The 115,343-nt window shown below is 53.9% G+C and carries 97 protein-coding genes, 1 tRNA gene and 2 pseudogenes (2 of these 100 cut by a window edge); 77 read left to right on the top strand and 23 right to left on the bottom strand.

The features are described from left to right. On the top strand, positions 1-6,839 hold the 3' portion of the coding sequence (locus P0119_06480; protein MDF0665708.1) for a calcium-binding protein. It extends 3,604 nt beyond the left edge of the window; only the last 6,839 of its 10,443 coding nucleotides appear in the window; the start codon falls outside the window, past its left edge; it ends in the stop codon at positions 6,837-6,839. A 41-nt stretch (positions 6,840-6,880) separates the two neighbouring features. On the opposite strand, the gene P0119_06475 is transcribed toward P0119_06480, so the two are convergent. Next, positions 6,881-7,342: a helix-turn-helix transcriptional regulator gene (locus tag P0119_06475; GenBank protein ID MDF0665707.1), complete on the bottom strand. Its 462-nt coding sequence runs from the start codon at positions 7,340-7,342 to the stop codon at positions 6,881-6,883. Between the two features lie 161 nt (positions 7,343-7,503). Here P0119_06475 and P0119_06470 point away from each other — a divergent pair, with 161 nt between their 5' ends. The 9 genes from P0119_06470 to P0119_06430 all read left to right on the top strand — a co-directional run bounded on the left by P0119_06470 (position 7,504) and on the right by P0119_06430 (position 16,574). Next, complete coding sequence (locus tag P0119_06470) at positions 7,504-7,845, top strand: hypothetical protein (GenBank protein MDF0665706.1); 342 nt, start codon at positions 7,504-7,506, stop codon at positions 7,843-7,845. Between the two features lie 64 nt (positions 7,846-7,909). Then, positions 7,910-8,734: an RNA methyltransferase gene (locus P0119_06465; protein MDF0665705.1), complete on the top strand. Its 825-nt coding sequence runs from the start codon at positions 7,910-7,912 to the stop codon at positions 8,732-8,734. A 109-nt stretch (positions 8,735-8,843) separates the two neighbouring features. Further along, complete coding sequence (locus P0119_06460; protein ID MDF0665704.1) at positions 8,844-10,100, top strand: TolC family protein; 1,257 nt, start codon at positions 8,844-8,846, stop codon at positions 10,098-10,100. After that, complete coding sequence (locus tag P0119_06455) at positions 10,097-11,296, top strand: efflux RND transporter periplasmic adaptor subunit (GenBank protein ID MDF0665703.1); 1,200 nt, start codon at positions 10,097-10,099, stop codon at positions 11,294-11,296. Before P0119_06460 ends, P0119_06455 begins: the two co-directional genes overlap by 4 nt. A 4-nt stretch (positions 11,297-11,300) precedes the next feature. Further along, the gene (locus tag P0119_06450) at positions 11,301-14,528 is read left to right on the top strand and encodes a CusA/CzcA family heavy metal efflux RND transporter (GenBank protein MDF0665702.1); all 3,228 of its coding nucleotides are present in this window, start codon (positions 11,301-11,303) and stop codon (positions 14,526-14,528) included. Between the two features lie 17 nt (positions 14,529-14,545). Further along, a complete protein-coding gene (locus P0119_06445; GenBank protein ID MDF0665701.1) occupies positions 14,546-14,917 on the top strand; it encodes a c-type cytochrome in 372 nt (123 codons plus the stop codon). A gap of 439 nt (positions 14,918-15,356) precedes the next feature. Next, a complete protein-coding gene (locus tag P0119_06440) occupies positions 15,357-15,665 on the top strand; it encodes a DUF1778 domain-containing protein (GenBank protein ID MDF0665700.1) in 309 nt (102 codons plus the stop codon). Between the two features lie 407 nt (positions 15,666-16,072). Then, positions 16,073-16,363 (top strand): BrnT family toxin, encoded by a 291-nt coding sequence (locus tag P0119_06435; GenBank protein MDF0665699.1) that lies wholly within the window; start codon positions 16,073-16,075, stop codon positions 16,361-16,363. Next, on the top strand, positions 16,335-16,574 hold the full coding sequence (locus P0119_06430) for a hypothetical protein (protein ID MDF0665698.1): 240 nt from the start codon (positions 16,335-16,337) through the stop codon (positions 16,572-16,574). The genes P0119_06435 and P0119_06430 overlap by 29 nt, the downstream gene beginning before the upstream one ends. An 838-nt stretch (positions 16,575-17,412) precedes the next feature. Here P0119_06430 and P0119_06425 read toward each other — a convergent pair. Beyond that, on the bottom strand, positions 17,413-18,327 hold the full coding sequence (locus tag P0119_06425) for a nucleotidyl transferase AbiEii/AbiGii toxin family protein (GenBank protein ID MDF0665697.1): 915 nt from the start codon (positions 18,325-18,327) through the stop codon (positions 17,413-17,415). Further along, entirely contained in the window at positions 18,327-18,935 is a 609-nt protein-coding gene (locus P0119_06420; protein MDF0665696.1) for a type IV toxin-antitoxin system AbiEi family antitoxin domain-containing protein, read from the bottom strand. The genes P0119_06425 and P0119_06420 overlap by 1 nt, the downstream gene beginning before the upstream one ends. A gap of 620 nt (positions 18,936-19,555) precedes the next feature. Between P0119_06420 and P0119_06415 the strand changes: the two genes are divergently transcribed. From P0119_06415 to P0119_06405, 3 genes are read left to right on the top strand one after another with little or no spacing between them, the layout of a single operon-like run. Beyond that, entirely contained in the window at positions 19,556-20,632 is a 1,077-nt protein-coding gene (locus P0119_06415; protein ID MDF0665695.1) for a hypothetical protein, read from the top strand. Positions 20,633-20,655: 23 nt separating this feature from the next. Then, positions 20,656-20,991, top strand: a complete 336-nt coding sequence (locus P0119_06410) for a DUF1778 domain-containing protein (GenBank protein ID MDF0665694.1) — start codon at positions 20,656-20,658, stop codon at positions 20,989-20,991. A 38-nt stretch (positions 20,992-21,029) separates the two neighbouring features. Continuing rightward, entirely contained in the window at positions 21,030-21,488 is a 459-nt protein-coding gene (locus tag P0119_06405) for an excisionase family DNA-binding protein (protein MDF0665693.1), read from the top strand. A 341-nt stretch (positions 21,489-21,829) separates the two neighbouring features. Here P0119_06405 and P0119_06400 read toward each other — a convergent pair whose 3' ends face one another. Both P0119_06400 and P0119_06395 read right to left on the bottom strand, forming a co-directional pair. After that, entirely contained in the window at positions 21,830-22,141 is a 312-nt protein-coding gene (locus P0119_06400; protein ID MDF0665692.1) for a BrnA antitoxin family protein, read from the bottom strand. A gap of 33 nt (positions 22,142-22,174) precedes the next feature. Further along, the gene (locus P0119_06395; GenBank protein MDF0665691.1) at positions 22,175-22,381 is read right to left on the bottom strand and encodes a BrnT family toxin; all 207 of its coding nucleotides are present in this window, start codon (positions 22,379-22,381) and stop codon (positions 22,175-22,177) included. A 637-nt stretch (positions 22,382-23,018) separates the two neighbouring features. Between P0119_06395 and P0119_06390 the strand changes: the two genes are divergently transcribed. Further along, positions 23,019-23,261, top strand: a complete 243-nt coding sequence (locus P0119_06390; GenBank protein ID MDF0665690.1) for a hypothetical protein — start codon at positions 23,019-23,021, stop codon at positions 23,259-23,261. A 63-nt stretch (positions 23,262-23,324) separates the two neighbouring features. Then, positions 23,325-23,753 (top strand): hypothetical protein, encoded by a 429-nt coding sequence (locus P0119_06385; GenBank protein MDF0665689.1) that lies wholly within the window; start codon positions 23,325-23,327, stop codon positions 23,751-23,753. An 88-nt stretch (positions 23,754-23,841) separates the two neighbouring features. On the opposite strand, the gene P0119_06380 is transcribed toward P0119_06385, so the two are convergent. Then, the gene (locus P0119_06380) at positions 23,842-24,843 is read right to left on the bottom strand and encodes a hypothetical protein (protein ID MDF0665688.1); all 1,002 of its coding nucleotides are present in this window, start codon (positions 24,841-24,843) and stop codon (positions 23,842-23,844) included. 196 nt (positions 24,844-25,039) lie between these two features. Between P0119_06380 and P0119_06375 the strand changes: the two genes are divergently transcribed. From P0119_06375 to P0119_06325, 11 genes are all read left to right on the top strand, one after another. Continuing rightward, the gene (locus P0119_06375) at positions 25,040-25,627 is read left to right on the top strand and encodes a hypothetical protein (protein MDF0665687.1); all 588 of its coding nucleotides are present in this window, start codon (positions 25,040-25,042) and stop codon (positions 25,625-25,627) included. Further along, on the top strand, positions 25,624-26,604 hold the full coding sequence (locus P0119_06370) for a relaxase/mobilization nuclease domain-containing protein (protein ID MDF0665686.1): 981 nt from the start codon (positions 25,624-25,626) through the stop codon (positions 26,602-26,604). Before P0119_06375 ends, P0119_06370 begins: the two co-directional genes overlap by 4 nt. Positions 26,605-27,131: 527 nt before the next feature. Then, positions 27,132-29,762, top strand: coding sequence for a PD-(D/E)XK nuclease family protein (locus tag P0119_06365; GenBank protein MDF0665685.1), 2,631 nt, complete (start codon positions 27,132-27,134; stop codon positions 29,760-29,762). A 3-nt stretch (positions 29,763-29,765) separates the two neighbouring features. Further along, on the top strand, positions 29,766-32,909 hold the full coding sequence (locus P0119_06360) for a UvrD-helicase domain-containing protein (GenBank protein ID MDF0665684.1): 3,144 nt from the start codon (positions 29,766-29,768) through the stop codon (positions 32,907-32,909). 218 nt (positions 32,910-33,127) lie between these two features. After that, positions 33,128-35,983 carry a DEAD/DEAH box helicase gene (locus P0119_06355; protein ID MDF0665683.1) on the top strand — a complete coding sequence of 952 codons (2,856 nt, stop codon included), beginning with the start codon at positions 33,128-33,130 and terminating at the stop codon, positions 35,981-35,983. 942 nt (positions 35,984-36,925) lie between these two features. After that, positions 36,926-37,267: a hypothetical protein gene (locus P0119_06350; GenBank protein ID MDF0665682.1), complete on the top strand. Its 342-nt coding sequence runs from the start codon at positions 36,926-36,928 to the stop codon at positions 37,265-37,267. Between the two features lie 21 nt (positions 37,268-37,288). After that, a complete protein-coding gene (locus P0119_06345) occupies positions 37,289-37,627 on the top strand; it encodes a hypothetical protein (protein MDF0665681.1) in 339 nt (112 codons plus the stop codon). Positions 37,628-38,637: 1,010 nt separating this feature from the next. Continuing rightward, complete coding sequence (locus P0119_06340; GenBank protein MDF0665680.1) at positions 38,638-39,420, top strand: hypothetical protein; 783 nt, start codon at positions 38,638-38,640, stop codon at positions 39,418-39,420. A gap of 737 nt (positions 39,421-40,157) precedes the next feature. Then, positions 40,158-40,496, top strand: coding sequence for a hypothetical protein (locus P0119_06335; GenBank protein ID MDF0665679.1), 339 nt, complete (start codon positions 40,158-40,160; stop codon positions 40,494-40,496). Positions 40,497-40,745: 249 nt separating this feature from the next. Next, positions 40,746-41,036 (top strand): type II toxin-antitoxin system RelE/ParE family toxin, encoded by a 291-nt coding sequence (locus P0119_06330; protein ID MDF0665678.1) that lies wholly within the window; start codon positions 40,746-40,748, stop codon positions 41,034-41,036. Further along, positions 41,036-41,341, top strand: a complete 306-nt coding sequence (locus P0119_06325; protein MDF0665677.1) for a HigA family addiction module antitoxin — start codon at positions 41,036-41,038, stop codon at positions 41,339-41,341. Before P0119_06330 ends, P0119_06325 begins: the two co-directional genes overlap by 1 nt. Positions 41,342-41,515: 174 nt before the next feature. Here P0119_06325 and P0119_06320 read toward each other — a convergent pair whose 3' ends face one another. After that, a complete protein-coding gene (locus tag P0119_06320) occupies positions 41,516-41,650 on the bottom strand; it encodes a hypothetical protein (GenBank protein MDF0665676.1) in 135 nt (44 codons plus the stop codon). Between the two features lie 38 nt (positions 41,651-41,688). Between P0119_06320 and P0119_06315 the strand changes: the two genes are divergently transcribed. Further along, entirely contained in the window at positions 41,689-42,099 is a 411-nt protein-coding gene (locus tag P0119_06315) for a hypothetical protein (protein ID MDF0665675.1), read from the top strand. 13 nt (positions 42,100-42,112) lie between these two features. Here P0119_06315 and P0119_06310 read toward each other — a convergent pair whose 3' ends face one another. Continuing rightward, positions 42,113-42,499, bottom strand: coding sequence for a hypothetical protein (locus tag P0119_06310; protein MDF0665674.1), 387 nt, complete (start codon positions 42,497-42,499; stop codon positions 42,113-42,115). Positions 42,500-43,031: 532 nt separating this feature from the next. Beyond that, the gene (locus tag P0119_06305) at positions 43,032-43,271 is read right to left on the bottom strand and encodes a hypothetical protein (GenBank protein MDF0665673.1); all 240 of its coding nucleotides are present in this window, start codon (positions 43,269-43,271) and stop codon (positions 43,032-43,034) included. A 495-nt stretch (positions 43,272-43,766) separates the two neighbouring features. Between P0119_06305 and P0119_06300 the strand changes: the two genes are divergently transcribed. Then, positions 43,767-44,129, top strand: coding sequence for a hypothetical protein (locus P0119_06300; protein ID MDF0665672.1), 363 nt, complete (start codon positions 43,767-43,769; stop codon positions 44,127-44,129). Between the two features lie 71 nt (positions 44,130-44,200). Here the strand turns inward: P0119_06300 and P0119_06295 are convergent, their stop codons facing one another. Genes P0119_06295 through lexA form a run of 4 tightly spaced genes read right to left on the bottom strand, consistent with a single transcriptional unit; the run spans position 44,201 to position 49,892 of the window. Beyond that, entirely contained in the window at positions 44,201-45,094 is an 894-nt protein-coding gene (locus P0119_06295) for a DUF72 domain-containing protein (GenBank protein ID MDF0665671.1), read from the bottom strand. A gap of 18 nt (positions 45,095-45,112) precedes the next feature. After that, positions 45,113-48,145: a DNA polymerase III subunit alpha gene (locus P0119_06290; protein ID MDF0665670.1), complete on the bottom strand. Its 3,033-nt coding sequence runs from the start codon at positions 48,143-48,145 to the stop codon at positions 45,113-45,115. Next, positions 48,146-49,330, bottom strand: a complete 1,185-nt coding sequence (locus P0119_06285; protein MDF0665669.1) for a hypothetical protein — start codon at positions 49,328-49,330, stop codon at positions 48,146-48,148. Between the two features lie 19 nt (positions 49,331-49,349). Beyond that, positions 49,350-49,892 carry a transcriptional repressor LexA gene (gene lexA / locus P0119_06280; protein ID MDF0665668.1) on the bottom strand — a complete coding sequence of 181 codons (543 nt, stop codon included), beginning with the start codon at positions 49,890-49,892 and terminating at the stop codon, positions 49,350-49,352. 187 nt (positions 49,893-50,079) lie between these two features. On the opposite strand from lexA, the gene P0119_06275 reads away from it, so the two are divergent. Further along, positions 50,080-50,355, top strand: coding sequence for a helix-turn-helix domain-containing protein (locus P0119_06275; protein MDF0665667.1), 276 nt, complete (start codon positions 50,080-50,082; stop codon positions 50,353-50,355). A gap of 593 nt (positions 50,356-50,948) precedes the next feature. Here the strand turns inward: P0119_06275 and P0119_06270 are convergent. The 3 genes from P0119_06270 to P0119_06260 form a co-directional block, all read right to left on the bottom strand. After that, positions 50,949-51,272, bottom strand: coding sequence for a hypothetical protein (locus tag P0119_06270; protein ID MDF0665666.1), 324 nt, complete (start codon positions 51,270-51,272; stop codon positions 50,949-50,951). 247 nt (positions 51,273-51,519) lie between these two features. After that, positions 51,520-51,595, bottom strand: a tRNA-Phe gene (locus tag P0119_06265). Positions 51,596-51,785: 190 nt separating this feature from the next. Continuing rightward, positions 51,786-52,463, bottom strand: coding sequence for a response regulator transcription factor (locus P0119_06260; GenBank protein ID MDF0665665.1), 678 nt, complete (start codon positions 52,461-52,463; stop codon positions 51,786-51,788). Positions 52,464-52,997: 534 nt separating this feature from the next. Here P0119_06260 and P0119_06255 point away from each other — a divergent pair. The 8 genes from P0119_06255 to P0119_06220 all read left to right on the top strand — a co-directional run bounded on the left by P0119_06255 (position 52,998) and on the right by P0119_06220 (position 61,404). Continuing rightward, positions 52,998-53,573 (top strand): transcription termination/antitermination NusG family protein, encoded by a 576-nt coding sequence (locus P0119_06255; GenBank protein MDF0665664.1) that lies wholly within the window; start codon positions 52,998-53,000, stop codon positions 53,571-53,573. A 63-nt stretch (positions 53,574-53,636) separates the two neighbouring features. Next, on the top strand, positions 53,637-53,918 hold the full coding sequence (locus P0119_06250) for a transposase (protein ID MDF0665663.1): 282 nt from the start codon (positions 53,637-53,639) through the stop codon (positions 53,916-53,918). A gap of 39 nt (positions 53,919-53,957) precedes the next feature. Further along, positions 53,958-54,566, top strand: a complete 609-nt coding sequence (locus P0119_06245; GenBank protein ID MDF0665662.1) for a polysaccharide biosynthesis/export family protein — start codon at positions 53,958-53,960, stop codon at positions 54,564-54,566. Between the two features lie 27 nt (positions 54,567-54,593). Beyond that, positions 54,594-55,931: a hypothetical protein gene (locus P0119_06240; protein ID MDF0665661.1), complete on the top strand. Its 1,338-nt coding sequence runs from the start codon at positions 54,594-54,596 to the stop codon at positions 55,929-55,931. 20 nt (positions 55,932-55,951) lie between these two features. Further along, positions 55,952-58,261 carry an AAA family ATPase gene (locus P0119_06235; protein ID MDF0665660.1) on the top strand — a complete coding sequence of 770 codons (2,310 nt, stop codon included), beginning with the start codon at positions 55,952-55,954 and terminating at the stop codon, positions 58,259-58,261. Then, the gene (locus tag P0119_06230; GenBank protein ID MDF0665659.1) at positions 58,242-59,324 is read left to right on the top strand and encodes a TIGR03013 family PEP-CTERM/XrtA system glycosyltransferase; all 1,083 of its coding nucleotides are present in this window, start codon (positions 58,242-58,244) and stop codon (positions 59,322-59,324) included. Before P0119_06235 ends, P0119_06230 begins: the two co-directional genes overlap by 20 nt. Further along, positions 59,324-60,349, top strand: coding sequence for a DUF3473 domain-containing protein (locus tag P0119_06225; protein MDF0665658.1), 1,026 nt, complete (start codon positions 59,324-59,326; stop codon positions 60,347-60,349). Before P0119_06230 ends, P0119_06225 begins: the two co-directional genes overlap by 1 nt. A gap of 221 nt (positions 60,350-60,570) precedes the next feature. Next, positions 60,571-61,404, top strand: a complete 834-nt coding sequence (locus P0119_06220) for a phosphosulfolactate synthase (GenBank protein ID MDF0665657.1) — start codon at positions 60,571-60,573, stop codon at positions 61,402-61,404. 137 nt (positions 61,405-61,541) lie between these two features. On the opposite strand, the gene P0119_06215 is transcribed toward P0119_06220, so the two are convergent. Then, a protein-coding gene (locus P0119_06215; protein MDF0665656.1) for an IS5 family transposase occupies positions 61,542-62,511 on the bottom strand; the annotation gives its coding sequence in 2 pieces (ribosomal slippage) (positions 61,542-61,853 and positions 61,855-62,511; 969 coding nt in all). Positions 62,512-62,611: 100 nt separating this feature from the next. Between P0119_06215 and P0119_06210 the strand changes: the two genes are divergently transcribed. The 19 genes from P0119_06210 to P0119_06120 all read left to right on the top strand — a co-directional run bounded on the left by P0119_06210 (position 62,612) and on the right by P0119_06120 (position 82,328). Further along, complete coding sequence (locus P0119_06210) at positions 62,612-63,349, top strand: 2-phosphosulfolactate phosphatase (GenBank protein ID MDF0665655.1); 738 nt, start codon at positions 62,612-62,614, stop codon at positions 63,347-63,349. 35 nt (positions 63,350-63,384) lie between these two features. Further along, a complete protein-coding gene (locus P0119_06205) occupies positions 63,385-64,599 on the top strand; it encodes a hypothetical protein (GenBank protein ID MDF0665654.1) in 1,215 nt (404 codons plus the stop codon). Continuing rightward, the gene (locus tag P0119_06200) at positions 64,583-65,692 is read left to right on the top strand and encodes a hypothetical protein (protein MDF0665653.1); all 1,110 of its coding nucleotides are present in this window, start codon (positions 64,583-64,585) and stop codon (positions 65,690-65,692) included. The genes P0119_06205 and P0119_06200 overlap by 17 nt, the downstream gene beginning before the upstream one ends. Positions 65,693-65,829: 137 nt before the next feature. Continuing rightward, positions 65,830-66,669, top strand: coding sequence for a hypothetical protein (locus tag P0119_06195; protein MDF0665652.1), 840 nt, complete (start codon positions 65,830-65,832; stop codon positions 66,667-66,669). Between the two features lie 18 nt (positions 66,670-66,687). Further along, positions 66,688-68,085, top strand: a complete 1,398-nt coding sequence (locus tag P0119_06190; GenBank protein MDF0665651.1) for a glycosyltransferase — start codon at positions 66,688-66,690, stop codon at positions 68,083-68,085. Positions 68,086-68,102: 17 nt separating this feature from the next. Continuing rightward, positions 68,103-68,930, top strand: coding sequence for a class I SAM-dependent methyltransferase (locus P0119_06185; GenBank protein MDF0665650.1), 828 nt, complete (start codon positions 68,103-68,105; stop codon positions 68,928-68,930). A 31-nt stretch (positions 68,931-68,961) separates the two neighbouring features. Further along, entirely contained in the window at positions 68,962-69,735 is a 774-nt protein-coding gene (locus P0119_06180; GenBank protein MDF0665649.1) for a methyltransferase domain-containing protein, read from the top strand. Positions 69,736-69,786: 51 nt separating this feature from the next. Beyond that, positions 69,787-71,457 carry an SDR family oxidoreductase gene (locus P0119_06175; protein ID MDF0665648.1) on the top strand — a complete coding sequence of 557 codons (1,671 nt, stop codon included), beginning with the start codon at positions 69,787-69,789 and terminating at the stop codon, positions 71,455-71,457. An 11-nt stretch (positions 71,458-71,468) separates the two neighbouring features. Next, positions 71,469-72,359, top strand: a complete 891-nt coding sequence (locus P0119_06170) for an AAC(3) family N-acetyltransferase (GenBank protein ID MDF0665647.1) — start codon at positions 71,469-71,471, stop codon at positions 72,357-72,359. Between the two features lie 11 nt (positions 72,360-72,370). Beyond that, on the top strand, positions 72,371-72,628 hold the full coding sequence (locus tag P0119_06165) for a phosphopantetheine-binding protein (protein MDF0665646.1): 258 nt from the start codon (positions 72,371-72,373) through the stop codon (positions 72,626-72,628). Between the two features lie 41 nt (positions 72,629-72,669). Next, a complete protein-coding gene (locus P0119_06160; GenBank protein ID MDF0665645.1) occupies positions 72,670-72,918 on the top strand; it encodes an acyl carrier protein in 249 nt (82 codons plus the stop codon). A gap of 28 nt (positions 72,919-72,946) precedes the next feature. Then, a complete protein-coding gene (locus P0119_06155; GenBank protein MDF0665644.1) occupies positions 72,947-74,008 on the top strand; it encodes a ketoacyl-ACP synthase III in 1,062 nt (353 codons plus the stop codon). 34 nt (positions 74,009-74,042) lie between these two features. Next, complete coding sequence (gene fabD, locus P0119_06150; GenBank protein MDF0665643.1) at positions 74,043-74,972, top strand: ACP S-malonyltransferase; 930 nt, start codon at positions 74,043-74,045, stop codon at positions 74,970-74,972. Positions 74,973-74,994: 22 nt separating this feature from the next. After that, complete coding sequence (locus P0119_06145; GenBank protein ID MDF0665642.1) at positions 74,995-76,812, top strand: HAD-IIIC family phosphatase; 1,818 nt, start codon at positions 74,995-74,997, stop codon at positions 76,810-76,812. Positions 76,813-76,862: 50 nt separating this feature from the next. After that, positions 76,863-77,780 carry a decaprenyl-phosphate phosphoribosyltransferase gene (locus P0119_06140; GenBank protein ID MDF0665641.1) on the top strand — a complete coding sequence of 306 codons (918 nt, stop codon included), beginning with the start codon at positions 76,863-76,865 and terminating at the stop codon, positions 77,778-77,780. Between the two features lie 30 nt (positions 77,781-77,810). Further along, positions 77,811-78,527, top strand: a complete 717-nt coding sequence (locus P0119_06135) for a class I SAM-dependent methyltransferase (GenBank protein MDF0665640.1) — start codon at positions 77,811-77,813, stop codon at positions 78,525-78,527. Positions 78,528-78,739: 212 nt separating this feature from the next. Beyond that, complete coding sequence (locus tag P0119_06130; GenBank protein ID MDF0665639.1) at positions 78,740-79,381, top strand: HAD-IB family hydrolase; 642 nt, start codon at positions 78,740-78,742, stop codon at positions 79,379-79,381. A gap of 80 nt (positions 79,382-79,461) precedes the next feature. Then, positions 79,462-81,024, top strand: a complete 1,563-nt coding sequence (locus P0119_06125; GenBank protein MDF0665638.1) for a glycosyltransferase family 39 protein — start codon at positions 79,462-79,464, stop codon at positions 81,022-81,024. A 104-nt stretch (positions 81,025-81,128) separates the two neighbouring features. After that, positions 81,129-82,328, top strand: coding sequence for a hypothetical protein (locus P0119_06120; GenBank protein MDF0665637.1), 1,200 nt, complete (start codon positions 81,129-81,131; stop codon positions 82,326-82,328). 116 nt (positions 82,329-82,444) lie between these two features. Here the strand turns inward: P0119_06120 and P0119_06115 are convergent, their stop codons facing one another. Continuing rightward, the gene (locus tag P0119_06115) at positions 82,445-82,747 is read right to left on the bottom strand and encodes a hypothetical protein (protein MDF0665636.1); all 303 of its coding nucleotides are present in this window, start codon (positions 82,745-82,747) and stop codon (positions 82,445-82,447) included. A gap of 318 nt (positions 82,748-83,065) precedes the next feature. Between P0119_06115 and P0119_06110 the strand changes: the two genes are divergently transcribed. The 14 genes from P0119_06110 to P0119_06045 all read left to right on the top strand — a co-directional run bounded on the left by P0119_06110 (position 83,066) and on the right by P0119_06045 (position 102,338). Then, positions 83,066-84,178 carry an SGNH/GDSL hydrolase family protein gene (locus P0119_06110; protein MDF0665635.1) on the top strand — a complete coding sequence of 371 codons (1,113 nt, stop codon included), beginning with the start codon at positions 83,066-83,068 and terminating at the stop codon, positions 84,176-84,178. Between the two features lie 186 nt (positions 84,179-84,364). Further along, the gene (locus P0119_06105) at positions 84,365-85,318 is read left to right on the top strand and encodes a metallophosphoesterase (protein ID MDF0665634.1); all 954 of its coding nucleotides are present in this window, start codon (positions 84,365-84,367) and stop codon (positions 85,316-85,318) included. Positions 85,319-85,553: 235 nt separating this feature from the next. Continuing rightward, positions 85,554-86,540 carry a hypothetical protein gene (locus tag P0119_06100; protein ID MDF0665633.1) on the top strand — a complete coding sequence of 329 codons (987 nt, stop codon included), beginning with the start codon at positions 85,554-85,556 and terminating at the stop codon, positions 86,538-86,540. Positions 86,541-86,551: 11 nt separating this feature from the next. After that, positions 86,552-88,450, top strand: coding sequence for an asparagine synthase (glutamine-hydrolyzing) (gene asnB / locus P0119_06095; GenBank protein MDF0665632.1), 1,899 nt, complete (start codon positions 86,552-86,554; stop codon positions 88,448-88,450). A gap of 34 nt (positions 88,451-88,484) precedes the next feature. Beyond that, the gene (locus P0119_06090; GenBank protein MDF0665631.1) at positions 88,485-89,660 is read left to right on the top strand and encodes a glycosyltransferase family 2 protein; all 1,176 of its coding nucleotides are present in this window, start codon (positions 88,485-88,487) and stop codon (positions 89,658-89,660) included. 188 nt (positions 89,661-89,848) lie between these two features. Next, positions 89,849-91,321, top strand: coding sequence for a lipopolysaccharide biosynthesis protein (locus tag P0119_06085; protein ID MDF0665630.1), 1,473 nt, complete (start codon positions 89,849-89,851; stop codon positions 91,319-91,321). A 49-nt stretch (positions 91,322-91,370) separates the two neighbouring features. Then, positions 91,371-93,296, top strand: coding sequence for an asparagine synthase (glutamine-hydrolyzing) (gene asnB / locus P0119_06080; protein ID MDF0665629.1), 1,926 nt, complete (start codon positions 91,371-91,373; stop codon positions 93,294-93,296). 168 nt (positions 93,297-93,464) lie between these two features. Beyond that, a complete protein-coding gene (locus P0119_06075) occupies positions 93,465-94,769 on the top strand; it encodes an O-antigen ligase family protein (protein MDF0665628.1) in 1,305 nt (434 codons plus the stop codon). A 118-nt stretch (positions 94,770-94,887) separates the two neighbouring features. Next, positions 94,888-96,171 carry a glycosyltransferase gene (locus P0119_06070; GenBank protein ID MDF0665627.1) on the top strand — a complete coding sequence of 428 codons (1,284 nt, stop codon included), beginning with the start codon at positions 94,888-94,890 and terminating at the stop codon, positions 96,169-96,171. A gap of 178 nt (positions 96,172-96,349) precedes the next feature. Further along, on the top strand, positions 96,350-97,375 hold the full coding sequence (locus P0119_06065; protein MDF0665626.1) for a glycosyltransferase family 4 protein: 1,026 nt from the start codon (positions 96,350-96,352) through the stop codon (positions 97,373-97,375). A 22-nt stretch (positions 97,376-97,397) separates the two neighbouring features. Beyond that, on the top strand, positions 97,398-98,498 hold the full coding sequence (locus P0119_06060) for a glycosyltransferase (protein MDF0665625.1): 1,101 nt from the start codon (positions 97,398-97,400) through the stop codon (positions 98,496-98,498). Beyond that, complete coding sequence (gene asnB, locus P0119_06055) at positions 98,485-100,347, top strand: asparagine synthase (glutamine-hydrolyzing) (protein MDF0665624.1); 1,863 nt, start codon at positions 98,485-98,487, stop codon at positions 100,345-100,347. The genes P0119_06060 and asnB (P0119_06055) overlap by 14 nt, the downstream gene beginning before the upstream one ends. A 142-nt stretch (positions 100,348-100,489) precedes the next feature. Next, a complete protein-coding gene (locus P0119_06050) occupies positions 100,490-101,380 on the top strand; it encodes a hypothetical protein (protein MDF0665623.1) in 891 nt (296 codons plus the stop codon). Between the two features lie 346 nt (positions 101,381-101,726). After that, positions 101,727-102,338 carry a GNAT family N-acetyltransferase gene (locus P0119_06045; GenBank protein ID MDF0665622.1) on the top strand — a complete coding sequence of 204 codons (612 nt, stop codon included), beginning with the start codon at positions 101,727-101,729 and terminating at the stop codon, positions 102,336-102,338. 16 nt (positions 102,339-102,354) lie between these two features. Here the strand turns inward: P0119_06045 and P0119_06040 are convergent. Continuing rightward, positions 102,355-103,112, bottom strand: a protein-coding gene (locus P0119_06040) for an IS5 family transposase (protein ID MDF0665621.1) whose coding sequence is annotated in 2 segments (ribosomal slippage) — positions 102,355-102,777 and positions 102,780-103,112 — 756 coding nt in all. Because the reading frame shifts where the segments join, the coding sequence is not laid out codon by codon here. A gap of 281 nt (positions 103,113-103,393) precedes the next feature. On the opposite strand from P0119_06040, the gene P0119_06035 reads away from it, so the two are divergent. The 3 genes from P0119_06035 (at position 103,394) to P0119_06025 (ending at position 106,834) form a co-directional block, all read left to right on the top strand. Beyond that, entirely contained in the window at positions 103,394-104,032 is a 639-nt protein-coding gene (locus P0119_06035; GenBank protein ID MDF0665620.1) for an ElyC/SanA/YdcF family protein, read from the top strand. Positions 104,033-104,150: 118 nt separating this feature from the next. After that, positions 104,151-105,578, top strand: coding sequence for a GMC oxidoreductase (locus P0119_06030; protein ID MDF0665619.1), 1,428 nt, complete (start codon positions 104,151-104,153; stop codon positions 105,576-105,578). A 239-nt stretch (positions 105,579-105,817) separates the two neighbouring features. Then, positions 105,818-106,834 carry a FemAB family PEP-CTERM system-associated protein gene (locus tag P0119_06025; protein ID MDF0665618.1) on the top strand — a complete coding sequence of 339 codons (1,017 nt, stop codon included), beginning with the start codon at positions 105,818-105,820 and terminating at the stop codon, positions 106,832-106,834. A 120-nt stretch (positions 106,835-106,954) separates the two neighbouring features. On the opposite strand, the gene P0119_06020 is transcribed toward P0119_06025, so the two are convergent. Further along, entirely contained in the window at positions 106,955-108,736 is a 1,782-nt protein-coding gene (locus P0119_06020) for an IS1634 family transposase (protein MDF0665617.1), read from the bottom strand. 236 nt (positions 108,737-108,972) lie between these two features. On the opposite strand from P0119_06020, the gene P0119_06015 reads away from it, so the two are divergent. The 3 genes from P0119_06015 (at position 108,973) to P0119_06005 (ending at position 112,428) form a co-directional block, all read left to right on the top strand. Beyond that, positions 108,973-109,995: an NAD(P)-dependent oxidoreductase gene (locus tag P0119_06015; protein MDF0665616.1), complete on the top strand. Its 1,023-nt coding sequence runs from the start codon at positions 108,973-108,975 to the stop codon at positions 109,993-109,995. A gap of 471 nt (positions 109,996-110,466) precedes the next feature. Continuing rightward, a complete protein-coding gene (locus P0119_06010; GenBank protein MDF0665615.1) occupies positions 110,467-111,306 on the top strand; it encodes a hypothetical protein in 840 nt (279 codons plus the stop codon). Between the two features lie 135 nt (positions 111,307-111,441). Next, a complete protein-coding gene (locus P0119_06005; protein MDF0665614.1) occupies positions 111,442-112,428 on the top strand; it encodes a hypothetical protein in 987 nt (328 codons plus the stop codon). 159 nt (positions 112,429-112,587) lie between these two features. Here P0119_06005 and P0119_06000 read toward each other — a convergent pair. Next, positions 112,588-112,680, bottom strand: a pseudogene (locus tag P0119_06000) (transposase). A gap of 411 nt (positions 112,681-113,091) precedes the next feature. Next, entirely contained in the window at positions 113,092-114,465 is a 1,374-nt protein-coding gene (locus P0119_05995) for an IS1380 family transposase (protein ID MDF0665613.1), read from the bottom strand. 174 nt (positions 114,466-114,639) lie between these two features. Between P0119_05995 and P0119_05990 the strand changes: the two genes are divergently transcribed. Further along, positions 114,640-115,284, top strand: coding sequence for a transposase (locus P0119_05990; protein ID MDF0665612.1), 645 nt, complete (start codon positions 114,640-114,642; stop codon positions 115,282-115,284). Between the two features lie 20 nt (positions 115,285-115,304). Here P0119_05990 and P0119_05985 read toward each other — a convergent pair. Then, a pseudogene (locus P0119_05985) lies at positions 115,305-115,343 on the bottom strand (IS5 family transposase); it runs 636 nt beyond the window's last position.

The following is a 115,343-nucleotide window of genomic DNA, read 5'->3' as shown; positions in this document are numbered from 1 at the left end:
TGGTCAACGCAGGGGCTGGAAACGACGTATTGATGGGCGCTGCCGGCAACGACACGCTGTTTGGTGAGGCAGGGCAGGATACGTATATCTTTGCTAAGGGCGGCGGGTTCGACAGCATCCAGGACCGGCCAGGAGAAGGTAACCGGCTGGTCTTTGGATCAGGGATTTCACAAGCCAATCTCAGTCTCAGCTTCAAACAAGTCACGATTCCTGGTGGAGGCGGAGAGGAGGAGGGAGATCCCGGCACTGTCATTAATTACCTGGTCCTACGCCCGGGAGGCACGGGTGATGCGGTGGAGATTCAATGGTTCGACCCCGCTAACCAGTTGGCATCCCTTGGAGTTGACCAGTTCGTGTTTGCGGACGGGACCATGTTGACAGCTTCCCAGCTACTTGCGAATGGATTGGAACTAGTGGGTACGGCCGGATTCGACACCCTGGACGGCCAAGAGATCTACCGCACGATTCGGGGGCTTGCCGGCGACGATGTGCTGATGGGAGGGACGATCGACAATGTGATCGACGGGGGCGATGGACGCGATGTGCTTCTCGGCAACGGTGGGTTTGATCAGATTTTCGGCGCGACCGGAGACGATGTCCTGCGAGGCGGCGACGGCAACGATGTACTGAACGGGGAGGCTGGGAATGATTCGCTCGAAGGAGAGGCAGGCGATGATGTACTGGTTGGTGGAGCCGGGGACGATCAATTGCTCGGCGGGGACGGGAGCGATACCTATCGCTTCAACATAGGAGACGGGCTCGATTCTCTGTTTGATTCCGGTGCTGGCGCTGATACCGATACGGTCCTGTTCGGTAGCGGTATCACGTCCGATTCGGTCTCGCTCTCTCCGCAGTTCGGTCAGATCGTGATCAACGTGGGAACCGGTTCAGACGGGATTCAGTCAGGCTCTGCCTTCGATGTGTTTGGATCGCAGACGATCGAGCAGTTCCAATTCGCAGATGGTACGGTGCTCTCCTTTGCTGATCTGGTGGCACAAGGGTTCAATATCGATGGTACCGAGTTCGACGACTTTTTATCAGGCACCGATCTGGCCGATCGCTTCCGCGGTGGGTTGGGCAATGATCGACTGGAGGGTGCTGAAGGACATGATTCCTACTTCTTCAATGTCGGCGACGGGATCGATACGATTATGGATATGGCGTCGGCCGACGCGGGGAATGAGATCGTGTTCGGTGCCGGAATCACATACGCCGATCTCCGCCTCGATCTCACTCTCGATCAATCAGATCCCGATCAGAGCGATTTGCTGATTCGCATGGGGACAAATGGCGATGCGATACAGCTCGATAGTTTTGATCGCAACCATGTGTTCGGCCCTCGCACTGTGGAGTCGTTTCGATTCGCCGACGCCAGCACGCTGAGGTATGAGCAGCTGCTTGCCGGTGGGTTCGATCTGACCGGAACTGACGGCGATGACCAAATCACCGGAACGAACGTGATGGATCGGATTGTTACCGGTGACGGTGCCGATGTGCTTAGGAGCGGACTGGGAGACGACAGACTCGATGGCGGGTTGGGGGCTGATCGGTTGTTCGGCGGGCGGGGCAACGACACGTATCTCTTTGGTCCAGGGGCCGGGCAAGACACGATTGTAGAATTTCAGGGCAGCTCGGATGTGATTCGCATGGCACCAGGAGTGGCTCCCTCAGATGTTGTCGTTTCCCGGAACAATAATGACCTTGTCCTGAGTCTCAACGGGGGTGCCGACCGGCTGACGGTGTCCCTCTACTTCCTCGCTCCTCCGCTCCAGACCGAGCTGGTGCAGTTTTCCGATGGAACGGTTTGGGACCAGGCCCTTATTGAGAATCTCACGCGGCCGGTCATTAGCGGAACAGCGGGACCAGATTTTCTCGTCGGCACCAATGGTCACGATCGTTTGGTCGGCCTAGCCGGGGACGATCAACTGACCGGGTTGGCTGGTAGCGATTTACTCGATGGAGGGCCTGGAGTCGATCAGCTTGCCGGCAACTCGGGTGACGATACGTACATTGTGGATGATCAGGGGGATGTGGTCACAGAGTCGGCGAATGAAGGAATTGATACGGTGCGGAGTAGTGTGACTCGCACCCTGGAAACCGATGTCGAGAATCTTACATTGACGGGGAGCGCGGCTATTCATGGCACCGGCAATGCACTTGACAATGTGCTGATCGGCAATAGTGGCGCCAACGTCCTGACAGGGGGATCGGGGAACGATTCCTATGTGATCGGCGCGGACGATACGGTGGTTGAGTCAGCCGGAGAAGGTATCGACGGGGTGCAGACTGGTGCAAGCTCAACGCTTGGGACCAATGTTGAGAACCTGACGCTGACCGGTAGTGCTTCATTGATCGGAGTAGGAAATGAACTGGCCAACGTGCTGAAGGCCGATGGGTCAATCAGTGTGCTGGCGGGCGGTGACGGCAACGACACCTATGTCATCGGACCGAACGGCGATGACGATATTCTTATTGAAACCGTCACAGGCGGCATCGATACAGTGATCGCCGGCCACGACTATCGTCTGCCGGTGAACATCGAAAATCTCACCCTTCTCGATCCTCGCGTGCCGGATTTCGCGAGCTTTTCACTCATCCCATACGGTTCATTCGAACAGTCCGTGACGGGATATGGGAACAATTTAGCGAATACGTTGATCGGCGGTCGAACAAACAACGTGCTGGATGGCGGACTCGGTGCGGATAGGTTGATTGGTGGCGACGGCAATGACACCTATGTCGTGGACCATGTCGGCGACATGGCCATCGAGGAAGCAAGTGAAGGTGTAGACACGGTGCAGAGCATTGTAAGTTACAGTCTCAGCGCGAATGTCGAGAATCTCACGTTAATCGGCATCACTCCTGTTAACGGAACCGGCAACGAGCTGAATAATGAATTAAGAGGCAACGAGGCATCAAACGTGCTCGACGGAGGGGCTGGGGATGATGCGCTGCTTGGATTCGGTGGGGCCGATACGTATCTCTTCGGCCTGGGCTCTGGTCGCGATACGGTGTTCGATTCAGAACTAGCCGGTGAAATCGATACGATTCAGTTCAATTCGACGGTGGCTGCTGAAGATGTCGAGGTCTATCGCAATGGATTCAACCTCGAACTGGTCATCAGCGGGACCACGGACGAGTTGACGGTTCTGTCGTTCTTTGGTTCGCCCGAATACGATCAGAAGCAGGTGCGATTTGCCGATGACACGCTGTGGAACAGTGCTGAGCTGAGCGCGCGAGCGTTGATTGGCAACGTGGTCACAGGCTCATCCGAAAGCGAAACCATTCTGGGAAGCGACGGCCATGATCTGTTGATCGGATCGTCCGGGAACGATGTGCTAATGGGAGGGCGTGGCAAGGACTCCCTCTACGGAGATCTTACGTTCCAACCGCAGTCTGGACAACAGGTTGTTGGCGACGACCGGCTGATAGGAGGGGTCGGTGACGACAGCCTCATCGATTTCAGAGGAAATAACGTTTTCGATGGAGGGGCAGGGGACGATACGCTGATTCTCGGGACAGGTGTCGATCGGGTTCTCTTCGGTCGAGGATCCGGCGATGATCACGTGACGCTCGACAATAACAGGAACGACATCGATCTCATCGAGATGGCCGCGGAGATTATTCCTGCCGATGTTGTAATGACGTGGCGCGCTCCTTCCGTGGCGGACATTCTTATTCCTGACAGTGGAGATAGACTGACAGTACAGCTCTCAACGGATTGGTTCGCGGTGGGGCCGGAAACCACACAAGCAATCGTGCGATTCGCCGATGGTACTGAGTGGAATTTGGCTTGGTCATCTTCGAACGTCGGTATCTCTACAGCTACTTCATCCGACGATGTGCTTGAAACATCTTTCCCAGCCTCCCTAGTCGGGTTGGATGGAGATGATACCTACCTGTTGGGAAGCTCGAGCATCCCGGGGAATTATGAGGTTATCGAGGCGCCGGGCGGTGGGATTGATACTGTTCAGAGTGCGCAGGACTACACCTTGCCCGACAACGTCGAGAATCTTGTCCTTGCCGACTTCACCGCCGACAACGGGGTCGGAAATGAACTTGATAATCTCATCGTGGGCAATACACGTGACAACATTCTGGACGGCGGTGCCGGGAACGATGTGTTGGTTGGAGGGATCTTTCGTGAGCTGGAAGGGCCACCCTACATCGAAGGAACCGGCAGCGATATTTTGATCGGTGGAGAGGGTGATGACATTCTGATGGAGGATGCTGGAAACCTCTCGTTTGTTGGGGGGATACCATTTCTAGGCGGGGGGCTGGATAGACGAGACGCAGTCCCACGTGAAACCGACGATCTTTTAATCGGAGGGCTCGGCAACGATACCTACATCGTCCATAGCCAAGAGCAAACGGCGGCGGAGCTGGAGAATGAAGGAACCGACACGGTGAAGAGCACGGTTTCCTATATATTGGGGGAGCATCTTGAAAATTTGGAACTCGTCTCACCACCGGCCAGCTTCGACGATCAGGATAACCTCATCTCTCCGCCACCGCTCAATGGAACAGGCAACGAGCTGGACAACGTCTTGATCGGCTCGGAGGATGGCAATGTCCTATCCGGCCTTACTGGTCGCGATACTCTCGTCGGCGGGCTCGACAACGACGTGCTCCGCGGTGGGACCGGTCACGACACCTATCTCTTCAACCTCGGTGATGGCATCGATATGATCGAGGATGTCGCGGCTGTCGGCGAGGGAAACCTTATCCAATTCGGCGTAGGGATCAGCCGGAATGACCTTATCGTAAGGCATGATGAAGTCGCTCGAACGCTCATCATTCAAGTCGGCACGAGCGGGACAGATCGACTGGTACTGAACAATTTCGATCTCACAGGGGCGAACGGTTCGCTGGTGGTGGAGACCTTGGCCTTTGCCGATGGCAGCACGACAGGTATCAACAGTTTCTTCAGACCGACCATCACCGAAGGGGACGACACAATCACGACCGCCGCAGGGGATGATGTCATCGACGCCCTCGGTGGAGACGATATCGTGGATGCCGGTGCAGGCAACGACACCATTGCCGGAGGAATCGGGAACGATACGCTTCTGGGCGGTTCCGGCGACGACACCTATGTCTATAATATTGGTGACGGAGTCGATACGATTAACGATTCGAGCCTACCTAGCGGTACGAATACGCTCGAATTTGGTGCGGGCATCGATCCCGCTGATCTCAGCCTAGATGTAGGTTCGCTGCTGCTGCATATCGGGACCAGCGGCGATGCTCTTCATCTCTCGTATTTTGACCCGAACAATGTGTTGGGGCCTCGCACGATCGAAACCTTCAGGTTTGCTGATGGCACCGTCCTGTCCTATGACCAGCTTGTCCAACGTGGGTTTGATCTGACAGGGACGGGCGGCAATGACTCTATCACCGGCACGAATGTGGTTGATCGGATCACGGCTCTAGCCGGCGACGATAGCCTAGCCGGTGGACAGGGCCACGATCTTCTCGACGGCGGATCCGGCACAGACACGATGCGCGGAGGGACCGGCAACGATACCTACATTGTGGACGTCGCGGGTGATGTCGTGACCGAACTGGCCGACGAGGGAACCGATACGGTGCAGACCTCGCTCCTCAGATACACCCTGGGTGCGAATCTTGAGAATTTGACGCTGACAGGGACAGGACCAAGCACAGGCATTGGGAATGCCCTAAGTAATCAGTTGTCTGGAAACAACGAGGCCAATCTGCTAGACGGCAAGGCCGGAGCCGATACTATGGTCGGTGGTGCGGGGAATGACTTGTATATAGTGGATCAGGTCGGTGATGTTGTGACCGAAGCGACCAACGAAGGCTTCGACATAGTCGCCAGCTCCGTGACCTATGGTCTTGGGGTGAATGTAGAACACCTGGTTTTGACCGGCTCGGCGGCGATCAACGGGATCGGAAACGATCTTGACAACAAGCTCACGGGCAATAGTGGCGCCAACGTGCTGGCGGGACTGGCAGGCAATGACACCTATGTGATTGGTGTCGATGATACCGTCATTGAAGAGGTAAACAGCGGCACGGACACGGTAGTCAGCGCCCTCACCCACAACCTTGCTGCCGACGTGGAGAATCTGACCCTGGTGGGCTTCAGCGCGATCAATGGAACCGGCAACGAGCGGGCCAATGTGCTGAATGGTCTGCTTAGCCTAGGACGCAATACCCTGACAGGAGGAGCCGGCGACGATACCTACATCATTGGTTCGAGAGACACCGTGGTAGAAGCTGCGGGTGAGGGAACGGACACAGTTCAGACCAGTGCGACTCATACCCTCGGTGCCAACGTGGAAAACCTGACGTTGACCGGGGCTGATGTCATCAACGGGACGGGAAATGGACTGAATAATACGCTCATGGGCAACAGCTCCAACAATGTTTTGACTGGAGCCGGTGGTAACGATACGCTTCGAGGCAATGAGGGCGACGACAGGCTCAACGGTGGCAGCGGCAACGATACCTATCTCTTGAGCCGGGGAGACGGACAAGATCTCTTACAAGACAAGAGTGGCACGACTGACAAGCTGCGCTATGACACCGGGATCGATCCGCTTGATCTCGTGATTAGCCGCCAGGCCAATGACCTGCGATTGGCCATCCATGGTTCGACGGATATGGTCACGATCCAGAACTGGTATACGAGTACAGCGAATCGTACGGAAACGATTCAAGCAGGCAACGGAGAGATTCTGCTCAGTACACAAGTGGACCAGCTCATCCAAGCGATGGCGGGTTTTACGCAGCAGACCGGTCTTCCCTGGGATCAGGCCATCGATCAGCAGCCGCAAGATGTGCAGGCCGTGCTTGCTGCCAGCTGGCAATAGATGAGGAGTAGGATTGGCTCAGAGGGATTCAGACGACCGATCTAATCACTGGGGGGCTCGAAGTGTCCAGAAGGGCGTTGTTGCCACGGCACGGACGTTTCCCGAGATTGTTTCACCAAACTGCGGAGACTCATCTCGGCGGCCCGCAAGAATCTTGGGTCACCGGCTTGCATGAGCGTCGTCAAAAGGACATAGAGGGATCGATCAGTGCGACATCCCGCTAAGATCCGTTCTGTAACCGGATCTACCTGAGAAGCGCACGGCTCTTCCATCCCATCTGCCTCTGCGAACAGACATTCGAAGGAGTGGGGACTGTCGAACAGCCATGAGGGAGGAATGCGCAAGACGGAGGCAACCGCTTCAATCGTACCGGCCGTGGGGTCCGCCTGATCTGCCTCGATCTGCTCAAGGAAGCTCTGGGCAATACCTGCCGCGTCTGAAAGCGATTGGATGGATTGGTTCCTCGAGATTCTCCAGCCCCGGATGAATTGCCCTATCGACATAGGGCCATAATACACAACGAAGGGGTGATCTTCAATCACATTGCGCGAGCAAAACGAGATTTGATCAGTAATATGAACATCTTATGTGCTACTTCAAGATCAGGTCTGAAATCGGTATAATGCTGCCGCAAGTTTCATCTCGTTGAAGGAGGTGGGGACCTATGTTAGGGACCGATATTCGTGGGATCATGGCTGAAGAAGAGGAGGTCCAACGTCGTCAGGAGGCTCTTAAATCTCTCATGACGATGAGGGCCAGGCAGCTTCGAGAATCCTTGGAGGAACGAATCAAGCGTGCCAGAAGCAGCGGGGATTGGACACAGCTGTCCAAGGCGGAATGCGCAAGTCTGCATAAACAGGAAAAAGCCCACTTGAAGTCTCAGCTTGAACAGTTGCAGTTCGAGCAAACTCGGACCAGGGGAAAACTGACTGCACTGAAGCGAGCCAAGGCGAGGGCGCAGCGTATCCGTGCGGCGGAAGCAGCCTCCGAACGAAGGCGCCGGTGATCGACGGCCGCAGCTGTCTTAGTAGTAGGTTCCTCAGTGTGATGATGGGTGTATAGTGGGCGCCGTGCCGAAGCTTCCGGCTCTCACCCGTGCACAGGCCTCCCTGATCCGGCAACTGTTTTGCGATAAGAAAACCAGATCGAGAGAAGGAGCCTTTGTCCTTGAAGGGACCAAGTCCTGTCTCGATCTGATGCATCGACATCCACAGTCCATCCTCAGCCTGATCGTATCGCCGCGGTTTCTCTGTGACGAGGCCGAGGCGGCCCGCAGAGTGCGCACGAAACTGTCTGTGCGCCAGTTCGTTTGCCCGGACGCCGGCTTTGAAAAACTGACTGATGTGGAAGCGCCGCAAGGGATACTTGCGGTCGTCCGTCAGCCTCGATGGGACGAGGAGCAGGTGTTCAAGCAATCGAGAGTATTGGGAATCTACGGAGACAGGCTCCAAGATCCAGCGAATGTGGGAGCGATTATCCGAACAGCCGCAGCACTGAAGCTATCCGGAGTATGGTTGAGTGTCGATTCCGCTGATCCTTTCAGCCCTAAAGTCATCCGCGCCACGGCCGGCACGATCCTGAGCCTTCCGGTCTTCCAGGCGCAGGACTTTCGAGCTTTCTGCTCGTATGGATGTGACATCTATTCAGCAGTCATGGCTTTGGTCGAGAGAGTCTCGATCAGGGATATTCGGACAATACCAAGCCGCCTCATGATTGCTGTTGGAAACGAAGGAGCGGGGTTGGATCCGGACATCGTGAAGGCGTCCCGCGTCAGGTTTTCTATTCCAATGGCCGAGGGGGTGGAGTCATTGAACGTTGCAGCGACAGCGGCGATTTCGGCCTTCTACTTCGGAGGATTGCGGCCCGATTCTCAGGTCGCATCGAAGATGCCGTAATGGTCTGGCTAGTTATTTGAAACTCAACCACATTCGGACTATTATGATCGATCGACCGATGATTTGCAGTCTCTGTTCTACAGAAGTTGTACTGAAATAGGAGCGCACGATGAGACTGATTCCGGCTCTGGTTTGTGGGATGACTATCAGCCTTAGCATGGCAACGGCTTCTGCCGAATCCCTAGAACAGATCTACAACCTCGACATGATCGTCAATCTGGCCTTGGCACGAAATCCCTTGGTTTCGATCGCTGAGGGAAACATCGACCAGCAGAAGGGGAACCAGACAACGGCGGGCGCGTACCCCAACCCGACTGTGACAGGCCACGGTGGTCAGGGTAAGCTTAAAGACACGATCGTGGGACCACCGGAGAATATTTTGTCAGTCACCGAATATAACGTCATGGTGGGGCAGCCGATCGAATGGCCGGCCATGCGGGCCGCACGGCGACAAGTGGCGGATCTCGGGGTAGTGACCGCCAATGTCGGCATGGTGGAAACACGGTTGAATTTGGTTTCGCAAGTGAAGGTGGCCTTCTATGATCTGCTCTTGGCGCAACAAGGCGCCGATCTCGCACGCCAGAACCTGGACATCGTTGAAGGTGTGACAAGGATCGTCAACACACGCGTCAAGTCAGGTGAAGCCCCTCAATTCGAATCCATCAAGGCCGAGGTCGAAGTCCTGAAGGCTCGTCAGCATCTCGCACGCGCGGACAATTTCGTTCGGAACAGCCGTGTGGTCGTGGACACCTTGACCGGCGGTGCGCTTGGGCCAACCTATATGGTCCACGGTGAATTCAGAATGCTTCCTCGAGATTTGCAGATTGAACGGTTAATGGCTCGCATGATGGAGCAGCATCCAAGCATCCAGCGTTTGATGAAATCCGTGGAACAGTCTGACTGGAAGATTGAATTCGAACGGCAGGCGCGGATGCCGACGGTGACCCTCAACGGTGGCTTTTGGCGCGAGATCGGACGGGAAGCGGTCCAAGGGGGCCTGTCTGTGCCGATGCCGCTTTGGTACCGCCGTCAAGGAGAAATTGCTGCATCGTTAGGCGCGAAGCGTCGAGAGGAAGCCGAGCTGCTTCGGATGCGCAACGATCTGGGACGAGCCATCTCTCAGCACTTTCAGGATGTCCGTACCACGGGGGAGTTGATTGAGGTGTTCGACAAGGGTCTGCTGAGACAGGCTCAGGAGGCTCTGAGGATTGCACAGTTTAGCTTCCAGCAAGGGGCCTCCAGCTTGCTCGAAGTATTGGATGCGCAACGTGTGCAGCGACAGATCTTGCTGGACTATGCGCTGGCGCGGCACGATCTCTCTGTCTCGCTGGCTCGGCTTGAACAGGCGGTGGGAGGATTGTTGTGAGGAAGGACCACCGGAGGATCAGACTGATTCACATTCTCGCATGTCTTGTCATGAGTCTCATGACCGTGGGGAGCGGTTGCGAGTTTTCTGCTTCCGGGGACGCGGCTCCGAAGCCTCCGGTGCCGACACCGTCCGAGGGGATCGTTCGATTGCCGAGTGACCAGGTAGTCAGTGCCGGGATAGAGATCCATCCCGTCGTTCGCAAGGAATTTCGAACCCATCGGGACTTCCCCGGCACTATCGCGCCGAACCAACATGCCTTGGCGGAAGTCACGACTCTGGTACGTGGACGGGTTACAGAAGTGTATGCGGATCTAGGCCAACAGGTGAAGGGGGGTGACCTGCTCGCTCTCTTATACAGCGGCGAATTGGGCATCGCGCAATCGGCTTATCTGAAGGCGGCTGCCAGGCTGTACGTTGCGGAACAATCCTACGAACGGGCAAAGATGCTGTTGACCGAAAAGGTCATCGGCTTGGCTGAGTCTCAACGGCGTAAGGGAGAAATGCTCAGTATTCGGGCGGAAAAACGAGAAGCTCGGGATCGATTGGAATTGTATGGGATGTCGGAAAAGCAGATTCGCCAACTCGATGGCGACCACTCGATTCGATCGTTCGTGCCGATCGTGGCGCCGTTCGACGGCCGGGTGATCGGCAGGAATCTGACCAAAGGAGAGGTCGTCGAGACGACAGAAAAGTTGTTCGTCGTCGCGGATCTTTCAGAGGTATGGGTGCTTGCCAACATTCCTGAAAAGGACATTCCCTATATCAGTGCCGGTCCGACCCCGGAAAATCAGCGCGTCGAAGTACTCGTCAATGCCTATCCGAACCAAGTCTTCCACGGGGAGATCACGTATGTCGGCGACGTGCTCGATGTCGCCACGAGGACGATGAATCTGCGGCTTGAACTCCCCAATCCGGACAAAAAGCTGAAGCCGGAAATGTTCGCGACGATCCGGGTGTATTCCGAGCCGGAGCCGAACGTTTTGGTCGTGGCGGAAGCCTCCGTCCAGCGAGATCGGGAACGAAAATTCGTGTTTGTGCAACGTGAGCCGAGCGTCTTCGAGGTCCGCGATGTGAAGCTGGGCGATTCCAACGGCCATGAGGTCAAGGTGCTGGATGGGCTTCGAGAAGGGGAATCGGTCGTGACGAAGGGCGCGTTCGTGCTCAAGTCCGAGCTTCTCGGGGAGCAGGTCTAGCCGGATGCTCGCCTCCATTCTGGAGTTCTCCCTCCGTCAACGGGTTCTTGTCGTGGCCCTGACCTGCCTGCTGGGTGCCGGAGGGTTCTATGCCTTCCGGACCATCGCGATCGATGCCTTTCCCGATGTGACCACTGTGTTGGTGCAAGTGGTCACCAAGGTTCCGGGATTGTCACCCGCCGAAATTGAACGATTCGTGACGTTTCCCATGGAGTTGCAATTGACCGGGGCGCCGGGACTCACCGATATCCGATCGCTCTCCAAGGTGGGCCTGTCCATGATTACCGTAACCTTTCGGGACGACATCGATATTTATCTGGCTCGCCAAGTCGTCCTCGAACGCATCCTCGAGGTTCAGGAACTGCTCCCGCCGGGGGCCATCTCACAGCTTGTTCCGAACACGACAGGGTTAGGGGAGGTCTATCAATTTTATCTGGAAGGACCTCGCGACAATCAGCCCGGGTTCGTGATCTCGGAAGCCGATCTGATGGAACGGCGCACGCTTGAAGACTGGGTGATCAGGCCCCTGCTCAAGGGACTGCCAGACGTTGTGGATGTCAATTCGATGGGCGGTTTCGTCAAACAATATCAGGTGCTCGTCGAACCGGGAATGCTCAGGAAATATGGCCTTGCGCTGCACGATGTGTTTGGTGCCGTCGCCAAGAACAACGCCAATGCCGGAGGAAACATTCTTGAGAAGGACGACGAGAAGTATGTGGTCCGTGGGGTGGGACTCATTAAGACGCTGGCGGATATTGAGAATATCGTCGTCAAAGAGGCACACGGAACACCGGTCTATGTCCGTGACGTGGCGGAAGTGCGGATCGGTCACGCCGTTCGGCATGGCGCCGTCGTCGTCAACGGTGATCGTGAAGCGGTCGCCGGCATTGTACTGATGCTCCGAGGCGGCAATGCCAGGGACGTGGTGCAATCCATCAAGGACAAAGTGGAAGAAATCCACCACAATGACGTCTTGCCCGGAGGCCTGCGCATCGTGCCGTTTTATGACCGCATCGAACTGATCACCGCGGCATTAAACACGGTCTATAAGGCACTGATGGAAGGCATCGTCCTGGTGGTGGCGATCTTATTCTTGTTCCTCGGCAACGTGCGCAGCGCGCTCATCGTGACAGCCACGTTGATCGTGACGCCGCTGGTCACCTTTATCATCATGGACCGCGCTGGGCTGACGGCCAATCTCATGTCACTCGGCGGACTGGTGATCGCGGTCGGGATGATGGTGGATGGCTCCGTGGTCGTCGTCGAGAACGTGTATCGCCATCTATCCGAACATCGCGGGGATCAAGTGGACCGAAGCGGCCTCATCGTCCGAGCGGTGACCGAAGTGGGGCAGCCGGTCATTTTCGGGATCCTGATCATCATTCTGGTCTTCCTGCCGATTCTCACCCTGCAGGGCATGGAAGGGAAAATGTTCCAACCCTTGGCCTATACGATCATGATTGCGTTGGTCGTGTCGCTGGCGTTCTCGCTGACGTTGTCTCCCGTGCTCTGCGCCATGGCGCTGAACAAGGGGAGCGAAGAAGATACCTGGCTGTTGCGGTCGATCAAACGCGCGTACCTTCCCATGTTGAATTGGGCCATGGCCCATCGTCGCACGGTCTTGACGAGTGCGCTGGTGCTTCTTGGAGCCAGCTTATCCCTGTTCCCGTTCCTGGGGGGAGAGTTCATCCCGATCCTGAACGAAGCGGCCATCGCTCCCCAAATGATCCGGTATCCGAGCATTGCGTTGGAACGGTCCATCGAGATCGAGAAGCAAATGCAGCGGGCCGTGCTTGAGTTGCCGGAAGTTCGGATGGTGGTTTCCAAGATCGGGCGTACTGAGCTTGGGAACGATCCCCAGGAACCGAACGCCAGCGATCCGGTGATCAGCCTGGTTCCGATAGATCAATGGACGACTGCCAAAACGAAGCAGGCACTCGATGACGCCGTCCGCAAACGTATTGAAAAGGTGCCCGGCGCGAATTTTCTCATCAGTCAGCCGATTCAGCAGCGGGTTGACGAGCTGGTGTCAGGAGTCCGATCTGAAGCGACGGTGAAAATTCTCGGTGACGATCTGAAAGAGTTGAGAACCCTTGCAGAAAAAATTCAGGCGATCATGAGCAGTATACGAGGCGTCGGCGATATTCGTGTCGAGCAATTGTTTGGTCAGACCTATCTGACGATCGATATCAACCGCAGCAAGATCGCCCGGCACGGTATTAATGTTGCGCATATTCAGGAAATCATCACCACGGCAATCGGCCAAGAAGCGGCCACTCGTGTCTATGAGGGGCAAAAGCGCTTCGACTTGACGTTTCGATACCCTGAAAAATACCGGGACAGCGTCGAGACGATCAGCAATATTCTCCTGACGACCGCCACCGGGGCGCTGATTCCGCTCGGTGATCTCGCCACGGTTGAACTACGCGAAGGACCCTCCCTGATCAGCCGAGAAGGGCTGAAACGGCGAATCTACGTGGGGTTCAACACAGTCGGGCGCGATATCGAGAGTATCGTTGCGGAAGCTCAAGCCAAGATCGACAAGGAGGTCAAACTTCCTTCCGGCTACCAAATCACCTGGGGCGGCTCGTTCGAGAACATGCAGCGAGCCATGGCGAGGCTGAAGATCATCCTGCCGATCACCATTGGCCTGATTTTTTTGTTGTTGTTCGCCTCGTTCAATTCGCTGCGCCATGCGGCGCTGATCATCTTGAATCTGCCGTTCGCGTTGATCGGAGGCATTGTCGCCCTCTGGCTGACAGGGGAATATCTCAGCGTGCCGGCGTCCGTCGGCTTCATCAATCTCTTCGGCGTGGCTGTGTTGAACGGGATTGTGCTTGTTTCCTATATGAATAAATTGCGAGAGGACGGCCATAGTTTGGATGACGCCGTCATCTCAGGCGCTCTGCTTCGGTTGCGTCCTGTCTTGATGACCGCTCTGGTGGCGCTGTTAGGGCTTGTCCCACTTGCATTTGCCAATGGGATCGGGTCCGAGGTGCAGCGGCCATTGGCGGTGGTCGTCATCGGCGGCCTCGTGAGTTCAACGCTGTTGACCTTGATCATGCTGCCGGTCCTCTATCGGTGGCTGGAAGGCCGCTCGAATCACCCGATGCATCCGGGGGGGCCACAAACCGAATCGACAGTTGATGGACACCGAACAACGGGCAAAACTCCTCATGGTATCGGTGAACCACGCTTCTCTCGCCGTCCCGGCGAGATACCATCGACATGATGAGGAACCGTCCCAAAATGAATCGCCTAGAGATGGGCAAGATATTCATCAAGATGGTCATGGGGCTGGCGGCGATCGTAGCGGGAAGTCAGCTCGCGATCGCTTCGCCGAAAGCAGCCGATTCATCGAGTGTTGACCAGACCAAAGGGAAAAGAATTTTTGCCCAGCATTGCGCAGGATGTCATGGGACAGCAGGAAAAGGGGATGGGTATGTCCTGCTCGGTCCTGAACCGGCCAATCTTACAAAGCCGGCGACGAAGACAAAGTCGGATGCAGCCCTGCTTCAAACCATCCACGAAGGAAAGCCCAACATGCCTTCATGGAAAGTTCGCTTGTCGGAACGGGACAGTCGCGCCGTACTGGCCTATATCCGGACGTTGGCAAAGTAGAGAGATCCAGCCCGCTACTCGCACCACGTTTCAGCCGCTGTCATAGCCAAGCACAGGTCTCATGGCTACTCTTTGCCGCGGGTTGATCCGGAGGACGTTGCCGGTACTGCTGACATCATCAATCAAACAGTAGAAGTTGGACCGGAATGTGGTGCCGAGGGACAGAATCGAACTGTCGACACCAGCCTTTTCAGGATTAGAAGAAAGTGAGCAAGATCAAATAGATAAGACGAAAACGCAGTGCAAAAAGTGACATTTCATGTCATGAAAAATCAATGAGTTACAGAAGCAGGTGCCACTACTGGCACCTCCATTTTGCTTGTTTCCAATCATCTTAGTGTTCCTATGTAACACGAAACTCAATACCTAATTTGTTATGACCATGTATTGGCAAGATCTGTTACTTGGGCTAGGCTCACCTTCAAGTAGAGGTATGAAAATGCCGGTCCGGTCAGTTCGTAGGGAAAAGCTGGATCTTCGATTGAGTTCTGCAGATGAGCGGACCTTGGAAGCCGCTGCCTCCATGTCCAATCGTTCCGTGAGTGAGTTTGTCCGGGACAGTGCCTTGTCTCGTGCGGATGAAATGCTGGCTGATCGTCGCATGTTCGTCTTGAGTCAGTCCAAGTGGGTTGAGTTTCAAGCCGCCCTGGATGCTCCAACTCGGCACAACCCCCGTATACAGCGTCTCTTGACCGAGCCGGGATTCTTTGACGCTGATACTTCTTCTGCAACGGCAAAGAAGCGTTGACCCGGCCGATCGAAAAACTTCGGCGGCATTATGCCATTGAACCGTTCGATTGTGGTCTGGACAAACTCAATGGTCCTTGCCAAAGACGAGGCGGCGAGAAGCTTTTACGCGCATGTGGATTTCCTTCCTTCCTTCGCCAAGCGACCCGTTGCATCTCTGCATACTTCTGAAAGACGCTCCTAGGATTGTCTCCTGAATCTCCTCACTCGATAGTCAGGAGCGGTTCAGCCTTCAACTCGTCTCGGTTTATTATTGTTCTCATATAACAAGGTGTTCTTGTTCAATCAGATCATCTATAAACTTTTCTGCTGCAGTAGGTTTAACTGAACGGCATCACGAAACAATGCCTCGTTTACAAGGAGAGCGTCAGTGTTGTATGGTCCCATACAATTATATGGTAGTATGAAATGCCAAAGCCCACCTTTGAATGGGATGACGGAAAAGATCTCCTCAACCAAAAGAAGCATGGTGTGTCGTTTGAAGACGCGCAAAACGCCTTTGATGATCCCAGACGCATCGTTATCCGAGATCTCGATCATGAAAAAGGGGAGAAGCGGTTCTTCTGTCTTGGAGTGGTCGAGGGCAATGTGCTAACGGTACGATTTTCGTATAGGAAAAAGCGGATCCGCATTTATGGAGCAGGCTACTGGAGGCAAGGGAGGAAACGCTATGAGCAAGAAAATCAGATACACCGATGAGCGGTTGGCCATGGGGGAACGTGTCACGGATTTTCTGCCGCCACCGTCGGCCTTAGTCAAACGTGAGCCGACCACAAAAGTCACGCTGGAGTTGACGCAGAGCAGTCTGGCGTTTTTCAAGAAGCAAGCCAAGCGTGCACGTGTCCCCTATCAACGCATGTTACGGGGTCTCATCGATGCGTACGCTAAACAATACGACGTGGCGGTGTAAGAGACCCGCAGTAGGCGTGAGATATGCCCCATATCCCCAACCGTCTGAGAGGCAGGTCTTTTGAGCAGACCTCCCATGCTCTGCCTTCTTGAGTCATCAACTCACCCGTTCTCATCACACCGCACTCGCCAAAGGCACGCTACGGAGCAGCATCCGGCATACACATCTGTCAGTGGAGGGATCTAACGCATTGCTGTAAAGACGACACGGCTCTTTAGACACCCGCTGTCAGCTCATACTCACCGCAAAGAACAATTCCAGAAAATCATCCCGAAGGATCCAAAAGCAAAGTGTCGAACGGGTGTCTGCAGAGAGGGCACTGACCTCCGCTGGGTGAGTAACTTCGGCAGTCACGCATCTGAGGCACCGCGTCCGGAGACGCCGTGCCAGGCGGAGTTTGGCACCGTCGTGTCGCGAAAGGCGACTCGACCGTGCCAAGAGAACGGCCGTCGCCCATTAAGGGGTGTGGCACGCCCTAAGCAACCGCGCCACCGAGGCGGTGTCACGCTTGCAGCCGTGCTTTGCCACAGACAGGGAGATTCTGTTGCGCCCCGGTGTAGGTGAGGGGCGCAACAATGTGTTAACGAAGAGGTCAGTTCGCAAATCCGTTGTGTGAGGCCATTCATGATCGGCTTGGCTTTTCAGTGGGGAACGTGGAGGACAATCTTCATGACTTGGAATTCGACCAGGACGACATCTTTTGGAAGTCTGTGATTATGACGCGAACTCGGGCAACGGCATTCCAATTGACGTGCACAACGTATCACTGTCCGTTCTCTAAACAGGCCCCGTCTCAATGATCTGCTCTGAATTGGGGGCCGAACTCTGAGTCAGGATGTCACGTCCAAGGCCCGCCGGCTGGCCAATGGCGGTCAAAGCGCTCGCTGTTGGCCACGGCTCGCATGGGAGGCATCAGGAAGTCTCGCAGTAACTCCACAACTGCACTGAGTGACATCTGCTCAGCAGCAAAATGGCCTTTCCGGACAAAGGCATTCCACTGTGTCTGTTTGAGGCGATCCTTCACAAAAAGGTCCGTCAGTGCAGTGGGAATGTCCAATGGGAAAGGGGTCTGTCGCCGCGTAAACGTGGCCTGGAGTGCGTGGCTCACAACAGAGCCCTCAAATGGATGACCGCTGGCAAGCAGCCAAATGTCATAAAAATCCTTCATTCGGCTATTCGCTGAATCCAGCAGCACCATCGCCTGAAATTTTTCCGCGATCGCACTCTCAGGGGAGTACGCCAGAAGATGAGGGGCCTGAAAATCCAGGAGTACCGGGAAATCAATCGGAATCGGTCCTGGAACGATGACGTCACCAAATCCGACATCCACCTGCATGTTGAGCCGCATCTTCCCAATATGGGACATGAATGCGACACGGATGCCCCCATACTGATCTTCAAGCCGAATGGGCTGGGCTCGCACGGTGGCTGCCTCGAAGCGGCAGCCGTCATCCGGCACCGCGTGCACACAGATGTCCTTGATGACCTGCTCCAGCTCATCCTGGGACAAGATCTGTCGCCCCATCAGATCCACATCGATCGTTGGACGCGACAGGGGTGCATCCCAGAGCCGAAGCATGAGCGCCCCCTTGAGATAAAATCGGGTGGCATGCGGCGATTGACTGAGACGGAACAGGAATCGTTCAATGGCAAAATACTGGAGCAGCTCTTGAAGAGGCCGGCCTTGCTGTTTCGCGTGGTTGAGCAGCCGCTGATGAATCGATGCCGGCAGATTGGATGGATGACCGGCCATTATGTGAGTGCCTCCAGATACGGACGCATCACACGTTCCACTCGGCAGAGGCGCGCATACTGAAGCAGCGCACGGGGCGTCACGCGTTTCCGCTCACGGGCCAGTCGCAGTGCCTCAACGGCCACATCAATGCCGATTTTGTTCCGAAACTTGAAGCAGTCCACCACCGTCTTTGCTGGGTCATAGACGCGAAGCGGAATTCCCTCGATAGAATGCGTTTCGACCCCTTCAGTGTACGCAGCACCCGTCATCAGAAAGACGCGAAGCGGAGGATGGTCGAGCCGTGGATACCGGGTCCGACGAGGCAACGCAATCTGGACCTCGTGCGGGATTTGGGTGGTGAGGCCATGGAAGGAGAGTGCCGAGATGAGACACATCACGGCCTGCGGGACTCGGCGTGCCACGACAAGAAGATCCGGATGGCTCGGCTCAGGGAGGTCGGCCAGCCGATAGACTCCCCGTGTCACTGCAACAAGTCGTCCGGCGTCACGAAGGCGGTAGAGAATGCGTGGATGGATCCCAAGCTTCAGGGCATGAGAAGTCCGTAGCACGCCTCGATGGCGGCGGAACACAGCTTCAGCTCGGCGATTCAGCTCAACGTGCTTCATAGGTATGGATAAATATGCATGCACTTACAATTAAATGCAAACGGTTTTATCCATACATAGACCACTCCCGGCCAGTTCGGGTCTGGAGGAATTGCCCAGAAGGCCTCTCTGGGCGGAGACTTTGCCAGTCAGGTCTCTGAGGCACCGCGTCCAGAGACGCCGTGCCAGGGGGGCCGGCACCGTCGTGTCGCACAATGCGACTCGACGGTGCCAAGAGATCAGCCGTCGCCCATTAAGGGGTGTGGCACGCCCGTGGCAACCGCGCCATCGCGAACGATGTCACGCCTGCAGCCGCACGTGGCCACAAACAGGGAGATTCAGTTGCGCCCCGGGGTAGGTGAGGGGCGCAACAATGTGTTAGAAAGAGGTCGCCACGCGAGTCCGATGTCTGAGTCCGTTCAGGCTCGCGTTGGCTTTTCACTGAAGATCGAGGAGCAGAACAGAACTGATCGGGAGTACAGACGCGTATCACCGTGCCCTTTCCTGCTCTCTCGCTGCCGTGAGAACGGCGTTCTTGACGTAGCCTGCATTCTTCACGAGGGCCATGATCTCGCTCATCATCTTCTCGTAGACTCCCGCACTTGAATGCCTGACACACATGTGTGGTATATCAAACCCGTATGGAGAACCAACGGCCAGCCAGAACAAGTCATGATATTCATCCACCGACCACTGGGTTTGGTGCGCTCGACCCCGCGCTCCGCCAAGCCCTCATGCGAGTGAACCCGGAATACTTCGCCTGGTCCATTGAGGCGCAGGAACGCTACCGTGTCAGCATGCCGGAACAGGACGCGTTCCGTCTCCGTCAGGAGTTGGTCAAGGCGCTGTTTGGTCTCCACGCAAAAACAGATGAAGACCTTTCACGGATCAGCGACCAGTTCGGCGATCAAGAGCATCTGGTGTTCAATCGAGTACTGTTGCCCGCCACTGGGGTGGGCGAGGATTACTTCTTCCTGAATGAATATCTGGACAAGGACAAGACCCTGCTCGATTTCGACACGCTCTACGCGTACGACTACGACGACCACTGTTTTCAAGAACAGGCGCGCAAGGAGCAGACCCCGGAGTACGTCGTCAAACCGTACCGTGGCGCACTCTACTATGCCTGGGCCCGCGTGTTTATCGATGGTGTCTTTCACTACGCCTCGCTCTGCATGGCGGCTGGCTACGTCTACAGCCGCATCAAGGAGTTCGGACAGGAGAAGGTGTCCACGCTCATTCCACACCGCTACGTGAATGCCAAGGATCACGGCAAGCGTGAGGGCAAGGGGACGATCTTTAGCCAGCGGATCGATGCGGATGGAAAGGAAGTGCAGGCCGAGGAATTGCTACGGAGGTTCTGGGACTACCTGTCACAACGCTACGATGCCCTCTGCACTGAATTTAACGGTGAGGCTCGGAAGGCTGTCTACATGGAGGATCTCAGCCGTCACAACGACCCACACATGACGTTCATCTTTAGCGACAAGACCGCCTTACAAGCCGTGCGATTCCGGCATTTCATGCGCGACTGCCGTCCTCTCGTTGCCGATCGTGCAGAACTCGATGTGGTCATCAACCGTGAATGCCAGGCGCTCGATGTCTACTTAGAATCCGTCTGCCTGGATATCTGTACCAACTTTGATCCCAAGGTCGCCCCATTCCGCAAGAAGAACAAGATCATCATCGCCGACGGCGCACTCAACGAGTTGTTGTGATCCGCCACAACAGAAGAGAAGTCATGCTTCGAGTTGCTGTAGAGTGTAATAAGCGGATCAATCTCCGGGTGCGGACGGAGCAGAAGGCCATGCTCCTGCGGGCGGCGGCGTTGAGATACACGGAGCTGACGGATTTTGTGCTGCGATCGGCCTTGCGCGAAGCTGAGAGTGTGATCGAAAAAGCTGAACGCATCACGTTGTCGGAGCGGGACAGCCTCACGCTGCTAAAGTTGCTCGAAAAGCCACCTCCTCCAAACGCCCGGCTCAGGAAGGCTCTTGCCTCGTATCGAAAGCGAAATAAGCGTCTCGGCCTGGCACGAGGAGCCGATCGCAAAACGCCACTACCGGAAGGCAGTTGACTGCAGCGATTTTGGGATGAGAAGAGACGAACGAATCCATGACCACTTCGACCAGAGAACCGATTGAACCGACCGCCGAGGACATCGCGCTCGCGAAGAAAGCGCGACAGGTCCTGGCATCGCATCAAGACCAATCCATGGATCTCTACGTTCAGATTATTCAGAAGCGGAACCCCACTGAACGTCTATTGTTGCCTCCTTCCGCTGTGCGACTCCTGTTCACGATCCTTGAGGAAATGTCGGATGGCAATGCCGTCACACTTATTCCGGTCCGTGCCGAACTCACGACCCAAGAGGCTGCTGACGTGCTGAACGTCTCCGGTCCGTTCCTCGTAAATCTATTAGACGAACAGAGAGTCCCCTACCGCAAGGTTGGCACCCATCGACGCATTTTCTTCACAGATCTCATGCGCTATAAGCATCAGCTCGACGCGGACCGCCGTGCGACCCTCGATCAATTGACCCAAGATGCGCAAGCACTGAAGATGGGCTATTGAATGTGGCCACCTTCACCAAGCTCTACGATGCCTGCGTCCTGTATCCTGCTCGCTCCGTGATTTGCTCCTCGAACTGGCTCTCACGGATCTGTTTCGAGCCAAATGGTCCTCACGCATTCATGACGAGTGGATATGGGCGGTACTTCAGGATCGACCAGACCTCACTGCTGTGCAGCTCGGTCGCACGAGTGACCTCATGGATGAACGTGCACGCGACGGTTCTACAGTGCTGGTCGAGGAGCAGAACGGAACTGATCGGAGGCCGATACGAGTGTCATCAAGTCACAGCTTGATTCGGCACCGGATGGCTGTTGCGCGGATGAGGGCGAGATCCCCCTTCGTTACGCCGCATGGGGGCGCCGACGCGATCGTGTACGATTTTTCGGCATGTGTTGCTGGTGCTGAGTCTGGTGCTCCATGGCTGCGCGCAAAATGCGGTTCAGTCGAGTCTGATAGCCCTTCCCGTGCAGTTTGAGCCAGTTGAGCACATCGACGTCCAGGCGCACCGTGACTTGTTGCTTCGCCGGTGGCCAGGCCTGGGTCGCCTTCTTGAAAAACGAAGGATCCAGCGGTGGAATCTCCGAATAGTTGATGTCCCGATCCTTTAGTCGGTCAAGTCTCGCCACGTCGCTTTTGATAGATTTTCTACTCACCTCGGTTCGCCTTTCTCATGGAGATCATGCGCGTCACCTCGTGCTTGCGCGGGGCTGAGCCATCACCACGACACGCCCCGCGAGCATTCCGAGAGTAACCAGCCGTTTCTCTCCATAGTCGAAACGGTCATCGATAAAGCTGACGCAGCGGCCGGCGAAGACCTGTTCGGCATCGGCAAAGTCCAAGCCGTGCTTGGCACGATTGCTGCGGTTCTTGGCTTCGTCCCATTCATAACGCACGAGAGAGTGTAACTACTTTTGTCGTGCTATGCAAGTCAACCATGCGAGCGGTTGCGAAGACTTCGGTAGGGGCGGAGCACCGGTCATGCTAGGTGGCGAGGGATCGTGTGCGACGACATGTGTCCGTAGGCTCCAGAGTTCCCGCTTGATCACGGAACATTTCGCCTTTCGCCGACTCGGGCCGTCCAGCATGCCACGGCGTTCATCGACTCCCGTGAGATGTGCTCAATCGCCTGCTAGCCGACAGCCGCGTCAAGCTCACAAGACCGTCTCGAAGCCGACTCGTTGATCTTCTTCCACTTTGGCGAACGGGCTTGGTCTCTTCGGTCTATCTGAAGAGGACCTTCTCGCCTCATATCTTCCTTCTGATCATGCCGTGCTCTCGGTGCGTGTGGCCCGGCTGGTAGTCTCGGTGCCTGTGCGCATCCGGCCTTCGCCCTGGCTTTCCCCCGGCGGGCTGCGTCGATCATGCCCGCACGCCGCGAGAACCCGCGTCGTCTTTCGCGGGCATTCCTCCGCATCGCGCCCGCCGGCCCGCCAGGTGGCGGCGTCCTCTCTGTCTCCTTTGTCGTCGCTGTGTGGCCTCCCCCTCCTCGTGAGAGGCCAACACATCAACTCTAACCAAAGGAGACACACCATGGCACCTCAAGACAAGAAACCCAAGCCGGTCACCACGCTTCGATGCAGCAGCATCAAGGCGAGCATCTGGAAGAACGAGGGCATGAACGGTTCGTTCTACAACGTAACCGTCGCCCGCTCGTACAAGGACCGAGATGGAGTTTGGAAGAATTCCGAATCTTTCGGCCTGGCGGACCTTGACGCGCTTGTCGCGGTCGCCCAACAGGCGAAACTCTGGGTTACTGATCGGTCAGGTCGCTGACCGCAGTGTGGAAGCCTCCGGCCCTCCGGTCGGGGGCTTCCTGCACGCCAAGAAAGGAACACGATGATGAAACTGTATCGAGCCTTTGCCACGGATTTGAATTGCTTGCTCAACGGCGCACGTGCGGTGCGTATCACGGTCCCTGGCTATTTGCCGCTGTCTGTCGAGGAGATTGGATCCAGTGAAGACGGACACCGGCTGGTGTCGCTGTGCCATTACGGGGAACAGAACGGCGATCTGATGCGCGATCCCGACATGGTGTTCCTGTATCACAACTTACCCGACGGCGCGGTAGCCGAACCGGTGTGGTATAGGAACGACTACCTGGGGATCGTTCAAGACGTCTATCGGTATGACGAGGCGGGCAGGCGTACGCACGTCGTGCCCGCGCTGAAGCAGGACTTGAAGGAGTTTGCCTGGGCCTGGCTTGCCACGCTCCGAGATCAGGGCTTCTTTGCCCCCACTGCGGTTCGAGAGATCTTATCTCCGTAGTCTCCTCGATCCATTCAGAGGGCATGATGTGTTGCGATCATGCTCTCGTCAAAAAGGAAGCTCTTACAGAACATGGAACCGGTGAGGCTTACCGCTTCGTGCCGAAAAAGATAAAGCTATTGGTCCTGGCCCTGTTGAGAGCGGCACCGTAAAGCCGGTCGGTCGCGGCATCGTAAAAGGCCACTCCCCTGACTGTCTCGGTTCCATCGCGACAGGCGCTACCTCCGAATGTAACCGAGGCATGAAACACATTGCCCGTTGCACGAGGAGACAAGGTTCCAGCAACGGTGCAGCCGTCGGATGAATGACCTGACAGTGTGCCAGCTGAATCTACGGTCACTGTCACCGTGTGATTGTCGGTGCGGAGCCCAGCATAGGTCCCGGCCACCAGATTCAGATTCGGAGCCAACTCAGAGTCCCCATCGTACGTCCTCGTAAAGTTCTCTGTGTCGCCGTTGAAGTAGGTGATCGTCCCGTGAAAGCTCTTGTTCGGCACATAGGTGCCACGCATCGTCGCCGCGCGAATACCTCCGCCTTCCACATTGAAATCTCTCGTGTTCGAGGAACCGAAAGAGCTGGAGTGGGAGGTGCCAGTTCCCTGAACCAGCCCAGCCAGGAAGTTGGGATTACCTCGTGCCGTATAGAACACCCAATACGAGCCGTCATCGAGGACCAGCCCAGTGACGATGCGACCTGTGGGCGTCGCGCCCGTCCAGCGACCTTCCGCCGACGTGGCCGTGGGTTGAGGCAGAGAAGAAACGTCGCTCTCGCCATACCCGCCGCCACAGGCGATAGGAGCGAACCCACTGTTGAAGCAGCTCGCCAGGCTTCCACAGGCCACGAGCCCGCTCATCAAGCAGATGGTCAGAAGGCATAGAAGACCATTCATCCAATTCAGGCGCATGAGAGTCGCCTCAATAACGCACAGGCTGTGCCCTGTGACCCAGGATATCAAGAAGAGAATCCGCCTCATATGGGGGACCCCGAATTGCTGGAAACCGGACAAGCCGACTCCCAATGCCAGCCAGCCCACCTTGCCGGAGGCTCCACTGAGCGACTGATCCGAGCCCGTTTCGGGCGTCTTTCGCACGGCGTGAGCGGTTGATCCCTGGTCTTGGTCTGTGTCGGCATAGGTATGATGTAAGACCGATTTTAAGAGGTTGTAAGAGGTTTTCAGGATATGGCTGTTGCCCGTAGTTGTCTTACATTCTGGGTTTATCGTATTCTTGTGCGTATTGTGCTTTGATCCCTCATGACCGGAATCAGCCACAGGTCGGTGAGGGGAGTTGGGTGTCTCAATTTGGGCTGGTGCAGGTGAGCTGATGGGGCAGCGGGCGAAACGGACGACCACGGTCACGGTGGATTTGGGTGAACTCAAAGCGCCATGGCAGGCCTGGTGTGAGCAGCAAGGTATCACTCCGAGCCATGCATTCCGGAACGCCCTTCGGCAGGCCATGGACCGGCGAGCGACGCGGGCCCCGATGACTCGGAGTCGCGCCATCCCAAAGCGAGAACGAGCGACCGCTCGCATCGAACTGAACCTGACGACCTCAGAGCTCGCCGCCCTGAAGAAGATGGCCGGTCACGAAGGTTACGTGCCGACGAAATGGGTGGTGGCAATGGTGCGCACCAAGTTGACCGGGCAACCGCAGGTCGGACAGCCGGAATTGGAGACATTGGCCCGCTCGAACCAACAACTGCTGGCTTTGGGCAGGAACCTGAACCAGATTGCAAAAGTCTTGAATACCGCGCCTCAGAATCGGACCGCCTTTCGGGTCGAAGTCATCACCGAACTATCTCGCGTCATCCAGGCCCATACGAAGAAAGTGTCCGATGTCTTACGCGGGACCGTGGAGCGCTGGCACCTCCAATGACCCCGCCAACCAACCAGATTGACGAGAAGCTCGATGAGTGGGGGAGTCGGCTCTTCAATGTCTCAACGGAGACCCTCCCACGACCGAGGTCCAGCAGGAGTGTTCGTCTGAGTTCCGCCAAGCGCGTGAGTACCGGCGGACGGCTTAGCACGTCACAGGCTCGGGCGACCTATGTGCGGCGGAAATTACAAGCGATGGTTCGGCGTTCACCCCAAGTCGTGGTGAAACTCGTCAGGGCGCCGAAAGGGATGAAGGGCATCTCGAACAACCTCACCTACATTTCGCGCGATGGGCTTCTCGAGATCGAAGATCAAGACGGTCAGGTGATTCTCGGGAAGGAGGCAGTGGCCGATCTGAAAGACGAATGGCGGGATGGAGGGATGCCGATCGCGGCAAATTCGACCATGCGCGATGCCTTTCATCTCGTCCTCTCCATGCCGACACGCACCGATCCGTTGTCTGTTCAACGCGCGGCCCGTGACTTTGCGATGCGGGAGTTCTCAGGGTTTCAGTACGCGATGGTGCTGCACACGTTTGAGACCGATCCAGATCCGCACCCCTCTCCGCATCCACATGTGCATCTTACAGTGAAAGCAGCAGGCCTCGATGGGGTCCGCTTGAATCCGAGAAAGGCCGATCTGCAACGTTGGCGGGAGGGGTTTGCGGAAGCCTTACGCGAGCATGGCATCGAGGCCACCACTACGAGCCGGATTCACCGCACGACGCATGAACGTTGGACGGTGCGGCACCTGCATGAGGTGAGTAGGAAAGGGGAGACGTTGGAGCGACTGAAACGCACCACGCGCCGACCTGGACGAACCCAGGACGTCATGCGGAATTATGAGCAGGTGATGCGGACGTTAGCCCGGTCAGACCGTGGGGAGGATCGGCAACTGGCCGCAGACCTTGTCCGCTACTTGAGTGAGCGGTCGCGGGGCGTTCTAAAGACTCGTTCGCCGGAGCGAGACCGGTCCTAAGGTAATACACCGCCCTGTGCTACGCTCATGCGGCTGGACTTGATCAATCTGAAGTGAGCGGCTATCGCATCTCTCTGGACGTCACAGTCCTTGAACCCAATCCGGCCATCGCGATGCATCGCACTGCCCAACTGAAATCGGAATGACCGGTTGCTTCAGTGTCTGCCTGGCAAATCGCTCAAACTGCCTGGCGTATGGGCAGCCGATGGTGCGGCAACATATCCCACCTGCAGGTGGAGATGCCGGGATAACGGAGGCATGTAGTAAAGAAAGCAATCTAGCGCGGCTCCGGTAAACCGCCAACAGGAATAGATGTGGTGTCGTTGTTGTTCCTGCAAGTCCAACTCGGAGAACTGGATAGAGAGTGACTTCGTTTGCGAATGGAAGTATTCTGAGCGGTGAAACGTGCCACGTTGCACAATTATCGATGAGCAGCAAATAGTGGAGTATTTTTCGTTCTTTCTCGCCAGTGGCTCTCGGTAGTTAAGGCAATCTGGATTTCATTTTCTTATGGCTGAGTTGTTCTGATGAAAGTCGTGTTCGGACTCCACTTGGATGGTGAACACGGCTGGCGCCCGGCCAATCGATTGGGGGAGCCTGTTCTTGGCCCCCTAGGATTGTTGAACCTCCTTGAGACGAGGGTTGGATTGCCGCGTGCGGAATGCACGCAGGCACAACGAATCACCCAGTATCGTGAATGTCTCAAGCGTTGCGATACGCCAGAGCGCTTCTATCATGCATCGTTCGCTGTCGATCCGATCGGAGTATCCGCTTCACTCTTGTCATGGCGAGACGAGTGGTATCTGGGTGGCTGGAATGGCAATGCGCCACCTGGAGCAGAACTGCGAATCGGCGACATAGCGGCGGTGGAGAAGGTTGCCCGGGAGGTAGTGTTTCCTTCGCTAGGGGAACGACTGGGCCAGTTGGCGGAGGCGCTTTCTGGACAGAAATCTGGAATCGAAACTCTCAAGCTCGTCGATTCGGTAGAAGCCTTTTCGAAGCGCTGGCGGGAAGTCCTCGCGAAGCTGCCGGTCCAATCTCCACGAGCCTATGAACCTCAAGCGTCCGAACACACCGTTCTGGGGAAGCTTCAGCGTGTCCTCAAGGTGGCCCATGAGGGCAAGAAACCAAATGGGAAGGTTGCCTGGTCGGACGATGGGAGTCTGCGTGTGGTGTGTGCAGAGACCAGTCTGCTTGCGGCACGATGGGTGGCACAATTGCTTACTGCACATCAGCAGGAGGTCGCAATTGTCGCTGAGCATGACGGTTCGTTACTTGATGCTACGTTTAATGCAGCCGACGTCCCCAGGCAGGGATGTCAGGATTCGAGCCCGTTAGTCCCTGCGCTGCAAGTGTTGCCTCTCGCCCTCGCCATCATCTGGGAACCGCTTGATGTCTACGCCCTTCTGGAATTTCTCTCTCACCCCATTGGACCTGTGCCTGGATATGTCCGCAGACGATTGGCTGAGGTTATTGCAGAAACCCCAGGAATCGGCGGACCTCGCTGGCGGGAAACTATCGATCACCTCGAAAGACAGTATCCGGATCGTGTTGCGGAGATCCGCGATTCTTTGGCAGGCTGGATCGAACATCCCCGCTATAGCCCTATGCAAGGTGCCCCGATTGCGACGGTGCTCGAACGCATCTGGAGGGTTCGCGACTACTTCCAAGCTGGTATGTACGATCAGGACTCCGTTCTCAGTCTGGCGAATGCCACAGGATACAGGCAGGCCATGGCGGTGGCCGCCTCGCTTGAAGCGTTGGCTGCTCAGGGGGAAACCTCCATCAAGCCGGTCGCGATTGAAACCCTGGTGGCTCATTGCACAGGCCGAGGCGCGCCGAACTTCGCGATGCATGCTCAGGTCGGATGTGTGCCTTCTGCATCTAACCCTGCCGCAGTGATTGAACCCTTTGATCAGGTGATTTGGTGGCAGATGGGAGCACCCTCGCTGCCTAACCGCTATCCTTGGAGTCGCCGCGAACTGGACATGCTCGCGCGAGCCGGTGTCGAACTCCCGCCTCTTGATAAGGTCCTGGCACATCAAAGCCATGATTGGCTTCGCCCCATCCTCAGCGTTCGGAAGCAGCTGGTGCTTGTGCTTCCTCCTCCGGGTGTGGAAGTGCACCCGATTTGGCTTGAAATTCAAGGGCTCATCAGCGATCTCCGGCCGGAGCCGCTCGAAGTCCTGGTGAATGGTCATGCCGGGAAAGACCTGCAGCAAGTGGCCCATGTGCCGCTCCCGCAACGCAGGCGATGGTGGCAGCTCCCTCGTGAGGTCGCAATTGCGCGTCGGCCCAGCGAGTCCTATTCGAGCCTCAACCTGTTCCTCAATGCGCCCCATCAATGGGTCTTGAAGTACGCGGCTCGACTTAATCCGTCGAACCTTCTTGCCGTGACCGATGAGAATCGGCTCTACGGTAATCTCGCGCATCGGATCGTTGACCGATTTTTTCATGTCGGGAATGCGCATGAGCTTCATGGGGATGCGCTGGCAGGTTGGTTGTTGCAGGAATTCGAGTCTGTCGTGGCGGAGGAGGGTGCTGTCCTGCTGATGCCGGGCCGTCGCATGGATCGAGAGTGGCTTCGCGCAGCGTTGGGCCGCGCGCTTGAAGAGATCCAGCGACAATTCTCTGCCGCCGGTATTGTTGTGGTGGAATCGGAGCGCAGTCTGACCGGAAAGTTTGCTGGAGGCAACCTCGAAGGACAAGCCGATCTCGTCGTGCGCAAGCAAGCGGGCGGCCAGGCCATCGTCGATATGAAATGGGCAGGTGCCAACACACACAAGGATCGCCTCGCTAAGAATAGGCATCTGCAGTTGGCTCTGTATGCAGAGCTGTTGCGACAGGAAACAGGAACCTGGCCGGAGGTTGCCTATTTCATCCTTGAGGCGTCGCGCCTCCTCGCGCCCGATGCAACATTCTTTCCCCAAGCGCAAACCGTGCAATCAAACTCTACGGGAACCACCCAGCAACTGTGGGATCAACTCGTCGCGACTTGGAGATGGCGCCGTTCCCAAATCGACGGAGGAAAGATCGAGATTGCCGTCGAAGACATCGAGCCGACCCCGGATTCGGAAGCACCTCCCGGCGCCCTCGTACCGGAAGCGTTGTCTGAAGAATATGACGAGTACCGCTGGCTTGTCGGGTGGGAGAACTGACCGATGGCTGGCAGGATCACATTTGTCAGTGCAGGCGCAGGAAGCGGGAAGACCTACCGGCTCACGCAGATCCTTCACGAAAAGCTCAGCTCCGAGCAAGTCTCGCCCAGCGGCGTCATTGCGACGACCTTTACACGGAAGGCGGCAACGGAGCTGCGCGAGAGGGTCCGGATCGCGCTTCTTGAGAATGGTGAAGTAACCCTGGCCAATTCCATGGGTCAGGCACGCATCGGCACGGTCAATAGTGTGAGTGGGGGACTGCTGGAGCGATTTGCCTTCGAGGCAGGATTAGCTCCGGTGCAACGGGTGCTTGAGGAGGCACAGGCTGGCGCGCTCGTGCGGGAAGCGCTTGATGCGGTGTCCGACACCGAGACGTTACAGAGGATCAACTCGCCCGCTCGGAGATTGGGCATCGACGATTGGGATGAGAAACTCAAGTTGCTCATTGACCAGGCCCGAGCAAACGATATCGCACCAGACCGTTGTGCAACCTTCGGCGCCCGCAATGCCAAGGATCTCCTCACGCACCTTCCCGCTCCGAGCGTGGAAGACCTTGATGCGGCGCTTGTCCGAACCATTGAGCGCGTGCTTCCCGAACTCGATCAACGCGCAACCGGAAAAAAGAATACAGCCGAGTATATGACGCTGGCGCGCGAGACGATGCGCGCCGTGAAAAACGGCAACACCACCTGGGCCGACTGGGTCAAACTCTCCAAGGCCGCACCAGAGTCGGGACTCAAGACACAGGCCCAACCGGTGACGGACATCGCCGGCCGATTTGCCGCCCATCCGAAACTTCGAGAAGATATCGTGGAGTATTTGTCCGCCATCTTTAGGTTGGGTGCAAAGACGCTGGAGGCCTACGCGCAGAGAAAACGGGAACTGGGTGTCCTCGACTTCGTGGACCAGGAGCATCTGTTTCTTGGCTTGTTGGAAAACCCTTCCGTCCGTGAGGTCTTGTCGGAAGAGCTGGAACTCCTTTTGGTCGACGAGTTTCAAGACACGAGCCCTATTCAACTCGAAATCTTCGTGCGGCTCTCACGCATTGCCAGAGAAACGGTCTGGGTCGGAGACGTGAAACAGGCGATCTACGGATTCCGGGGCAGTGACGGCGAACTCATGAAAGCCGTCATTGGAAGACTGTCCAGTCTCGGAGGCACCAAAGAGATTCTCGGGCAATCCCGCCGCTCTCGGCCTTCTTTAGTCCGATTGGTCAACGCCGCGTTCGGTGAGGTCTTCTCCCCTGGATTCTCGCGCAATGAGGTGGAACTGACACCGGTGCGGGATGAGAAAGTCCAAGACCCACCCTTCGCCGGCTGGACTCTGAACGGCAAGAACGCAGAGGAAAGAGCTGCAGCCCTCGCCGAAGGCATAAAGGCATTGGTTGGCTCGGGATATTGCATCGTCGATCCCAAAACGGGCAGTCCCCGCGCGGCTCATTTTGGTGATTTTGCCGTACTCTGCAAGACCAATGATCGAGTGCAGACGGTGGCGGAAGCCCTTCGCGCCGCCTCCGTGCCATGGGCGACGCAACAATCCGGACTACTCTCCACCCCAGAGGCGGTGTTGGCGCTTGCCTGTCTCAGACGGCTGAACGATCCGAGGGATACCCTTGCAAGCGCCGAGATCCTATCGCTGGCAGACTGTGAGGAACCGGAGGCCTGGTTGTCCGATCGGTTGCAGTATCTGGAAAAGGATGGGGACAAGGCACGTTGGCGGGATGAGGGCAAGGGCGGTCATCCGCTGCTGACGAGAATTGCAGAGTTGCGTGCGCAGGCATCCTTGCTGTCTCCGTATGCAGCGATGGAACTGATCATCACGCAATGCGATCTCGCAGGCAGGGTCCTCCGCTGGCGGCGGGACGAACTCGTGGCGAGAGTGCGTCTGGCCAACCTGGATGCGTTGCGCAATCTGGCGCGATCCTATGAAGAGACCTGTCTGGCGCGACGTGAACCGGCGGCCTTGTCCGGCCTGATCCTCTGGTTCGGTGAACAAGCGCGAGGGAAGCTCGACATCCTTGCCGAGCCGCCTGTTGATGCAGTGAAAGTCATGACGCATCACGCGGCCAAAGGGCTGGAATGGCCGATCGTCATTCTCCTCGATTTAGAGAAGGACATCCAGGACCGGCTCTGGTCCGTCAGCGCCAGGTCCGATGTAGATCTCGACGTTGCCGCCCCGCTCAAGGACCGGTGGATCCGCTATTGGCCTTGGCCCTTTGGTGCCCAGCAGAAAGTCGACATTGCCGATAGGATTGCCCAATCACCCGAGGGGGTGCGCTTGCGTGCAGAAGCGATTGATGAGGCCAAGCGTCTCCTCTACGTGAGCATGACGCGAGCGCGTGACTGTCTCGTCTTTGGATTGCCCGCGAAAAGAGGCTCGTGTGAATGGCTGGGTTCCCTGAATGCCCCATGGCTGGCGCCAGACGCTGCGACTGATTCGATCGTGCTGCCGGATGACTCCAAGATTCCATTTCAATTCCGGAGTCTTCAGGCTCCCAGCGCAATGGCAGCCACGATGGAACCCGATACAGCCCTTCGGTGGTTTCCCGTTCCCGATTCGCGCACGGAACGCTTGCCGGCAGTCTTCCTCGCGTCGGCTTCCGTGAGCCAACCCTGCAAGGTTATGGAAACCCTATCACTGGGAGAGCGAATCAAGCTGAAGGCGGAGATCGACATGACAGCATTGGGCAACGCCGTGCATGCCTGCATGGCGACAGCATTCACCGATCCCCAAACAACGCTCGATGAGACTCGGGTCACACGTATCCTCGACGGTTTTGGCTTGGCCAGTGCGATCGATCCGACCGAACTCGGCCGTCAGATCAAGGCGATAGAAACCTGGGTTGCTGCTCGGTGGCCTGATTGTCGCCGTCATGCGGAGATCACGATCGAGTCTGTTCTTTTCAACGGCCAAATCTTGCAGGGGCGGATCGATCTCCTGCTTGAAGTGCCGGAGGGGTGGGTAGTCCTTGACCATAAGGCCAATCCAGCATCCAGAGACAAGTGGAACGATGTGGCTTCCGAACACAGTGGACAATTATCCTGCTATACCGAGGCGCTGGTTCGGGTCACCGGCCGCTCGGTTAGAGAAAGCTGGCTTGTGCTGCCAGTCGCGGCTGGAGCAGTTCGGATAGCGATAGGTGAGTGATATGAAGATGCCGGAGCAAGGAAGAATTGTCGTGAGGGGAATATTCTAGGTGGTAGTTGACGCGGCATCCGAGACAAATAGATGCAATGTATTGTGTGTCTCAGTCAGATTCCTTCTCAAAGGAGTGGGCTGATTTTTGAGATGAATGCAGCTATTCTTCCCAACGGTTCTTATCTCCTTTGGATCGTAACCGATGGATCATGGAAAGCCCTTTATCCATGAACATGAATTCTTCCATTCTTTCTTACGCCCCCGGCTCTCGGGTCGTTATCCGAGACGAAGAATGGCTTGTCCGGCGAGTCGATCCGTCGACAGACGGCGGTTATTTACTCACCTGCGACGGAGTATCCCACCTGGTGAGAGGCAGAACAGCGCTTTTTCTGACGGAGCTTGAAGGGGAGATTACCGTTCTCGATCCCGCCAAGACAGAACTCGTCCCTGATACGAGTTCCCATTTCAATAGCACATTCTTGTACCTTGAGGCCCAACTGCGGCGCAGTACCCCCAACGATCAGATGATCCATCTGGGGCACCGAGGGGTCATGGATTTGGTACCGTACCAGCTTGATCCAGCTCTGCAAGCGCTCAGACAGCCACGGCAGCGCATCTTGATTGCCGATGCAACGGGCTTAGGGAAGACGCTCGAAGCCGGCATTCTGACCACGGAGTTGATTCAGCGTGGGCGGGGCCAGCGCATTCTGGTGGTCGCACTGAAGAGCATGTTGACCCAGTTCCAAAAGGAGTTCTGGTGTCGCTTTTCAATTCCGTTGGTACGGCTGGATTCGGTAGGCTTGCAACGGGTTCGCAACAACATTCCGAGTAACCACAACCCGTTCAACTATTACGACCGCACCATTATCTCCATCGATACACTCAAGAACAATCTCGAGTACCGCAACTATCTGGAAAATGCCTGGTGGGACATCATCATCATCGACGAATGCCAGAACGTGGCAGCCCGGGCAAGCGAGGAGGGCTTAGCCAGACGGGCGCGTCTGGCACGGTTGCTCGCAGGGCGCTCGGACACCATGATTCTGTTGTCGGCCACGCCGCATGACGGCTCAGCACGCAGCTTCGCGTCTCTCATGACCCTGCTGGACCCGACTGCCATCAGTGATCCAGACGACTATACCCCTGCCGATTTTCGCGACAAAGGCCTCGTCATCAGGCGATTCAAAAAAGACATACGGGATCAGGTCAAGGAGGACTTCCAAGAGCGCGTCACTGAGCAGCTCAGGCAAACGGCCAGTCCCCAGGAAGAGGCTGCCTACGAAGCCCTGCTGCGGATTCCATTCACGCAGGGAGGCCAACGCAAAGCGGGAAGACAGCAGGAACTACAACGCGTGGGGATGCAAAAGGCCATTTTCTCTAGTCCTGTTGCTGCTTTGGAATCCACGGAAAATCGAATGAGATCGCTACAAAGCAAGCCTTCTGTTAGCGCCGACGAGCAGGTCGAAATTGCCGCCCTCCAAGAGTTTGCAGCGACTTTGCGCAAGATAGACGCAGCCAGCTTTTGCAAATTCCAGCGTTTGGTCCAGCATCTGAAGAGTCCGCAGTTTAACTGGAAGCCGACTGACCCAAATGATCGCTTGGTTATATTCTCCGAGCGGATTCAAACGATCCGGTGGCTCCAGGAAGAACTTCCCAAAGCAGTTGGCTTGAAGGCGAATCAGGTAGACCTCTTATGGGGAGAGATGTCGGATACTGAGCAGCAGGAGTTGGTCGAGCGTTTCGGTCGGCATGCTGACCCGATCCGTGTGTTGCTCTGCTCGGATGTGGCTTCAGAGGGACTGAATCTGCATTACTTTTGCCATAGGCTGGTCCACTTTGATCTGCCCTGGTCGCTGATGGTCTTTCAGCAGCGGAATGGCCGCGTGGATCGCTACGGCCAAAAACAACAGCCACGCATCGTCTATGTGTTTACGGAGACGGATGTTGAGCGCATCAAAGGCGATCTCCGCATACTGGAAATCCTGCAGAAGAAGGATGAGCAAGCAAACAAGAATCTAGGGGACCCAGCCTCTTTTCTGCACGTGTTTGATCCTGAAAAAGAAGCGGCCAAGGTCGCCGAAGTCATGGCGGCCGGGACAAGCCCCGAGCAATTTGAGGCAAAGATTGATGGGAACCAGGCAGCTTCACAGAGCATGGGAGAAGACGATGGCGACTGGCTACTGAAGTTGTTCAGTCAGGCCGAATCATCAGGAGGTGCGGCAAACCTGCGCTCGTCCAGTACCGACTCTATCCGCGATGGTCTGTCATTGTTTGGCAATGCCCAACTGAGTGGCGACTACGCCTTTGCCAAGACTGCACTACAGCAGCTATCAAATCACGATCCCATTGCGCAGTTTGGCGCTGATGATCAGAGCCAAACCATTACGCTGACTGCTCCACTGGACTTGCAGGAACGATTGCGTGTCACCCTCCCATTAGAAGTACGCGACAGCGATCATCGGTATGCGTTATGCGCGCGCAAAGACCAGGTGGCGCAAGCAATTGAAACGGCCCGCCAGGCCAAACAAGAAGAGGACAGCTGGCCCACGTTGCACTATCTCTGGCCGCAACATCCTATTATGGGCTGGCTGTCAGACCGGGTCCTGACGGCGTTCGGACGACATCGCGTTCCTGTGATTCACTGTCCACAACTTGCAGATGGGGAGCAGGCCTTCATTCTTATGGGGCTTATCCCGAACCGTAAAGGCCAGCCATTGCTCATCGAATGGCAAGTCGCACTGTTCAACCAGAATGCCTGGTCGTTGCAAACCTTTCCAGCGGCATTCTTCAAAACATCTTGTCTTATGGTATTCATTCTCTCCGGTGGAATTCGCCCTTCCGCAAACGACATGTCTATGGAAGTGGCCCTCCAACTGCCCACTAGGTCGTTCCCATCACTGAAACCAACGAGCCAAGCGGCAGCAAGAACGATACTAACTGAAGCTATATTCGTCATGTGCACTTTCCTCCTCTTGGGCAGTTTAGGGACCCACTCCGATGCGAGCGAAGCGCCGACCCGTTTTTACCCGATCCCTCTGTCATTCTTCAATCTTAATCTCCTCTCTTTAATCTGTTCCCAGTAGGATCCGTGATGGCTCATAGCTTCAGTCTCTCAATCTTCTGCAATGCCTATCGCCAGGCCGCTTCTCGGGGGCACTTGGGGGCAAGGCCAAGCTGGGAGATTTTCGGCGCGCGGCAACTATTCAGGCATGACCAAGACCTTGTGGCGGAGGGTTTGCAGCGTGGCGTTATGCGTGTGTTGTCAATGTCTTCGACGATCTTGAACAGCTTGCCGGGCATATTCAAACATATGAGTTTCGTACCGAAGACCAATCGCATCGAGAAGCGTTTCTCCTGGCTGCCAAATCGCATCTAACTGCTCTTGGCATTCATCATCAATGATGGAGTGTACAGAAAGATTGCCTTAGTCGTCGTGCAAGAGTGAACACCCTACCCCAGTCCGGCCATGGGGTCCTCACCTGCCGGACTGATCCCGGATTCCGCAGTTGAAATCCAAGGTACGTTCAAATACTTCGAGCAATCCGAATGAATTCTTGCATCACCACCGAGACCGATTTTCACCGAGTTCAACTGCGGCGCAGTTCAAACTTGGCAGCTTAAGGCCTTGGCAATCAAGGTGTTTCAGGAAATGGTTTTGGGCCTGCATTATCTACTGAGGAATCCGGGCTGATTAGACCCACCATCGCGCAATTCTTGATGTTTGTTTTTGGCTGGACTGCAACGAAATTCGCTCGCCGATGAAGGAGGCTCAGAGCCTGCCCGCTCTCACCAGCCCGGCAAGAAACTTTGCAAACGGCTTGATATCGCCATCCACGCTGGCGCGTTCGAGCCCGGCCAGGCGGAACGCCGGGGCGCTCGCATGCTGCGGACCTTTCGGACGATGTGATGAATTTGCTATGCTGGTCTGGCTGAGGATTCCTACACGGCCACGGCTGTGACGTGTTCTTCAACGAACAGGAGAGCACTGCAATCGCCTGATCGTGTCAGCGAAATAGAGGAGACCGTTGCAAGTATCAATCGTCCGGCAGGGCTACAAGCAATTGTCGATGACCGAAGACGAGCTTCGCATCATCCGGAATGTCGCATCGTATATAAGCCAGGAATTCAGCGACCTCGACTTCTGGACAGTAAAGAACACCAGCAAGGCGAAGGTCGACGGTCTTTCCTCGTTGCTTTCCGCTGTAGCTCCCGTGCCGAACGGCGTCACGCTGGAGATCGATACCGTGAATTTTGAAGTGCTCTTCGATGTGATGGATTTTGCTGATGGGTTTCTCAACGAAGAATTTGAATCGGATCACGGCTCAATCATCGAGATCACGAACGTATTGCTGCCTGCGCGAGACTAGATAAACGGGACAATGCAACCGATGAAACTGACAAAACCCAGCGATCATACACGGCAGCTCGAAATGAGCGAGGCCGAGTTCCAGATCATCCAAAAGGTGACCGACCGTATTGCCCTGGATTTTGACAGGCTCGATTTCTGGACGCTCGAGAGCATCGAAAAAATCCAGTTGACGACATTGAGCGCCGCCTTCTCCAGTGCCGTACGTAACGACGGCCATATTGTTCTCGATATTAGTGATGCGAATTACAAAGTTCTGCGCGATGTCATGGATTTCGCCGACGGATTTATGAACGAAGAATTCGAACAAGAAAGAGATGCAATCATTCAAATCGCGGATATTCTGACACAGCCCAGCTAAGAGGGCTAAGACTACCATCACAAACCTAAACAAGAATTGAAATTACCCGGCGAGACTGGTAGTCACGAATAGTGATCCGCATCTCCAATCCCAATAAGCCGAGTGAAACATGGTCAGTATCAAGGGCGTAGTAAGTGGAGTTGAGAACGAGACAGTTGCGGTGAACTTTCCGCAATTTTCCGATCCTGTGTTGTTCATCAGCACTTCCGTGTGCGGGCTAAGAGAACAAATTCCAGGCGCGCTCAGTGAATAATTTTCAGGCAATGAAAACAATTGCCTATGGTTTCTCCTTACGCTGGGGTTTCGAAAGAATCTCCAGATGACGATTTGCTCGGCGTCATTCCCTGCGAAGTGCATAAGTTAAACGGACAATGGGTTGTCGAAGTGGGGAAATTCTCCCCGGTCTTATAAAGCAATTCCACCCTGCAAGGCTGTCATCATGGCCTGGATCGTCCACGGTGCATTACCCTCTGACCGAAATATAAGCACGCCGCGAGGCGGCGAGTTTTGTGGGTTGGTGTGGCCATAGGTCTGGTGTTTCTCTAGGTTTTGACGCATTACGACTTCTAGGTTATTACGTAAACATAGAACAACAGAGCTATCCGGCGCGTACGGGCTCACCATGAATGTACGGAAAAACCCCAGCTTGTAGAGGCCGGGGGGCAGCGTGAAAGCCCGGTCGCAATCTAAGCACGATGAGGTTGGGCGTATCCCATCCGCAGGGTTGGTCATGGGGTGGTCTAGAGGGGCAGCACACGCCCCTTGCCAAGATGTGTGTTGTAGTACAACACACATCTTGCGGTTCGCCGGAAGGAAGAACATATCAGGGACATGGCCCGTAAGCTGGGACAGAGGCCCATAGCCTGAGCCTAACCTTCCGCCTCTCAATATTGACCGCACCGCTCGCCTGGTGATTTCACGGACGGGATGAAGCCACCCGTTGCGGACATACTCATGGTATAGAAGGATCGGTAAATTGGACCGGACCCTCTCATGGAAGGTGGTGACATATGGCGATCGGTCACGAATGGTCATCGGTGGGACTATTTTTCAGTTCGTTCTGGAATGCCTGGGGGTTGTTGGCCAGCGGCGGTGTCCTAGCAGGCCTGCTCCTGTGGTTTGAAACGATGGTGCTCCGTCGCAAAGCTTCTCGCCTGAGTTACATGTTGATCCTTATTCTCTGCGTCGTTTCGGCCTGTTTTGTTGCCTGGCAGGAGCAATACCTCCTGATCCGTGACTATGAGAAGAGGCTTCACGCCTCTGACACGGAAAAAGCTACTTTAGCCGACCAAGTCGATAAGCTTTCGAAACTGGTAGAGGAACAGGAAAAGGGGTTGAACGCCAAATCTACCGCTCTGGCATCGCTTGAAGCCCAATATCGGACGGCGCGGTACAGTTTGGGCACTTTGAAGGAGAAACAGCGAGCTTCTTCGGCAAGAGCCCGATTAGCGATACTCCGTGCCGAAGGTTTACGACTGTCTCAGAACATGATTGCCAATCCGAGTGGCCCTACACCAGACTGGGAACTGGGAGTGTGGACGGACGCAACAGAGAAAACTTTGGAGTACCTGTTTCATCACGAACAGATTCAGGAATTTCACGACGCTGAGAATGCCGTGTTCACGTATGCGAAGAAGTATGCTGACGATTACCACTCACGTCATAGCGGTGTTTTCTTGGAGGAAGAAACGCAAGAGATCGTGAATCGGCTGTCTGTTCTGCTCATCAACGTGCAGGTCGCAACTCTGGAAAAGTTTTCAAGAAATCTCAAGACAATCCCATTGAAAAACTAGCTCAAACTTTTCTGCTGCTTCGCAAAACATGCACGAGTTTCACGTCAAATTCCTTTAGAGTGAGAGGGTGGCCGTGAGGCCCCCCTCTGGTTGATTAGCGTTGCAGACGTCTCCAGTTCCTGGCCAACTGGGCGCATTCGATCAGCGCCTCCAGGTCATGGCTAAGATAGGAATGTCCGTTCTTCCATTGATCGGACTTGTCCTTGTAGGACCTTGAGAAGGTGACCGTAAGGAACGACCCTTTCTCGCTAGTCTGCTTCCAGATGGAAGCCGGACGTTACCGATACGGATGTGATGGAGGGGTTTTTGTGTAGTTGCCATGATGTGTTTTCCTTTCTGGGTTGTTGAACATTGGCTTCTCACCCGGACGCGGAAGCCAATTTCAACGACCGGGAGAACACAGCGGCAACGGAACCGCCAGCGGCCCTACCAGCAGCGCAAATGACAGCTCTGCTGGCATGCGGCGATGCAGGCCGCACGGCAAATACAATCCCCTCGGAAATCACAATCAAAGGAGACGGGCTAGTGCGTCATTAAAGGAAAGGGTTGCCCGCGAGAACTTCTCACCGAACAGGATGTCCGGCCAAGAAATGGCTTGGGCCAATTTCGCTGGCTCGGAGGTGGCGCGAAGGGATGCTAAGAGACCCAGAGGCGAGCCGTCAAAGACGAGAAATCAACCGTCTGACTATTAGCCACGAATATGTATGTTGTGCAAAAATGGTGGAGCAATGCAACCCATGAAACTGACAAAATCAAGCGATCATATATGGCAGCTCGCAATGAGCGAGGCTGAGTTCCAGATCATCCAAAAAGTGACCGGCCGTATTGCCCAGGATTTTGACGATCTCGATTTCTGGACGCTCGAAAGCGTCGAAAAGAGCCAGCTGACGACATTAAGCGCCGCCTTCTCCGGTGCCGCATATAATGATGGCCATGTCGTTCTCGAGATCAACGATGAAAATTATAAAGTCCTCCGCAGAGTCATAAATTTCGCCGACGGATTTATGAATGAAGAATTTGAACAAGACGGCGACGCGATCATTCATATCGCTGATATTCTCACACAGTCCCTCTAAGAGGGCGAAAGTACAAATTGTAATTGCGTGTAATGGGGTGTGTGATTGACGACTAATCCTTCAATACAACAGATCACCACGATCATCGGCAATGACCATGCGCACCAAAAGCGTGTGCTTGATGACGACCTCTGGGCAGTTATATAACGGCAAAAACCAGTTTCGCATCAAGGAACAGACCAGGAAATGAGGCAAAGACGCCTAGAATAAGCTTGGCATATGAACGGTTATTCCGTACACTGAAAGAAGATGATTATCCGATCCGTGCGCCACCGGGGCCTCAGACGCCTCATAGAGGACGATCAAACCAGGGGACTGCGGCCCGACCTGGTGAACCGGGTTCGCAATATCCTGACGGCCCTAATTGTGGCTGAGGATATGAAGATGCTCCGGGAAGGAGCGCCACCGGGCTGGCGTGTGCACCAGCTCTCAGGCGACCGCAAAGGCACCTGGAGCATCTCGACCTCGGGCAACTGGCGGATCACATTTGAAGAGGAGAATGGGTATTTGGATTTCTTGGATTTGGAGGACTATCACTAATGGCACGAAAAGGCATGAAAATAGGCATGACACCTTCCCATCCGGGAGGCTTCATCAAGACGGAAATCCTCGACGAGCTAGGGTTAAGCGTCACCAAGGCCGCTGAAATTTTGGGCGTGCGCCGTGCGACGTTCTCGGATCTTGTGCATGAAAAAGCGGCGCTCTGCCCTGAAATGGCGTTGCGATTGGAAAAAGCGTTTCATCTGAATATGGAGATGTTGCTTCAGATGCAGGCCTGGTATGACGGCACGGAGATGCGCAAACAGGCGAAGAAGATCAAGATTTTGCCGTATGTATCGGCGTGAGAATCAGGCAGGATGAAGCTAGGACACTAGTGCGGCGGCGGTTTCTCGAAAACTGTTGAGTCCCGCTTCGAGGTTTTCGATGATCTCTTGAACCAGCCCATCCGGTTCCGGCAGGTTATCCATGTCCGTAAGGCTCTTATCCTTCACCCAGAATATATCGAGGTTGGTTTTATCTCACGCCATCAGCTCGGCATAGGTGTATTTGCACCAACGATCCTCGAGATTTGTTTTTGGTCCCAAAACCGCATCGTCTTCTTTTTCAATGTTGGTGCGCCCGGCAGGAGAAAGTTCGAACCCGCCGACGCCCATAGATACCGAAAATCTCTTCAAAACGCTAGCAGAATGGAATGCCTGTCTTAATGCCCTTGCTCCTCCTCTCCAAGCCTACTCGCCATGAGCGATTTACTGGACTCACAGGCTGCTCCGCCGCTGTCCGGGGTGTTCCAAGGGGCTGCAAACCAAGCCAATCACATGCCAAATCTGACAAGGGAACCCCGCCGCCATTCTCCCTGCGCCTGACCTTCGAGGAACGGGCTCGGCTGGAACGAGAAGCCGGAGACATGCCCCTTGGGACCTATATCCGGTTCAAGCTATCCGACAAACCGGCCTCCGACCGTCCTACAAGGAAAGCCACACGCCCGGCCAAGGATCATCAGGTCCCTGCGAGCGTTCTGGGCGGAACACCTCCTAAAGCGCCTCAGGAAGCATTTACCCCCCGTCAAAAGCAGCGCGATATCGATTATACACCTGAGCGTTAGCACCCTTTCTTATTTATGCGCCGGTCTTTTTTGAAACCTGTGGTCCCGTTGGCACTAATCCGGCGTTATCCATTTCGCCGCATTTCACCAGCAGATCGTCAAGAATCTCATAATCTCTTTTGTCTCTTTGCGGAATCTTGTTGCTCACGGCATGGAGCAGGCCCGTGTAATTTACCCAGCTGTGGAAATTCATGGGAATGACAACAGGACTTTCTCCTGAATTTTGATAAGGCGTCATTTTTTGCAGTATCTGGTTAATGTCATCCAGGCTGATCATCTGGGCGGCGGGATCCCAGGCATTCGGGTCGTCAAAATGATCGCGCATGTAAGTGAATGTTCTCAGCACGATGCCGAGCGTGTTCTGGTCGAGTTCGACATTAATTTCTTTCACTGGACCCATCACATCGTTCTGTTGTTTTACAAGTTACCCACGATAAGCATCCGTCACTAAATGTGCATGGCGCCTTGCTGCCGGGGACCGGGAATAATGCGCTAAATACACATAATCAATCAATGCGTTGCCAGCTATCGCGGGCGAATGACACTATTGAACAGCGTCTCATCTCACAACGTTTCCCAACTTTCATTTCCTCCTTAATTCATTGATCGACCCTCAGCCCATCCGCGCCTTTCGCCTGTGATGATCTGTGTCCGGGTCCAGAAAGGCTCCGGTGATCTGGGCCTCCAACAAACGGAGGTACCAGTGAAACTCATCACACGTTTTGAACCGGCATCGCGCAGCACAAGTGAGCTGTACGCGCTTCACCGCGACACCCTCAACGCCTTCTGTCGTTGCAGACCGCACAGCGCCGATCAGCCCACGTGCCTTGCCTCTCTCGCCAATCTCGAAGCCGAGATTAGTTCGCGGACGCCTAGATGCAGAGGTGAGAGGCGCAGCCGCCCTTCGGCGCCTGCGCCATCTGGCGTTCATCTTAGTCCCGTATTGCCTCGGTTTCATCTTCAAATGCTGCACGCGCGGTTTCAACGGCGTAAGTCAACCAACTGGATTCCGCATCTACACTTGGCTGATATAAATCATTATCCAGGTCGTACTCGCCGAACTCGGCCAATTCCTCCTTATCTCCGTGCTCAGGGTTAGTAATCGGTTCTCCCCATAGCGGGATGGTGGCAATGGCCTTAAGGGGATTCAGTAATTTCTCATCGGTCGTCACGTCTCGCTGCCTTTCTGTTGCTTCGTCCCCGGTTAATTGGAAAGCGGGGTACGCATGCACCCCGATGGGTGCCTAAAAACCAAGCGGGGGGAAATCCGTCACAGGCCGGAAATCATTCGGGAGTGGTGCGGCCGCAGCCGCGTTTTCAGCGGCGAGGCACGGTCCCGCGATTTCCGCCCGAAGGGTTGCCTTGACGGATGGGCCGAAGGGGCCAGGACAAAAAGACCGATGAGCCGTGTGCTGCTCATTCACTGCTTGCGCCAGGGATCGTTACCGGGAGGCCAAGACCCTGAGAGGGGCTTGGCGGAGCGAAGCGGAGTAGACCTCGGCGCGGCAGAACGCCGCGGGCGCCCACATGCTGCCCCACCTTTCGGACAATCTGGGGAATTTGCTATGCTGGATTGGCAGAAATCCTTCAGGGCGAGTTTGAATCGGATCGCGGCTCAGTCATCGAGATCACGAACACGTTGCTGCCTGCCCCATGTGGATTTATCGATGCGATTCCGTGGAATGAACGGCGACAATGTCGTCGTGGAAATGCCGGGCGATGAACGTCATGATCTCGCTGCGATCGTTTTCGGTGCAGCCAGACATGTCGACCACCTTGATACGTATGCCAACGGGGTAACGCCTGAAATTGCTGAAAAAGTCGGCGAAGCTTTGATTGGCAGCCAAGAACAGATTTTTGAAATTCCATGGAATTACCTCAGCATTCTATTCAGGATCACGATTGCCATTAGTTCGCGCGCTCTTGATACACAAAAAATAGCCGGCCTTTCATTGGAGAGATACAAAACTTTGGAACGAGGCGTCGAACAAATTTATGATGAAGCTTTCCCGCCGGAGGCCCAAAAATAAAACAGCGGAGGAACAAAATTGTCATGACGCGATGTTTTGTCACAACCTCCTATACGGAAAGCTGTTAAGTCCTAGCTGGCCCGCAAGACTGTCATCAATGCCTGAATCGTCAACGGCGCATTACCTTCCGACCGGTTATTCACGATCACATAGGAACGCCGCTTGTCTTCCATCGCCTTCCTGACCAGATCAACGGTGTCCTTCCGCATTTCGGGAAGTTCTCCGACAATTTTGGTGTAGGGCTCGGCCCGCTTCTTGGCCGCTTCATATGACATTTTTAATGGGGTGAGCAGGCGCAGAACCGTAAAGGGTGCGGTGAAGGACTCCATGCGCTGATGTTGTTCACTCAAGGACGGCATGTAGGACCAGTGATTATAGACGTGGGCCACCCCATGGCGCTCCAATACCTGCCGATACTCAACGCCCACGAGACCGGCGTTCCGAATTTCGACCGCGTACATGAAGTCTTTCGGCAGTTGACTGAAGAATTTATCGAGACGCGAACAGAACTCCTCGCTCGACATACCGTGACGTTGGAACTCTAACAGAAAGGGGCCCGCGTGCGGTTCAAACTTTGCCTCGCGATAGGGTGTGAGCACGAGATCATTAAATAGCTTCGCATCAAGAAATCGAGGATTCGGTTGTCCGGCCTTCACGCCATAGCGGGCCTGCCGCGCAAATTGCTGGATAGTAAGTTCTTCCCAGACCTTGAAGCACATCTCGAAGTCTTCCGGGATCTGATTCAAATAGTGCCGAAGCTGATTCGGGGTCGGTGGCCGATAGAAGGTGGAGTCATTCCCGACCGTGCGAAAGCAAGGTTCACCGTTGTGGAGGTACTGGCAGTATTCGCCTAAACATTCTCGCGCAAAGGTCGTCTTGGCATACTTCTTCAGGTAAACCTGGCCTTGCCAGCCTTCATACGTCCAGGTGGACGTCCCGAACCGAATGAGCGGTGAGAGCGGCATGGAGTGGGAGTGTACTGGCTACACGCTTAACTCCTCAAGAGGCTCACTCGGTGCCGGGATTCCACCGGTGGTGAGGAGTTGTAGTGTTTTCACGGTGACCGTGACGGTCGCAAAATGCTCTTCGACCGAGCCCGTCACCACATAGGCTTGGTTTGTCGCTAGGAGATGACAGTAGCGCTGATAGGTAGTTGGAAACACGGTGGCATCATACATCGCGTTTTGATCCTCTAAGGTCATGAACTCCATCGGCTCACCTTTCTTGGTAGAGACGATCTTCTCCGTCAGGAGCCAACCGATTAGAGTGACTTCCTTTCCCACATACTGATCTAAGTCCTTGGCGAACATGTGAGGAGTCGCAGCCAATGCCTCCGTGAACAGATCGAGCGGATGGCATTGGAGTGGAAAGCCGAAGAGGGCGAGCTCATGCTGTAGATTCTTCTGGGCTGAATATTCCGTGGGAATCGGGATGGAGCTCGGTGGTTTCGTCGCCTGCGCGGCAAACACGCGCCAGAGGAGGGCCGGTCTGGTGAGTTCACCGGCAATCGAATCAAAGCATCCGGCTTTGATCAACAATTTGGCTTGGGGATAGTCCAGCTTCACGCGACTCAAGAAATCTGACAGCGATCGGTACGAACCATCCGCTTCTCGTTCCCCAATGATCTGCTTGGCGAGGTCTTCCTGAAGATCTTTGATCTGCATGAACCCGACACGAACCGTCTTGCCAGATCCCGTGTAGGCCCAGGTACTGGCGTTGATGTCAGGCGGAAGGATGGTCAGTCCCATGCGTCTCCCTTCAGACAGATAGGCGAAGGCCGAATAGTACCCGCCTTGATTACTCACGACTGCGGCGATGAACTCTGCTGGATAGTGCGCTCGGAGATAGGCGGACTTGAAGCTCACTTGCGCATAGCTCGCACTATGCGGCTTACAGAAGCTATAGCCCGCAAAGCTCATGATCATGACCCAGATCGCATCGATCACGCGACCTTCCACACCACGAGCTGTGGCTCCCTGATAGAACTGGCGTTGATAGTCTCGCAGTTGCCGTGCCTTGTGCTTCTTGCTCAACACCTTCCGCAGCTGATCGCCGTCTTCAACCGAGAATCCACCCAAGGTGACCGCCACCTTCATCACATCTTCCTGATACACCATGATGCCGTGCGTCTCAGCGAGGACCTCATCGAGCAGCGGATGAAGCGACTGATAGCGCTGGCCATGGGCTCGACGCACGAATTCATCGGCGAACACATTCGCAGCGGGACGGATGATCGACGACACGACCACGAGATACTCAAAGACATCGGCCATGGCACGTCGCGCCGGCGGCATCCCAACCCAGAGCTTCTTGAGCAAGAGCCGCGTCGCGGGAGACTCGACATAGAAACAGCCCATGGTGTCTCCTCGTCGAATCAACTCGTTCGTGGCTGGATCACTGAGCGGGTCCCAGGTTGCATAATCAATGACACGTCCGGTATTACGCGCGGCGGCTGCGATGGCGTCACGGATGACGGCGAGCGAGCGATTGCCTAAGAGGTCGATCTTGACCAGCCCAGCCTCTTCTGTCTGATCCTTCTCCCATTGAATCACCGGTAAGTTGGAGGCGGAGATCTCGACCGGCACATAGCGTCGGATCTCATCTGGAACCAACACAACCCCGCCAGGATGGAGACCAAGATTTCTGAAGTGGCCGTCCAATTTCGTGGACCAATAGAGAATCTCCGGCCAAGGGTTTCTGAGGTTCAAGGCCTGGCAGACGTCCCGCGCCCAGTCTTGCACCGTCATGCCGGGTTGCACCTCGACGAAGTCGGCTCGTCGCTGGAGAAAGTTCAGCGCCTTGCCGATCTCTCCGGCAGGCAGGCCATAGACCTTGGCGATCTCCCGCAAGGCGGCACGAGAGGCAAGCGTGTTCTGATTGGCGACCATGGCTGTGTGTTGGTGTCCATAGTGCGTGAACACCCAGTCGAGAATCTTCGGTCGCTCATCCCACGGGAAATCAATGTCGATGTCCGGCGGATCGTGGCGACCGGGATTGAGAAACCGTTCAAAGAAGAGATGGTGCTTGATCGGATCCACATGGGTGATGCCGAGACAGTAGGAGACGATTGACGCCGCGGCTGACCCTCGACCACAGGTCCGTGGCGCTTGCCGCACGATCTCATCCACCACGAGAAAGTAATCGGCATAGCCCTTCTCCCGGATCACCGCGAGTTCCTTTTCGATCCGTTGGCGGACCACGGGAGACAAGGCACCATAGCGCCAGATGGCGCCTTCGTAGGCTTTGTGGTGCAGGGTTTCAAAGGCGGCGTCTGAGGAGAGCTGACGGAAAGAGGGAAAGATGGTTTGTTTGAAGTCCCACTCCGTGTAGCACGATTCGGCAATCTGCCGCTGGTTGGTGATGGCCTCTGGAATATGAGGCAGATGGCGCGCGAGCACCGGTTCCGGCATGAGCCAGTGAGAGGGGAGTGCACAGTGATTGGCCTTGAGTCGCGAGAGGGTGGTGTTCTCGGCGATCGCGCGTAGCAGCCGATGGGCCTGATAGTCCGTGGGATGCAGGAACGCGGCGCGGGTTGTGGCCACCGGCGGGAGTCTGAGCCGATGGCTCAATGCGACCGAGTCTGATAAGGCTGGACCAGGCGTAAGCTCGACGTAGAGATCCTCTTCCGACTCCGCCTGCCACACCGGCAGGGCAATTGGATCATCAGACAGGATCATTAGTCCCGCTCGATGCTGCGCTACGGTTTCGATGAAATCAAAGGACGCATCACAGTGGCGGGCGGACAGAATTCGGCAGAGATTGGCGTACCCATTGGAGGTCTTCGCAAGCAGCACGGCCCGGTGCCGACCGCAAACCAGCTCGGCTCCCAAGATCGGCTTCAGTCCATGCTCACGTGCGACCTCTAGAAAGCGAATTGCTCCATAGAGTCCATTGGTATCAGTGAGCGCGAGATAGTCCTGTCCCTGTGATTGAGCGGCCTGACAGAGGGCCTCCACTGTCGGTATACCCCACATCGGCGAATAACATGAATGCGTATGCAGGTGGACAAAGGCCACTCAACTACTCCTGCCATACCAAATGACCTGCTCACCGAATCGGGCATGGAGCTGATCGAGCGCGACGGCGAGCTTCTTGGCCCGTTCTTGCAGACGCTGTTCCTCAACAGGCCGAGCATCGAACAGCAGGCCTTGCTCGGCAAAGCCGGTCAAGCCAGCCATACTGAGCGTCATCGCGCGAAGTCGAATTCGCCGACGCATACACTTCTGAAAGAGTGATCGCACCACGTGAGACAGATCACATTCCCAGCAGGTCTCAGGCGTGACGCGCTCGTGTTTGGTTACTTCGAGGTCATCGCTATAGCGGATGGTGAGGGATAGACGGCCACAGACACGACGCTGACTCCGCAGCGTCCGGCAGAGCCTTTGCAGGGCATCCAGCGACCGACCGGTCAGCACCGGATCATCGATTTCATCTGGATCGAGGAGGACCGTCTCTTCGAGCTGGGGCTGACTCGCCTGTGGCAATACCGGTACGAAATCGATTCCCTGCGCCCAGCGGGAGAGTTGCCTGGCATAATCCCCCAACGCCACTTCCAACGCGTCAACGGGACTCTCCGCCACGTCCCCGAGCCGGTCGAGGTTCAGATCATCGAGCCGCGTCAGGACCTGTCTCATGCATGGCCGCTGCATGCCTGGCAGGGTGCGTACAAAGAGCGGCGCCATGAATACCGGCTCAGAGCCAGGTCGGACATCATACAGTTCTGAAGGCTGAATCAACGTCGCCGCAGTCTGAGCCACCAGCTTGTTGCTCCCCACACCGGCGACCCCATCAAGTCGATATTGGGCGAGGACTTCATGCTGGACCTTCGCTGCAATGTCATAGGTAGGTCCGAAGAGGCGTCCGGTCCCGGTCAGATCCATCACGAAGGATCCAGCCTGAACCGTTTCCCAGACCGGAGCATAGCGGCTCACGATGTGAAGCAACGACGCCTCCGTGGTGCGAACGCGAGAGGGATTCGGAGCGAGAACATGCAGGGATGGGCAAACCCGTCGGGCTTGCTCGACGGACATGCCGATTGTAAGGCCTGCTTGTTCAGCTTCGGATGAGACTTCACGCAGAAGCGCACGCGAGGTATTTAATGGAGCGATCGCGAGTGGTCGCGTCGAGAGACTGCGATCATGCAGCCGCGCGAGGGCGACTTCGAAGGCAGGAATCCCAAAGCAGACAATCTGGCGCTCCATGGTGCCAGCAGCCGAGGCATCACTTTCGGAGATGACGGATGACGCCGACAGCAATCCCTTCGATCTGGAAGCTGTCCGATGGCTTGATGATGATCGGCTGCATGGCGTCATTGGCGGGATGTAGTTCCACCATACCGGCCTTGCGGTAATACGTCTTGATTGTCGCCTCGCCATTCACCAAGGCGATCACGGTCTGCCCATTGCGGGCAGTGGCTTGTTTCTGCACCACGACAATGTCACCCGGGAAGATGCCTTCATTCTGCATGGACGTGCCTTTGACCCGAAGGGCGAAGGTCTCTCCACGACCGACCATACTTTTCGGCACCTCGACGCGTTCCATCTGAGGAATCGGTTCAATGGGCGCCCCTGCCGCGACAACCCCAGCCAGCGGAATCTGGGAGGAGCTGAGTTGCATCAGAGCCAATTCCACGGTGGTGGGGATCGGCACGATCTTCTGCTCGTACCGATTGATAGTCTGCCGCGTCACTTTGAGGGTTTGCGCAAGGGTGTCTTGGGTCAACCCGAGGGAGGTCCGCACCTGTTTGAGTTCATGAGGCTGCATGTAACAAAATGTTACATGGCTTATGGAGCGCTGTCAACTGGCTTCCCCCTACTTTTTCGGTATGGTCATAAATTCTGAACCCTCGCATAAGTGCCACTCGCGAGAGGTGGTGTCCCAAGAGTACTCCAAGAATAGTGGGATTGAGAAGCACGTCTGTTGAATGGACGAGATCTAAGCAGGAGAACCCATGACACTCTTAACAATTTTTGAGGCAGCGAAGTTTTTGAGGCTTACAAAACGGACCCTCTATCAGCGTGTCGATATCCCTCGGGTTCGCTATGGGCATCGTGTCATGTTTGTCAAAGAGGATCTTGAAAGTTGGGTCAGAAGCTTATGTGAGGGCGGTGCGGTGAAAGACCTTGATGAGCAAGGAGTACTGCCGAAGCCCGTTGACGGCAGACCTGGCAAGGTCTACCATCGAAACCCTTTGTTTGTGTTACCTCGTCATAAAGGTCTGCGATGAATATTCAGCGCATCAATACTCCCAAGGGAACACGATCGATTCTGACCTATTGGTATCGTGGAAAACGGTATCGACCGGTCCTTGGGTATAACCTGACGCTCGATCGTGAACGAGAGACTGCGCTCGAAATCATGACTGCGATTCATGCGAATTCATTGGAGCCGGAAACAAAGAAAGCGCCAATCCCTCTTGCTGGGCAGCCTGCAACGATGACGTTTGCCGAGTTTGTCCCCCTCTACCTGCAATATCTCAAAGCCAAGCGGCCGAAGAACGATGGGCGGAATCACACCGTTCTCACGCACCATCTCATTCCGCATTTTGGCGACAAGAAGCTCTCAGATATCCGCCTTGAAGATGGATTGGCGTATCTGGATAAGCGTCGCTCTGTCTTGATTGGTCCAGAGGATAAGAAACGACATGTGGCTCCAGGGACGATTGAGCGAGAGTGCGCGGCCCTGATGGCCGTGCTGAATTTAGCCGTTGATATGGACCATCTGGATAAGAATCGGCTCAAACGGTTGCCGGTGCCTGAGTATGTGAAGCGCGAGCGGATCGTCGAAGGCTGGGAGCTGCTCAAAATCCGTGAGGCCGCCTCACCGAACGTCTGGCGGCTGGCGATGGCCGCGCTGCAGATCGGTCTTCGGGAGAACAAGTTGATTGAGATCCATGAAGAGTGGCTGATGCAGCGGGGAGACGGCTGGTGGGTGGTTCCCTCCCCCGGCCAGACGAAAATCAAAGGGGTGCCCAAAATGGTTCCCCTGAATGGTCTGGCGTACGAGGCGTTGTTCGGAAAGACTCCACGAATCGGTGGACGCTTCTTCCATCACTGGAAAGACGGGAATTCTTTCAAGCATACCTGGATGCGAACCTGCGAGCGGGCAGGGGTGCACGACCTGCACTTCCACGATCTTCGTCATACCTTCACAACCTGGCTCACACAATGTGGCGTGGATTACGCTGTGATCCAGACGTTAAAAGGTGAGCCGCTCCCTGGTTCGGCGAAGTACTACATTCACAATTGGAATGCGCGATTGCGGGATGCCGTGACCAGGCTGGAAACGTTTACGAAGGCGGTTCTAAATGGGGAAAATGACGTTCAGGTGCCAGTTACTGCCACTTGGGTGCCAGTTGTTCAAAACGTGAATCCTCTAACTATGCGAAATGTGGTGCCGAGGGACAGAATCGAACTGTCGACACCAGCCTTTTCAGGGCTGTGCTCTGCCAACTGAGCTACCTCGGCACGGAAGAGATTGACCTTTCGGCGTCGGATTGTTCCGATACTCGTGGGATCAGTCAAGGTCCGCGCATTTTACCAAGGTCGCACATCCGACTTCCACATCTTTTGCGCGCACACGAGTTTCTTCTGGGTGGACAACTTGGTATGAGCTTCCGTCAGGTTTGGCAAACAGGACGATGAGACCCAAAGGCGGTTAGACCGGAGTGGATTGGCAATGATGCGCGTGGATCAGGAGCTTCTGTCGATTGGGCACGCCGACCTTGTCAAAAATGCTGGTCATGTGGTGCCGGACCGTACTGTCACTAATCGATAAATTGTAGGCGATGTCTTTGTTCGAGAGTCCCTGCCCCACCAATCGGATAATCTCGCGTTCTCGCTCGGTCAAGACCTCGGGCCAGGCAGATGGCGGTGGGACGGATTCCACATGCTTTGTGAAGGAGAGCCTGAGACCCATTTTCATCGTGCCCTTCCGTTCCACGGATGGCTGAGGCTTCGTGGTGGCATACAGCGCTTCAATCACAGCGAGCACGACTCCAGGTGGTTGAACCTTGAGGATAATGCCATCGACGCCGGAAGCAAACGCTGCCCGCGTGCGTTCTTGGTCCTCCATGCCGCACAACAACACGATCTTGCTGGTCGGGGTGGACTCCCGTATCCGGTTGATGATGTCGAGGACGTTGCGCTCGGTCTCCAGGTCCAGGATGAACACGTCTGGTCTGTTCTCGGTGTGGAACTGATCAAGTTTCTGGTGTGGGTGCACAGTCATCGGGATAGTGGCGCTGCTTTCGAGAATTTTCTGTAAGCCCAACCACACGAGGCACTGACTACTAAGAATTGCGATTGTGAGCGTGGGCGTATCGGTGTCGGACATGCTGGCTCCTGGTTCAAGATAGAAGATGGATGCTATTGAAATTGTCCCGTATAGAGGTGTGGTTGTTCGTGGCCATGTGGAAGGATTCCGAGTTCTAGACTGCCCGCTTTTCGATAATCCCCCTTCGCACCTGGCTCGCGAACAGAAGGATATCTCGCGTATTGACTGGTCAGGATGAAACCCCCTATTAGTAGGGGGTGCGAACTGGAACTCATCTCTTGTTTCTAATTTATTGAAAAGATTATCTTATTCTGATTTTCTTGCCGCTTGTACGACTCTCACGTGATGCATCTGTAAGGAAGGCTTATTAATAGGTGCGATTACAGCAACACAAAGTAACACCTGCTGCAGTTACCACACGGGATGGTCAATCGTTCAGACAAAAGTGCTGGTGACGACTACACGAAAACTCGACATTTATCTTATGGTCTAAGGCCGATGTTCTCTGGTACTAGTAGAGCCAATTGTTCCTGCTCCTCGCGGCTGAACAGCCGCATTTTTATGAAAAGAGACTGGGGCTCACGGGGCGAAGCTATGACTACAGTTTGTGAAGAAGAGTACGCTGCACGGTACACACAGGTAAGGATACCGGAGGTAGAACAAGTAATAGCATCGAAGACCGATCGCCAATGGTATGCCGTTCAGACCTATTCTCGCCACGAGAAACAGGTGCGGGACCGGCTGTTGGCGGTGGGCATCGAACCCTTGCTTCCATTGGGCAAGGAATACCGTCAATGGTCCGATCGCAAAGTGTGGACGACGCTTCCGCTATTCAGCGGATATTGCTTTGCCAACTTTGCGTTAACCACTAGTCTTGCCGTTCTCCAGACACCGGGTGTCGTTCGCATTGTCGGAGCCTTGAAACCCGAACCCATTTCAGCGGAAGAAATCGCCGTTCTGCAGCAAGTGTCGTCGATCAACCGTATGATGGAACCCTGCGATTACCTGATCGAAGGTACATGGGTAGAAGTGATACGAGGTCCTCTTGTCGGTCTCCGTGGCCAACTCGTACGACGAGCCAGTCACCATGGATTGGTGATCCGCGCCTCCCTCCTGCAGCGAGCTGCGCTCATCCACATAGGAACCGACGAGATTGTGCCTCTGCAGTGAACCTCCCCTCTTCCCCTTCACCCATTCCACAGATCTGGGATGGCGACAGGGGAAATGGCAGTCATGTCCAAACTCCGCTTTACAGACGATCAAATACAACGCATGATGTCGGAACTGGATGCCGGCCAGGGGGTGGGAGAGGTCTCACGGCGGTATGGGATTTCTAGAAGCACCCTCTACCGGTGGCGTGCGAAGTTTGGGCACGAACAGCAACCGGACGATAAGGATCGGCTACGTTCCCTACAAGATGAACATCGACGGCTGAAAAGACAATTTGCCGAGCTCACACTTGACTACGCGACGCTCCGGGCAGCTTTGATCAGGGATGTGAGGGGAGACTGTTAGAGAGAATCGACGACGGCTGTCATCTGGAGTAGCTATAGGGTGCGCACTTTATTCAACTGGATTCTCGTCGCCACCGCAGTATGTGGAGTGGTGGGATGCACCGAAAAGAGGGTGGATTACAAAGTCCATTTGCCGGAGCCGTCAGAGTTTTTCCTCGGGCCGGAGGATGTGCTGAAAGTGACGGTGTGGAAGAGCCCAGACCTATCGGGTGAGGTGACGATTCGTCCGGACGGCACGATCACCATGCCGCTTATCGGGGATGTGCCGGCAGCTGGTCTTACTGCCAATGTGTTGGCGAAGCGCATCGGGGAGCGGCTTACGGAATACGTATCGTCGCCAATCGTTACGGTTCAAGTAAAGGAGGTCAACAGCTATTTCATCTACGTGTTGGGGGAAGTCGTAAAGCCTGGGAAGTATCCGCTCAAGTCCTATGCCAACGTGATGCAGGGCATTGCACTGGCTGGCGGCTTCGCACCTTTTGCGAGCAAGAACAAGATCAAGGTGTTGCGCAACGTGAGTACTGGTTCCGAAGGCCATGAAGAGAGACGCCAGATCGAAATTCCGGTGCGCTATGATGATGTTCTAAAGGGCACCGCCGTGCCGGGAAATTTTGTTCTACTGAGCGGCGATGTCATCGTGGTGCCGTAGTTGAGTCGGAGATGGTTGCTTGCTCAGATGGCAAGCATCGTTCTTGGGATGGGTTTGGGGTTGTATTCGCTAAGCCACGCGCAGATGGGTGGAGTGGGCGGAGGAATGGGTGGTGGGGTGGGCGGAGGAATGCCGACTATTCCAGGAACAGAATTTGGTGGGGCGACCGACCCCAGTTCGATTCGGGTAGTAGAGGGGTTTCACGTTATTCCATCGGTCGGAGTTTCCGAGCGGTATGATAGCAATGTGTATTTTGCTCCAAAGAGCCTGCTACAGGGATTAACCCCAGAAGATTTTGTCACGACAGTCATGCCACAAGTCAGAGGGTTGTATACCGATCACAAGAACCTGGTGAAGGTGAATGCGGCAGTGGGAGCAGTCGGCAGTTATTACGCGAACAATACCGCACTCAGTTATGTAGGCGCGAATGCCGGTGTAGTTCTGGACATGAGCGATCTGTTGAGCCAATGGAGGCCGGGTGCGAGGTGGACGGTGTCCGATACGTTTTTTTACAGTCCTCAACCCCCCGCGTTTCTTGCAGGAGGCCAATCAGGGCAACAGGCAAATCCGTTGGTGGCAGGGTTCCAAGCATATCGTACCAATACAACCTCCAATAGCGTCAATACAGTATTTGAGCTTCCGCTCAACAGGACTCTCAATTTGAGCGGGAGCTATAGGAACAGTTTTATCCACTACGGGGCATCGGACGTCCCGCAGGCCCCTGCATTGATTAGCCAACAGACTCAGAGCTATACCGCTGGTCTCGTAACGCAGGTCTCTCTTTATGACTCCATGAGAGCAGACTTCATTGGTAACGAATATGACCAGGGCGAATTGGGGGCATTTACCACCATGGGCCCTACCCTTGGCTGGACTCACAGGTTTTCGCCTGCGATCAGCATCAACGTTGTTGGTGGCGCACAGTTGTTATCAGGACAATTGAATGGGGTGCCCTTGTCCTCAAAGATTGCACCATTTGGCAGTCTTGCCGTCTTCTGGAATAATCCTGCAACGTCGATTGCTCTTGCATACCATAGCGGTATTACTCCGTCGTTTCAGTTCGAAGGGGCGGCTATGCTCAATCACACGGTGGCGTTCAACATGACTCAGAATACCCCAATCCGTGACTTGGCGGCTCTACTTAGAGCGAACTATAGCATCGCCAATGAGTACGGGTCGAATTCAGGAGGTGGCCTCTCCTGGACCACCGTGGGGGGATCGGCGGGTTTGCTCTATCGAGCCACTCAGAAGACCTTTCTCACGCTGACGTATGACTACCAAAACGTTGATAACGTGTTCGCGGGAACGCATTTTGCCTTCGATAGAAACGTGGTCCAGCTGAGTCTGACTCAGGCTTTCTACTGAAGAACGGTAAGGCCGCCCGCATGCAATCGCTTACTCAAGAAGAGCTGATTGGGATCTTGCTGAAGAGAAAGTGGTGGATCTTTGTCAGTGTCGTCGTGTCCGTGCTTCTGTCCTACGGAGCTTGGATGATCTTTCCTAAAACATATAAATCCACTGCCATCGTGACGATCGATAGTCCGAAAGTAGCAAAGGATTACGTGAAAGGTCTGGGTGGGTCGGAGGGAAGAGGGTTCGAAGATCCGGAGGCCGTGGCCATACAACAGATGCTGCTCAGCCTTACGAATCAATCCGTGTTGATGCCCATCATCGAAAATATAAAGCCGTATCCGGACAGCGAACATGAAACAGCGGAGTCCTTGATGAAGCTCCTTCGCAGGGGCATTACCGTTGCCAGGCCAAGAGACGGCATCGGCATTGGGATTTCTTATCGGCACTCAGACCCCGATATGGCCCAAGCAGTCGTAGCCTTCCTCGTCGTCAAGCTGCAGGAGGACAACGCGAAGCGTCGAGAAGGACTGATAGAGACCACCACCGAGTTTTTGTCTGCTGAGCTGAATCGGATCAAGGGGGAACTTGAGACCAAGGAACAGGCGATTTCGGATTTCAAGAAGGCGCATATCGGGGAATTGCCGGATCAGATGGAGGCTAACCTCCGCACGCTCGATCGACTGCATGGCGATTTTACGACTTCCAGTGAATCCCTAAATAAGGCGGGTGAACGGCTTACAGCCTTGGAGAAAGCGATTGGAGAGTTTTCTGATCTCGGGTTAACCGACGTGGTTGAGAGGAACGGGCGGCCTCGCGACCCTCGGGCTGCCCGATTAGAGGAATTGAAGCAAAAGCTGAATGAACTCTTGGGAATATACAAGGAGAACTATCCGGACGTGATGCACCTCCGAGAAGAAATTCGCCGGGTGGAGTCAGGATCACCAGAATTGGTTGATGGCGATCAATCGAGTGTGAATGAGACGGCAGACGGACGGGTTGAGAACGGTGGAAGGGCTGCCCGCAAGAGGGTTGATCCCTTCCTGAGAGAGCTGATGAAGGAGCGCAATGAAGTAAAGGGCGAGATCGACTTCAGCAAGGCCAAGCAGGCCAACATAGTTCGGCAGATCAAGGAGCTCGAAGCGCATGTCCAACGGATTCCCGCGACAGAACAGCGTCTCGCGATCCTAGTCCGTGACTATGAAAACCTCCAAAAAGGGTATCAATCTCTTCTTGATAAGCGGACAAATGCCAGAATTGTTGAGAATTATGAGAGTCGCCAATTCGGCGAACGGTATCGAATCATCGAGCCGGCAAATTTACCCTATGGCGAAGAACCACCGACGCTCGTCCATTTTCTGCTGGGAGGACTTGTGCTGGGCTGTGCCATTGGTTTGGGCGGCGCCATTGGGGTGGAGCTTTTGAAACCCGGGTTCCGACGTCCGGAGGAAGTCGAAAGCTATCTTGGCCTTCTCGTTCTCGCATCGATCCCTCCTTTCAAGACAGGGATGACCCAAATGGGTTCGACACCGTCACGCGCGTTACTCACCGGACCAAGAAGCGCGGTCCGGGTTCCTGAACGTGCGCCAGCATATTATGAGCACGGAAAGAAGTGGAGGGGGGCCGACTCCGGCAAGAGAAGTGTGGCGCCCACGCATCTGTCCCAACACTTTCATCTAATAGCAAAATGGGAGCCGCATTCCATCATTGCTGAGCAATATCGAGTGGCCGCGACACGCCTGCTGTTGAAGACTGCAGAAAAGAAGAGTGTGGTCACCCTTGTGGCCAGCAGCATTATGGGAGAGGGCAAAACTACCACGGCAGTCAATCTTGCCTATGTTCTAGCCCATGACCTTAAGAAATCTACTCTCCTCATCGATTGTGATTTCAAACGCCCGATGGTGCATGAATATATGGACATTCTAGTCGAGCCCGGTCTCAGTGAGGCTATTCAAGGGGGAGACATTCTTGAGAATTGTATTCATCACTCCCCAGGCATCCCCCTCTCAATTCTGCCATGTGGCGATCCGAGAGTTAGGCCTACCAGTATTTCGGGGATTCAGTATGTGAAACAGGTCTTGCGGGAGCTAAGGACTCGGTACGACCATGTGATTTTGGATGGACCGCCTGTGTTGACTCTTGCGGACATCAATATTCTCAGCAGCGTGGCGGATCAGGTGATCTTCGTGATACGAGCCGGCTTGACGAGTCCGGAAATGGTACGCACGGCGGTGAGGCAGCTCAGCGTCGATCGCGACGTCATCGGTGTGGTCTTGACACAGGTGGAAGTGGAGTTTGCGCCCTATCTCATGCATGAAAAGTACTATGCCACTAAGAACAGTTGAAGCGATAAATAACGAGGCTGCCGTGGAGCAGGGGCTACAGCTGTGCCGTTTTACGGAGGACGTGTATCCGACGACGAACGGATTCGGTCAGAGGAGGCGGATGCTTATCTTGGGGGAAGGGAAGCTCGCCAGGGAACTCTATCGAGTCATACTTTCGGAGCACCTTGGCCTGATGGAGATTGTTGGGGCTTTTGTAGGGGAAAGTGAGCGGGTTCAAGGAAATCCGGCCATACCCGGCCTATTCGGCACCCATGAACAGTTAGCACAGGTGGTAGAAGAACAGAGAGTGAATACCATCGTTGTCTGTGTTGAAGATCGCCGCTCCGTACTGCCAGTTGGACAGCTCCTCAATTTGAAGGCGATGGGGATAGAAGTTCTTGACGGGCATCAATTGTTCGAAGAAGTTTCGGGCCGCCTCTCGGTCGATTCGCTTCGCCCGAGCGCCTTGATCTTTTCGACTGGCTTTAAGCTGAGCGTGACTTCCCGCGTGACGAAGCGACTTATTGACATACTGATTTCAACCGCCGGGTTGCTGGCGCTATTCCCGCTATTTTTGCTCGTTGCGTTTCTGATTAAAGTCGATTCGCCCGGACCGGTCATTTATCGTCAGATCCGTGTCGGGTTGCTCGGCCGACGCTTTCAGATCTTCAAGTTTCGATCCATGCGGCAAGACGCAGAAGAGTTGGGGCCTCAATGGGCTCAAACGGACGATCATCGGATCTCCCGCGTCGGGAAGTGGCTTCGAAAAACTCGCTTCGATGAGTTGCCACAGCTGATCAATGTGTTAAAAGGGGACATGAGTCTTGTCGGGCCGCGCCCGGAGCGACCGATGTTCGTGCAGGACTTGCGAAAAATCATTCCCTACTATGATTTGAGGCACACGGTCCGACCCGGTATTACCGGGTGGGCGCAGGTTAAATTTCGCTATGGCGCTTCTACGGAAGATGCCCATATGAAGTTGCAATATGATCTCTACTACGTCAAGTGGTTATCGTTGGGGCTCGATATGAAAATTCTAGCCCAGACGGTGCGAGTGGTGTTGGTCGGGGAAGGGGCGCTGTAATGCCTTCCAGCCGGCAAAATCAAGAGGCGAGCGTACGACATGTTCTCTCGTTTGACGTGGAAGAGCATTTTCAAGTGTCGGCCTTTTGGTCCGACGCCAGAAGGAGACAATGGGATCGATTAGAAAGTCGCGTGGAGCAGAATACGCTCCGGCTCGCGGAGCTTCTGGCGCAGGCTCAGACAAAGGCCACATTTTTTGTTCTGGGATGGGTGGCGGAACGACATCCGGGGTTGGTCAAAGCGTTAGCGAAGCAGGGGCATGAAATTGCCTCGCACGGTTACGGACATGAGTTGGTCACTAATCAGACGGACAGCGAGTTTCGGGACGACGTCAGGCGGTCAAAGCGTATTTTAGAAGGTTTGACGGGAGAGATGGTGTTCGGCTATCGGGCGCCGTCTTTTTCGATTACGGCTAGAACTCAGTGGGCACTGCCGATCTTGGTCGAGGAAGGGTATTTGTACGATTCGAGTATTTTCCCCGTCCGGCATGATCGCTATGGCATGCCAGACGCTAATCCATGGTGTCACATTCGGAAAACCGAGGCTGGCGATTTATGGGAGGTGCCACCGTCCACTCTGAAGGTTGGACCGCTTCGGGTTCCGGTTGCCGGGGGAGGGTATTTTCGATTATACCCATACAGGCTTTTGCGCCGCCTCTTGTGTCGCGTTGCAAGTCAAGGCCATCCGCTCATCATGTATCTGCACCCTTGGGAACTCGATCCTGAGCAGCCACGGATGGTAGGGTCTGTTGTTTCACGATTTCGTCATTACGTCAATTTACATAAGACTGAAGCCCGCTTGCGTCGATTGGTCACCGACTTCAAGTTTGTCCCAATACAACAAGCTGTGGAAGAAATCAGGGCGGTTTGTGCCATGAAAGACAATCCGGTCGGCGTGGTGAAGAATGCGGTGCGCCTCATCCAGCCGGCCAAAACACTGCGTGATGTTCCGCCGATCGATCAGTGTGAAGGTTTCGTTGATGAGGACATTGAGCAGAACGGCCTGAATCTCATCGCCCCACATTGATCGACCCTCCAACTCAAGAGCCAGGACGGTCGACCTTAGCGTCACTATCAGCGCCGCTGGCTGATTGAGCGGTTCTTTGCCTGGTTCTGGTAGAAGCGACGTTTCTTCGTACAAGTACTTCGCAACAATTTCTTCGGCTTTATCCAGTCCGCCTGCATCACCACGCTCCTCAAGCTATTTTGAGCTAGGTTCTAGCATCCCGTTGAACAAGGAGAACCGTTATGAATGCGGTCAATCAGAATAAAGCAACGATTCGACATACCCAAGACTATATGCGCGAGATCGGTGTCACTCAGCTTCCTCCGCTAACAAGTCCGTTCGACCCGGGCTATGATCCAGTGACGCTCGAAAGTCATCTGGAGCAGAGCTGGCATCTAATTTCATCATTGAAGATCTCAATGGCTTGTTGGCAGGTTGCTAATGAAATTGCGACACGAAAAAAGGTTGATGCGGCGAGGAGATTGAATGTGCCGGTCTGTACGGGTGGAGGGCCATTTGAAATCGCCGTGTATTTCAAGAAGCTCCCTGAGTATCTTGATTTGTGCGCCGAAATTGGTGTTTCCGGGATCGAAGCCGGGATGGGATTCATCGACAATGCATTGAACCAAAAGGAGATAGTGAAAATGGCCACCGATCGAGGACTCACTGTCCAGTTTGAGATCGGGGAGAAGCATGGTGGAAGCTTTACTGAAGACATCGTGAAAGAGTTGATCGATCAAGGCATGAGATGGTTGGATGCTGGAGCTGAAAAGATTGTTGTTGAGGGAAGAGAAAGCGCACAAAACGTCGGTTTGTTTGATGGAAAAGGAAAGCTTAACGCTGGATTTGCGGAACGGTTCGTTCAAGCCTACGGCATAGAAAGGACGATTTTCGAGGCGCCAAACAAGCCCAGTCAGTTCGCCTTGCTGAACCATTTCGGGCCAAGGGTACAGCTGAGCAACGTTCGTTTAGAGGAGTTGCTTCGGGTGGAGATTTATCGAAGAGGATTGCACTCGGACGCATTTCAGCAGGCAATTCTGAGACCAAAGGGGCCTTCAAACGGCGATGTCGATTAGGGAAGGTCTGATTAATTCACGTTTTCACTCGGAACGCTGTTCCTGGGTCGGTCACCCGGGCGGATTCGGCTGGCATCCGCTGGTCTGTGCGCCTTTTCGTGGAGGGCATCCACCATCCGATGGCCCGTTGCCAGCCCTCAGGCACACGTTCTCTCCACCCCCGCCAACAGCCGCCGTGCCACGTACAGATTCGCCAAGCCACAACTGATCTGGAGCCAATGGGTGTTCTTCACCAGCCCTCGGTACCGGACTTTGGCCCACTCGAACATCCGTTTGATCGCCAAGAACGCATGTTCGATCTTTGCTCGGACTTTCGATTTCGTGCGGTTCCTGGCCCACTCCGCCTCACTCAGTGGCCGATGGCGATGGGCTTTCGCCTGGATGAAGCTCTGGGCCCGTGGCGCATGGTGCCGGATGACGTCTCGCTGTCCACTGTGCGCCGAGTCGCCCCCATACCCGCATCTCCTGGCCATGCCGCAACTCCGGTAATACCTGGCGGTCATGCACATTCGCCGCCGTGGCCGTCACCGAATGAATCAGTTTCGTCTGGCTGTCCACGCCGATATGCGCCTTCATGCCGAAATACCACTGGTTACCCTTCTTGGTCTGATGCATCTCCAGATCCCGCGCCTTCGTGCGATTCTTCGTCGAACTGGGGGCACTGATGATGGTGGCATCCACGATCGTCCCCCGGTTCACCTGCAGACCGTGCGTGGCCAGATACTCCCCAATCCGGACAAAGAGCTGTTTCCCCAACTCGTGAGCCTCCAGCCGATGCCGAACCTTGCAGATCGTCGTCTCATCGGGCACGGGTTCGCGGCCCAAATCAATCCCCACAAATTGTCGCATGGCGCGGGAGTCATACAGCGCTTCCTCGACCGCCGGATCCGACAGGTTGAACCACTGTTGGAGACAATGCAGCCGCAGCATGCGGTCAATTCCGACCGGTGGACGCCCCGGACCGTCGGCCTTGGGGGAGACCGGCTCGATCACCGCCACGAATTCCGCCCACGGCACCACGCGATTCATCTCATCGAGGAACCGCTCGCGACGGGTGGATTTGGGATATTGCTCAAACGTGACCTCTACAAACGTCGCTTGCTGCATGGGGGCGCCTCCTCATCAGGACTGCGCTTCCTTTAGCACATCCTGCGAAAAGAATAAATCAGACCTTTCCTAGTTTCTTTATAGACACGGAGGGAGCGAAATGAAAGGAACGGTGACCATTGATTCGTTTCCTGAAAGTGCAGAATGGTATCGTGATCAATATGCCATCGTTGTAATTGATGTGATACGAGCGACCACGACTGCTACTACGGCGATTAGTCTGGGGCGGCGAGTCTTTCCCGCACGGACGACTGATGAAGCGTTCCGTATTGCCTCAACACTGAATGCCCCGCTCATGGTTGGGGAGCTTGGTGGCAACATGCCCTACGGGTTTGATCTGACGAACAGCCCGGCTCATATCATTGGGCGGAATGATCTCCATCGTCCGATGGTGTTGGTTTCATCCTCCGGCACGCAGCTGCTAATGAATGCGGTAGGGGCTGAAGCTATCTATATCGCGTGCTTTAGGAATTTCTCAGCGGTTGCTCGTTATTTGGATGGTCGACATCCGCGGATCGCAGTGTTGGGGGCAGGGACGAGGAACGAATTCCGCAGAGAGGATCAGATGGGTTGTGCATGGGTCGCTGAAAAGTTGATCGCATGCGGCTATTTCCCCGAGACAGAGAAAACCAGTCGGTATATTTCTCGATGGAGTGGAAAGAGTCCTGAAGAGGTCCGAGCAGGTAGGAGCGCGACGTATCTGAGGAGGTCTGGTCAGAAAGAGGATTTAGAGTTTGTCCTTAGCCATATCGACGATGTTGAGGTCGTTCCGTCTCTAGTCAACGGCGAATTAATTCATATATCGGGGCGCAAGGAAACGATGTATCAGTCGGTTTGATACGATCAAATTCTATCTCGGGAATGAGAGCACCAATGCGGATTAAGGATACTGCGACACCGGTGGTGATTGTGAACTGTAAGTTGGGGGGGCTGGCCATCATGCGCAGCTTGGGGACGCAAGGTGTGACCCTTTACGGTGTTGATCCGGACTCCCAAGCCCCTAGTATGCTCTCTCGGTACTGTAAACGCGGTTTCTTAAGTGGATACGACGAGAAGAATCCAGAGCGGTTTCTGGAGGATCTTCTGAACGTAGGGAAAGAAATCGGGCGAACCTCCATTCTCATCCCAACGTCAGATGAGACTGCCGTGTATGTCACGGAGAATGCCAGTACGCTCAGGCGATGGTTCATCTTTCCGCACAATTCTCCAACCCTGATGCGAAAATTAATTAGTAAGAAGGGGATGTACGAACTCGTTTCTCAATATGGAGTGTCGACACCATTTACTCTTTTCCCTGAGTCGTTAGATGAGGTGGAAGGATCGTTGCCCAGGGTCAAGTTCCCTTTGATGCTAAAAGGCGTGTACGGCCATCGCCTCGAGGCTCGAAATAAAAAGAAGATGGTGATCGTTCATTCTCAGAGCGAGTTGATCGAACAATACAAGAATATGGAAGAACCGGGATTTCCTAATCTGATGCTTCAGGAGTATATCCCGGGAGGAGATGATCAGATTTTCATTTTCAACGGGTACTTTAATGACACTTCAGACTGCCTGATCGGCTTAACTGGGTTTAAGATTCGTCAGTTCCCGATCCACGTCGGTTGTGCTTCGCTTGGCGAGTGCCGTTGGAATGAGACCGTGGCTAAGCTGACGGTGCAATTCATGAAGTCGATCGGATATCGGGGTATCCTTGATATCGGATACCGATTCGATCCGCGTGACGGCCAGTATAAGGTGCTGGATATCAATCCTCGAATCGGCCAGGCATTCAGGCTCTTTACCGATGAAAACGACATGGATGTCGTCAAGTCACTATATCTTGATCTCACAGGCCAGAAGCCACCACTGATCATTCCGAGGGATGGACGTCGGTGGTTGATCGAAGATTACGACCTGATCTCCTCACTTCATTATTATCAGGAGGGATCCCTACGCTTGGGCGATTGGATTCGTTCCTTTAGGGGGGTTGAGGAAGCGGCTTGGTTCGATTGGAAAGACCTTCTGCCGTTCTCGAAGATGTTCCGGGAGCTTCTGAAAAGAGCAGCGAAGTGGCTGATAAAGGGAATTGGTCTTGTTAGATCGGGTTAAGCAAGTTGCAAATATGACCCGAATGGGCCGTTCTCTGCTGAAAATCGAAAGGCTGTTTGCCCGTCTCCTTAAAATATGTAAGGACAAACTCAATCTTTCGAGGCAGATCTATGTTCAACAGAGAGTCCCTGAATATCGTGAGATGTGGCGTGCCGTTTCCGAAGCAATTGGAGCCAAATTTACGTTGGTAACGGATGATCTCTGGGAAGTAGAACTTGGCGAGAAGAAAACCCGTATTCTAAATTATAAGTTGGAATTGGATAACCCGGTGATGCTTGAAATAGCAGGCATGAAACCGCTCATGTATCGTTTGCTGGAGCAGAATGGGTTGTGTTCACCCGAACATCTCGTATTCACTCTCGAAGAGTTGGATGCGGCTCGGATATTCCTCGATGATCATCCTAAGGGTTGTGTCGTGAAACCTGCACAGGGTACGTCGTCAGGGCAAGGGGTGACTACGCATGTTCTGACATCGAAAGAGCTCCGTCGGGCTGCGGTTTTGGCTTCTCTATACTGTCAAGAGCTTATTATTGAACCCCTTATCCCGGGGGAGTCTTATCGCATGTTGGTTCTCAGTGGAAAAATGATACACGCGGTTTGTCGTTGTGGCCCAAGGCTGCGGGGAGATGGTTCATCAACGGTATCTGAATTAATCAGAGTCGACAATCGTCGCAGGAAATTCAGCGGCGAAATGATCCTAGAAATAGACCGCGATTGTCTATTTACATTGGGACATCAAAATCTGACCCTAGAGTCTGTCCTAGAAGCGAATCGAGAGGTTGTTGTCAAAAGTATTAATGATCCGATTGGAAAAAGAGCTGAGGTCCGCACGGTTTATAACGCAGTGGTGACGGACCTTATAAGCAGGTCCGTGATTGATGATGTCGAATCTGCCGCCAGGATCTTGGGGTCTGAATTTGTCGGTGTTGATGTCATAACAACGGATCCGGCTGTTCCCTTAGAAAAGAGTGGAGGGGTGATCAGCGAGGTAAATACAACCCCTGGGTTGCACCACCACTATAATGTCGAATCGAGGAGCGAACGATACCCACAAGCTGCCGTTGAAGTTCTTACATATCTGCTCTCGAAATAATTGTTGAGCGAGTTAATCCCAGCGGGTTCAAATCTCAAAAGTCTTTCATTCTAAGAGGTATGTGAAGTCACAACGGGGATGTGCTCTGTGAAGGGTAGTCCGTAGTGATTCTGTTGATCTGTCGGAGAGCGAGAACAATGGGATCCATTTTGAAATATGTGCCTGGAATAAATGTGTTTCTCGAAACGAATGCCTGGTGTTCTTTCAGGCATCGCATTGCGCTCAATAGTGAACGTCGTGAGAATTCCAACTTTACTGGATTCCAGAGATTGCCCACTCAGTTCGATGCATTGGCAGGGCCAGTATTGGATAACGTTCTAAATGGCGGTCCGGCAAGACCATTGAAGGTAGCAGTCTTAGGATGCTCGAACGGAGCTGAAGCCTATTCCGTCGCGTCCGTGCTCAGGCATCGGCATCCAAAACTGGACTTTATCGTTCGGGCGTGTGATATCGATCCCCAGATCATCCGTAAAGCCGAAACTGGAGCGTATTCGCCGGAAAAAGAAATCTTCAATAACCGTCACATGGCCGACGACTTTGTCAGCAACACATTTGAGGTTGAGGGCGAGCACTATTGTGTCAAGGCTGATATAAGAGGGCGAGTCATATTTTCTGTAGACGACGTCCTGGATGAAGCCATGGTAGCGAGGATGGGACCCGCCGATATTATCTATGCACAGAATTTCCTTTTTCATTTGAAGCCGGGTGACGCAGCGAAAGCTTTCGAGAATATTTGCCATTTGGCCCATAAAAAATCTGTTTTCTTTATTGACGGGATGGATCTTCCCCTTCGTCAAAACCTCACGCGTCGTCATCATCTCGTGCCCTTGGACTATAAGATTGACGAAATCCACAGTGAAGCGAGATGGGCGAGAGCGGTCGGCTGGCCGCAACATTATTGGGGACTTGAACCGTTCTCAACAGAGCGCCGGGATTGGCGGCGGCGGTATGCGACGATATTCTTGAAATCCCGGTGAGGAAGTAAATCGGTTCCAATGAAGAAGATACTCTTGATCGCCTATCATTTCCCTCCGAGCACAGAGGTCGGAGGGGTGCGCCTTGCAAATTTTGCCGCCCAGCTCCCGCGGTTGGGATGGAGTGTGCGGGTGCTTACGGTCAAGGATAGGTATGTGGCTCAGATCGATCACGAGCGACTGAAGCATTTGGGAGAGATCGAAATCGACAAGGTCGGCCGTCTTCCAACTTTGTCTGACGGATATTTGTGGCTCAAGAGGGTTGTCCGTCCCGCATTGGGCAGGTCGGCTATCCAGGGATGGGCACCGTCGGCACGTGCCAATCAGAAGGAGAGTTTCGGCGAGAGCATGGGGGCAAGGCTACGCCGTTACGCATTGTCGTTCTTGAGCCTTCCCGACTCACAGCGGAGCTGGGTGTGGCCGGCAGTTTTGAGGGCGGTCTCAATCATCAAAAGAAACCGCATTGACGTCATTCTGACCTCCTGCCCGCCCTATTCAGCGCACCTTGTCGGCTTAGTTGTGAAATGGCTCACAAATGTTCAGTGGGTAGCTGACTTTCGAGATCCATGGATGGCCACTCCTGCAAAATCTTTATATCACACTTGTGCAGCCTCAGTGGCCATCGAGAGGTGGTTGGAGAGGAAGGTTTTTCAGAGCGCGGACCTTGTGGTGTCGAGCACCGGCAAGCTCACGAGTTATTTCATGGCAACCTACGGAGAGGCAGGGCTGAGCAAAGCAGTGACCATTACCAATGGATACGATGGAGAGGTTGCCGCTTGTTTCAAGGATCATGTGAAAGCATCGTTCTTTACGATGACGTATGCGGGCAGTCTATATTTTGGGCGGACGCCCGAACCCATATTCCAGGCCGTGCAAGACCTCGTCAGTGGTGGCTCTATACCGCGCCACTCTATTCGGATCAAGCTGGTCGGGCACTGCGGAATAATCGATGGGGTGCCGACGGAAAAGGTGGCAGATCGGTATGGGTTACGGGAGATTCTCGAAGTACGTGGCCCTGTTTCCCAGCTCGATGCGCTGAGATTGATTAAGCAAAGCCATATAGCTCTGCTATTGGCACCGAATCAACCCTTTCAGATCCCGGCGAAATTATATGAGTATATGGGAATGCAAACGGTGGTCTTGGCGATCGCCGAGGCCGGCGCGACACAGGATCTGATGGAACGTACCCGAGTAGGATGGGTCTTTCGTCCTTCGGATGTTGCAGGGGTGAGGGATTTCATCATGAAATCGTATGGCGCCTTTGTCGGGCAAGGTGATGTTCCCTTTGCCGGAGAAGTAGAATCGTTCGAGTCGAATCGGATTACGCGGGCGTTGGCGGAACATCTCGATCGAATCTGCGCCACTTCTTCCTGTAACCATTTGGTTGTAGGCGATCATACAGGCGGAGCCGCTAGCTAAGCTCTGGGTGGACTGTAATGAAAGCCATTGCAAAGCGCGTGATCCGAGCGTTGCTCCCGCTTGAAATCAGAAAATCCTTGGCGTTGTGGATTGATCGACAACAATGGATCAGTCCTGCGCGTCGAGCCTGGTTATCCGTGGAACTCATACAGGATTATGGCGACAAGGACATTAATGCGTATCATAAGTTCTTATGGAGACACCACCTCTCGTATGCAGCGCCCTATGAAGTGGAAACTCGGTTTGGGGTCGATAACGTCAGGCCTTCCCGCAAGCTGTTCTTTACGCATTTGATGGAACAGTTGGCGCATGATGGGGTTGGCCCCGAACAAGTGCGTTCCGTGTATGAAGTCGGATGTTCTCTGGGATATCAGCTTCGGTATATGGAAACGGAATTGTTCCCGTGTCTTTCACACTTACATGGAATAGATATTGATAAACATGCGATCTGCTCGGGCCAGGAATATCTGCAGTCTGTGGGATCCAAGGTAGAGCTGGCACACGGAGACATGCAGCACTTAGAGGCGAGCCTTGGCGACAAAGCCTATGACATCATTCTCTGTTGTGGCGTGCTGATGTACCTCAAAGAATCTGATGCGGCCTTGATAGTTCGGTCGATGCTGGTACACAGCCGCTGGTTGGTGGGAATTGCCGGTCTGGCTCATCCGTCCATGGACAACCGCTTCATGAAGGGTTCGGCCGTACGAAGTAGGGACCGGACGTTTATTCATAATATTGATCATATGATCGAGGAGTCAGGGGGTGTGATCTTGAGCCGGCGGTGGGATGGCGACCGACTTGTGGATGGACAATCGATCTATTTCTTGTTCGCCGCGAAACGATGATAGAACGTATCGAGAGGGGTTTGTGGATAGGTTGAGGTACGAAGAAACTCATTGGTCCCGAGAAGGAGATGAAGAAAAGGCTCTCAATCAATATCTTCATCTTGCCAGCTTGCCTTTTAATCGTGTGAAAGCACGGCTGATGGATAGGTTATTGGGAACGGTAGCTGGTAGAACCATTTTGGATTATGGCGGAGGGGCAGGGATCATGAGCATCCCGCTCGCCAAGAATGGAGCCATGGTTAGTCTCGTCGATGCAGAGGAAAATGCATTGCGAACCGCGAAACTCTATGCGGCGAAGGAAGGCATCAGGGACAATCTGTTGATGATTTGTTCTGAGGGCATGCCTCAAGAGTTGCTCACTAAGGAATTCGATATTATTGTTGCCAAGGATGTCATTGAGCATATTGAGGATGACGTAGCGTTTCTCAAAAGCTTGTCTCAAGCGCAGAAACCGGGGGGCGCCTTACTGGTAAGCACGCAAAATAGCTTCTCGATCAATTACCTGGTGGAGGGTTTGTACGAGAGAGTATGGCGCAGCAATTCATGTTGGTGCGGATGGGACCAAACGCATTTGAGGTTTTATACGCCCCGATCATTGAGGAACAAGCTTCTTGTTGCGGGCTATCAGCCTGAAGCATGGGCCAGTGTTTTTATTGTTCCCTACAACATCCTGTCTTGGTGTGTCCTGTTGAAGAGACAAATCGAGTTGCCACAGTTGCAGTATGTCGACTTGGTGTTAGGACGCCTGTTTCCATTCAACCGGATAGGTTGGAACATCATTGTAAAAGCCCGGAAGGCACATTAGTGGTCGGAACGAGGGAGCCGCATTGTGGTCAGCCTTCCGAGAGGGATACGCGTGAGTAAGCTGTCCGCGCTCAGCTTTTTCATTTCTCAAGACATGGTGCAGGCGTTTTCGGCACTGACTGGTGACCAAAGCGCTCTTCATGTCAGCGAAGAGTTTGCGCGGAGGACCGCCTACAGAAGTCCTGTTGTGCATGGGATGTTACCTGCTGCCTTTCTTGCGCTGGTAGAAGAATTAGATATTGTCGGCAAGCCCTGTAGACTGACCAGGATAGAGATGCAGTTCGCCACTCCGGTTTATTTTGATGACAGGCTGGAGTTGTCGGTCGAACCTGCTTCGACTCACGAAGCGGAAACCGAATCCGCGTTTGAGTTTCGTATCCAGAAGACGGGTGCAGAGCCAATTGTGACGTCTGGTTCGTTTAGGGTGTCTTACGAGCAGGAGCCTGACGAGGCTCAGGTGAGCGCCGCGTCCGCTAGGGAAGTCCCGTGCGCGCTGGTCGCTCCTTGTTTGGCCAATAACTGGCAGTTGGAGGATTTGTCGGTCGGTGTATGTGATGGGATGGACTTTGTCATTCAAAGCGAGGCGCTGCATGCGTTTCTCGGGATTCTGGCCAAGGGGCTGTGCCATCGGGATGCCTGGCCATCCTCCAGCTTTATCAGGTCATTTGCCCCCAATCTCTTGGCAACATTGTTGTCCTCAACGTTTGTCGGAATGCGAGTTCCGGGAAAGTCAGCCACGTTTCTCAGTCTGTCGGCACAATGGACGCAACAAATCCAATGCGGACACCGGTATCGATTAGAAGGGAAGGTGACGCATGTCTCGAGGGCAACACGTATCGTTAAGACAGCGCTCTCAATTACTGGAAAGGGTGAAGACAGGGCTGCAATGCTCGGCCGTGCCAGCGCCCTGGTGAACAAGCCTTCCCGGAGCATGCCGACGGCTGCGGAGATGAACAGGTCCTCGGTGGATTGGGGGTTGACGGATAAGGTCGTCCTCGTCACCGGCGCTAGTAGAGGCATTGGTGAGACAGTGGTCAAGCTTTTCGCCCTCTTGGGTTCAAAGGTTATCGTGAATTTCTATCGAGGGAAGGACGACGCTGAACGAGTGGTGCGGGAAATTGTTCGAGAGGGAGGGAATGCCATTGCCATTGGGGCCGATGTGACCGTGCCCGAGGAGGTTGAGCGCATGGTCAGTGAGGCCAGAGCACAGTATGGCACAATTCACATCCTGGTAAACAATGCTGTCCGTGACTTTAGACCCGCCTCCTTCACCGATTTGACATGGGAAGATATTCAAAGAGACTTGGACATTATCGTCAAAGGCGCGTTTCATTGCTGCAAGGCGGTCATTCCCGGCATGTTGGCTCAAGGCGGTGGAAAAATTATTAATATCTCGACGGTGGCCGTGGATGATCCTCCCCCCAATCAGTTGAAGTATGTGGTAGCGAAGTCGGCTCTACAGGGGTTCACGCGCAGCCTCGCTATCGAGTTGGCATCCAAGAATATCCAAGTCAACACCGTGGCGCCAAGCTTTGTAGAAACTGATCTAGTGGCACACATTCAGGATGGCTTTCGAAAGAAAATCGCACAAGAAACGCCGATGCAGAGGCATGCCTCTCCGGTTGAAGTGGCACAGGCCGTGCTGTTCCTAGCATCGAAGTTCGCATCCTATACGACCGGACAGAAAATTATGTTAACGGGGGGACGGCCGCCGTTCCTCTGAAGGTTTGTCGCATGCTGCGAAGTGCCATCGAATCACTCGTTGGGCAACGAGGAAAGCGCGCCCTTCAAGCCGCAATCAATGGTTGGAGGACCCGCTTTTTCAATATATTGTTTCGATATGATGCAGAACAGTTACGGCTCGTCTTACGACAAATGGGGATTGTGGAGACAGATACGGTATTGGTGCATGCCAATTTTGAGTGCGATAGTGGATTTCAGGGGACGCCGTCGGATCTTGTTGAAGTGTTTGTTGGCCTCCTTGGTGAGAAGGGCAATGTGATGATGGTGACGATCCCTTTCCGAGGCTCCGCCTATGATTATCTGGCACAGGGTAAAACGTTTCATGTGAAGAAGACGATGAGCATGATGGGTCTGGTGACCGAGATATTCAGGCGCCGAAACGGGACAGTGAGGAGTCTTCATCCTACGCATCCTGTTGCCGCATTTGGGAAAGACAGTGCTTGGATCACAGTCGGTCATGATTCCTGCGCATTTCCCTGTGGGCCAGGTACACCGTTTGAGAAGCTTCGGAAGCTGAAAGGAAGAATCCTTTTTTTTGATGTGGGATTCGGGGCGATTACATTTTTCCACTATGTTGAAGATCTTTTGAAGGACAAGCTTGCGCTACCTGTGTACGAAGATCGGATCTTTTCGGCCGGTGTGGTTGGTACCGATGATGTTCGGCATGAGATGCAAACCTATGCCTTTACAAAGGGAGTTGTCAGGGACACCGTCACGCTTGAGCGGGAATTGATACGGCAAGGCAAGTTAATTGTCGGGAGGGTGGGACATTCTCGGTTACTGCTGGTGACAGTTGAGGATGTCGTTTCAATTATGGCTGATATGGTTGGGAAGGGATGGGTGCCATATCGGCGGGTAGAGCCACATGGCACATGTAAGTGAACGGAAAGCCTATGCGCGATGTAGGGGCGGAAATAAAGCGGTTTATTCTCACAGAGGTTGCGGCTGAGCTAAATCTTGAGCGCCTAGAAGACAACGAGCCGTTGATAGAGTCCGGTATTGTTAATTCCTTGGGGATTCTGAAGATTATGGGATTCTTGGACGAATCCTTCGGGATAGACTTGTCGTCCGATCAGGTAAAGCTTGAAAACTTCAAGGATGTCGACACCATTCGCAACCTGGTAGAGTGCCAGAATGAAAAGGGGAATTAAGACGACGGAACTGTCAGTTGTGAAGTGAAAGGAAGGCTCTTTTGGAAGACAAGATCAGAGAACTGTTCGGAGTGGTGCTCAAGGTGCCGGCCCATGAGATTACTGATGAGGCAAGGCCGACTGATCTCAAACGGTGGGATTCGTTGCAGCACCTCATACTCGTGTCGAGCTTCGAGGAAGAATTCAATTTGGACATTGACCCCGATCAGGCGGTGGAGATGTACAAAGATTTTGGAACGTTTAAACGCCTCATCCTGAGCAAAATCAAAGAGACGAACGGAGTCGAGTGACGCCTCAGAAAGGTCTGTGGAATTCATCATGGCGCGATCTGTGTTTAGAGGGGTGCAAATCAGGGGGATCGCCGGCGCGGTGCCTCGAGCGAGCGTGAATAATTTGACCGACCATGTGTTTTGTTCCGAAGCGGATCGTAAAAAGATCGTCGATCTCACCGGAGTATTGGGATATCGGAAGGCTCCGGCCCACCTGTGTTCGTCGGATCTGTGCGTGACGGCTGCGCAACGTCTTCTGTTCGGATTGCAGGTCGATCCCAAGTCGATTGACGGCATCATCTTCAGCACCATGACGCCTGACTATCGGGTGCCTTCCACAGCCTGCGTGCTTCAAGAGCGGCTGAAGTGTTCGACCGAGGTCGCGGCGTACGATATCAATATGGGGTGTTCGGGTTATGTCGTCGGGCTGTATAACGCCTGCGCCGTGATACAAGGCGGCGGATTGAAGCGCGTGCTTCTTCTCGCCGGGGACACCCAAACGAAACTGTGTCATACGGGGGACAAAAATGTCGTCTTTATTTTAGGGGACGGGGGCACGGCGACTCTTCTCGAGGCAAATGCCAACGCCGAGCCGATTACAATTGAACTCAAGACGGATGGCGGCCGGTTTCAGAATCTGTATGTTCCGTCCGGCGGCTTTCGGAATCCATCGGATGAAAACAGCCGCCAGGTGCGCGAGCGCCCGGATGGCGGTGTTCGTTCGGATGACCATCTTTATATGAATGGAATGGAGATCTTTAAATTTTCATCGACGGATGTCGTCAAGAGCCTTGCCTCCTTCATGGAAGCGGGAGGCCTTTCGCCCGATCACATCAGCTATTTGTTCCTTCATCAAGCGAATAAATTCATGAACGACAAGATTGCCGGTAAACTGAAATTCGCCAAGGAAAAGGTTCCGTACAGCATCGGAACATATGGAAATACCGGATCAGCCTCCATCCCGTTGACGATGGCGCATTATTTCTCCGGATGGAAAATGTCGAGGCGTCACCGGGCTTTGTTGTGCGGGTTTGGAGTGGGATTGTCATGGGGCGTGGTCGATGTTGTATTGGAAGATATTTTCACTCCGGCTATTGTCGAATGTGCCTGAGGACTCCGAGGGCACTGAGTAGGGATGACGGCGCATGAATGCAGTGTGTGTGTTCCCAGGGCAGGGATCCCAATATGTGGGGATGGGACACGAATTCTATCACCATGCCTCCGGCGTGCGGCAACTGTTCGAGGAAGCCTCCTCCATTCTTGACATGGACCTGTGCCGGCTCTGCTTCGAGGATCCTGATCGGATTCTTGGACAGACTGAATTCGTCCAACCGGCGATTACAGTCGTCAATCTTGCCTGTCTTCTGGCGGCCGGAGAATCGGGACTAGTGCCGGTCGCCGTCGCAGGGCATAGTTTGGGAGAGTATGCGGCTCTGTTCTGTGCCGGGGCCTTTTCCTTCGAGGATACGCTGCGTCTCGTGCGCCGCAGAGGCCAATTGATGCAGCAGGCTGCGAGTTTGTATCCGGGAGGGATGGTCGCGGTCATGGGACTCGATATCACCCGGTGCCAAGAGTTGTGCGAGCAGGCATGCGCGGTGGGTTCAGTCGAAGTGGCGAATCATAACTCTCCACGGCAGGTGATTCTGTCAGGCGAGAAGGAAGCGCTGAGGGTGGTGTCGGACTATGCCAAAAAAGCGGGGGCAAAACTGGTCGTTCCGCTTAAAGTGAGCGGCCCGTGGCATAGTCGTTTTATGCAGCATGCCGGTGAGGAAATGAAAGACGCGTTGACGGCGTGTCCTCCAAAAACTCCGCGGATTCCTGTCGTGTCGAATGTCACGGGGACTTTCTACGAAACTGCTGATCAGATCCTGACCTGTTTAGTCCGACAGATGACCGTTCCGGTGCAATGGGTCGTATCAATCGAGCGGCTCATTCAAGAAGGGCATAGAATGTTTGTCGAAGTGGGGCCCGGACGGGTATTGAGCGGCCTCATCCGGGATATCAGCAAGGATGCCACGGTCATGAACGTCGAGAAGCTCGATGATCTGCGGAAAATAAAGGCGGTCGCAGGGTAGACAAAGGGTGTGGGTCGACAAAATGAGCAACATCAGGCAGCTAAAGGCGGACGTCCATAACTATCGGTACAACGATTATCTGCGGCAGATGGGTGCCGTGGAAGAAGCGTGCAGAGATGCAAGACCGCTTCGGATCGCCGTGCTGCGAAGCTATACCGTGGAGGGTATGGAGCCGGTCCTTCGTGTGAGACTCTGTCTGGAGGGATTGAAGCCTGAGTTCTATTGGGGCGGCTATAACCAATATGTGCAGGAGGTGCTCGATGCCGCCGGCCCGCTCTATTCTTTTCGCCCGGATATCGTCTTGCTGCTGGTCAGGCTCGAAGAACTGCTTCCAACGTTCGTCGAAGAGTTCAACCAGTCTTCATTCTCGGAGTGGGAGGTCCTTCTACAGGCGAAGGCGCAGGACCTTCGAGAGCTGGCAAGGACAATTGAGGCGAAGTTGTCATCGCCCGTGATCGTACAGAATGCTTGTCTGCCGATGGATGTGTATTGGGGGATTTATGACACGCAGCACCCTGAGGGACAGCCGTATTTAGTGGATCAGTTCAACCGTGCCTTGGCTGCCACCTGCCGCACGTTGTCCGGGACGTTTATTTGGGATTTCCACCGATTTGTCCAGCGGAAGGGCTACGAGCAGCTGTTCGACGCCAAGCAATGGGCGGTGTCAAAAAGTCCATATAAGCATTCCTCCTATCCCTTATTGGTGGATGACTTACTCAAGTATGTGCTGAGCTGTCTTGGCAAATCCAAAAAGTGCCTCGTGCTCGATCTCGACAATACGTTATGGGGAGGTGTGATCGGTGAGGACGGCATGCAGGGTATCCGATTGGGGCATACCTACCCCGGGAATTGCTTTCGGATGTTTCAACGGGAATTGCTTAAGCTGCACCATCGTGGAATCATTCTTGCCATTAACAGCAAGAACAACGAGGCAGACGCATGGGAAGCGATCGAAAAGCACCCAGACATGATTCTGCGCCGTCAACATTTTGCCGCGGCCAAGATAAATTGGGACGATAAGGCAGGGAATATGAAGGCCCTGGCGGAGGAACTCAACATCGGGATCGACAGCATGATCCTCATTGATGACAATCCGATCGAATGTGAGCGCGTACGCCAGGAACTTCCTGAGTGTGAAGTGGTCTGTCTGCCGGAGCAACCGTATCTCATTCCCTCCCTGGTTGATCGTCTGCCGGGCGTCGATCATGTCCGGGTGACCGAGGAGGATAAGCGGAAAGGCCAGATGTATCAAGCTCAGATGGCGCGCAAGCTGCACGAGAATGCCTACGACAACCTGGATGAGTTTTTGAGTAGCCTCGGCATTGAGGTCTCCATTGGTCCAGCCGACCTTTTTTCCATCCCGCGCATCGCCCAATTGACGCAGAAGACGAATCAAATGAATCTCACGACTCGGCGATATACCGAGGCAGATATAGCCGGAATTGTCGGGGATGCACAGGCCTGTGTGTTCGGAGTGTCGTCGAAAGACAAATTTGGAGATTATGGGATCATCGGTGTGTGCATTCTGCGATTCGAGTTGGAGCAATGCATGATCGATACGTTTCTTCTGAGTTGCCGTGTAATCGGGAAGAATATCGAGGCCGCGGTGATGTCGTTCGTTGCGGAGTGCGCGAAGACTCGTGGAGCAACTGTGCTCAGAGGAGAGTACCTTCCGACAGCGAAGAATAAGCCGGCGGCCGACATGTATGACAAGTTGCGGTTCGAGCGGATGACCGACACGTTGTTTCAGGCCGATCTTCGAAAAGTCAGTTTTGAAACGCCGCCCTATATCAAAGTGCAGGCCGATGGCATTCGTGCAAATCTTGTCCGCAGCGAGTAGGAGTCGGTCTGGGATGAGACAAAGGTTGTCCTGATCCGCCATAAGAGCCGATGAACCCATATGCGCAGTCGATCATAGCCGTGAGTGTCTCCAGCGCCACCGAGTATCTTCGATGTTGGCTGAAAGCCCTTCGGGTCAAGCAATGGGTCAAGAACTTTTTCGTGCTCGCGCCGTTCTTGATGGGGCCGCAGTTCGGCGAGAACGAATACCTGGCGAAATCGATCCTGGGCGCGCTGTTGTTTTGCCTGATGTCCAGTGCCGTCTACCTGTTGAATGATCTTGTTGATGTCCGAGCAGATCGCCAGCATCCGGTGAAACGCCATCGGCCGATTGCGGCGGGAAACATCTCGCCGGTGTTGGCGGGGGTGGTGGCGTCCGTCATGGCTTGTGTCACGCTTGTGGGCGGTGCGTTTCTGGATCTGCGTTTCTTTGCGGTCTTGTGCTTATACGTCGTGAACAATCTGCTGTACTCGTTTCTCTTAAAGGAGAAGACTGTCATCGATGTGATGTCGATCGCCATTGGCTTTGTGATGCGGATCTATGCAGGCGGATTCCTGATCGACGTTGAGGTGACGAATTGGCTCGTGGTCTGCGTGTTTGCGCTTTCTTTGATGATCGGCTTCGGGAAACGGCGGTCGGAATTGGAGGATTTGGGAGCGTCGGCAGCGCTCACGAGAGCGGTCAATCACTCGTATTCGGTGCAGAAGCTCAATATGCTTGTAGGCAGTTCTGCGAGCATCACCATCTTGGCATACATGCTCTATTCCGTCTCTCCCGAAACGAAGGCGCTTCACGGAACCGACAAGATCATCTTCACCGTGCCGCTGGTGGTGTACTGCATCTACCGTTTTATGCTGAAGGTGCAGGAGCAACACCGTGGGGAGCCGGTGGAAGTGATTTTTCACGATCGAGGATTTGTGCTGGCTGGCCTTATGTGGCTGGCGGCCATGCTGTATTTGACCCACTGAGTCTACACGGGGACAAAAAGGTACCTGGTTATGAGTCAGGGCGAGACCGCCAAACAGCACTTTGACGCGATTGCTGAGACGTATAAAGAGGAAATACCCGATCACATCCGCGAGTATCTGGTGCAGAAATGGTGGGGGGTGGTTGAGCGGTATTTTCATGGTCGGCCGTGCGTCATCGATATCGGCTGTGGCGACGGAACGAACATGATGTTTCTGAAGGGAATGGGGATTTCGCCGGTCGGGATTGAGCTCTCCGCGAACATGGTTCGCCGTGGGAAAGAACGTTATCCTGAATTGGAAGGCTCCATATTTGAAGGGAGTGCGCTCAATGTGGAGTTTCCGGATCATGCCTTTGATGTCGCGATGATGACGGGTGTCTTGCATCACATTTATTCAAGAGCTGAACAGATGAACGCCGTGAGGGAAGCGCTCAGGGTGGTCAATCGCGACGGAGTCGTCATCATTCGTGAAAGCAATCTCATCAACCCCCTGTTTCGGATATTCTGGAACTACATCTTTCCGCTCACCGCCAAGATCGATCGGTTTGGAGGAGAGCACTGGATTCCCGCGAAGCGATTACAGGAGGAATTCGGGCTTGCGGTTCAGGATACTATTTTCTTTACGTTCATTCCAAACTTTCTGCCGAGCGCGATATTGCCTCTCGCCGGCCGAGTGGAGAAAGCTCTGGAGCGAAGCGCCTTTAGAAAACTCGCCGCTCATTACATCATCGTCATTCGTAAGGCCTGATACGAGGCGCGAGGTGTCTGCAGTCCACCTGCACAGGTCCGGTTTTTGACGGACGGACGCCGGGTAATCGCGTCTGGATGCTGCGAGAGCCTTTCAAGGGCGCGCGCACTTGCCAAACCTCTGGTGGGCCCATGCGTCAAGAAGAATTGGCGGTGATTCTATGAGTGGGCTCTCGACTAACAGCGGTTCCACGGTAGGTTTTCGGTGGTCGCATGCATGTCGTCATTTTCGATCTTGATGGCACATTGATATATGGGGATAGTTATCTCCCCTTTTTATTTCGTTGTGCGCGGCAATTCGGCGTCGCCGCGGGGTCGGTGTGGAAGATCCTGTGTTATACCGCTCTGTATCTGGCCGGGGTTGTCAGCAACACGGCATTAAAAGAAGCGTTTCTAAGGGGGGCGCTTGAAGGGCGAACGGTAAAGGATGTTCAAGGAGTGGCCAAGCAGTTTGCGGAATATTTTGTGGAGAAACATGCCAATAAAGAATTGGTGCAAGCGCTTAGGACCCATCAGTACCACGGGGCTCGTGTCCTTCTAGCGACTGCAAGTCTTGACATTTATGTTCGAGAGATTGCGGAAAGGCTAGGGATTCCGGAGGTAATCTGCACCTCGGTGGAGCTCAAGGAAGGGTGTATAACAGGACGACTTCTAGGCAAGAACTGCCATGGAGTTGAGAAAGTCAAACGGCTTGAAAAGATCTTAACTTCCTCTGAGTTTGAATCGTCGGTTTGTTACACAGACCACCATTCTGATCTGCCTTTGTTGCAAAGAGTGAAGCAAGGCATTCTTGTGAGGCCGAGTTTGCGAACGCGGTTCATATTAAGGAATCATGGGTTTCATTCTATAGGCTAGAGAGTCGATTTGGCTCCGGGCCGCTTCAATGCAAAAAGTCCTGTCCGTGACCGTCTCGGTGACGTTGCGTGGTGGTTGCGATGCACTCAATTGTCCGAGATCTTCGAACAGATGCGCTGGTTCTATTCGGGATATTCGTTGCCGCAATTTGTCTTCGTGTCTATTTCTTTGCGGGCTATGTCGGACTAGACGACGGCGAGTATTCAAGGTTTGCCTATGAATTGGCTGGAGACCGGCTTGCCATCGGTACGTACAGTGGGCCGGCGGTGTTTCCTTTAAGAATCGGAGTCATTGCTCCTGTTTCATGGGCAATTCGATTATGGGGTTTCGGTGAGTGGAGTATTGCAGTTTATCCCCTGTTGCTTTCTATCGTGGGCATACTGCTCTCCTATCTCTGTGCGAGTATGTTGTTCAACCATCGAGTTGGTCTCATCGCTGCCGCTGTCCATGCGATTGTTCCACTTGACATAAGTAATGCGACAGTTTTGTATCCTGATCTTCCCGCGGCTGTTTTTGCATCGCTCGGAGTTATTGCTGTCATTGCCCTTACGCGCTATTTCATCGAAAACAAGTCAGTTCTTCTCGCAGGGGGTCTTTTTGCTGGATTGGCGTTTGGGATATCCTGGCTTTGCAAAGAAACGGTATCGTATTTCGTTCTTACCTGTGCTGTCTTCATGGTAATGAGTCTAAAACGATCTTGGCATTCCGCTGTGGTTCTATGGATGGGAGTAGCATTGGGCTCCATACTCGTTCTCGTGGGAGAGATGGTCGCTTATCATCATCTGACGGGAAATTGGTTATACCGATTCGATGAGATCGAAAGGAATTACGGCCAGTGGCAAAATGGCTTTTTTACGGAAGGGAGCAGTTTTGGTTGGCCGAAAGGCGGTAGTCGAACAGTCGCTCTGATGAAACGACTGTTCATGAAAGGGCCGGAGTTCTTACTGTTAAACAGCGCATTTCTCTTCTTGCCTCTGTTGGGAATCATCGCGTGTTTTCATGCGTTCTATTGGAAAGATCGAGCTTTTCTTATTCCGTCCCTGTGGCTGATCACGCTGCTGCTGATGTTCAATTTTGCGTCCAGTTCCCGCGCTGCCTATTCTCCGGTACCACTTTTTGAACGATATTTTTATCCTGTTATATTTCCGTCCGTACTGCTCGTCTCCGGGTTCTTGGGGAAACTGATCTTTCCAGATGGCAGTGGGCAGGGGATAGACAGAGAGCGAAGGTTTTGGGGGGGGGTATTAATTTCATTTGTTCTTGTCGTGGGAGGAGCAAGCCTATATTGGCAAGAGCGGGTACCGTTGAAATGGACGTCTGAAATTCGAGCTATAAGCGGCATGATTAAGCCATCCAGCCATTTGTACTCCGACCTCCTTACGTTAAGAGGACTTGAATTCTTCGGTGGTTACCCGCCGCACACAGCTTGGGTGGATTTTGAAGAGATAGATTCAATCGAAGAAATACAGCCAGGGAGTTTGGTCATGGTGAACTCAAGATATCTTCGATGGCTGGACATCAACAAAGGGATGTGGCTCAGCAAGAGCTCCGGATACAAGAATCACGAGTTTTATGAACATCCACCGCTGTTGTGGAAAAAGCTGTTTGAGAATGGAAATGCTGTGCTCTATGAAGTGAGGTGACAGTCGATTGCGGATAACGTTGGCCCTTAAAATGGATTAAGGACATTCGGGCTTGAACCTGTCCAAAAATTAAAATCGGCATTCTTTTCTTGTGAGGAGACGTCGTGAACATTGAGGCCGTCAGCGCGCTTACAAAGTATTATGGCTCATTTTTGAGTTATGACCTTGCAAAACTATTCCTGTGCGACCGCAGTGGGAAGGACAGCACCATTGATGAGCACATTCAAGGTGCGATCAAATGGATCTGTAATGCCCAAGATGCATTTGGGGATGGTGGGGTTGCCCGCAGTTATTCGATGATTCATAACCCCTATTTCAAGAGGCACGGATGGATTCCTTCCTACCCTGAAACGACCGGTTATATCATTCCGACCATGTTTGACTATGCGCATCGGGCAGGGCGGGATGAAATCGCCGAGAGGGCTGTCCGCATGGCGGAGTGGGAATGTCGTGTTCAAATGGAAAATGGAGCCGTTCAGGGGGGGACCATCGATCAGCCCCCCACACCTGCAATATTTAATACCGGTCAAGTGATATTTGGATGGATTCGGGCATTCCAAGAAACAGCGAGCCAGCGCTACTTGGATTGCGCGATCAAGGCTGCGAGGTTCTTAGTTGCGCAACAGGAAGAGGATGGTTCATGGAGAAAATCGCTCTCCACCTATGCCAGTTCCAAAATGGACTTCTATACCTATAACACACGGACGGCTTGGGCATTGCTGGAGCTATATAAAGAAGCAGGCATTGAGGAATTCAAGAGCTCCGCAGTCCGCAATGTCGAGTTTGCCCTTGGACAACAAAATGAGAATGGTTGGTTTCGATCGAACTGCTTGCACGATCCCTCGCAGCCCCTTGTCCATACTATCGCCTATTGCGTGAGAGGCATCCTTGAAATCGGTGCCCATCTGCAGAACGACCATTATATCGCCCGGGCCCGGAAGGTTGCCGATGCACTCCTGATTAGAAGACGGCCGGACGGGAGCCTTGCTGGTCGCTTCAATGAGCGGTGGGAGCCTACGGTGACGTGGCGGTGTCTAACCGGAGAAGCACAGATGGCTGGGATTTGGGGGCGCTTGTACCAACTTACTGGGAAGTATGAATACTATGAAGGACTGACAACAACTACCTCCGCGCTTAGAAGAGTTCAGTTCTTGCGTACGGAACACCCGGGAATTTATGGTGGGATCAGTGGAGCAGAGCCTATTTATGGCCGGTACGGTCAATACGAACTCTTAAACTGGGCGGTCAAATTCTTCGTAGATGCTCAGATGCTCGAACAATCACTTGCAGAAAACGTTGCATGATCTCCACCGGATCTTTTTCTAAAAACCACACCTTATGATTGAAGGGGTAGGATCGTTGATATTGCATTTTGGCATTTCGACCTGAATCCGGCGTGAAAAAAGATGGTGTCATGGTGTCAGTCTCTCAATCTGCTGCGCGGCTTATCGCCACACCGCTTCTCGGGGACCCCTTGCAGACAAGGCCAAGCTGGGGCGATTGTCGGCGTGCGGCCACTGCGCAGGCATGACAAGATTTTGTGACGGAGGGTTTGCCGCGTGACGTCTTGTAAGTCTGGAGGCAAACAGAATCGCTTGGAACAATTCACGAGATTGTGCGTCAGCAGGAGCAGATTGAAGTAGGTTTCGTTGGCGAAGCGGTGAGGGGTGGGGAGGTCGCTCAGGGCGGAGTCCCCGATGAGCTGCTTGATCAGCAGTTCCATACCCGTCCGGTCGTCGTACAAACGCCAGAGGTTGAACGGACCAAAAACCGGCGAAGGGTGGTGGAATCGGGGTAGCTGGGCAGGCGATGGTGGACTGAAACCCCTCGTTCTGTCGGAACAGGCGGATGGTCTCGATTCGCTCAAGTCCGAGAATCATTGGGTACAGCTGCGCCAGCACCATCTTGCCGATACTCCAGTGGGGGGGCTCGGCGCCAAACGTGATTGCCAGCTTTCGATGTCCGCGAGACATCGCAGCCAAGACGACCGATACGATAGCTTCGACTGCAAGAGGCCACGCTCCCTAGAGCAGGCCTCCAATTGGCCGAACAACAACGTTCCATCACTTTGCTCATGCAGGATTCAGGGTCAATGAGAGTCTTCTTGTGGACCATCGTTGTCTGCGGCCTAGTACTATTGTGTGCCGAGCTCTATGGGCAGTTATTCGCCAATCCTTCGCCCTATGCGCTTGACAATCAGCTTGGTTGGCGATTGAAGAAAAATATTCACCATACCTATACTCACCAAGATACATCCGGAGGTTCATACACGGCAAAGTTTGGAACAGACTCGGACGGCTTTCGAACCTTTGGAGAGAAGTCCAAGGAAGCCACCAATATACTCGTCATTGGAGATTCATTTACCACCGACCCATTCGCAGGGGACTCTGAAATGTGGTACGCGGTCATGGCTACAGAGCTTTCTCGGCAACTGAAGAAAGAGGTCTTCGTAGCGGCTACCGGCGGTAGCGGGTATGGTACTTTTCAGCAACTTATTTTGGCAGATGAAGTTTCACACTTGATTAGACCGGATATCTTCATACTTCAGTTTTGCAGTAATGATTTTGTCAATAATCACATGGAATGGGAATCGTCGGGAATAGTTCGGAACCAATATATGCGGCGTCCCTATTACATCAAGGGGTCTTCGGTTCCTAAATTCAATCCGCACCCATTCGCTTGGTTTTATAGATCGTCGATCTTTGGGTATTCTCGAGTCTTGGGTCGACTTGACACGGCAATTCAGGGAATCGAGTATAAGATTTATGAAGGATACGGAGCCTCGCTGCCAACGAAGGTTCTCGCGCTTTACGAACAAGAATCCATTGAAATTACAAAGGAGTTACTCTCTCTGATTCGTAAGGTCTTTGTCGGCATACCGTCTTTCATCACTAACTGTAATTCGACAACCGAAGGACCGAATAAACTCTGGGTTGAACTAGGTAAGGAGGCGGGCTTCATACCAATTTCTGCTCCTTCAGATGCGGTTCTAAGTGAAAGCCAACTTGGTAAAGTTGTGTCTGTGGACGGATGGCATTGGAATCCTTTAGGTAACGCCGTTTACGGCAGGGAGTTAGCAAACCGCCTTGCAACGACAATTTGTGATAAGCCGCAAGCTGTCCCATTTGAGTCATCTATGCGAGTTCACAACTGATGGCTGTGAAGGTTCTGCATATACCGGAACGTGCTATCTACGTTAGATTACTTGCCCACGATCCATCTCATGCAGGAATAGCGGACACTTTGCGTTTCTGTTTCCTCTGGACTGGCTCATTGCCTGTATCCTGTCTGTGAATGACAAACTCTATAGGGAAGCTGCCTCCTTAGAAGGAAACGTTGCATGCTAAAAACCATTCGTCTGAAGGTCTGGATTAGCCTATTGATTTGCGGACTCATAATTTGTCTTGGAGGTTGGCATTTCCGATACGCGATTGCAGGGGTAGTCCGGTGGGTTGCGCTTCCACAAGCTCAGCCACCCGATACTGGAACCATACGCTTTGCAGCAATTGGAGATTATGGGTCGGGTAGCCACCATGAACGAGATGTGGCATTGGTGGTCGACAGTTGGAAGCCGGACTTCATTGTCACCTTAGGAGACAATAACTACCCTGACGGATCTGCCGACACTATCGACCAAAACATCGGGCAATTCTTTCACGAGTATATTTCCCCATACGAGGGGAACTTCGGCAGAGGAGCATCGACTAATCGCTTTTTCCCGATCCCTGGGCATCGAGACTGGGACGGCGATTCTCTGCGGCCGTACATCGAGTATTTTGCTCTTCCTGGTAATGAGCGGTATTACGATCTTATCCGTGGGCCGGTCCATCTTTTCATGCTTGATACAGATGAACGTGAGCCGGATGGTGTAAGTCCTGACTCGATTCAGGGTCGATGGCTTGAGCAACAACTTCAGGAATCACGACAGCCATGGAACCTCGTTCTGGCCCATCATGCGCCCTATACCTCTCATAGAGTAGAGGATGTCAAATATATGCGTTGGCCGTTTAAAGCCTGGGGAGTAGATGCTGTACTCTCTGGATTCTTTCATGTCTATGAGCGTCTATTTGTGGATGGTTTGCCGTACTTCGTCAACGGCGCGGGCGGTTTGTGGGTGTCAGACTTCGGCGAGATCGATAGCCACAGCCAGTTTCGTTACAGGGATGATTTTGGCGTGATGGTAGTGGATGCCAGCGATGCGCGGATCATTTTTCGCTTCGTCAATCGTCAGGGAGAGATCATTGATAGGTATGAGCTGGATAACCACCGCAATGGTGTGGGTGATCAGAAGTAGCAGAAAGTCCTAGGGCATGCAAAGCGGGACGAACCGGAAAGGGTTCCTCCCTGACATTCCGACAGCACGGCAAGTAGTACGCTGCAAACTGCCACCTTAAGGGTAATACCCGAATCTCTTAGCTTAATGATGAGCGGTATCAGGTTAAACATATTATCACTCCCTAAGTACTAGCGCTTCCAGGGCGAGTGGGTGCGACCTCTGTGAGTCCGTCCCCTCTGTGGTGTTCCAGACTATGAAACTTGTGATTACGATTGATACCGAAGAGGACAACTGGGGGATCTACAGTCAATTTGGAGCGACACTTAAGAACATCGAACGAATACCTGAGCTTCAGGCGCTTTTTGATGAATTCGGAGCAATCCCTACGTATCTCATCACTTACCCTGTGGCTACGGATCCAAAAGCGCAATCCATCTTGAACGATATCCGCCGCAAGGGACGATGCGAAATTGGGGCGCATTGCCACCCGTGGAATACGCCTCCGTTCACTGAAATATGCTCCGTAAAGAATAGCTGGTTGTGTAATCTTCCAAGCGTTCTTCAGTTGAATAAAGTTCGAGCTCTAACGAAGATGATTGCGGAGACTTTTGGGGTTCGGCCATATTCGTTCAGGGCGGGACGTTGGGGATTCAGTGTAACAGTGGGGGAGCATCTTGCTGCACTGGGATATAAGGTGGACACATCGATCACGCCATATCTCGATTGGACAAGAGATCATGGTCCAAACTTCACACAATACTCGCCATTGCCGTTTCAGCTCGGTGTTAGGAATCGCATTGGAGAGGACTTCCCTGTAAATGTGATTGAAATTCCTGCATCTATCGGCTACCTGCAAGCTAACGCAAATCTATCTCATAAAATATATGACTTTGCCAAGCGCCCATTCCCCGAGTTCCTTAGGCTCCCAGGCATATTGGCCAAGCTGGGCCTTGTCAACAAGATTTGGCTCACACCCGAACTCTGTAACAGTGTCAGTATGATCCGGTTGGCAGAGGTCATGATGAGGCGCGGTCTCCCTATTATGAATCTGTCCTTTCATTCGACTACGCTCGTAGCAGGATTGACCCCGTTTGTCTCCACATCCGCTGATGAAAGGAAATTCTTAACGGGAATCAAAGACTTTCTTCGATACGCGAAAGATTCGGGTTGTGAGTTTCACACGTTAAGCACGGCTGCTGATGCGTTGACATTCCCAGCCAATGACCTGGCGTTCGAGTAAGGTCATATTCAATGTGCGGAATAGCAGGAATTTATAACGGTTCCGCGGCTGCCGAAGGACAGCTCGCGGCGCTCATTGAGAAGATGACTCAGCGTCTGAACCATCGGGGGCCAGATGATTGTGGGTTCTATGTCGATCGTTCAGTGGCTCTTGGCCACAGGCGCCTCAGTATCATCGACATCCATGCCGGACACCAACCCATGGTCAATCAAAAAGGGGATAAGTGCATCGTCTTCAACGGAGAGATCTATAACTATCAAAAGATTAAAGCGGAACTCCAAGCACGAGGATATCTTTTTGCGACGAATAGCGATACAGAAACGATATTACATGCGTACGAAGAATGGGGCATAGGGTGTCTGCAACGTTTAACCGGCATGTTTGCGTTTTGTATCTGGGACCGGAGCACCGAAACCCTATTTTTAGCAAGAGATCGCCTAGGTGAGAAGCCGCTCTATTACGCACAGCATGGGCGGCTATTTTCATTTGCGTCAGAAATTAAGGCCCTTCTGTCTCTACCATCCATCCTTCGGACGATTGATCAGCAGGCTTTGGCAGCCTACTTCATGTTTTCCTATATTCCGGCTCCACGGACTATTTACCAGTCTATCCATAAGCTGCCGCCCGGACATTATGCGCTTGTTAAGAATGGACATCTATCCATCCATCAATATTGGGATGTTGAATTTGCCCCAAACCGAGCACGGAAAGAAAAGAGATGCATTGAAGAGTTTCTTGACCTTCTGACGAACTCCATTCGTGGACAATTGGTCGGCGAGGTTCCACTTGGAGCGTTTCTCAGCGGAGGAATCGATTCCAGCACCGTAGTTGCCATCATGAGCGGATTAAGCGCTGATCCTGTAAAAACATTCACAATTGGCTTTTCCTGTGCCGATGAAACCTATGAAGATGAGCGCCAGTACGCCACGTTACTTGCAAAGCGCTACCACACTGATCACAGAGAACACGTCGTTGCCCCTCATGCCGATGGTCTGCTGGCCACGATTGTGGAGGCATTTGATGAACCCTTCGCTGATGATTCTACCGTCCCATCATATTTCGTCTACCAGCTGGCGCGTAAACGCGTCACGGTGGCTCTATCAGGGCTCGGGGGAGATGAAGCCTTTGCAGGGTATTCTCGATACGTCGGGTATCAACTCAGTCACTTGTACAGCGGATTTCCCGGTTGGCTGAGAAGCGCAATCGGAAATCGTATCTCGGGAACCTTATCGGATGGGATATGGGGGGGCTTCAAGAGTAGCCATGTGAAACGGTTTGTCCGTTCCGCCGCTCTCCCTGATGATAGACGATACCTGGGGTTTGTCACCAAGTTACCAGACCGATACCAGAACACCTTCTTCTCTACCTCGCGAGGTTGCTATACCGACGCAGTTGAGGCTGCCAAGGAGGAGTTCTTGAAACACTTTAATTCTTCACAGGCCGACGAGCCTCTGAACCGCGTGTTCTACTGCGACATGAAAACCTATCTTCCGGACGATATCCTGACGTGTACCGATCGCTTGAGCATGCATCACTCGCTCGAAGTCCGTGTTCCCTTTCTTGACCATAACTTGATTGAATACTCAGCGACGATTCCTCCAGAAACGAAACTGAGACCGTTTCGGGGCAAGTATCTTCTAAAAAAGGCCGTCGGCGAGCTTCTTCCACGTCAAATCATCAGCCATCGAAAACAAGGTTTCGTGGGACCGACTGAGCAATGGCTGAAAGGGGAACTACGAGACTTCACTTTGGAAAAGCTATCCGAAAAACAACTTTCCACACATGGCCTCTTCGATCACCAAACGATCACGGCCATTCTCGACCATCACTACAGCGGCAGGGAAAATAACGATGTGCTTATCTGGTCCCTCCTGATTTTTCAATCGTGGTTTGAGCGATTTATGAGCTGATCCGTTGACTGCCAGTTTCTGAGTGAATAAACCGATGATCACATCTCTTTCGGCCATAGAGATTACTTTCTGGGCGGCGACTTTCCTCATCGCTTACCCATATGTTGTATACCTGGTGATCCTGAAAGCTCTGACACTGGTGTCGCGCGACCATCAGATCCCTGAGAGAAGTCTAAGGTCTCCCAAAGTAACTCTGATTATCTCCGCCTATAATGAGGAAGCCTCTATAGAAAATAAGATTCATAACTCATTGATGTTGGATTATCCGAAAGAACTGTTGGAAATCATCGTTGTTTCAGACGGTTCGACCGATCGCACGGTCGAAATCGTCTCCCGGTTCTCTGATCAAGGCGTGCAGCTCCACCACTATGAGGGGAGAATCGGGAAAACCGCCTGTCTCAACCTTACCATTCCACATGTGGAAGGAGAGATCGTCGTTTTTTCGGATGCCAATGCACTGTACCGGCCGAATGCAATAGAGGAACTGGTTCGTCCATTCGAAACACCAAGGGTCGGCTACGTGACCGGACATACCAGCTACATGCGAGCGGATGAGCAAAGCGGTGAGTCAGCTGCTGAGTCGATGTCACTCTATGCCAGAATACAATTTAAGATCAAACTGCTTGAAAGCCAAGTAGGGGCCTGTGTCGGTGCAGACGGCGCAATGTTTGCCATCCGCAAAGCACACTTTGAGCCGCTTGGATTACACGATATCAATGATCTTGTGCTGCCGTTAAGAATTCTGTTGCGAGGAGCTGAAGGAAAGCTGGCGACCGACGCCGTTTGTACAGAGTACGCATTTGGGACACCGCAGTCACAGTTCCGCAGGCAGGTCCGCATCTCCGCTCGATCGATTAGAGCGCTTCTCGGCCATCTGGAGCTCATGAATCCATTTCGATTTGGTCTGACTGCGTTCAAGCTGGTCTCGAATAAAGTACTCAGAATTGTCTGTCCTTTTGCGATGGCGGTATTATTTGTCGCCAACATACCTCTGGTCTTCGAGCACTGGTTTTACGGGCTCACTCTCGTCTTGCAATTTGGTGTGTATGGAATGACGCTGAGCACTTTACTTCATCCTACTGGAGGAGGCATCACAAAAGCGTTGTTGGTCGCCAATACGTTTGTGATCGTCAATGCCGCGATTGCCTATGGGTGGATTCAGTATCTGCGCGGAGAAACATTCGTGACTTGGGCTCCCGTGCGAAAGTAGCTTTTAGACAGTTCCCACTGGTGGCCTCGACTAGAATTCCACCTCATGAGTAATCACCGGCATCAGCCCACGGTTCGCACCTTCAAACAGGCCTCGACGAGGTTGGATATCACGCGGGTGTTTACGAGTTACAATACCCAGAGCAGAAGTCTTCATTTCTTTGGGATTCCTCGGTGGAGAAGTAGGCAGTGAAAGAGCGTATCGCAGCATCGGTGTTCTGGATTGGATGGTCAAAGGGCGTTTTACAGACGATCTCATTCTTTGCCACGCTGGTGGTTGCACGATTGTTAGAGCCTAGTGACTATGGACTTGCGGCGCTGAGCGGAATTTGGGTATCTGGCCTGATTCTCTTTGCCGAGCTAGGACTCGGAAATGCCGTCATCCAGTTTCGCGACATCGACAATCAAGAACTCAACTACTGCTTTTGGCTGACTGTAGGAACCACCGTCACCGGATATCTGGTCATCTATTCTCTGGCTCCTTGGGTTGCCATCTGGTTCGCTTCCCCGAAGCTGACGGAAGTCCTGCGGTATATGAGTATCACACTTGTCCTCGTGGGGCTGCGCGTGGTCTCCGAAAGCTTGCTTAGGAAGCAGCTCTGCTTTGACAAAGTGGCTCAGACGGAAATCGCCGCTATTCTGACGACCATTCCCTTGCAGATTATACTGGCTTGGATGGGAGCTGGTGTCTGGGCACTTGTTGCGGGGATGCTCACGCTTCAGCTGGTCCAAACATCCGCGACATTCTACCTTGCCGGGTGGTGGCCTGGGTTTCGCTTAAGTAGCCCTCGCCTCAAAGAGATACTAAGCTACAGTCTTTCAACACTTGGCGGTAGGCTGAGCTGGGGGCTTTTTGACCAGACGGATTCGTTCGTATTGGGGAAGATGTTTGGAGACACGGCCTTGGGTGTCTATAGTGTGGGAAAACAACTTGCCCTCTTGCCTGTCCATAAAATCGCCGTTGTCATCAATCAACTTGCTCATCCTGTCATGGCTGAGCTTCAGCAGGACAAGGAGCAGATGAGAAGGGCACTGCTCCGCCAAATGAGATTAGTTGGATGTCTCACGACTCCTCTCTGTATCGGCTTCGGTCTAGTGGCGGATGATGTGATTCTTGTCGCACTCACAGAAAAATGGTTGCCGGCTGTCCCGTTGGTCCGTGTTCTTTGCTTGTATGCAGCGTGGCAATCCCTGAGCATCCTGCTGCCTCCTATCCTTTTTGCCAGGTTTCGCACCGGGGTCATTTTTTGGTGGAATACTTCGCTGTTAGCTGTAATGCCGTTTGCGTTCTGGGCCTGTGCAGTGTGGCAGGGGACATTGGGTCTTACCTTAGCCTGGATCACGGTTTACCCGCTTCTTACGCTCGTAATAGTTCGTGAGGTGAATAGGGAGCTGGATCTGCAATGGTCAACATTAGGGTTACAGCTGTTACCCATAGTGAAAGCGACCTTGCTGATGAGCGTTGCTGTCCTCTTGTTTCGCTACTATGTCTCAGCCAATGACGCGACAGAGGCCTTTCTCCGACTTGTGTCGTCCGTGATCCTTGGCGGTCTAAGTTATACGGCGGTGATCTATTGGCAGGGAAGACATATGGTGCCGGAGTTGACAGAGGTGTTTGGGTGGCTATTCGGGAGACTGCGTCAAGTATATCCGGCGAGATAATGGCTTAGCAGCGAGCAGAGCAAACACTTTTGTGATCGGAGTAAGGGGCGTGTGTGCAATTCTGGCGATAATGCGATTTGATCGTAGGCGTGTGGAGGCTGAGTCTGTCTTACGCATGCGTGACTCGATGCGGCATCGGGGGCCGGACGACGCAGGGATATTTTTGGGGCATGATGTCGCGCTTGCCCATCGCAGACTTTCGATTATTGATCTATCTGAGCACGGCAAACAACCGTTAACGAACGAAGAAGGCACTCTTGTCCTAGTATTTAACGGAGAAATCTACAATTATGTTGAGCTCAGACGCGTATTGAAAGAACATGGGCATCGCTTTGCTTCATCCTCGGACAGCGAAGTCATCGTGCATCAATATGAAGAGGATGGCCCGGACTGTGTGCATAAGTTCATCGGCATGTTTTCCTTCGTGCTCTTCGACCGAAAACGGAGAGTCCTTGTTGCAGTCCGAGATCGATTGGGAATCAAGCCGCTCTATTATTATAACGACCATAAACAAGTTCTGTTTGCTTCAGAGGTGAAGGCTCTACTTAGAAGTAATGAGATCACCGTAGCGCCGGATTATCAGGGCCTGTCCGATTACCTCTATGCCGGTCGTCCGCTCGGCGGGAAGACGACGTTCCGGAACATTAGCGAGGTTCCTCCAGGCCACATGGTGATTGTCGAACAAGAAACAGGACATATCAAGATCCAGAAATATTGGGATGTTCCGTTCCACTATCAGTATGGACGGAGTGCTTCAGAACTTCAGGAAGCGCTCAACCAACTATTGGATCAGGCTGTGGGGATACATTGCCGCAGTGACGCCCCCCTCGGTTGCCACCTGAGTGGAGGCCTCGACTCTAGCACGGTGACGGCCTTAGCAGCCAAACATTACGAACACCTAAGGGCTTTCTCTGTCAAGTTTTCAGATGATCCCTACATTGATGAAACACGCTATGCGAAACTGGTTGCTGATCATGTCGGGGCTCAGTATTTTGAATGTAGGCCTTCAGCTCTCGACCTCAGCAGCCATCTCATATCACTTGCTTGGCATATGGACATTCCGATGGTTGCTGATGGATTCTCGTATTTTAGCGTCTCCCGCCTCGCCAAAGAGCACGTGAAAGTCACACTCACTGGTCATGGAGGAGATGAGATCTTCGGCGGATATCCACCCCAGTTCCAGGCCAGCTTTGGCAGGACGGACATGTTTACGATTAAAAGAGACCCCAACATGGCTTCGAGACCCTCATTCCTCAGTCGTGTGCTGGCACGTGCCAGACATGGCGGCTGGAGGGCACTTGTCGACCGTTTAGGTGGGAGAATGATGCCAAGACCGGTCTCCCTGGAAGATCTTTGGATCAACCTTCATTGCGGCCCGCTTCCCACGAACAAAGCAGTGTTTCATGGCAACTTCATTTCTGAACTCCATGGCTACAGTCCAAGGGAGGAGTATCTTCAGCCATTCCGTGAGTCAGAGAAAATTCCAACTTTCGACAGGTGCCTGTATCACGATCTTCGCATTTACCTCCCCAGTCTGCTCCACTTGGAAGATCGTGTAAGTATGGCAGTATCCGTTGAATCGCGTGTCCCTTTGCTCGACCATAGAGTTATTGAATTTCTAGCTACGGTCCCTCCTGAACAAAAAATCCCAACTCTTGAACCAAAGTATCTCCTGCGAAGGGCGGCCTCAAGCTTACTCCCTGCTGAAATATGGAATAGAAAAGATAAATTTCCATTCCCTGTTCCTGGTAAATTCTGGTCATCAGATGAAGTTAAGTCCATCACCGATCCATTGCTTACTTCTCGGGAAAGTTATTCGCGGGGAATTTTCACCCGTCAAACGCTGACTGAATCAAGCCGGAGTAAAATGAATGGATGGACGTGGGCTATGGTGAACGTTCACCTGTGGTTCAAGATCTTTATCGACAAGGACTCTAACTGGACCGATCAAGTTCGGCCTCTTTACAGAACCTAGATGTAATTTCTGGAAAGCCTCTGGCGGGGGAATATAGAGGCTTAATATTTTGAAGAAAGCTTCCCAATTCGACGGGGAAGTTTCGGCTTTTCAGAATGTGGAGCTGTAGTTCGAGAGATTCATCGATCGGATCAATCGATCCTCAGGCGATCAGGGACAAGGCCCCCGATGACATTTGCACTGTTCAGCCTATGGACATTCTTCCTCATCGGTCGGCCCCAGGATTTGTTTACAGGTCTGGCGGCCTTGCGGCCGGCGCTGACCCTAGCTGCCTTGACCTTTATGGCAGTGGCTTTTCAATCTTCACAGAAGAACCTGGTCTATTCAGGTCTCGGGACGCCGGAGGCCAAGAGGTATTTTATCTTTTTTGGCATTGTGGTCGTTGGCATTCCCTTTGCGTATCACCGCGGGATGGCATTCGGCATTATCTTCACGGTGTATTTGCTGAACGTCATGTTTTTTGTGGCCTTTGTTACATTGGTGGACAGTTTGGAGAAGTTGAAGAGGATTCTCTCGGTCATCTCATTCTGTACAGTCTTCTATGGCGTGAGTGGTTTGCTCACTGGCGGTTTTTATCAGGGGCGGTTCACGCTCTATGGCGAGATGTTTGATCCAAACGATGCCGCCTATCTATTGGTGACGCTCGGTCCTCTCAGCCTGTTTTTTATTGTCCGGCATGAAGGCAGACTCAAGAAAGTCCTGGCTTTAGTGGGAATCGGCGCCGCGGTTATCGTGATTTTGCTGACGGGCTCGCGAGGCGGACTGTTGGGTTTAGGTGTGGTGTTCGTTCTGGCGTTGTTTTCTCGGGTCGTATCAGTTAAGCCACCCTACAAGGTTGCATTTCTGGCCGGGATTGTGACTATCGCCGCGCTCAATTTAGACAAGATTAATGTGGGCCGTTATCTGACATTGACAGAGATTGGGCAGGACTACAACCTGACATCGGAGACGGGACGGCTCCAGATTTGGGCGAAGGGGATTGAGTTGCTCCTGGCCAACCCACTCACTGGTGTGGGGGTCCAATGCTTTCCGATGGCTATCGGCTACCTACGGGCGGACGTCAACGTCATTCCGGAATGGCAAGCGGCGCATAATTCCTTTCTTCAAGTAGCGGTCGAAACCGGCCTAATTGGCTTCATAGTCTTTATATCGCTGATCGGCGTTTGTGCGCGCAATATTTCACGATGTCGGAGGCTCAAATCAGTCGACTCGAGAGGCACCGATTGGGACGAATTGGCGGTTCTGGCAGGGGTGGTGCAGTTGTCGTTCATAGGTCATCTGGTCACGGCATTCTTTTTATCACAGGGTTATTCGTTGTTTTTTACATTGCTTTTTGCACTCTCGGCCGTCCTGAGACGACTAGCGGCCGCTCCGGTTGACGCTGAAGACCCCCAAATTCATCCGGGCTTGAAACCTAATTATGTCGTAACAGAATACGGACAGGCCTGCCTCGGGAAAGCCCCAAGGGCCTGAACACGAGGATGATAACTCAGTAGACCTGGAAGATGATGAAGCTCTTTCCGAATTGATGCGGCCGAACCAGGTTATTGTTCCTGTCCGAGAAGTAAATACCGACCAGCCCGTGCCACTCATGCCGATCGAGAACAACAAGAGACTTAACGAGCCTTCGCATGCCGGCCTATCAAATCGGCTGAAAATCCTCTTTCTGACCAACCGCGGTCCATACCCGATCAAAGATGGTCAGACGCGAAGGACCTACAACATTCTCAAAGGGCTTGCGCTGAGGCATGAGGTGCATCTGCTGTCGCTCTATGAGTCGCCGGACGAGGCCGGATTCGAGAGCGTGGAGCACCTGAAAGGCTTCTGCGAGCGTGTCGAAATGCTGCCCGCCCCTCCCAAGGCATTGAGCTTCGCGATGGTCGCGCGTTTAGTGAGGAGTCTGTTCTCCTCGGATCCCTATACTGTTTGGAGGCATTACTCCCGAGCATACGCGAGGCAGGTGCAGGTATGGGTCAGTGCAATGTCATTCGATGTTGTTCATTGTGACATCCTTCCCTTGACGTACTCTGTGAGGGACCTCAAGGGTGCTTTCCGAACGCTTACCGATCATGACGTGAGCTACCTAAAGACCAAGAGGCTTGCCGCTCAGACGCGGAATCCGGCCCTAAAATTGTTTCTCTATCTTGAGGCAATGAAACTCAAACGATTGGAGAGCAGAATTTTCTCGAAGCTGGAATTGGGGATTGTCGTGTCAGAACTGGATCGGGAACATTTAGAACGTCTTTGTCCAAAAGGGCGTTTCGCTGTGGTGGAGAACGGTGTCGATGTTCGAGCATTTGTTCCAGATCCGGACAGGGTCGAGCCGAATGCACTGGCTTGGGTGGGCGGGTTTCATCATTCTCCAAATTGCGATGCGGTTAAATTCTTTCTCGAGGATATTTACCCCTCGATCAAACGGGAACGGGCCGAGGCCAGGTTGTATGTCGTTGGCGGCGGAGTTCCGGACTGGCTGAAAAGATATGCGACGGGTGATCCGTCTATCATCCTGACGGGGTATGTTGATGATCCGCTCCCTTACATCCAGCGAGCGGCCGTATTTGTCGCGCCGATATTGAGCGGAGGAGGGACAAAGCTCAAGGTGTTGGAAGCAATGGCGGTAGGGAAGGCTATCGTTTCAACCTCCATAGGTGTTGAAGGGATTGAGGGAAACGATGAGGAGCATTTTATGGTGGCGGATCGTCCAGCCGTCTTCGCAGACAGGGTGGTATCCATATTGAGAGATCTTTTTCTTCGAGAGCATATCGGTGCAAACGCCAGAAGACGGACGGTAGAGAAATATGATTGGGAGTCGATCTGCGAAGCAACGAGTAGGCTCTATCAAACTGCCGGGAAACGAATCGATTATGTGGACTAGGAAGGTCGCGCCATCGGATTCCATGCAGTCTGAATGCAGGGGAGATGTGCAAATGAAGCCGAAGGTGCTCATATCGATTGCAACAGATCCCATAGGTGGGCCAGGAAAGGGGTTATTCCAGTTCTTGAAATGTGCCCCTCGCGAGGTTTTCGACTATACCCTGTGCAACTTCAAACTGATGAATAGGCCGACAGGGCAGTTTATCCAGGAAGCTCGCAGGAATGGTCTGAACCTGGTGTTGCTGAACCAGCGGGTCATGATTGACCCGAGCCTGATTATGCAGGCTCGGCGCATCGTCCTAGAGCAGGGCATCAACCTAATCCAGACGCACGGGTACAAATCTAACGTAATGGGGTTTTTCTTGCGATCGATGTGCCGACAGCCTTGGATCGCTTTTGCGCACGGCTACACGGACGACAACCGGAAAGTCCGACTATACAATCGAATCGACAGGGCTGTGCTCAGGCGCGCAGATCAGATTGTTACTGTATCCGATTCCTTGAGGTTGTCGCTGATCGGAAGCGGCATCCGAGAGGACAAGATTCGGGTGATTTACAACGCGATAGAACTAACTGATGTCAAGCCGACAACAGAAGCTACTGAGGTGAAGAAACGACATGGTATCTCAGCAGACCAGAGGGTGGTCGGGGTGGTTGGTCGACTCGGCCCAGAAAAAGGGCAGTTGGTTTTCCTGAAGGCGATGAAGAAGGCAGTACGGGGTTGTCCGAAGCTGATCGCCCTGATTATTGGGGAGGGTCAGGATCAGGAGATGTTAAAAGACTATTGCAGGGAGAACAGGCTAACTGAACATGTGATCTTTTCCGGGTATCAGGAAAATATCGACGATTACTACCAAATCATCGATGTGCTGGTGGTACCGTCACTCAGCGAGGGCCTGCCGAACACGGTGCTGGAGGCGATGTCATTCGGAATTCCTGTGCTGGCCACTTCGGTTGGAGGAATACCAGAGGTTATTGGGGATGAGAACGGTGTCTTAGTTCGTCCCAATGATTCGGAGGCTCTCTCGGATGCTATGATCGAACTGTTTCAGGATGACACTCGTAGGATCAATATCGGTTCAAAAGGAAAAAGCAGCCTTCATCCCCGTTTCGAGGCAGAGCATCGGGCGCAACAAATCATCGGCCTTTATCATGATCTACTCGCATCTCGATTGGGGGAAACCAGGGTTTGGGCTCATGGCTGATGCATCCCGTAGAATGTCCATCATGCAGGTGATCTATTCACTCCAAGTGGGTGGATCCGAGAAGCTCGCCCTTGAGATTTCATCACATTTAGATCTCAAACAGTTCAAGCCAAGCGTATGTGCCCTGGATTTAGGTGGCGAATTGGCCAAGGATTTGGAAAAGAACAACATTGATTATCATGTTCTGCACCGGAGGGGGGTCGAACTTAACATTCTGCGGAAACTGTATCGAGTAATCAAGCGAGGGCGTGTCGACGTGGTTCACACCCATCACTTTACGCAACTGTTTTACACGGCGGTTCCGGCCAGATTGGCCGGCGCTAGAATCATTCATACGGAACACGAATTCTTTTCGTATATGAGCAGTAAGTTGAGTCGGACCATGATTCTGCCCCTTTCACGACTGTGTGATCGAATAACCGTGGTCGGTCCAGAGGTCGCGGACTATTTTGTCCGGACGCTTGGGATACCAGAAAGAAATGTGGTGATCGTTCCGAATGGCGTCGACACCACGAAGTTTGACTGTGACCGGAAAGCGGTTCGAGAAGAGCTAGGCCTGAGTCCGGAGGAGGCAGTAATCGGAACGGTCGGGCGGCTAGAACCGGAAAAAGACCAGAGAACTTTGCTCGATGCGGTTCTGCAAGTTAAAGGCGAATGCCCAAACGTCAGACTGGTGATTGTGGGAGATGGTCGCCTCGCCGATGAGTTGCGAGCTTATGCGAAACATATTGGAGTATTTTCCCAAACGTTGTTTTTGGGCACACGGCGAGACATTCCGAAGTTGCTCGCGGCGATGGATGTCTTCGTTCTCTCTTCTGTTCGGGAAGGACTTCCAATCGCACTGATTGAGGCGATGGCGGCCAAAAGGCCGGTGGTCGCGTCCGACATTGGCAGCATTAGGGCCTTGGTTCGAGACGGCCATAACGGATTCTTAGTTCCGTCTGGAGACGCAGCCGCATTTGGAAGGGGCTTGCGGCGATTGCTCAAGTCCTCGGAACTGCAAGAGCATTTGGGAGAAGCGGGGAGACGAACCGTCGAGGCATCATTCAGTCTGGCCACGATGATTCGGGCGTACGAGGGCCTCTATCAGTCCACGATAAGGAAGCCGCATGTGTGGAATTAGTGGCGTGGCCACGTTCAAAGAGGCAGGGGCTCCGGAATCCGTGACTGAGAAGATCAACCGAGCACTGCGGCACCGTGGTCCCGATGATGAGGGATATTTTCGGGATCAAGGCGAGAAGGCAATCTTGGGGCATACGAGACTGAGTATTATTGACCTTGGATCCGGGCATCAACCGATTTTCAACGAGGATGGCAGAATTGCAGTGGTCTTCAATGGGGAGATTTACAACTACCTCGAATTGAGGAAGGAACTTGAACACAAGGGCCATACCTTTTCCACACAATCGGACACTGAGGTCATTGTCCACCTCTATGAAGAAATGGGGCACGATTGTGTTCACCGGTTAAGAGGGATGTTTGCATTCGCGATTTGGGACGGTCACAAAGACGAACTCTATCTTGCTCGGGATCGTGTCGGGAAGAAACCGCTCTATTATGCCATTGCGAATGAAACGCTGTATTTTGCGTCAGAGATCCAGGCGCTATACGACATTCCGGAAATTCCTAAAGAGATTGATTACGGCGCGATCGACCACTATCTGACCTATAGCTATATACCGAGTCCGTATTCCATTTATAAGGCCATTAGAAAGCTTCCTCCAGCTCATCGGCTTGTGTACCACGCGAACGGCATGGAGATCGTTCGATACTGGGCTCCGGACTACCGTCCAAAAACCTCATTGGATTACGAGGGGGCCAAACGGGAATTAATCCGGATTCTATCTGAGGCAGTTCGAATGCGGCTTCTCAGCGACGTTCCGTTAGGAGCGTTTCTCAGCGGGGGGGTTGACTCCAGCACGGTTGTCGCGTTGATGAGCCGACTGTCCAATCGTCCTGTGAAGACCTTTGCGATCGGATTTCCGGATAAAGATTTTAATGAACTGAGCTATGCGAAGGAAGTGGCCAGGTTGTATCAGACGGATCACCATGAATTCATGGTTGAACCGAATAGATTGGAGGTTCTACCAGACATCGTTCGCCATTACGGAGAGCCTTACGGAGATTCTTCCGCAATTCCAACGTGGTATCTCTCGCGTATCACGCGGGGGCATGTCACTGTGGCATTGAACGGTGACGGGGGGGATGAGCTGTTCGGCGGCTATGCTTGGTATCGTGTGATCCATCATTTGAATCGTGCGTCCAATCTAGTCGGTCGTCCTCTGTCCGTCGTTCTTCGGCATCTCGGAAGGCAACTTCTTCCGCGCCGGATTCAGCGAGGCCTTGAATTGCTGGCCCTTCCAGCACCACAGCGATTTCAGGCGCTGCGGAGTTTTATCGGCACACACGATCGCGAAGATCTCTATCATGAAAACTTCAGACAGCAACTTGAGATCGCGGCGGAGGAGTATCTTTGCCGGTTGTATGACGGCTCCCTCGAACATGACTATGACCGGTTATTTTGCGCCGACTTCCTTTCGTACCTTCCCGAAGACCTTCTCGTGAAGGTTGATCGTGCCTCGATGGCCCATGGACTCGAGTGCAGGTCCCCCTTTTTGGATCAAGAGCTGGTTGAGTTTTCATGCAGTCTGCCGCCTGATTGGAAGATCAGCGGCGGCCGGTCTAAGCGGATACTCAAGGAGGCTATGGCGGACTGGTTTCCGAAGGGATTTCTCGATCGGCCTAAGATGGGATTCTCGGTTCCGATCGGAAAATGGTTCAGGGGTGAGCTCAGGAGTTTTATTTATGATCGGTTGATGGACGGTCAGCTGGCCAGCATGCCGTTGCTGCGGAAGCAATCTATTCGGGCAATATTGCAGGAGCATTTCGAAGGTGTGCGTGATCATGAAACACGGATTTGGAATTTGTTCATGCTCAGCCTCTGGTTTGACGAGTATGGCAAACCAATCTGAATAGGCAGTACGTCGTGCGCGGTTGGCTGGTTCCGCAGTAGAGTTCTTAGGTCGAAAAGGGGGCGTCATGCTTTTGGTCAGCAACATATCCTTACCCAAACGCTGGACTGCTGCAAACGGGAAAACCGGAGAATCTATCCGCGTGGAAACAGCGGACCAGTTTATAAGAGCCAGTGGAAAAGACACTGTTTGGGTTGTTAATTGTGACCCGGGGCTGACGTTCCAGTTGGCGGCTTGGAAGTGGCGTCGGATTTTCGAGACACAGCGGTTAGTCGTTATTGATATCGTTTTACGGCGCCCCAACCGGTTGGTTTCCCGGCCGGCGGTTCTGGTCAAGCGCCTACTCCTAAGGAAAGTAGACCATTTTGTTCACTATTTCCGAGATCTTCGCGGGTACGCCGAGGTATACGGAATTGATGAGGCCCGCAGCTCGTTCGTTCCCTTCAAACCGAATCTTCGGCATGGGCAGGAACAGTTCCCGGTGGTGGAAGGGGAGTATGTGCTCTGTTTCGGTAGGTCCTGTCGGGACTTCGACACATTTTTCCAGGCGATGGAAACCCTGCCGTATCCGGGGGCGATCTCAGATCCGGACAGGGAAAAATTGAAGGCTCACGGGGCTCGCTTTACGCGAAGCCTCGAACAACTACCGACTAATGTGAGGGTGCTTCCGGATGAGGGTGGGGAACAAGCACAGATCCGGATTCTACAGGGTGCGCGGCTCGTTGTTCTTCCGATCGTGTCCACAAGCATCGTGGCAAGCGGAATCAGTACGGCGCTCAACGCGATGCTGTTGAGGAAGTGCGTGATTGGCACAGAAGGACCAGGGATGGGAGATGTTTTCGGGAAGGCAGTCTTAACCGTCCCTCCCGAGGATCCGATATCGCTCGCGGCAGTCATCCGGAAAGCATGGGAGGAGCAAGACGTGCGGGCAGCCGCTGCGGCTGCGGGACAGACCTATGCGTTGGCTCTTGGGGGAAAAGATGATTTGTACCAGCGCATCGTTGACCAGGTAGCGGTGGCGAAGTACCAGTAAAATCGGGACGTGGTCGCTCTCATAGCTTTACCGCGAGGGCGAGAATCCTCTGCAGTTACCTTGCACCGATACCGGGTGACTAACTCCACGACGGCCTCGGTGAGGCCTCCATCACATCTTGATGTAGAGGATCGAGCAGCGGGCGTCTTTGAGCCGTCTCAGAAACCAGACCGCTGAGAGCTGGGAGTTCGGTGTTTCTGACAGCCCAGGTTAGGCCGCGTGCTTAGCAAATTCTTGGGGCCTGAGATCCACCCCAGAGGGTCAGGCGTCCGTTGCTCGTCATAATCGATCCGTCACGCTTCAATTTTTTGTCGCTCGTCGCATTCCATTTTGGGAGTAGGTTGCAGTGCAGATTCATAAGAAAATCGTCTTTACGATTAGGAATTTCAGGGAAATAGCTTACCATCACTATGGGCCGAGCCCATTTAGCCTTATTCGATTTGTTTATTATAGTCTTTTCCGAGTGAATACCTTTTTGGTATTTGAGAAGGATTTAAGAAGAGAGTTTCCGGAGATTGACCTCGATCCTGGAATTAAGATCATCTCGCCATCTCTGGAAGAATTGGACCGGCTTAGGAAAGATAAAAATTTACCTCGAGAATTTTTCTCTGACCAAATACACAACGCCAAAACATGTTGCATCGGTTTCTGCGGTGAAGAGATTGCATATGTCCACTGGGTCTATTCAAAGGACGAATACAGCCGGTTTGTGATCCTCGACCCAGATGTTTGTGAGATAAATCATGTCGCAACATTGCCGAGATTTAGAGGGAGAAAATTGTCAATGATGATCTTGAAGTTTGCGTTCAAGTCTCTTCAAAAGCTAGGTTACAAGAAGGTTGCAGTGGTAGTTCATGAAAATAACGTGGCTTTTATTAAGAATATAAAACGACTGGACTTCAAGGAAACGAAACGGATCAGAACCATTGGTCCATTCAACCGGAAAGTGCCTGTGTAGCGACTAGGGCGTGTCATCAATTAAGCCATGTCATTGAAGCAGCGAGATAGATGGCACCGAGGAAATTGGCGGCGCGTTTGTCGTAGCGGGTGGCGATGGCGCGGAATTGCTTGAGTCTGGCGAAGAAGTTCTCAATCAGATGCCGGGCTCGGTAGAGGTCTTGATCGTATTCGCGGGGGGTGGTTCTGTTGGCTTTGGGGGGAATGACCACGACCTTGCCCGCTCGTTGCAGCGGCTGGATCACCCGTTCATCGGCATCAAAGGCCTTATCGGCAATGATGGTATCCGCGTCAATGCCGGGTAGCAAGACATCGGCGCCCTCCAGGTCATGCGCCTGCCCTGGGGTGAGATGAAACCCCGTTGGGTTACCCAACGCATCACAGGTGGCGTGGATTTTGGTGGTCAGGCCACCCTTGCTGCGTCCGATGGCTTCCTGCGCGTGGTGCCCCCTTTTGCACCAGCGCTGTGCTGGTGGGCACGAACGATGGTGGAATCGATCATCGCGTATTCGTTGTCAGGATCGTCAGCAAGACGTTCAAACACCCGCTTCCAGACGCCGCGTCGACTCCAGCGCGTATGGCGTGTGTGGATCACTCGGAAATCTCCGAACCGCTCCGGCAGATCCCGCCACGGGATCCCCGCGCGATACCGGTACAACACCGCTTCCACAAACAGCCGGTTGTCCTTCGCCGTCACGCCCACCGTCTCTTCACGACCAGGCAGCAGATGCTCGATCTTCTCCCATTGGTCATCACGCAATCCATACCGTCTCACCATCCGCAGACCCCTCCTTTGGTCTGGGACGGAGTAAATCACAACACGATGGCTCTGTGAATCGAGAAAATTAATTGATGACACGCCCTAGTAGAAAACGGCATTCTCGCTCCAAATGATGATGCGGTGAAGCTCACAAGTGCTCTCATGCTCATGATTAACAACAAGAGGCTGTGCTTAATACTCGGGGCCAAGTTTAGGCATATGGCTTCCTGTCATAGCCGAGAAGACTGCGGTCGGGTTTATGCAAGCCTTTTTCGATCACTTATGAAAGTATAGAGTTGACTATTCCTTGGTCGGCTCGAAGCGCTGGGCTCGTCTTTTTTGTCTTTGCGACTTTCTTGAGCTTTGCAGCCACATCCTGCTGCACTGAAAGAGGGCTGACCGTCGAGCATACAATCCATCCATCCAAGACTAGAGATGCACTCCCTGAACGATCGCCAGCAGTTGCCTATGTTCTTGGGGGGACTGAGGCAAGCCTTGAGAAACGATTCCTTCTTGCCTCTGCGTTATACAGGGAGGGAACGGTTGCCAAAGTTCTTTTTCTAAGCCGTCCCGGCAAGACTCGGTACAGCCAAGATCTCGGACGCAATCTTACTAATGATGAGTGGGCAGCGCGTCATCTGGCAGACCTTGGCCTTCCTTCTGGCGATCTTGAACCCATTGTTGTTCCACCCAGGATTTTTGGTACGTTGGGTGAAGCTGAAACCGTGATTGAAGTAACACGTCTTCGCGGTTACCAATCCCTCATCCTTGTAACTTCCTCTTCTCACACTCAACGAGTTTGGCAGACGTTCACATCTCTGGCAGCAGGCCAGGATGTTTCTCTTTACATTTATGCAGCCAATGACCAAGTCGGAGCATCGGCACTAATCTGGGAATGCTTAAAGCTTGGCGTTTACAAAATATTTCTAATTTAGTCAGCGCGCAAGCTCCCCTGAAAAGTAGAAAGGGTAAACGAAGAGTCTTCTGCACAACCACCACCTCTTCCCATCTTATACCGTGATGCGAAAAACAGTTTGTGTGATAGGCGGTGGTTTGGCGGGAGGGATCCTTGCCTCAACTCTGGCGGCAAGAGGTCATTCCGTAAGTCTTGTGGAACTAGGAGATGCTCCTGCACCGTTGTCTCCTAGTAATGAACTATGGGATCCGACAGAAGTGAAAATGCCTTTTACCAGAGGGAGTGGTATTGGTGGAACTTCCAACTTCTGGCATGGCGGGCTGACTATTCTCGATAGAACGGACGTGGAGGGGATATCTGACCATGATAAGCGTATCAGAGCTCCGTTCACGTATAGTCAGCTTCGTAATTACTATGCTCAAGCCGTGGCTCTCGTTCGCGGTGAGAAGGCATATTCACTGGACGACATCGAATCCCCACTAGATGTCCCTATAGGCGGTTTCGGAAAAACAGGGGGTGCGTTCAGATTAAAAGCGCTTCTCTATCCAGACAAGCCATTTTCCAGCCGCTCGCTGATTCAGCGCGCGCAGGGGCTACATGGGCTGCAGGTAGCCCCCAATATCGAAATAAGGAGGCTGGTGAACTCCAGCTCCAGCCGTATCACCTACGCAGAAGGAATTGATCTCACAAGTGGGAGTTTGAGGAAATTCTCTGCCGACATCTTTATCTTAAGTGCAGGAGGGTTAGGGTCTCCAAAGATACTTCTAAATTCCATTCGAGAATGTCCTCCGCTGAGGAAGCTACCAATCGGGAAATTCATCATAGATCATCCGACCGGATTCGTATTCAAAGCGAAACTACGGCACCACATGACCCTGCGGCCACTATTCGGCCTGGCTCGGAAGGGATATAAGCTTCGGTATGGTTTTGCCCTTAACCCGGACTGTTTGAACAATGTGGACGGCCGTAATCACATTCTCTATTTGCGCCCGGCCATCTCGATGAAGGACCCTGGCACATACGACGTTCTGAAGCGAAAACTGGTGACCTATAAAGGGAAGTCAATCAGTCCACTCGATATTGTCCGTCTTGTCAGGCATGCGGACCTGTTATTCGACGCGATCAACTTTAAATACGGATTATCGTACTCGACAAGCTACGTATCGGGGTTGGTGTTTTTCGAGCAATTCCCGGATGACAATGCCCAAATACGTCAACTTGATACCGGGAAGTTCGGGATCAAATGGGGCATATCAGATACAGACTGTCAATCACTGAAAAAATTTCTCGCGCTGTATTTCCAGAATTACTCGAGGCTGTTCGAGTTTTTCACTATATTCCCACGCATAAGCTCCCGATTGGATAGTGCAGGGCATCACTCTGGTGCGTGTCGGATGGCGATGAATGTCTCGGAGGGCGTTGTGGATGCAGATCTGCGAGTGTTTGGGACCGATAACCTATTTGTGGCTGACGGTTCTGTACTGGCGTATTCCGGCCACGCGAACACTGGCCTAACCATTGCGGCACTTGCATTAAAGTGCTGTGACGCGGTGTCCGGTATCTAGGAGCCTGTCCGACACTAGGGGCCAAACTCAATTTGAGGTTCCCCCTATTGTTTGGACAGGTTTTCATCTGAATGAAGTTCATGAATCTTTCTGCTGTGTCCTCCTTTCTGTCAGCGGACTCCTGACCGCGTTTTCCTCGTGGCCGTGGACCACGCCACCTCGCCTTGAGGACGATCAGGTCCACGCAATTGTGAGATCGACCTTATGGGTATCCCTTTCGTCGGTAGAAGAGGGTGGCTTTGCAAATAGTAGATTGGAAAGACCGTAAGACATGGGATGAGTTTGTACTTCGTGCCAAAGACGGCACTGTAGGGCACCTGTTCGGTTGGCGCGAAGTCATTGAGAAGTCTTATGGGATCCAGGCCAGGATGCTTGCGGTTGTCGATAATGGAAGGATGAGGGGCATTCTGCCCATAGGGTTTGTCAGAGGATTCATGGTGGGGACACAGCTGGTGTCCATGCCCTTTCTTGATTATGGAGGAGCATGTGCGGACGGTGCCCCAGGTGTAGCAGAAGCTTTAATTAAGGAAGCGATGCAGCTGTCTCGTCAGCACAAGAGCCGAATTCTGATCCGATCCTTGGACCGGTCTGCGGGAGATCTCTTCTGTAGCTTACACAAGGTAACAATGTGGCTTCCCCTTGCTAAGACCGAGGAGGCGATGCTCAGGCAGCTTCCATCTGATCGGCGGAATCGGTTGAAGAAGGGGTTACGGCATGGCTTGTCCTCAACGCTCCACGGTGTGGATGGTGTTGATGAGTTCTATCGTGTGTGGTCGATCAATATGCGGGATCTGGGATCTCCCCCGCATTCTCGGGAGTTCTTCCGTTCTATGTTGGAGACGTTAGGAGATGCGGCCCGTATTCTTATCGTGCACGACAAGGGTGAGCCAATTGCTGGAGCTGTATTGCTGCAGTTTCGAGGGATATTGTCTATCCCATGGGTGTCTTCCCTAAGAGCCCACTTTAATAAATCCCCCAATCAAGTCCTGTACTGGGAAGCTATGCGCTTTGCAATCTCAAGCGGATGTAGCCATCTAGATTTTGGTCGGTCCACCAAAGGATCTGGAACGTATGAGGCAAAGCGTCAGTGGGGGGCGGAGCCGCGCCAATTGTATATTTGTTCAAACAGGGAGGAATCCGGAGCGCCCAGGAATGAGATGAGTCGGTATCGATGGGCAGCCACTATCTGGAAGCATATTCCCGTGCCGCTAGCCAATTTGGTCGGGCCATCCTTACGGCGTCGCATTTCAGATTGAGTCAGCGAAGTTCCTGTGGGTCTTCAGCAGAACCGTTCATGAATAATGCGGACTAGCCCAACTTCCGCAGTTCGCGATGTCAGAGTGAGGGATTTCAATGGGTTGTGCAAAAAGTCGGCACTACACCGGGGTGGCCATCGCAAGTGGCGGCGTCAGCCGCAATCGGTGTGGCAAGTCCAGGCCCAACCGGTCGAGCAAGGCGGCCTGGGCGTGATCCGGCCGCACCACGCAGCGCAGCCGGACCTCCCGGCCATCCGTCCTCGGCAACACCACATCGGTGCTCTGAATGGTCCGGAGTTCTTCTAAGATCGTGCGCGGACTGTGGCCCAGCCCAGCCCGCTGTTGCCACTGTTCCAGGGTCTTCCACAGCACATAGGCCAAGAAGCACACCAGAATGTGAGCCTGGACCCGATCCGCTCGTTGATGCCAGATGGGACGCAGGGCCAAGTCGCTTTTCTGAATCCGGAAGGCGGCTTCGGCGTCGGCGAGTTGGACATAGGTGCGCCACAAGTCCTCCGGACTCCAGTCCGGAATGTTGGTGCGGAGCACATAGCAGCCGTCGCTGACGCGAGCCCAGTCGTCCCATTCCGGCCGGCTGGTCCACGTCACCCGAAGACCCGACGCGGTGGTCGGGTCTGCCACCACGTCGATCACGTACCGCCCGGCGGCACGGGGATTGTGCGCGAGGAGTCGGCCGATCTGTCGCTCGATGGGGCCCCGCTCCAGGGGACGGCGCGCCCGACTGAGTCGTCGGGCCAAACGGGCCACCCCGCTCTCAATGCGCTGCCCGAAGCGCGTGTGCATCGCCCGCTCCTTCTCGCGCCGCTCGACGGATCGGACCAGCAGGAACGTTTCGGCGCCCTCGGGCCCGAGGCAGGTCTTCGCGTCCACGCCCTCCCGCACCGTCGTCCAGTCGCGCTCGTCGGTCAGCGCCCGGGCCCACTTGCGCAACTCACTCTTGGGCGTCCCGAGCAGATACCGGCGCCCGCTGGCCCGCAGCCAGGCCAGATTCTCTTCGCTCGTCATGCCCCGATCCATCACCCAGATCCGCTGCGCGAGCCCATAGCGAGCTTCCATCGTCCCCACGATCTCCTCGACCGTCGTCACGTCGGTGCGGTTGCCGGCGAAGACCTCATAGCCCAGGGGCAGCCCCTCCCGCGTGACCACCAAGGCGATGCAGACTTGCTTGCAGTCGGGCCGATGATCCCGGCTGTAGCCCCGGTGTGCTAACGGATTCGCGGCCGCCGGCCCTTCGAAGTAGGTGCTCGTCACGTCATCGAGCAGCAGATCATAGTCCAACGCGAACAGCTCCCGGAGTCGGGCCACCAGGTGGGACTCCAGCGCCCGCTTGTGGGGCAGCAGCCGATCCAGCGCCCGATACAAGCGATCCTCATTGACCAGGTCAGCCGGCACGCCGAGCAGGTCCTCCAGCGCAGTCTGCCGGTACCAGGTCTCGGCAATGTGCAACTCACTCGCCGGTTCACACAATCGGGCCAGGACCAAGACCGCCGCCATCGTGGCCCAGGACACCGCTTCCCGGCCCGCCGGCAGCAGCGACCCCAACGCGGTGTCCAACTGCAAGGCGCGCCACAGCGTCCAGCCCAGCCACACATCGCCGAAGCGGCGGTTGCGTTCCAGCCGCACCGGATCCAGCCGGACCGGAACGACCGTTTCCTCCGCCGTCTCCGGTGTGAACAGATCCGGTTGTGTGACCCCTCCGACGAGCACCTGAGCCAGCGCTCTCGCACGGGCACAGCCTTGGGCATCCAATTCGCCCAACTGTGCCACCGTTTGCTGGACGACCCGGCGGCCCATCCGCACCGAGCGGACCAACCGCCAATACGTATGAATCTTGCCATCCTTGCGGCGTGTCGTATGGCGCAGATACATCCTGCGTTCCATATGGACTGAGCGCCCCGTTCACGTCAATGGGGTTGGTCGGCACTACATCGTGGTTTCACGTAGGTGGTCGTAAGTCTGTCGCGGGGTTGCGCGAACGCAGAGGGCGAAAAAAGACTCCGAGGTGACCGAACTGCGGAAGTTGGGCTAGCAAGTTGAGGTCGTCGGGACATGACTCAAGAGGCACAGCGTAGTCTCACGACCAGCCTTCGCTGATTCTCCGTGAACACGCTCCACACGTGATAACGAAACCGACCAACGTCCTTGTAACCGGTGCAACGGGGTTTCTAGGGCAAAGGCTTGCGAAGCGTTTGGTCACCGAGGGGTATCCGGTGCGGGCTTTCGCGCGCAAACAATCTAATGCAGGCTCTCTAAAGGAATTGGGGGTGGAGATCACTATTGGCGATTTGGCTGACGAATCATCGGTCATGGCCGCCGTCGAGGGTGTCGACGTTGTAGTGCATGCCGCAGCTGGAACGAGCGGAACTGCGAGGGACTCTGACACTGCAACCGTTCAAGGCACACGAAACATTCTCGATGCCTGTAGGATGGGTTGTATCAAGAAGCTCGTCTATATCAGCTCATGCAGTGTCTACGAGGTTGCTGGGTACAATGAGAACCAGGTTGTGACTGAAGAGGCACAACTCGAGCGATTTCCTCTTCGCCGTGGACATTATTCTGCCGCTAAAATTCGAGCCGAGGCCTTGGTGACTGAGGCCATGAACCATGATGGCTATCCTATTGTTGTGCTCAGGCCAGGAACGCTGTACGGGCCTGGAGGCGACGTATATACGAGAATGATGGGCGCTTCATTTGCCCGACGAATCTTCGTTGTATTCGGCGATGGGGAATGCGCGGTACCGCTTCTTCATGTGGATAATGCGGTGGATTCAATCGTGGAATGCATGCGCAATAGCGCGGCGGACAATCAGGTGTTTAACGTGGTGGATCAGGATCTGGTCACGAAGATGATGTACATGGAACATGTAGTTAAGCCGTTGAATCCGAAAGCGATTGTGCTCTATTGTCCGATGTCCTGGCTGCTTATTGTGACATGGGTGCAAGAAAAACTGCTCACGCTCGTTGGAATACAGCCTGTCCTCTCCGTGTACAGACTAGTGTCATCGCAGAAATGCGTCAGGTATAGCCCAGAAAAGGTCGATAAAGTGATCGGGTGGAAGTCTCGCATCAGCTTCAATCAAGGCGCGGAGCGACTCCTGCTGGGGTATGGACGGCCAGCTGCTCCAGATAACGAGCAGTAGCGTTATGAGAAGAGCAAGCTCGACCATCTTGTGAATTGCAAGCATATCCGTCGCTTGTACGGTTTGGATTGATTGCAGCTCGACATGCAGATTCGTCGAGGAAAGCGAGGGAAGCATGTTCAGGATAAGTGTTGCCCCGGACATCAGCTTGAGATCTTTCTGAGCCGAGCCGGATGTGGAGGGTTTTTCCTGCAAGACAAGAAACGTCAGATGGCGATACAGATGAACGCTTCATTAAGATGCTGATATTAGATGACATCTAGCGTGAGGAATCGGCTTTCAACCTGTCGAGAATTGGCGCATATCTTGCTAGGCACATTATAGTGCCCCATATCGACAGAGGCAAATAAGAGCATTTTTAAATATTAACGAGAACTAACACGGATGCTGCTGCGACGGGGTGTACATAATTGTTCCGCATTGCTCTAATGAGCCATCACTGGAGTGCATTGCAGCAAATCCTAGGAGGAAATGATGATACGAATAGTGCCAGTTCGAAACGTCATTCTCATTCTTGCCATTGCCCTTGCTTCACCTCAAGTCAGTGAAGCTGCCATTGACATATCTTCTGGCTTCTGGTCTACCACGTTCAATTGTCCCGAGCAGAAACAGCGTGACGCCGCCTGGTTGACGTGCGATGGGTTGGCAAGATATGGGGATTGGACGGCAAGTACAGGCCAGGTTGAGCAAATCACCCCATTAGCAAACATGGCGGCAGGAGGCGGAGGAAGCGGGCAACGCCACTGGATCGGAAGCGGAAAAAACAACAATTCAGGGTCTGCGGAGTTCTGTTTCACGACTCCTCAACCAGAATTCTGGATTCGATACTACACCCGCTGGCAACAGGGGTATTTTATGAACCAGCAACGAGCGCAGAAGCTCATCTATTTCGCCGGGTCGAACTTGGGACCCTACATCGACACCTATGGAGCAGACGGCATTCGCGTGGTGTTCGGCTCCTCGATTGGCATGAGCACGAACGGCGTGTGGAACACGATCATGGGCGGACAAACGTCCGACGGAAAATGGCATGAGTTCCAGTTCCACCTAAAGGCGGCCGGCGCAAACGGAGGCGGGGACGTCTGGGTCGATGGTAGGCATGTCCTCGCGTTCGCTGGATTCGACTGGGGAAGTGTCACGCGGTGGCAGTGCTTTGAATATCCAGAGAACGTTGACAGCAATGCTACCGGAAGTACCATGTATCAGGACATCGACGATTTGGCAGTCAGCACGAAGGGGTATATCCCTTCTCTCGTCCCTAGTAGTGCTGGTCCTCCGCCTGCCGCACCCACGAATTTAAGGATTCAATAATTCTCATTTGCCATTGAATGAGGAAGGGCATCAAAAGAGCGCTTTAGTGCACCAAATAAGGATGCACCTCATCAATACCAGTCGCTCCGGATGGGAACGCTCGTTGGATTTGAGGGGGGGGGGAGGATTAAGGCAATGCTGGAAAGGACTGCGATTTTCGTGGGAATAAAGGTAAGAATAGCAATCCTCAGTCTAAGTGTTTCTCTCTTTCCAACCATAAGCTTTGGGCAAGGTATTTTTTTTGCCGAAGATTTTGAGAATGCTAATCTCGCCACGAAGGGCTGGTATGACAACACCGCACAGACCTTCTCCTCGACTGAGCACGTAACAGGCAGTACACGGTCCTTGGAGTTTCATTGGTTGCCTGGAGCCACGAATCCCACCTCTGGTGGAGCGGTGCGTCATGCGTTTCCCGCTACAACCACGCTGTATGTGGGTTATTGGGTCAAGTACCAGAACGGGTATAAAGGGTCAGGTCGAACGTATCATCCGCATGAGATTTATATTCTCACCAATGCAGATGGCGCATATTCTGGACTCTCGTTCAATACGCTTGACTTTTACATCCAGCATATTGTGGGCGGTAACGGAATTGTGCCGCAGTTGGAGATCCAAGACGGCAAAATGGTTGATAAGGGCAAGATCGGCACCAGCCTCATTGGTGTGACGGAGAATCGGGCCGTGGCCGGCTGCAACGGAAACGGGAACTCGGGAGGGGTGACGGTTAATGGGGTGTTCGGCGGGACAGACTGCTATCCCGTTGGTGGTGGAACATACTGGAACTCGTATATGTGGAACTCTCCGACCGTAAGGCTAGTCGCAGGAAGCTGGCACCATGTCGAAGTGTATGCGCAGATGAACAGTATTTCGGGCGGGATTGGGCAGAACGATGGTATCTTGCGCTATTGGCTGGACGACAAGTTAGTCATTGATCAATCCAGCGTAATTATGCGGACGGGGGCAAATCCATCCCTCGCGTTCAATCAGCTTGTACTTTCTCCATATATAGGTGATGGTTCACCAATCGATCAGACATTTTGGGTTGATGATTTAACCGTTGCAACGAGCAGAATCGGCGGTGGTGTCCCTCCTCCGGCACCTACAAATTTAAGGATACAATAGTGCTCATTTTTCAATGAACGAAATAGGGCATCGAAAAGAATTGTGAGTGCGGCAAATAAGGTGGCATCCGTGATAGTCCCTCGGCTGACCACCAAGCTCTGTACGGGTAGAACGCTAGAATCGGCGCTAAGAGCTATCTCTCAACTGGTGGGCTTCCTATAGGTGACGAAACCTGCACATCGTCGTCTCATCGGGCATGGGCTCGTTGCCCAGATCAATGCCCACAAACTGGCGTATCGCGCGCGGGTCGTACGGTGTTCCTCCACAACCCCGGGTCATCAGGGCTTGCATTGAGAGCATTGGACTGGCGAGTATACGGGTAACCATGTTTGAACCTATCTCAAAATGATTGTGTTAATAAAAAGGTTTCTATAATGCGCCTGCATGTTGCGTCTGCGTGACGATCAATGAGAACGGATTCGGGAGCATTGCCCCTAGCCGGGATTATTCATGACGGTGGCCACTGATCGTGTTCATGGCGATCGGAAGGATCAGGAGAGGAGTCCGGCCGTGCGGGAGGGGGGCGATTGGGAGTTTCAGAAGGGTGAGAAGGCCTGGCACCACACGACCATCAAGGACCGACTCTGGAATCGGGCGCGTTCGGACAGACCCCGCCGTTCTCCGTCTGTGAAGATGCAGGTTGTGACACGGCATGATTCCGCGTTAGCCGGGTGTGGCGCCGACCGCGATGGCGACGCGGCGCCAGGTCTCGCCCCACGGCGAGAATTGGGGCAGATGCAGGACCAGCCGACGGACGGATCGTTCCACCCACACCGCCAACTTCAGCAGTCGTTCGCGCAAGGTGGACACCTGCGCGCTGGCGCAGGCGGTGCCGTGCGCCTGACGGCGCAACTCCTGGAGCAACACGTACGCGGCGGCTGTGAGCAGGACCCGGAATTGATTGGCCCAGAACTGCGAACAACTCGTCCGGCCCAACGCGAGCCCGTCATGCAACTCCTTGAGCCGATTCTCCATGTCGCCGCGCTGACGGTAGAGCGTATACACGGTGGCGGGCGTCTCACGCAGATTGGTCACCACGAAGCGGGGATTGCATGTGGGATCCCGTCCGGGCACCCGGACGACCTCCGCCTTGATGATCACCCGCCGTCGGTTTGCCCAACTCCGAGCCGCGTAGCCAGTCTCCCCGTAGACGTGCTCCGTGCGGCCACTGTATTTGGACAAGCCATAGGCCTCACCCAAGAGCCGTCCGGCGCGCCGCACCAGCCGCGCATTACTCGCCAGCCCCACCACATACTCGACCCGCTGCGTCTCCAAACAGTCGAGCCATGCGTGTCCGGCGAAGCCGCCATCGACACGCACCCGCAGCGCCGCGCCGGGGAATGCGTGCCGCAACTGCCGCAGCAGTGTGCGCAGCAGACCACGGGCGCCTCGCGTCGCTGGACTGTTGCCGGGCCGAAGCACAATGGCCACCAGATACTGCTCGGCTTCGTCGTTGAAGGTCAGCGTGGCGACCAGCGGCAGATAGCACCAGGTGTCGTAATGCCCGTTGAAGAACGTGAACGCTTGTTGCCCATGGGTGGGATTGTCAGTCGGGTCGAGGTCAATGGTGATGCGCTGGACCCGTCCCTTCAACCGCGCTCGGTGGTGGGCAATCACCGTCGTCGCCAGGGTCCGGCCCATCCGGGCCAACGTCCAGGGGCTCACGGCGTTCTCAAACCGCGAGCGCGTCGGCTGCGAGGCCAGGGCCGAGCCGGTGACCGGATCCCGCCCCACGGCGAGTTTGTGCCGCGGATCGTTCGCCAGCCGGCCCGCGTCGTTCGCGTCCTCGTAGCCACAAGCCAGGCCGAAGATCCGTTGCCGCAGCAGATCCCGCACCGAGTGCCGAATCTTGTCGGGATCCCGGCGGTCGACCAGATAGGCGGCCAGTTGGTCGGTCATGTGGAGCCGGTCATCCACCGCCTTGAGCAACACGGCTCCGCCATCCGTGCTGGCGTGGCTCTGGTCAAACTGGGCCACCACCGGCTTCAGTTTGTCATGGAATTCAAACGTGACTTGAGCTATACAGTCTGTCGCCATCGGGTCTCCTCTCCACGGTGTGTAGAAGCGCCTGAACACCGCTCCTATAGCACAGTTCGGAGCCTCGATGGCTTTTTTGTGTCACGTGTCGTGAATTATCCGGGCTAGGAACACATCCTGGAAGGTGGTCCCGGTCGCAAGCCGGTATCGGCGCGAGCCATCTTGGAGGGTGTCTTGTGGATTCTGAATACCGGCGCACAGTGGCACATGCTCCCGCAGTGCTGTCCCAACTACAAGACGGTCCATCGTCGGTTTCAACAGTGGTGCGAACGAGAGGTGTTGCGCGCGATTCTCACACAGCCGGCGAATACGCTCCGGGAGGGAGGAGCGATTGACGAGCGCGAGGCTTTCATCGATGCGACGTTTGCCTCGGCCAAGGGCGGAGGCGATGACATCGGGAAAACCCGCCGGGGCAAAGGCGTCAAAATCCTCGCGTTTGTGGATCGGCATGGGCTCCCGCTCTCGGTGAGCACGCATGCGGCCAATCATCATGAGGTCAAGTTGGTTCAACTCAGTTTCAACTGCTACATGCTGGAGGCCAAACCCGAGTATCCCATTGGGGATCGGGCCTACGACAGTGATGGGCTCGATGACGACCTCACACAGGATAGCGTCAACATGCTTGCGCCCCACCGGTCCACGCGGAAGCTCAAGACGCAAGATGGCTGCCACTTGCGTAGCGCTGGCTTGTCGAACGGTTTTTGCGTGGCTCCAATGGAAACGGCGGCTCCTGATTCGTTGGGAATACTACGCCACCAACTTTCTGGGTTTTGTGCAGCTCGCGTCCATCACCATGCTCCTGAAGCAATTTTGAGATAGGTTCTAGGTTCCGTTGACATTCATTTTATCCAGAGCATGGAAGCCGCAAGATAGATGAG

Source organism: Nitrospira sp. (genome assembly GCA_029194665.1).
Taxonomy (GTDB): domain Bacteria; phylum Nitrospirota; class Nitrospiria; order Nitrospirales; family Nitrospiraceae; genus Nitrospira_D.
This window is presented reverse-complemented; position numbering and strand designations above follow the sequence as displayed.

Excerpts from the sequence above, each read along its gene's own strand:
- P0119_06010 (MDF0665615.1), top strand. The coding sequence starts at position 110,467 with ATGATGATACGAATAGTGCCAGTTCGAAACGTCATTCTCATTCTTGCC.
- P0119_06210 (MDF0665655.1), top strand. The coding sequence starts at position 62,612 with ATGAAAGGAACGGTGACCATTGATTCGTTTCCTGAAAGTGCAGAATGG.
- P0119_06315 (MDF0665675.1), top strand. The coding sequence starts at position 41,689 with ATGCCTGTCTTAATGCCCTTGCTCCTCCTCTCCAAGCCTACTCGCCAT.
- P0119_06320 (MDF0665676.1), bottom strand. The coding sequence starts at position 41,650 with ATGGGCGTCGGCGGGTTCGAACTTTCTCCTGCCGGGCGCACCAACATT.
- P0119_06140 (MDF0665641.1), top strand. The coding sequence starts at position 76,863 with ATGAACCCATATGCGCAGTCGATCATAGCCGTGAGTGTCTCCAGCGCC.
- P0119_06435 (MDF0665699.1), top strand. The coding sequence starts at position 16,073 with ATGCCAAAGCCCACCTTTGAATGGGATGACGGAAAAGATCTCCTCAAC.
- P0119_06170 (MDF0665647.1), top strand. The coding sequence starts at position 71,469 with ATGCTGCGAAGTGCCATCGAATCACTCGTTGGGCAACGAGGAAAGCGC.
- P0119_06415 (MDF0665695.1), top strand. The coding sequence starts at position 19,556 with ATGGAGAACCAACGGCCAGCCAGAACAAGTCATGATATTCATCCACCG.
- P0119_06390 (MDF0665690.1), top strand. The coding sequence starts at position 23,019 with ATGGCACCTCAAGACAAGAAACCCAAGCCGGTCACCACGCTTCGATGC.
- P0119_06005 (MDF0665614.1), top strand. The coding sequence starts at position 111,442 with ATGCTGGAAAGGACTGCGATTTTCGTGGGAATAAAGGTAAGAATAGCA.
- P0119_06205 (MDF0665654.1), top strand. The coding sequence starts at position 63,385 with ATGCGGATTAAGGATACTGCGACACCGGTGGTGATTGTGAACTGTAAG.
- P0119_06405 (MDF0665693.1), top strand. The coding sequence starts at position 21,030 with ATGACCACTTCGACCAGAGAACCGATTGAACCGACCGCCGAGGACATC.
- P0119_06075 (MDF0665628.1), top strand. The coding sequence starts at position 93,465 with ATGACATTTGCACTGTTCAGCCTATGGACATTCTTCCTCATCGGTCGG.
- P0119_06225 (MDF0665658.1), top strand. The coding sequence starts at position 59,324 with ATGCCTTCCAGCCGGCAAAATCAAGAGGCGAGCGTACGACATGTTCTC.
- P0119_06060 (MDF0665625.1), top strand. The coding sequence starts at position 97,398 with ATGCAGGTGATCTATTCACTCCAAGTGGGTGGATCCGAGAAGCTCGCC.
- P0119_06125 (MDF0665638.1), top strand. The coding sequence starts at position 79,462 with ATGCACTCAATTGTCCGAGATCTTCGAACAGATGCGCTGGTTCTATTC.
- P0119_06065 (MDF0665626.1), top strand. The coding sequence starts at position 96,350 with ATGAATAGGCCGACAGGGCAGTTTATCCAGGAAGCTCGCAGGAATGGT.
- P0119_06360 (MDF0665684.1), top strand. The coding sequence starts at position 29,766 with ATGGCTGGCAGGATCACATTTGTCAGTGCAGGCGCAGGAAGCGGGAAG.
- P0119_06185 (MDF0665650.1), top strand. The coding sequence starts at position 68,103 with ATGAAAGCCATTGCAAAGCGCGTGATCCGAGCGTTGCTCCCGCTTGAA.
- P0119_06330 (MDF0665678.1), top strand. The coding sequence starts at position 40,746 with ATGATTATCCGATCCGTGCGCCACCGGGGCCTCAGACGCCTCATAGAG.
- fabD (MDF0665643.1), top strand. The coding sequence starts at position 74,043 with ATGAATGCAGTGTGTGTGTTCCCAGGGCAGGGATCCCAATATGTGGGG.
- P0119_05995 (MDF0665613.1), bottom strand. The coding sequence starts at position 114,465 with ATGGCGACAGACTGTATAGCTCAAGTCACGTTTGAATTCCATGACAAA.
- P0119_06270 (MDF0665666.1), bottom strand. The coding sequence starts at position 51,272 with ATGACGAAGATCGTGGAAGTGCAGGTCGTGCACCCCTGCCCGCTCGCA.
- P0119_06310 (MDF0665674.1), bottom strand. The coding sequence starts at position 42,499 with ATGGGTCCAGTGAAAGAAATTAATGTCGAACTCGACCAGAACACGCTC.
- P0119_06335 (MDF0665679.1), top strand. The coding sequence starts at position 40,158 with ATGAAACTGACAAAATCAAGCGATCATATATGGCAGCTCGCAATGAGC.
- P0119_06340 (MDF0665680.1), top strand. The coding sequence starts at position 38,638 with ATGGCGATCGGTCACGAATGGTCATCGGTGGGACTATTTTTCAGTTCG.
- P0119_06385 (MDF0665689.1), top strand. The coding sequence starts at position 23,325 with ATGATGAAACTGTATCGAGCCTTTGCCACGGATTTGAATTGCTTGCTC.
- P0119_06345 (MDF0665681.1), top strand. The coding sequence starts at position 37,289 with ATGAAACTGACAAAACCCAGCGATCATACACGGCAGCTCGAAATGAGC.
- P0119_06425 (MDF0665697.1), bottom strand. The coding sequence starts at position 18,327 with ATGGCCGGTCATCCATCCAATCTGCCGGCATCGATTCATCAGCGGCTG.
- P0119_06260 (MDF0665665.1), bottom strand. The coding sequence starts at position 52,463 with ATGTCCGACACCGATACGCCCACGCTCACAATCGCAATTCTTAGTAGT.
- P0119_06130 (MDF0665639.1), top strand. The coding sequence starts at position 78,740 with ATGCATGTCGTCATTTTCGATCTTGATGGCACATTGATATATGGGGAT.
- asnB (MDF0665632.1), top strand. The coding sequence starts at position 86,552 with ATGTGCGGAATAGCAGGAATTTATAACGGTTCCGCGGCTGCCGAAGGA.
- P0119_06220 (MDF0665657.1), top strand. The coding sequence starts at position 60,571 with ATGAATGCGGTCAATCAGAATAAAGCAACGATTCGACATACCCAAGAC.
- P0119_06135 (MDF0665640.1), top strand. The coding sequence starts at position 77,811 with ATGAGTCAGGGCGAGACCGCCAAACAGCACTTTGACGCGATTGCTGAG.
- P0119_06295 (MDF0665671.1), bottom strand. The coding sequence starts at position 45,094 with ATGCCGCTCTCACCGCTCATTCGGTTCGGGACGTCCACCTGGACGTAT.
- P0119_06325 (MDF0665677.1), top strand. The coding sequence starts at position 41,036 with ATGGCACGAAAAGGCATGAAAATAGGCATGACACCTTCCCATCCGGGA.
- P0119_06100 (MDF0665633.1), top strand. The coding sequence starts at position 85,554 with ATGAAACTTGTGATTACGATTGATACCGAAGAGGACAACTGGGGGATC.
- asnB (MDF0665624.1), top strand. The coding sequence starts at position 98,485 with ATGTGTGGAATTAGTGGCGTGGCCACGTTCAAAGAGGCAGGGGCTCCG.
- P0119_06355 (MDF0665683.1), top strand. The coding sequence starts at position 33,128 with ATGAACATGAATTCTTCCATTCTTTCTTACGCCCCCGGCTCTCGGGTC.
- P0119_06450 (MDF0665702.1), top strand. The coding sequence starts at position 11,301 with ATGCTCGCCTCCATTCTGGAGTTCTCCCTCCGTCAACGGGTTCTTGTC.
- P0119_06285 (MDF0665669.1), bottom strand. The coding sequence starts at position 49,330 with ATGGAGCGCCAGATTGTCTGCTTTGGGATTCCTGCCTTCGAAGTCGCC.
- P0119_06475 (MDF0665707.1), bottom strand. The coding sequence starts at position 7,342 with ATGTCGATAGGGCAATTCATCCGGGGCTGGAGAATCTCGAGGAACCAA.
- P0119_06370 (MDF0665686.1), top strand. The coding sequence starts at position 25,624 with ATGACCCCGCCAACCAACCAGATTGACGAGAAGCTCGATGAGTGGGGG.
- P0119_06195 (MDF0665652.1), top strand. The coding sequence starts at position 65,830 with ATGGGATCCATTTTGAAATATGTGCCTGGAATAAATGTGTTTCTCGAA.
- P0119_06440 (MDF0665700.1), top strand. The coding sequence starts at position 15,357 with ATGCCGGTCCGGTCAGTTCGTAGGGAAAAGCTGGATCTTCGATTGAGT.
- P0119_06070 (MDF0665627.1), top strand. The coding sequence starts at position 94,888 with ATGCCGATCGAGAACAACAAGAGACTTAACGAGCCTTCGCATGCCGGC.
- P0119_06470 (MDF0665706.1), top strand. The coding sequence starts at position 7,504 with ATGTTAGGGACCGATATTCGTGGGATCATGGCTGAAGAAGAGGAGGTC.
- P0119_06155 (MDF0665644.1), top strand. The coding sequence starts at position 72,947 with ATGGCGCGATCTGTGTTTAGAGGGGTGCAAATCAGGGGGATCGCCGGC.
- P0119_06190 (MDF0665651.1), top strand. The coding sequence starts at position 66,688 with ATGAAGAAGATACTCTTGATCGCCTATCATTTCCCTCCGAGCACAGAG.
- P0119_06300 (MDF0665672.1), top strand. The coding sequence starts at position 43,767 with ATGCGATTCCGTGGAATGAACGGCGACAATGTCGTCGTGGAAATGCCG.
- P0119_06445 (MDF0665701.1), top strand. The coding sequence starts at position 14,546 with ATGAATCGCCTAGAGATGGGCAAGATATTCATCAAGATGGTCATGGGG.
- P0119_06250 (MDF0665663.1), top strand. The coding sequence starts at position 53,637 with ATGTCCAAACTCCGCTTTACAGACGATCAAATACAACGCATGATGTCG.
- P0119_06240 (MDF0665661.1), top strand. The coding sequence starts at position 54,594 with ATGGCAAGCATCGTTCTTGGGATGGGTTTGGGGTTGTATTCGCTAAGC.
- P0119_06020 (MDF0665617.1), bottom strand. The coding sequence starts at position 108,736 with ATGGAACGCAGGATGTATCTGCGCCATACGACACGCCGCAAGGATGGC.
- P0119_06410 (MDF0665694.1), top strand. The coding sequence starts at position 20,656 with ATGCTTCGAGTTGCTGTAGAGTGTAATAAGCGGATCAATCTCCGGGTG.
- P0119_06235 (MDF0665660.1), top strand. The coding sequence starts at position 55,952 with ATGCAATCGCTTACTCAAGAAGAGCTGATTGGGATCTTGCTGAAGAGA.
- P0119_06430 (MDF0665698.1), top strand. The coding sequence starts at position 16,335 with ATGAGCAAGAAAATCAGATACACCGATGAGCGGTTGGCCATGGGGGAA.
- P0119_06090 (MDF0665631.1), top strand. The coding sequence starts at position 88,485 with ATGATCACATCTCTTTCGGCCATAGAGATTACTTTCTGGGCGGCGACT.
- P0119_06165 (MDF0665646.1), top strand. The coding sequence starts at position 72,371 with ATGCGCGATGTAGGGGCGGAAATAAAGCGGTTTATTCTCACAGAGGTT.
- P0119_06115 (MDF0665636.1), bottom strand. The coding sequence starts at position 82,747 with ATGGAACTGCTGATCAAGCAGCTCATCGGGGACTCCGCCCTGAGCGAC.
- P0119_06460 (MDF0665704.1), top strand. The coding sequence starts at position 8,844 with ATGAGACTGATTCCGGCTCTGGTTTGTGGGATGACTATCAGCCTTAGC.
- P0119_06420 (MDF0665696.1), bottom strand. The coding sequence starts at position 18,935 with ATGAAGCACGTTGAGCTGAATCGCCGAGCTGAAGCTGTGTTCCGCCGC.
- P0119_06230 (MDF0665659.1), top strand. The coding sequence starts at position 58,242 with ATGCCACTAAGAACAGTTGAAGCGATAAATAACGAGGCTGCCGTGGAG.
- lexA (MDF0665668.1), bottom strand. The coding sequence starts at position 49,892 with ATGCAGCCTCATGAACTCAAACAGGTGCGGACCTCCCTCGGGTTGACC.
- P0119_06365 (MDF0665685.1), top strand. The coding sequence starts at position 27,132 with ATGAAAGTCGTGTTCGGACTCCACTTGGATGGTGAACACGGCTGGCGC.
- P0119_06105 (MDF0665634.1), top strand. The coding sequence starts at position 84,365 with ATGCTAAAAACCATTCGTCTGAAGGTCTGGATTAGCCTATTGATTTGC.
- P0119_06255 (MDF0665664.1), top strand. The coding sequence starts at position 52,998 with ATGACTACAGTTTGTGAAGAAGAGTACGCTGCACGGTACACACAGGTA.
- P0119_06275 (MDF0665667.1), top strand. The coding sequence starts at position 50,080 with ATGACACTCTTAACAATTTTTGAGGCAGCGAAGTTTTTGAGGCTTACA.
- P0119_06145 (MDF0665642.1), top strand. The coding sequence starts at position 74,995 with ATGAGCAACATCAGGCAGCTAAAGGCGGACGTCCATAACTATCGGTAC.